The following is a 115,343-nucleotide window of genomic DNA, read 5'->3' on the forward strand; positions in this document are numbered from 1 at the left end:
GAAAACCCGTTAAGGTACTGCCGGATACAAAGCGCGTAATTGCCCGCTACTTTTTTAATGGCGAAGAGCGTGCCGTAGAGCTTATAAAAAAAATAATGCAGCTGGATAAAGAAGAAACCTTTGCGCTTATATCGCCCCTGCTACAGGATTTCTCTAAAAGGCACCGTAACATTACCCGCAAGCTGTTGCGCAATGCAGAGCGTGTAAGAAAATATGTAGTGGCAGCAGGCTTTGAGTTCGAAAAACTCGACGAATACTGCAAGCTGCTTATTGGCTCGTATTTTACACATGAGTACAGTATTGAGTCGGCGGCATTTTTTAACCCGTCTATTATACCCGACCCCGACCAGAGTAACCTCGAAGAAGGCCAGTTAAGGGTAATCATCAGCTTTAGGGCTGTGGGCGAGGGGCACGTATCATCAGTAGTGTTCAGGCGTGCCATGATCGATAAAAACAGCGATATAACTGTTATACCTGCGGGTAATTATATAGATGAGGCCGAAAAAGTACATAACGTTATGTACCAGAAAAGGCTGTTTCTTAAAAAAGCAGCTGAAGCCGATATTAACAGCGAGTTTATGCATTCGGTTTCAGATAAGCTGGAGGATCGTTTTAATTACGACCAGCTTAAGCAGCTTATTATAGAGGCCAAGCAGCAAACTGATGATGTTAAGATATTAAGGGAGTATAACCTTATACTGGCGCTATCTGACAGTTACAGGCGCATTACCTTTTCTAAAGATACCGATATTAGCGACAGGGTTATTTTTCCGTTATCCGACTTTGAAAGTAAAGGTATAGAGGATGCCCGTTTTGTATTGTTTACCGATGAGAATGGCAAGAAAACTTACTATGCTACTTATACCGCTTATGATGGTGTACACATTATGCCCAAGCTGCTAAAAACCTACGACTTTTACGATTTTAAAACCAGTCCGTTAAACGGGGCAGGGGCAAAAAATAAAAACCTGGCGTTGTTTCCTCGTAAGATAAACGGCAAATTTGCCATGCTTTCCAGGATAGATGGGTGGAACAACTACTTAATGTATTCTGATAATATTAATGAGTGGGAAGACCCAATTAAAATTCAGGGACCGGAATATCCGTGGGAGTTTGTACAGATAGGCAACTGTGGCTCGCCTATAGAAACACCCGATGGATGGCTGGTAATAACTCACTCTGTAGGCTCTATGCGCCGTTACAGCATTGGTGCGTCGTTACTGGATATAAATGACCCTTCTATAGAAATTGGCCGTCTTAAAGACCCGCTTATTGTGCCTAACCCGGATGAGCGCGAAGGCTATGTGCCTAACGTAGTATACTCGTGCGGCTCTATAATTCATAACGACGAACTTATTTTGCCTTACGGATTATCGGATCACAGCTCTGGCTTTGCTACTGTTAAATTACAGGTTTTACTGGACCGACTTAAAACGGGAGGATGATAACCAACAATAATAAATAATTAGTTACCCTGATGTTATTTTGCTAATAGTAAATAATATCAGGGTAATTTTTTTGATACGATAAAAGTGCGCTGCCTGTTAAGTTTTATGAAATATTTGAGAACCGTAAGCTTAGCCGTTTAGCAATCGCAATGTACCTTTGCACTACTAAATAATACATTACACAAGTGGAGGAGTCAGAGTCGGTACCTGAAGTATCAGGTTTTTTTGGCAAGAACCCCGTTTTAAAAAACAGGGAATTTTTATCTTTTCTAAGCATACGGTTCGGGTTGCTTTTTAGCCTGAACATGCAGGTTACCATAATATTTTACTGGGTTTACCATTTAACCCGCGATAAGTTATCGCTGGGTTTTGTAGGCCTTGCCGAGGTTATACCCGCAGTGGGTTTCTCGTTACTGGCAGGCCATTTTGTAGACCTTAACGAAAAGCGCAAAATGCTTATGTTTTGCATTATAGGCTACATATTTTTAGGGGCAAGCCTCTTTACCCTGACCACGCCGCTCTCTTTAGGCGAACTGGGTATGAAAACCACCTTATATCTTATTTATTTCTTTGTATTTATCGGGGGCATTATACGCTCGTTTATGGGGCCATCGGTGTTTTCGCTGTTTGGACTTGTGGTGGCCGACAGAAAGCTTTTTCCTAACGGTACCAGCTGGAGCAGTATGGCGGCGCAAACCGGCGGTGTACTCGGGCCACTTGTCGCCGGGCTTATGATTGCCTTAGATGGCGTTATACTGGGCATGTTTACAGTGGTTATCATTCAGATACTATTACTCTTCCCCATCCTTCATATAAAATCGAAACCCATATTAAAAACCGAGAAAGAACCCATACTGCAAAGCCTCTCGCAGGGTATTAAGTTTGTGGTTAAAACACCGGCACTATTGGGTGCGCAGATGTTAGATATGTTCTCTGTACTGTTTGGTGGCGCGGTGGCACTGCTGCCCGTGTATCAGGTAGAGATACTGCATACCGATGAGGTTGGTTTTGGATTGCTACGCTCTGCACCCGGCATAGGGGCATTGCTTACGCTTGGGCTACTGGCATTTTTGCCGTTGCGAACCCATCCGGGTAAAAAGCTGTTTATAGCCGTTACGGGCTTTGCACTGTCTATAATAATATTTGGGCTCTCTACCAACTTTGTGCTGTCGTTTGCTATGCTGTTGCTATCGGGTATGTTTGATGCCGTTAGTGTAGTAGTGCGCAGCACCATATTACAGCTTGTAACGCCCGACCATATGCGTGGGCGTGTGGCTGCCGTTAACACCATGTTTGTAAGCTCCAGCAACGAGCTGGGCGATTTTGAAAGCGGTGTTATGGCACACTGGCTGGGCACGGTTAGGGCTGTGGTAATGGGCGGCTGCCTAACGCTTGGTGTGGTTGCCGTTACATTTTTTAGCGCACCGCAATTGCGTGAATTTAACTTTGACGACGAGGAAAAAAAGAAGGCATAAAAAAAGGCCCGTACTTTTGGTACGGGCCTCCCCCAAAAAGAAGAAAGTTGTTTGTTAATTGTACTGATAAAACCCCAAAAAACTTTTGCTCTTTGCTTAAATAAATGGTATAATAAATTTAAGCGAAGCATGCTATTTTGATTGCTTATAAGAGCATTACTAAAGTATATAAAATAATAATTGAATAATAATAACGCTCGATTTTTATTGAATTATCATAAAGTAACCTTTTAAAAACAATTTCTTTAAACTGAATTATGCTTATTTATTATTTAACTGAGAATTGTGAGTTAAAAGTTTATAGTTTTAACTACATCGTTTTAGTTGGTGTTTAAGAAATATCCTCTTAAAATTGTTGCTGTTCGTCTAAAATAGGTTCAACGGCTACAAATTCCCTTTCAGATTTGCTAATTACGATGGTTGCAACACCGTTGCCAATAAAGTTGGTTATGGCCCGTGCCTCACTCATAAACTTATCTACTCCCAATAAAAAAGCCAATCCTTCTACCGGTATTTTGCCAATTGCGGTAAGGGTAGATGCCAGTACTATAAAGCCACTGCCGGTTACACCCGCGGCACCTTTAGAGGTTATCATTAGTAATCCTATAATGGTAAGTATCTCGGCAAAAGACAAGTGCACATCATAGAGCTGTGCCAAAAATATAACCGACATCGATAAGTAAATCGACGTTCCATCTAAATTAAACGAATATCCTGTGGGTACCACCAATCCTACAACAGGTTTGCTGCACCCCATTTTTTCCAGCTTTTCCATAAGGTTGGGCAACGCTGCTTCTGATGATGAGGTGCCTAATACAATAAGCAATTCGGCTTTTATGTACTTAAGGAAACTCCAGATGCTCATTTTGTAATAGCGCATTATGCTGCCTAAAATAACAAATATAAATATGGCCATGGTTACATAAACGGTTAACATAAGTTTGCCCAGTGGCAGCAGTGTATGCAGCCCAAATTTACCGATAGTGTACGCCATACCGCCAAAGGCACCCAGTGGCGCCAGGTACATAACCCACTTAAGGGCCTTGAAAACGTAGCCACTTAGTTTATAGAGTACAGCAATTACAGATTCGCGCTGTTTTAAATAGTTTACAATAATGCCTACTATAATTGCCGCCAGCAAAACCTGTAGTGTAAGGTTATCCATAAAAAAGGTTAGCCAGTTAAACTCTTTTGGGGCTGCTGTAGTATATTTCGTGGCATCTTCCATATCCAGGCCGGTGCGGTCTATTTTACCGGGTTGTATAAAATAGGCTACGGCTATACCAATGGCGAGTGCAAAGGTGGTAACAACTTCAAAATAAAGCAGCGCCTTTATGCCAATACGCCCCACTTTTTTAAGGTCGCCCATGCCGCTTATGCCTAAAACAATGGTTAGGAAAATAATGGGCGCAATAAATACTTTGATAATACTTATAAAAGCATCGCCAACAATTTTCATCTGCATGCCTTCTTTCGGATGAAAATGCCCCAGCAATACACCGGCTATAATGGCAATCAGTACCCAGAAGGTCAGGTTGGTGGTAATAGTATAAAGGAGGCTCTTGTTAGGCTGTATCTCGTTATTGGGATTTAATTTCATAAACCCGAAGATAACAATTTTTAGCAATTCGCAAATGTTTGCGTAAATGGGGGCTGAATTATTTATTGATCTTCCTTAAAATATCTTTTGCCGCCGCAACATAAGCGGGTGAATGCCGGGCAGCATCTTCAGAAAGTATGCGGATAAGCTCGGGATAGATCCAATCGGTATCTTTACCTATTATATAGAGTGTACGCATGGCATAGGCCTTGGTAGCAACTTTACCGTTGGGGTCAATCAGCCAGTCAAAACACGCCTCGGTAATTTGCTGTAATTGCTTCTCGGTTATAAAATTTCCTGTTTTTTGATGTTGCGTTACCGCGAACAGGCAAATTTTAGAAGTTGACCGCATGGCACCTTCATGTTTGTAAATAGCCAGCGTAACGCAAAAGTGATTGAGATAATCTGATAACCATGTAATCTTTGCTTCCATAACAAGCTCTAAGATCCAGCAGGCTTTGTGGTGGTTTTTATCCGATGGTGCAAGCGCTATGGCAAACAGTTCCGGCAGCAGGGCAGGGTTGTTTAATATTGCACCCGAAAGGGTATCGCGTATGGGGCGATGGGCGGTACTATTGGCCACTCGGTTGTAAAAGCTATTTTGCATAGGTTAAAACAGATACCGAAAAATACAAATTATGGCTTATAATTTACCCGATGCATACAAAAAAAAACGGAACCTTTGTGGGGCTCCGTTTTAATAGTAAAAATAATTGGTTGGATGTATTTGTATAATACATGCGCCTGTTGCAATGTGCATTAGCACACGTAAAAAAAATGTATTTGTAAATTGCTGTTGCCTGTAGTAAGCAGGTAACAGTTTTTTACCCCGATACAAATGAAACTATAAAAAAGGCTTAAAATTGTTAAAGAATTGTTAAGTGCGGAAAGTCCGTAAAGGATTTTATACAAAAAAAGAGCGGAACCTGAGTTCCGCTCTTTGCAATTTAATTAACTAACACTACTTATTGTTTAACAAACATCTGGGTGGCCTGGGCCTGCCCGCCGTTTAGTTTAATTATGTAAGATCCTGCTGCAAGGCTACTAACGTCTATAGTTGTTTGCGTAGCGTTTACACTGCCGTTTATTAACTGTTTACCTGTAACATCATAAACACTATAGGCTTCAAACGCTGCATTTGCAGGAAGCTGAATGTTTACTACGTTGGTAGCCGGGTTAGGGTATAGTACAAAATCTTTATTGCTGTCAGGGTTGTTTACACCGGCAGTACAATCTGCTTTCCACGAAACTATAACCTCATTACCGGCGGTGCTGCTTGTAGCATCAGAGCAAACTGCCGGTGCAGCCACTACGTGATAAGCTCCCGGTTCTGTAATTACATAAACGACTTCGTTGGCGCCTGCTATAGGCTCTCCGTCTTTATACCATTGTATGTTGCTGTCGTATGGGCTGTTTAATGTGTTTGTAATGGTGTCGCCTTCGCAAATCAGGTAAGAAAAAGTAGCATCATCAGCCACTACACCTTCGCTAAATTCCATCAAAAAAGTTAACGAAGCCCAGTTGTAGCTGTCGATTTGTATAGTGTTAGATTCGTAAGTTTCGCCATCCTGTGTAACAACCAGTTTTAAGATAGCCTGGTCGTAAGTATACCAGTCATATGTAAACGACGGAGATGTTGCGCCTTCTATAGGAGCAAAATCATCATCTAAAAACCAGTATTTAAAGTACCATTGGTAGGTTTCATACGTTTGGTTGTTGGTTATGCTGGCAACACTATTTGTAAAAGGGCACATCATAAGGTTTTCGCCGGCAATTACAGGAGCAACAACCTCAGGAGGGGTGCCACAGTTAGGGTTGTTGGCAACCGTTATAGGTAGTGTAAAGCTTACACTGGCCGGGCAAAAGCCTGGTGCAGCACTTGCATGATAAACACCCGGTGCCGTAATTACATAAGTCTGCGCAGTAGCACCGGCTATAGCAGTGCCATCTTTAAACCATTGTACATTGGTATAAGGGCTGCCTATAGAGTTAGTAATGGCCCCACCTTCGCATAATAAAAAGCCACCGTTGCCATCTTCGCTAACGGCATCGTTGGTAGAGTGCATTACGGTTAAGCCTACCCATGCATAGCTGTCTATTTGTATTGCGTTAGACTCGTACGTTTGGCCATTTAAAGTAACAACTACTTTTAATAGAGCCTGGTCGTAGGTCATCCAGTCATACGTAAAAGATGACGATGTAGCACCTTCTATAGCCGCATACTCGTCGTTTAAAAACCAGTATTTATAATACCACTGGTAGGTTGTGTAGGTAGTAGAACCTGTAATTGTTGCGGTGCCGTTTGTGTTAGGGCACAGCAACAGGTCGCCGGTAATTACCGGAGCCTGTGCAAAAGCAAAGGGTGCGATAAGAAACAGGCATGCAAGTAGAAAATTTTTCATAGCGTTTTGTTTATAAGTTATTTTGTGTGTTACGGCAGCCATAGCACTGCCGAGGATAAAATTACTTATAAAACCCAACGCACGTGTATATTACATAGTGATAAAGCGTGACAGGGAGCGTGACATTTTGTGACACTAAAAGCTATAGCTTAACGCTACGTTGCCGTAATAGTTTACCGGTAACCCGGGGTAATAATAGCGGGGCTGTGCGCCGTTAACGCCTGTAGCATTAACCAAAACCATACCCGCATAATGGGTATTGGTAACATTATTTACCCCTGCAGAGATGTGCGATGTTAGCCCTTTTAAGATCTCGAACCTCCAACCGGCTTTTGCGTTTAACAAGTTATAGCTGTTGGCGTAAAGCGAATTGGCATCGTTAAGCGGAATGTCGTCCACGTAATAATAGTCGGCACTAAGGTAAAGCCCAAAGGGAGCCAGTAACGTTATGCCACCATTAACTTTATTTGAAGGAACACCCGTTAAATCGTTACCGCTGTAATCAACATCGTTATTTATAAACTCCTTAAATTCGTAATGGCCAATCGAAGCCGCCGCATACGGTTGCAAGGCAAAATCTGGGCTTATTTGCCAGTTGTAGTTTACATAAGCTTCTATGCCCTGGTGCAGCGTTTCGCCGGCATTAATGCCAATGTACTGGTCGTCGCCTACACGTTGTGCCACCAACAGGTCTTTTATTTGCATACGATAGGCCGATAACTCTATATACAGGTTTTTGTTGGCAAGGTAAAATTTGCCGCCCACCTCAAAATTATAACCGTTCTCGGGTTTAATATTTGGGTTAATGGTACCATCTGCTGTAAGGGTTTCTTCTATAGAGGGTAACGAGAATCCACGGCTTACCGATGCATAAATAGTTTGTAATGCCGATGGTTTATAAAGTAACGATACCTGTGGCGACCAGATGCCGTTGTAGCTGTACTCTTCGGATGAAGTGCTTTCGGCAGGGAAGGTATTATCTAAACTAAACTGGGTTTTGTTGTAATTAACACCTGCCTGGATCTCGAACTTTTTAGTAAGCTGTACGCGAAGCTGCGCAAAGGCGTTAATAAAATCACGGTCCTGCTCGGTACCGGTTATCCTGTTGCCCTGCACGCTGCCGTTGCCGTTGTTGTCCTGGTATAGGTTCTCAAAGGTGCTGCCCTTAAAACCGTCTTTAAAATATTCCATGCCGGCTATAAACTGCGCTTTGGTAGCGCCTACCTTAAAATCGCCAAAAAACTGGGTGCGTGCGCCATAAGCCGTTGTGTTTTGGCTAAGGATATCAAACGGACGCGGTTCGTAATTTTCTTTGGAATTTACAAATATCGAGGTACTGTTTTTTAACCACGATGTAGCTTCCCAATCATACGCCAGACCGCCCAGGTACGAGTCGTATTGCTCATAACCTTTAGATGCCGCCCATGTTGGTGCCGCCGCCCTGGGGTTGGTATCAAAGCTGGTTTGGTTAACAGAACTGGGTATAAACGCTTTCATGTAGGTATAATTGCCAAAATACGTCAGCTTGCTTTTCTGGGTTCGGAAAAGCTCTCCCGCAAGGGTAACGCCTTCGCGGTTGTAATGGCTATTATCGCGGTAGCCATCAGTTTCCAGTTTGTGGTAGCTTAGGTTTAAGCTGGCACTATCGGTATTAAGGCTGTAGCCGATGGTGTTTTTTACTAATCCATACGACCCGTGCGTACTGCTAACATAGCCACGGCTGCCGTTGACCGATAGTGCCAGTTTTGGCGTAAGCAAAATAGCACCGCCAAGTCCCGCGCCATATAAACTGGAGAGCGGGCCCTTTATAACCTCTACCTGGTCTATAATTTCGAGGTCTATGTCTTCTATAGTGGTTTCGCTGTCGCCCGATGTTAGGGGTATGCTGCCATAAAACGCACGGATTTTATTGGTGCCGTAAGGAGTTCTCGCACCAATACCCCTAATGGATATCCTATTTGTATTAATACCACCCGATTGCATAAAAACACCGGGCAGTGTGTTGAGGATGGGAGAAATATCGGATAAATTATTGCGCTGTATTTGCTCCGTTGATAGTATACTTACAGATGCCGGGGCATTGAGCAGGCTATCGTTAATGTGGTAACTGCTTATAACAACTTCTTTTAAATTATTGTTTTTGGCAATGCTGTCTTGTTGAGCAAAACTGTATTGGCAAACAAATACTATAAGGATTAAAAATATTTTTTTTGACATTATGTTTTATATGTCGCTCCTCCGGAGCTGTTAGTGTTGTGGGGTTTTCCTGCTATAAATATACCGCTCCTGCCGGAGCTTTTAACAACAGCATTACAATAAAAATCCTGCAGAGATGAAGCTGCAGGATCTAAAAAAATAATTAAAAGCAAGATGAATAAATATTATTTGTTGGCGGTAACCTTCCAAAGGGTGTTGCCGCTGTCGTCGTTTACTAATAAAGAGCCGTCGTTCATAACGGTAACATCTACCGGGCGGCCATATACTTTGGCTTTATCTTCGTTAGATACAAAGCCGGTTAAAAAATCCTGTGGCGGCCCACTTGGCTTACCATTTTTAAACGGAATAAATATTACCTTATAACCACTTAGCTTAGAGCGGTTCCACGAGCCGTGCTGTCCGCCAAAAGCACCGTTTTTATATTGCGCCGGAAAAGCATCTTTGTTATAGAATGCCAAACCTAACGTAGCGGTATGCGGCCCAACGGGTACATCGGGCACAATGGCTTTAGCTACCAGGTCTTTGCCGGCACCCTTCATACGCGGGTCGGCAATTTGCCCGTAATAAGAGTACGGCCATCCGTAAAAACCACCTTCTTTAACGCTGGTAATATAATCGGGCACTAACTCATCGCCAAGCTCATCGCGCTCGTTAACGGCAGTCCACAATTCTTTATTGGCCGGGTTCCAGTCCATGCCCACGGGGTTGCGCAGGCCGCTTGCATAAACACGTTCGCCGCTACCGTCGGGGTTAATTTCAAGAATGTTGGCACGTCGCACCTCGTTATCCATACCGTGTTCTGCAACGTTACTGCCAGAGCCTACTGATACATATATTTTAGATCCATCGGCATTAGCCAAAAGGTTACGGGTCCAGTGGTTGTTGTAGCCACCGGCAGGCAGGTTAAGTATTTTCTGGCCTTTACCGGTAATTTTCATATCGCCGGCCTTGTAGGGGTAGCGGTACAACCCATCGGTGCATCCTACATAAAAATAATCTTTTAAAATAAGGAGGCCAAAAGGCTGGTTAAGGTCTTCGGCAAAAACAGCACGGGTTTCAAAATTGCCATCTTTATCTTTATCACGAAGTATAGTTATCTGGTCGGCACTGTTAGACGTGCCACTTTCGGCAACAAAAATATCGCCGTTAGGAGCAATGTACGTGTTACGCGGATTCTTTAAATCGGTCGCAAATTTGGTAACCGTAAAACCTTCGGGGGCTTTAGGGGTGGCGCCTTCGGGCCAGTCTTCCATTTTGCTGTTTTTTGTAACCGATTCAGATGTAAACGGTGCAACCAATACCAAATCGCCAATAGCGGTTTTAACGGTAGTGCTGCCCTCGGCCTTAGCCTCTTGTTTTTCTTCTTTGGTTACCTGTTGTTTGCAGGCGGTAAGCGATATTATGCCTAAAAGGGCAAGTGCAATGGACGAGTTTTTCATAGTGGTAATAGTGTAAAATTGTAATTGTACCCCAATTTACCCATTTCCTGCCGCTTTAGTTTGTTAACCCCCTGAATATTAAAAAACATTTAACATAGATAAAATTGTAACAAAATAGGGGGGTACCTGTAAAGTGCTGTTGCTGTTTTAGTATATTTGCAAACTATACTTAAACCATAACCACGTAGTGATACAGCTTCACGACAAGCATTTTGTGCCTTTTATTGCTGCTGCAGATATTGATGCAGCACTACAGCGCATGGCTAAACAGGCCCAAAAAGACCTGGGGGGCGAAGTGCCTGTGTTTATAGGGGTACTTAACGGTGCCTTTATGGTAGTGGCTAATTTTGTAAAGCATTACACCGCCCCGTGCGAGGTTAGCTTTGTAAAAATGGCATCGTACGAGGGTATGGAAACCACCGGCAGCATTAAACAGCTTATTGGCTTAAGCCAGAGCCTGGAGGGCAGAAGCGTGGTGGTTATAGAAGATATAGTAGATACCGGCAATACTATAGCCGAACTTAAAACAATTTTTGAGGCGCAAAAGGTTAAGCAGCTTACCATTGCCACGCTTTTTTTTAAACCCGAGGCCTATACTAAAAGCATACCATTAAATTATATAGGTTTCGAGATACCCAACAAGTTTATAGTAGGCTACGGGCTTGACTATGATGGGCTGGGGCGCAACCTGCCGGAAGTTTATCAATTACAACAATAACAATTATATTATACAATGATCAATATCGTACTTTTTGGAAAACCGGGTGCCGGAAAAGGCACACAAGCCGAATTTTTAAGAACAAAATACAATCTTACCCATATTTCTACCGGAGACATTTTTAGGTTTAATATTAAGAATGAAACCCCGCTTGGCAAAGAAGCCAAATCTTTTATAGATAAAGGCGAGCTGGTACCCGATGCACTTACCATTAAAATGCTTCAGGATGAGGTAGAGAAACACCCGGGTACTGCCGGATTTTTGTTTGACGGCTTTCCGCGTACGGTGGCCCAGGCCGATGAGCTTGATGCTTTTATTATATCTAAAGGCTGGCAAATTACTGCTACCATTGGCCTTGAAGCGGATGACGATGTACTGGTGGCACGCCTTTTAGAGCGTGGCAAAACCAGCGGCCGTGCCGATGACCAGGACGAAGCCCTTATACGCAACCGCTACCAGGAATATAACGAAAAAACTGCCCCTCTTATAGAATATTACAAGAAGCAGGGTAAGTACTATTCTGTAGACGGTATTGGATCTATTGCAGATATAACCGAAAGGTTAAGCCTGGTAATAGACAAGCTTAACTAAAACCGCACCCATTGGAAATAGCCATAATATTTTTTCTTATATTACTTAATGGGGTGTTCTCGATGAGCGAGATCGCACTGATCTCTGCCCGTAAGAACCGCCTTGAAACTGCTGCCAAAAAAGGCAACGCCAGTGCGCAAACGGCACTGGACCTGGCCAATGCGCCAAACAAATTTTTAAGTACGGTACAAATAGGCATAACGCTTATTGGTATTTTAACGGGTATATACTCCGGCGATAAGGTTACCGATGATGTAAAGATTTTTGTAGAAAGCTTTGCCATACTTAAGCCGTATGCCCCCAATATATCTGTAGGTATAGTGGTGGTTATACTAACGTTTTTTTCGTTAGTGCTGGGCGAACTGCTGCCTAAAAGAATAGGCCTTAACTACCCCGAGGCTATTGCCAAGGCGGTGGCACTGCCCATGAAGTTTATATCTATTGCAACGGCACCCTTTATATGGCTGCTTACATCGTCTACCGATTTTTTACTAAAGATATTGCGTATTCGCCCTACGGCAGATGGCAAGGTTACCGAAGAAGAAATTAAGGCAATTATTAAAGAAGGTACCGAAGGCGGAGAGGTTCAGGAAATTGAACACGATATTATGGAGCGCGTTTTTCATATTGGCGACCGTAAGGTTAACTCGTTAATGACGCACCGTAAATCAGTAACCTATCTTTCTACTACTTACACCAAAGATAGTATAAGAGAAACCATGCTGGAAGAGCTGCATTCGGTTTACCCCGTGTGCGAGGGCAATAGCCTGGACGATGTTATTGGCGTGGTGCTTTTAAAAGATATTTTTGCTAATTACGAAAAAGAAAACTTTAGCCTTAAAGACATTAACATAGAGCCGGTTTACCTTATAGAGCATACAAGTGCCTATAAAGCGCTGGAAATATTCAAAAAAACCAAAGTGCATTATGCTTTGGTAACCGATGAGTATGGTGTTTTTCAGGGGATAATTACCCTTAACGATATTCTGGAAGCCCTTGTAGGCGATGCCTCTGATTTTTATGATGATGAGTTTCAGCTTGTGGCGCAGGAAGATGGTACCTGGATGGTAGATGGGCATTATCCGCTACACGACTTTTTAACGTATTTTGACCTTGATGAACTTACTAACGAATACGAGGTTACAACCGTAAGCGGCCTGATAATGACCGAGCTTAGCTACATACCTAAAGAAGGCGAAAAACTGGCATGGAACCTTTACGAGCTTGAAGTTATTAAAATGGATGGCGTTAAGATTGATAAGGTACTGGTTAAAAATATTAAAGAATAAAACAGTTTTCAGTAGCAGTTAACGGTCACAAAAACAATAAATAGCAAAACGCCGGGATATATTCCCGGTGTTTTTTTTTAGCTATAGGGCTTATCGTTTTAAATTAGATAATGTTAACCAGATGGAGTTGCTTGATGGTGAATAGTTTGTCGCAAATTACCCCCATATTTGTCTTAAATTGTACCCTTATTATTTAAGCCTAATGTTTAATTTTAGTATTATGAAAAACTTAAGCTACAACATCAGCATAGCAGCAAGCCCACAAAAGGTATGGGATACCATGATAGGGCAGGAAACTTATAAAATTTGGACCGACGCTGCCTGGCCGGGGTCTGACTTTAAAGGCGAATGGAAGCAGGGTGAAAACCTGCACTTTGTTGGTCAGGATGGCAGCGGCACGTTAGCTACCGTAAACACTTTTGATAGGTATAATAAAATTGTGCTATTGCATATTGCTATGTTAAAGCCCGGAAGTGTAGTAGATACAGAAAGTGAATGGGCCAAAAAATGGATAGGTAGTGTAGAGGAATATGCTTTTTCTGCAAAGGATGGCATTACTGAATTGACCGTTAACATGAAAATATATGAAGATTGGGAAGCCATGTTTAATGAGAGCTGGCCTATAGCCCTGGCTCGCTTAAAACAAATTTGTGAAGATTAGTTTATAATCTACTCGTAATTAGTGCTGAATAATATGTGCGAATGAATAAAAAACCTGCTAATTACATTAACAGGTTTTTTTATGTGGAGTGAGCGGATTTCTATTGGACACAAGGTGCCTGTTTTGCTTTTTTGAAACGATAAGGTGAGATATTTGGTAAAAATAAACGCGGAAATTGAAACAGAGTTCTCTCGTTTGAACAAAATGAAGTTATGAAAAAATACTCCTGCAAAAGTAGTTGTGCAAATGGCAGTATTAATCTATAATTATAAAATCCAGTCCATACTCACGATGCTTTTTAACTGCTTTTTTGAAAGTAGCTGAAAAACCATGAGTTTTGGTTAATTCAATATATTTTTTAATTTCTTCCTCAGTGCATCTGCATCCAAAAGTTATTTCTACTAATGCTGGTTTTTTAAATTGATGAAGTCCAACATCATTTGTTTTTAAAATTCTTTGCTCTTCTTCATATTTCCAATGGTTTGATTTAGTTAAAATAAGTGATTTCAAAATATCTTGTCTGTCTCCTAAATGATTGTAATTTGGATATTCAGATTGATAATTAACAGGTAAAGGGAAAACAAAAAAATCTGGATCTTTAAGGGCATCGAATCTTAGACAAACTCCTTTGTGAGCATTGCTATAATGTGACCACAATAAAAGATTTGATTCATTTCCGGCAAAACAACAAACACCATTCCTAGCTATAATATTTGTAATGGAATCATTTATTATTTTCCCCCATCTTCCAGGTATAGTTGTTGCTTCTTTAGCTAATTGTGCTACTTGTAAATCACTAACTGCAGGTGGTACTGTCCGTCTTATTAATTGTTTAATTTCTTCTTCATTATTGTTGCCATCAACGACAATTTGACAATCGAAAGGGTCATTGAAATCTTGAGGGTTAGAAAACCATAAAGAATTATTCTCTAAAATTTTTTCTAATTGTTCAAGTGTTCGATATTTAAAGAAGTATTGCGGTATTTGTTTTTGTAATATACCTAATTTGACTAGTTCGGGTAATGGTAGGTTCATGTTCTTCAGTATTGCTCGTGACTTGTAATTGTTATAATTTATCGTAAAGTTTTACAATACTACATAATATAGGGATACCGCTATTGAGGATATCCTTATATTGTGTTTTTTCTTTCTAAAAAAAGCTAATCCCTTATAAGAAAAAAAGCCTTCAGTTTTCACTTCAGGTTTTTAAAATTACCAGCAATCAAACCCGGTTATTCTCCCTAACATAAAAAGTTTAAAACACTACACTATTTTTACTAAAATCATGGTAAAATAAAACCGTCCACTTTTGGTCTTGGGCCTGCTGTTCCCATTTTTGGCGTAATTCTTTAGCGGTTTTGCCATCAAAATCGGATTTATAAGCAATGTAGAATTTCAGGTAACTTATTTGCGGCAGGTTATCGGCACCATAAAAAGCGGTGGTGCTGTCTTCCTTAATCCAAAATACCTGATGAAAAGGCGTGTGCCCACCCGTAACTTCAAAAGTAATATGGTCGCCAATAGTGCCCTTATCGTTGGCCATAAATACAAGGTTGGGCAAGTCGGCAATCTGTTCTAAAATTTCCTGGTTAAACGAGTGGCTGCTTAACTGCTCCAGCGCATATTTAAGTTCGTTTTGCTGAAGATAGATCTCCGCGTTAGGAAAGTTGGAAATAAACGCGTCGCCATCCATATAGCCCAGGCCATCTACATGGTCTTTGTGCAGGTGCGATAGCAGTACTTTGGTTATATCGGTCGCGGTATATCCCGCATCTTCAATAAGGGTAATAATTTGAGGTTTCCCATCCTTCATACAGCCCAGGCCGGCATCTAAAAGTAAAACATCGTTGGGCAGTACAATTAAAAAGGGGCAAACCGACATTTTTAAAAGATCGGGCCCCGCAGTTTTTACCTCTTCGCGGGTTATGGGGGTAAAAATTTTGTCTTTGGTTACGGTAAAAATACCTTCGTTAAGGGGGATAATCGTCATGCATTACATCTTTACTACAAAGTAATAGATTATGACTGAAACGGCATGCTTTGCAGGCTGAAAAATATCATTGTTAAAGTTACTGCTGTTTTTATGGAAGCTTTGAGATTAAATAAAACTCGAAATTTTCACTAAAAAATTTTTTTACTAGATGTGGAAATCATTAATAAATGTTAAATTTTTTTTTATAAGTTTGACGACAAATAATTAACAACAAAATAAATAACCTAAAAATGAAAAAATTATTACTTCTGTTTGTTGGTGCTTTATTGCTTGTATCTTGCAAAAAAGATCCGGGTTCTGTTAGCGGTAATGTATACTACAAATTTAACGAATTTGTAGGGAACAAGCCAGATGCAGGTACAACTGTTAAATTGTATAACCTTGATAAAGGAGCAGAGCCGGCAACTTACGAAACAACTTCTGATGTACAGGGCAACTACAAACTTGAAAACGTGGTTCCCGGAGATTACTTATTATTGGTTAGATCTAAAACTACTACAGCTGAAAATATTGAAATATATAACCAGTTTGCTGCCAACTCTAAAGAGTTAAAAGAACTTTTTGGGGGTGATTTGGATAAGCTGAATAAAGAAACAGAGGAGCTTGCCGCAATAGAAAAAAATAAACTGGAAGCTTATACCAATGCGCTTTCAAGCCATGACCAGGGTGATAAGTACCTGAATGACTATGCTAAATATTTAAAAGAAGGCACGGCGAAACAAAAATCTATATCAGATAAATTACCTACAGCTTTAAAAAGCCTGGTATCTGCTGCTACAGGTTACGACCAAAAAATTGAGCTTAAGAAAATTACTGTTGAAGAAGCAAAAAATGTGCAAAACAACACTGATTTTGGAGTAACATATAAATAATATTTGCAGTAACTATAAAAAAGGAGATGTTAAGCAGCATCTCCTTTTTTTATTGGCTTAAGAATAAAACATTAAGTTTCATTAATATAAATACAAAGAGATGTCTGGAAAGGCATAATTATTATTCATAAAAATACCTTACTTTTGCAGCTTGTAAAGTTTCAATGTGCAGTTGAAGCCCGAAACTTTCAACTTTAAACAAAAAAAAATGACAGAAGGGAATTTTGTAGATTATGTAAAGATATATGTGTCTTCCGGTAAAGGGGGCAAGGGATCTACACACCTGCACAGGGAAAAATTTATTGAAAAAGGTGGTCCCGATGGTGGCGATGGTGGCCGTGGCGGACACGTTTACCTTGTTGGTAATAAAGGGTTATGGACACTTTTTCACTTAAAGTTTGCAAGGCACATTAAAGGTGGCCACGGTGGCGACGGCGGTAGCGCACGTAGCACCGGTGCCGATGGCGATGATAAATTTATTGAGGTTCCGTTAGGAACGGTGGTGCGCGATAAAGAAACGGGCGAAACCCTGTTTGAAATTACTGAGCATGGCGAGAAACAAATTGTAGCCAAAGGTGGTAAAGGTGGTTTGGGTAACTGGCATTTTAGGAGTTCTACTAACCAGACACCGCGTTACTCGCAACCCGGTATGCCGCCCGAAGAGCGCGATATTATATTGGAGCTTAAAGTACTGGCCGATGTTGGTTTGGTGGGTTTTCCTAATGCGGGTAAATCTACGTTGCTATCGGTGCTTACTTCTGCTAAGCCAAAAATTGCCGATTATCCGTTTACTACACTTAAACCTAACTTAGGTATAGTATCGTACAGAGATTACCAGTCGTTTGTAATTGCCGATATACCGGGAATTATAGAGGGTGCTGCCGAGGGTAAAGGCTTGGGCCATTACTTTTTAAGGCACATAGAGCGTAACTCGATACTTATTTTCCTTATTCCGGCGGATGCCGATGATATTGGTAAAGAATACGAAATTTTGCTTGACGAACTACGCCGCTATAACCCGGAAATTCTGGACAAAGAGCGCGTAATTGTGATATCTAAATGCGATATGCTGGATGATGAGCTTAAAACGGAAATGAAAGCCGGACTGGATGTTACTTTTAAAAACATTCCGTACCTAATGATATCTTCGGTTGCACAACAAGGTTTGGTGGAGTTAAAAGACAAACTTTGGCAGATGCTTAATGTAGAAGTTGAGTAAGATTTTTTGAAGAGACGTTTGATAATAGATGAAAGATAATAGAAAGCCGCCTTATTAGGGCGGCTTTTTGTGTTTTATATGGACTGTATTTTATAGAACGCGGATAACACGGATGCAAGCAATCGCGGATTTAGGCGGATTTCTTAAAGACCACCCATATCTTTACTCAATACAGCAATCGTGGCATTCCCCTCCACAGGAGGGGAATGCCACTCAGTATATGTAATACTTTATCCCCGCCGGTACCATTTAGGCAGGCGGGTTCAGTATATAAAAATTACCTCTCTGCCGGTATCCTCAAGACCTGCCCCGGGTAAATTTTGTCAGGGTCAGACAGCATGGGTTTATTGGCTTCAAAAATGGTGTTGTATTTTTGTACATCGCCATAATATTTGCCTGCAATTTTAGAAAGCGAGTCGCCACTTACAACCGTATAAAATTGAGATTCGGGTTCGCTTACCGTAACCCTCATAAGGTTGTTAACCGTTTCTACCCCGCCAATGTTGCCAACTGCAAGGGCAATTTTTTCGGCGTCGGCCTGTTTGTCTACTTCGCCCTCAATAGTAACCGTTTGCCCCTTTGTAGCAATGCGAATGTTTTTATACACCAGGCCCAGCTTTTTAATAAAAGCCAGTAGTTCGGCGGCTTTGGTGTTCTCTGCATCGGCGGCGCTCAGGTTAATGTTGCCCAATACCTGTGTGCCGGCTTCTTTGTTAAATGTTATAGTTGCCATAGTAATAGTTTTTTTGGTTGATAGCAAGTTAGCAACATAATAAGGGTAGTTTCTTAATACTAATACAATTAAGATATCTTTAGCCTAAAGGTGGCAGGCTATAGTTAGTTATAGCGTTAAAAGTTAAGATAGTGTTAAGTATAAATCAAATTACAGTATATTTGCACTGCAAATTATGTGGGCAACTTACTATCTCCCAGTTAACTATGTTACCGCTATGAAGTTACAATTTAAAAGCAGGCTTGTAGTTCTCCTTATAAGGCTACTGCTTGTATATGTGGCATTTATGCTTTGCCGCGTTTTGTTTTATACCTTTAATGATACCCTTATAGACCCGGTTAGTGCCACCCCAATGTGGAGCCTTATTAAAGGCAGCCTGATGTTCGATACCGTTTCTATAATTTATATTAACCTGCTGTTTATCTTTTTGTCGCTTATCCCGTTAAGGATATCCGGCAATAAAAAATACCAGAATGCCACTTTTGCGGTATTTATGGTATTTAACGGATTAGGCCTGCTGGTTAACGTAGCCGATATTTTTTACTATCCGTTTAAACAGGCGCGTATAGTGTTAGGCGATTTTGTATTGCTTAAAGACGACAGCTTTTTACCCTTATTAGGCGATTTTGTGGCCGACTACTGGTATGGCTTCCTGTTCTATTTTGGGCTTATTGCCTTGCTTTGGTGGGGGTATAAAGCGGTTGGGCAAAAGGCTCAGCCAAAGGCAAGCAACAGGCGTTTTTATTTAGAGCATGCTGCATATATTGTTGTAATGGGGGTGCTCGTAGCCTTTTTTATAAGAGGTGCTACTTTCTCGGCATCATCGTATCCTATTACTATGAACGATGCCTTTTTGTATACCGAAAACCCTACACATACATCGGTAATACTCAGTAACCCGTTTTGCATACTGCGCACCATTGGCCGATCTAAAGATGTGCCTAACTTAAAATATTTTGATGAAGCCGTTGCCCAGAACATGGCACCAACCACCCATACCAGCATGGATTGGGATGCGTATGATATAGACCGTAACACCAACGTTTTTGTTATAATATTGGAGAGTTTTGGCAAGGCGCACATTAAAAGCTTTTCAGACCAGTTTAAACCCGGCCAGGAAACCAATACGCCTTTTATAGACTCGATAATGCAGGAGAGCTACGTGTTTACCAACACGTTCCAGAACGGGCGCCGCTCTATCGATGCGCTGCCTGCCATCTGGGCCTCTATACCATCGTTTAAAGACCACTTTTTATCGCTGCCCAATTCGGTTGCGGCTTATCATGGCCTGCCCGAGTGTATGGACGAGATGGGCTACCAGACCGCCTTTTTTCATGGCGGGGTTAAAGAGTCTATGGGATTTGTATCGTTTGGAAAAACTACGGGTATTAAGAATTTTTACTCGCGTGAAGAATACGAAGCCGAGAATGGAAACGGCGATTTTGATGGCAAGTGGGGTATATGGGACCATAAATTTTTGCCCTATGTTCATAAAAAGCTGAATGGTATGGATAAGGCGCAAAAGCCATTTTTTGCAACGCTTTTCACCCTCTCATCGCACCACCCTTACAGCATACCTGAAGGGATGGAGAATAAGTTTACCGAAGGTACGCTGCCCATACACCGTGCTATAAAATATTCAGATTATGCGTTGGGTCAGTTTTTTAACAGCATTAAAAACGAGCCGTGGTTTAACAACACGCTGTTTATTATTACAGCCGACCATTCATCGGGTGCAGACAGCCCAAAATTCAACAAACAGCCGTATGAATACAGCATACCGCTAATGTTCTTTAAGCCGGGCGGCAAATTTAAAGGCAAAGACGATAAGGTTATGCAGCACATGGATATTATGCCAACCCTGTTGGGGATGCTGGATTATGATAAGCCGTACTTTGCTTTTGGTACCGATCATTTTAATAAAACCACAGCTAAAGACCATTTTGCAGTCAACCACTCCAACGGGGTATACAATTGCACCACAGATGATTTTTGCTACATTTTTAACGAGAAAGATGTGATTACCAAATTCGCTTATAAAACAGATCCGTTAGGCAAACATAATCTTATCTCTAAAAAAACAGCTAAAGACGAGGCTACCATCCGTGCCTTAAAATCGTTTTTACAGGAATACTCTATCCATGTAAACAATCGCGATTATTTGCCTAAAGGCGAAAAGCAGGCTAAGGCGATGGCGTTGAATAAGTAGGTTTACTTCTAAAGTCATAAAGTTGAAGGTCATAAAGTCGAAAGTCATAAAAGTTGTAATGTCATATAATTATGTGGCCTTGACATTATGACTTTCGACATTATGACTTAGTGACTCTTCCCTAAAAAGTGTGACATGCTTTTATTTATATCTTCTAAATTTTACCAAATTCGTAAAATAAAGTATCTTCGCGCTGCTTAATTAATAATTATTGATAACGATTATTAGGTAACGCAGCTATTAACTTTATTTTTAACCTAAATGAAAAAACTAATTTTATTCCTTACCATGTTTGTCATGGTACTACCGGTAAGGGCCGATGAGGGCATGTGGTTCCTTATGTTCATTGAGCGCCTTAACCATAGGGATATGCAAAAAATGGGCTTACAGCTTACAACCGAAGAAATTTACAGCATTAACCACCACAGTCTTAAAGACGCGGTTGTGCAGTTTAACGGTGGCTGTACTGCCGAACTTATTTCTAAAGACGGCCTTGTGCTTACTAACCACCACTGTGGTTATGAGGCTATTGCCGAGCTAAGTACTCCGGAGGCTAACTACCTTAAAGATGGCTACTGGGCACCTAATCGCAAAGCCGAATTAAAACCAAGCAGCCTTTATGTTAGGTTTTTTGTGCGTATGGACGATGTGTCTAAACGTATTCTTGGCAAAGTAAACGCGAATATGACTGAGGCTGAAAGGGAAAAAGCCATCAATCAGGAAATTGCGCTTATCGAAAAGGAAAATAACGAGGGTGGTAAATACACTGTATCGGTTCGTCCGTTTTTTCAGGGTAATGAGTACTACTATTTTGTATACCAGGATTATAAAGATGTTCGTTTTGTAGGCACACCGCCAGAGAGCATTGGTAAATTTGGTGGCGATACCGATAACTGGGAGTGGCCACGCCATACGGGAGATTTTTCGATGTTCCGTATCTATGCCGATGCACAGGGCAACCCTGCTGAGTATTCAGAAAACAACGTTCCGCTTCATCCTAAGCACCATTTGCCTGTAAGCCTTAAAGGTGTTCAGGAAAATGATTTTGCCATGATATTGGGCTACCCGGGCCGTACCAACCGTTGGATGCCAAGCGGTGGTATAGAGCAAAACGTTAAGTTTGCCTACCCTGCATGGGTAGAAGCCTCTAAACTGGGTATGGATAAAATGAAGGTTCACATGGATAAAGATGCCAAAGTGCGCCTTGAGTACGCGTCTAAATATGCACAGGTGGCCAACTACTGGAAAAACCGCCAGGGTATGATAGATGCGCTTACCAAACATAAAACGGCGGCTACAAAATCTGCCGATGAAGCTAAATTTAATGAGTGGGCCAACAAGCCGGAAAATAAAGAAAAGTACGGTACTGTTGTAGCTACGCTTAACAACTACTATTCTAAAACTAACGAAAAGGCACGCCACGATAACTACCTTACAGGCCTGCTTCGTACCAGCAACTATGCAGCTATGCCGTACAGCATTGGCCGTGGTTTTGAAGCCTATGTAGCTGCCGACGCTGCCAAACGTAAAGAAATGCTTCCGGACCTTGAAAAAGCTGTAGCAGAAACTTTTGAGAGCCTTTACCTGCCTATAGAAAAAGATGTGCTTACTGCGCAGCTGCACCTGTATGCTACAAAATCTACAGGCTATGCAATTGCACCGTACGTAGACCAGGTTGGTAAAGCCAACAATTACGACTATACCAAATTTGTAAATGAGGCTTTTGACAGCAGTATTTTTGCATCGAAAGAAAAAGCTATGGCGTTTTTACAAAACCCAAGTGCCGATGTACTTAAAAACGACCAGCTTTACAGGTTATCATCAGATCTTTTAACCAAATACAGGGCTAAGACAGATGAGCAGGCCAAGCTTGATGCAGAGTACTCTAAATCGTTCCGTTTGCTGGTAGAAGGTTTAAGGGAAGCGAACCCGAATGCTAAATACTATCCTGATGCTAACAGCACACTACGCCTTACGTATGGTAAAGTACGTTCGTTACCTAAAGACAAGCGTAACGATGCTAAAAAGAACTACTACACTACATTACAGGGCGAAGTTGCAAAATACAAGCCTAACGATGAGGAGTTCGACCTGCCTAAAAGGTTAATGGAGCTTAACGATAAAAAAGACTTTGGCCAGTATGCCGACAAAAAGGGCTACATGCCGGTTAACTTCCTTACCGATAATGATATTACAGGTGGTAACTCGGGTTCGCCGGTACTTAATGGTAAAGGCGAGCTTATTGGTATTGCGTTTGATGGTAACATTGAGGCCATGGCCGGCGATGTTATTTTTGACAAAGACCTGCAGCGTACCATTAACGTAGATATTCGTTATGTGCTTTGGATAATCGACAAATATGCCGGTGCCAAACACATTGTAGATGAAATGACTTTGGTTAGATAGTCTTTATCTTAGATAATAGATGCAAGATAATAGATAATAGACCGCTCCTGAAAAGGGGCGGTTTTTTATTTATACCGCATTATATACGAATGTGTATTTTCATCAAGAATTACAAAATCAAGACTTAAATATAAATTTAGAGCTTTATTCGTTTTTAGTACGCTTAAAGTAACCGGTAAATTTTTAGAATTGGCATTGGATAAAATTTGTGAAATAATTGCTTTACCAATGCCCTTGCCCTGAAATTCAGGAGCGATTTGTATCTGTATTATTTCGATGGCATCAATATGTTCGGCTACTTTTAAAAGGCCTACGGGCGTCGCGTTAAGCAGAATTATTTTGGCATCATCAAAATGGTAATGTATGCGCTGCAGGTTATTTTCGGTGGTTGCTTCCAGCCCGGAACTAACAAGGTGCTCTGTCATGGTTTGCTCCCGTAGTTGCAGCAGGTAAGGTATATCTGCTTCAGATGCTTTTTTGTAGGTTATGCTTGTTTGTTCCATCTGGTAACTGGGTTTAGCAACCTGCAAGGCCTATAAGACCTTGTAGGTTTTATTTTTCTGAATTTAGTTAAACCTACAAGGTTCTAAAAACCTTGCAGGTTGGGCGGGCGGTATGTAGTCGTGGCATTCCCCTCCTGTGGAGGGGAATGCCACGACTGCTTCTAACCAAATTGATTCAATACTCTATATATATTTGGTGCTCTGTCCGGCACCAATTAACAACTTTACCATTCGCATCAAATTCTAATGAATAAAATATAATTAATGTTTCGCTATGTTCTTCGTTTATATTTATAAATATTCTTTCGGGAGAACTTTCTTCTGTAAAAGGTAATGTTATTAATAATTTCGGATAGTAATTTCTGCGCTTTTCTTTTACCCTGAACTGCTTTTTATTTACAGAGTCGGTGTTCAGTTCAGCCATAGGAGAGTCGAAATCATATTGACTTTCTGCATATGTTTTCAACAGTACAAATTTCGCATCAGTTTTATGGTTAAGACTTCCAACATAATTAGGTGCTGTAAAAAAATAGTTAGGATGAACATCTAAAATATATTTAAACACGGTTATTTTCTTTTTTACAGGAAAAGAATCAAGCACTGTGGTACGGTAAAAATCAAAAGCCAATTGCTCATAAAAAGGAAATTTTGCCTGTGCCATTGTTATGGACGACTTCAATATGAATAATAGGCAAATTATATTTTTTTTCATGATCGAATTTTATTATATAAATTTATTTCTCCACCGTTTTAACCCTCTCACCCTTAGTATGCGCGCTAAACTCGGGGGCATACATGCTTTGCAAGGTGGTGATGCCGTTGCTAAATTCGCCGGCATTGTTAACGCGCACATCATACTCTAACACGTAGGTGCCTTTGTTTATGTTGTCGAAAAAGAAATGTGTGGCGGCATCTCGGGTGCTGCGGTAATACCCAAGTCCGTCGCGGTATTCGTAGTTGGAAAGCACATCTACCGGCTCAAAGGCCGAAGCGCGCATGTCTTTTAAATGCACAAACTCAACGTCTTCTTTAATGGTAAGCACCAGGCGCACGGTTACCAAATCGCCAATTTGCAAAGGGTTGCCTGGTGTTATGCGTTGCAGCTGCTCGCCATCAGCGGTGTTCTTTTTAAGGTACAGTTCTTTGCTAATATTCATAATACCTTCCTGGGCAGGTTTAACCTTGTCCAGGTCTTCAAAATACTGCCAGTAAAAACCGCCATAGCCCGGCACGGCCCCTTTATTTTCTACCGTAAGGGTAGCCATGTCTGTAGTAACCTCGTTGGGTTGCCAGTTCAGCTTTATGTAACCGGTGCCCGCCTCGGTGGCGCTTTCGGCCAGTTTATTGTCGAATACTTTCTGGTCGCCCAGTTTAAAAGTAGTGCTTTCTTTAACAGATAGCCAGTCCGTACCCTGTAGCAGCAGCGCATACACCGCTTCGGAAGTCGACTTGGTAGTGGGCCAGTTCCTGTTTTGTTTCTGCTTCAGCAGCCATACCTTCATGGCGTCCACACTCTGGGTATCGTTAGTAACTTCGGCAAAAGCCTCTATAAGCAGCGCCTGGGTTTCTATTGGGGCGCGGTACCAATACCAGCCACTTTTATTCTCTATCCAGTACATGCCCTGCTCTTCGTTAAGGGCGCTGCTTTGTTTAAGGCTATTGATTATTTTTTTTGCAGTGGCAGTCTCGCCAAAACGGTTAAGGGCAAGTGCCGCCAGGCCTTTTTCGTATAACGAATATTCCAGCCAGTTTGTTTTGGTGTAAGCAATGTAAGGGGCAATAGCCTTAGTAAGCGAATCGGTCAACTGATGTTGCTTTACATAAAAACTACGGGTATATAAGTAATGTAGGGCAGAAGAGGGATAGTTAAGTGTAAAAGTACGTTTGCCCCTTAATTTTTCTAAATTTTTATACTGCTCCAAAAACAGCTTATCTAAATAGTCGATACTGTATTTTGTAAGCACATTTATATTGGCCTGATTGGATGGTGTAATGCCCAGTTTGTTAAGATGCCCAAAACCTGCCAATATGTGGCGGGTTATATATTCGTTATCTGTACCGCCCTCAAACCACGAAAACCCACCCAAACCCGACTGCTTTTTTGCCAGCTTATCAAAATTAGCATCAAGGCTTTGTTTCATTTTATCGAGGTCGAAAAGCAATGCCAGTCGGTTCTTTTTTTCTTCTTCGCTTTGCGCATCCAGCAACCACGGCGACTCGGCCAGTATAATCGATTTTAGCTCTTCGTTCTGCTCCAGTTTAGAGAGGGGTTTATCGGCCTTGCGCCATGCCGCAAATACCTGCGCAATTTTAGGGTTGCTGTTTATAATGTGCGTAGCAATAGCATTGGCGTAGTAGCGGCTAAAAACCTGTTCGGCACACTCGTGCTCAAATTCAATTAGGTACGGTAGCGACTGTAATGCCACCCACGCCGGGTTGCTGGTGTACTCCAGCGTTATGCCCTGATGCCTAAGCGTGGCCGATGTGTTGTTCTTTAAATTATTAAACGTGTAGCTTTTGGTGCTGTTGGCCTTAACCCAAAGTGGCAGGCTCTCTGTAACCAGCATGCTGTTGGTAAGCACGGGCAGTATGTTCTCTTCGCCATCGGTAAAGTCGCCGGCCTTTGCCAGTACCTTATACTGCACGCCCTGCAAACCGGTAGGCACAGCAATTGTCCAGCTTACGGTAGTACTGCCATTGGCGGCTATGGTAAATGGTTTTACATTATCGGTATTACGCATTTGTACATCTGCGGGCTGCATGGTAACGGCATCAAAAAGTTGCAGGATGGCGTTGCCGGTTTTGGGTTCGGCAGTCATATTAGTAATTTTTGAAGTAAGGGTAATGGTATCGCTTTCGCGGAGAAACCTCGGCATATTAGGCACCACCATAAGGTCTTTTTGCGACATAAAAGTATTTTCGAAATATCCTGATACCGCATTTTTATTATGGGCCACAAGGCGCAGTTTCCATTCGGTAAGCGACTCCGGGGTGGTAAATGTAACATTTATGTTGCCCTGTTTATCTGTAAGCAGTTGCGGGTAAAAAAAAGCAGTCTCGTTAAAATTTCTGCGGGTCTGCACCTGTTTTAAGGTTTCGAGTTCTTTAGTGCCCTGCTTGGTTTTTATAACTATAACGCCATTAGCACCGCGGTTGCCGTATATTGATGTTGCCGCCGCATCTTTAAGCACGGCTACATTTTCTATATCGGCGGTGTTTATTTTTTTAAAGGCATCTGCCGATAAAGGCACGCCATCTATAACATACAATGGCTCTGCATCGCCATTAATAGTTCCTAATCCTCTTATAACAATTGATGATGAAGACCCCGGCGACCCGGAACCGGTAGAAATATTTAGCCCCGACACCTGGCCCTGTAACGACTGTATAAAAGAATAGGGGTCGCTATTGTTTTCTATAATAATTATTGAACTGTTTGACAGCGCATACGAGAGGCTGGAATAACCCTCTACAGCAATACTTTTAAGTTCAATACCGCCTTCTTTCATAACAATGTTTATATTTTGGTCGGCTACCTGTGCCGTTACTTCGTGCATGCCAATGTATGAGAAAACAATAACATCGTTTTTATTTACGCCAAGGGTGTAAATCCCGTCAAAATCGGTTTGTGTAGCTATATTAGTGCCTTCTACCTGAACAAATACACCCGGTATTGGCATACCGCTTTCATCGCTAACTACACCTGTTAACATAAAAGCACCGGTAGTTTTGCTGCCATCGGCTTTATTGGCATTATAGGCAAGGTAAATGTTTTTAGACTTATTAATATTAAACCCAAACGTATTAAGCTGGTGCTCGTACCTTGTAATAAACGGTGTGTTTTGGTAAACATAACTATCAGAATTAAGGCTTATGGTATTTGTTGTTTGCAATTGCCTGTACTCCGGCCTATAGTTGTAAGATACGTTGCGGTGTGGCAAGTAAAACAGCCAGCGGTTTTTTTCGAATTTGTCTAATGAGGCATCGTACATAGAGGCCAGTACCTCTGCCGGCATATTGCTGCCTTTAATGGTAAATGTCCAGTTTTGAGGTTTGCCGGGCTGTAATTTATCGGTAATGGTGCTGGATTCTATTGTTATTTTATCTACAGCATCATAGTCAGATGCTTCTATATTAGCTTCAAACAGCTGGTTTTGCCATACGTAATCTATGTTTATAAAGTTTAATTTAGATGTTGCACTGTGGGGTACCTTAATTACCTGTTTTTGCCCTTTGGGTACATAAATTGTTTTTTGAAAGTGTTTTTGCCCATCGTAAGCAGTAATGTTAACGTAAAGGGGCAGGGCGCTATGCAGCTGTACTGCGGCAAAGCCATCTTTCCTCAAATTTTTATTAAGGGTCTGCGTTTCTAAAAGTTCCCCGGTGGGTAATGATGGGTCCTGGTCTTTTTGCAGGGTAAACTCGCTTTTTGTGATGATCTCGTTACCGCCCGAATCTTTTGCCGAGAAAACCACCTGGTACCTGCCGCTATACCAATTTTCAAGGTTTTGAAGTGTAATGGTTTTTTGCGTTGCCGTATTAACTAAGCTATCGGCAACTATGCGGTCGTAAACAATGGTGTCGTTATTAGATTGTTTATACGGCAGGTAAGGGAAAGCTTCTTCAAAAACCGATCTTGGTATGGTTTGCAGTTCGGGTGCGCTCCAGGGCCTACTTCTCAATAAATTATTTACGGGCACTATCTTGTAAATTTTTACATTGCCCTGGGTGGCTAAAAACTGCCCGTTAAGATTTTGAGAGTTAAGCGTTATAACCCTGCTGTCTTTATTTTTTGGGTTGATAACCTTTTCTGCCAATATAGTAAGGCTTAACGAGTGGTATCCGGCATCTAAAGTACCCTCGCTGTTGTGGGTTTCTCCATTAGTGTCGCTTACGTTTGTATATATGGTATACGTAAAAACGGGTAGCCCGGCAGGATCGTAGCCCGGGTTGGGCAGGGTTGTAAAGTTTATTTTAAACGAGCCATCGGGCAGGGTTGTTGTTTTGCCGCTCGTAATTTCGGCATTATCATAGTCGCCGTAACCGCGATAGTTTGTATAACTGCTCCTTCGGGTAATACGGTAAGTAACTGTTGCCCCCTGTACGGGTGCACCGCTAAACGATTTGGCTTTGCCGGTAAAGGTTACCTCCTGGTTTACCCTAATATCTTCTGTAACATCATCAAAAGCAATATCAAAAGTTGGCCTTTTGTATTCTTCTACCCTAAAATATAAATCGGCTTCATTAAATTGGATATTATCCCAAAAAGGGTGTTCGTCTTTGCGCTTGTTGTATTTTGGGTCGTCTTCGGGTTCATCGTCTTCATCGGCCCTTATAGAAAATTCGCCCAAATTTGTGTTTAGAGGAAGCACAAACTGCTCTGTAAAAGAGCCAAACTGGTTTGTTTTTAAACGGAACGACTTAAACTTTTGCCCAGATGTTTTATAAGCACTAACCGAAACATACACATTAGGCACCACGCTGTTTTTACCCTTTTTGTACTGCAGCACAATACCTTTAAAAAATACGGTTTGCCCGGGGCGGTATATGGCCCTGTCAGTATAAAGCTGTATGTTGGCTTCAATCTCCTCGTCTTCGTCATCATACCTACTGCCGCCATAAAAATAATGATTGTACATTGTGCTTAAGGTATCGCCCTTGTATACAGTATATACATCAAAATTGCGGTAGTAGCCGCTAATAGTTTTGCCGTTTTTATCTTTTTGCTTTTTAGGCTTTTGTACAGCAATGTTTACCCGGCCTTCTTTATTGGTAGTGTGCTTTTTGCCTTCCATAATAATAGAGGCACCGGCAAGTGGGGCACCGGTCTCTATATCGGCAACCTGGTATAATGTTGTTTTACCCTGTTCCTGCTCTATAACCGTAGTTTGTGTGGACTGTAGTATAGCCAGGGTTGGGTTGTTGGTATTGTCTGCTTTGTTTATAATTACGGCATAAATGCCTTTTGGCAGGCCGGGTAAAATAATCTCGGTTTCATATTCAAAGTAATCTTCTCTATGCGGCAGCGTGTATACCTTTTGTAAAAAAGGTTTTTTATTGCCCATTAGTTTAGAATACAATTTGCCGGTAGCAGCATCTTTACTGCTTATTTTATAAATGCTAATAGAAAGGGTATCGGTATTTTTAAAACTAACCCTGGCAAGTATGGGCTTGTTGGGTACCACAAATCTTTCGGTTTCCAGCCGTATTATTGTATTTGTAATCTTACTTTTGAGTTGAAGAGCCTCGTTGGCGGCATCGTTTATACGGGTATTGACAATAACATCATCAAGCAAGGCAAGTGCTTTAATATTATAGTCAGGGTGCTCTTTTTTATAAGCCCCGGATTTATATAGTTTTGCCAGTTCGAGTTTTGCTCTGTAGGCAAAGGTGTTGTTGCCCCAACTGTCTATAAGCTGCTGCAATGTTGCATGCAGCAAGTTATCTTTATACCTGTAAAAGCTGCCTGATGCACTTACCCTGTCATAACTATCAAAAAAGCCGCTGTCGTACACTAAGGTTAATCGGCGCAATGTGGCGCGGTACAGGCTGTTGTAGTCTTTTTTTGAAAGGTAAAAAGCCTCTAACTGTTTGCAAAAAGCTATTTTATCTTTAAAGCTGCCATAAGAGAGCAGCTCGGTATCAATTTTTAAAAATTCCTGGGTAGTACCTAAATAGGGTGCTTTTATGGTGCTTTCTAATTTCCTGTCGTTCTCAGATGGACTCAAACGCCCCTCGGTATATTTTTCTGCTAAAAAATCATATAACGATCGGTTGGTTTGGGGCGACATAGGGTTAAATTCTATAATGGCACTGTACCGCTCTAACGGAATGGCATAAAGTACATCGCGGTTTTGCAGGCTGCGCAGGTAGGCAGCGCTTATCTGCTCCCTGAAAATGTTGCGCGGCCACACAGTAAAATCGCCGGTAAGGCTGTCTGTAGGGGTTATACTGTTGATAGCCTCTTCGTTACGCTCGTAAATATCGGCAAGCATGCCGGCATACAGGCTTTCTAAAAAAGCGGCCGTACCTACAGATGCTGTTTTAATTTCGGTCTGTAGGTTGGTAATTATTTGTATTTGGGCATCTTCCTGCAGGGTTTGCATGTACCTGGACCTGAAAAAAAATGTTTTAAGCAGCTGCGGCTCGTTATTGTCTTTTTTGGCAAGGGCATAAATAGTATCGGTGTAAGCGGCAGCGGTTTGCACAAGGCCTTCGGCTTCAGCCTGCATTACTTTTTCCCACTGCGGTTTATAATCCTGGGCGGTAAGGGCAAGGGTAAAAAATAGGGCAAGGGTTAGTAAAAGGTGTTTCATTGGTGGGGTTATTGGTGGGGTTATTGGTGGTGGTAATTTACTGCTTTTTTGTTTTGGATGATTATAGGGGTTCTACAATCATTTTATTACTTTTGGTGTGCGCCAAAAGTATAGATAACTTTGGCAGGCAAAAGGTTGGGAAACTGCTTTAACTTCTTAACTTATACACATTAAAACACTCTTATAAAAATGCGTACACATTTTATAGCTATAGGCGGCAGCGCCATGCACAACCTGGCCCTGGCCCTACACCAAAAAGGATATAAGATAACCGGCAGCGACGATGCTATTTTTGAGCCCAGCCGTACCCGCCTTGAAAAGCGTGGGCTGTTGCCCGAAGAACTGGGATGGTTTCCGGAAAAAATTACAGCCGATATTGATGCCGTTATTTTGGGCATGCATGCCAAGGCCAACAACCCCGAGCTGCTTAAGGCGCAGGAACTTGGCCTGACCATTTACAGCTATCCTGAATTTTTGTACGAACAAAGCAAGAACAAAACCCGCGTGGTTATTGGTGGCAGCCACGGCAAAACCACCATTACAAGCATGATTTTGCATGTTATGAACTACAATAACCGCGAGGTTGATTATATGGTAGGGGCACAGCTGGAAGGCTTCGACACGATGGTGCACCTTACCGAAGACAACGATTTTATTGTTTTGGAGGGCGATGAGTACCTGTCGTCTCCCATGGATTTAAGGCCGAAGTTTCATTTGTACCAGCCCAACATTGCCCTTATTAGCGGCATAGCGTGGGATCATATAAACGTGTTTCCTACCTACGAGCATTACGTAGAGCAGTTCGAGATATTTATTGCCAAAATTACCAACGGCGGTATTTTGGTGTATAATGAAGACGATACCGAGGTAAAGCGCGTTGCCGAGGCTGCAACCAACCCTATCAGGAAGCTTCCATACACTACTCCTGCCTACACTGTTAAAGATGGCGTTACCCTGTTAGAAACCCCAGAAGGCCCTATGCCTATTGAGGTTTTTGGCGCGCACAACCTTAACAACCTTGCCGGTGCTAAATGGATTTGCCAGAATATGGGTGTAGATGAAGCCGACTTTTACGAGGCTATTGCTACTTTTAAGGGGGCCAGCAAGCGCCTTGAAAAAATTGCCGAGAACGGTAAAAACGTGGCTTATAAAGATTTTGCACATTCGCCCAGCAAGGTGGCTGCAACAACCAAAGCGGTTAAAGAGCAGTACCCTGATAAAACCCTTATTGCCTGCCTGGAGCTGCATACTTACAGCAGCCTTAACGCCGAATTTTTAAAGGAGTACGAAGGCGCCCTTGATGCTGCCGATGTGGCCGTGGTGTTCTATAGTCCCGATGCGGTAAAGATAAAACAGTTGGAAGAGGTTACTTACGAACAAATTGCCCAGGCCTTTAACCGCAAAGACCTGATTATTTATACCAACCCTGCCGCGTTTAAAGAGTACCTGTACCACCTTAAATACGATACCGAAGGGGTTGCCCTTTTGCTTATGAGCAGTGGCAACTACGGCGGCCTTAATTTTGATGAGGTAAAGACGCTTATTTAATTTCTTATGGGATTATTTGATAAATTTTTTGCTAAAAAGCAAATTGCAATTAATTCTAACCATGATTTTTGGCAATGGTTTCAGTTAAACGAAAAAGCTTTTTTTAAAGCTGTAGCGCAAGGAGACAATATTCAGGAACTATTTTTTAGTAAGCTTTCGCCAAAATTGGACGAGTTAAAAAGCGGTTTCTTTTTTTTAACCGGTATGTTTAATACTACTACGGCAGAACTTGTGCTTACAGCAGATGGTAATGTAAACAACATTGCATTTGTAGAAGATCTGGTTGCCAGCGCCCCTGTAATTAACGGATGGAAATTTACTGCGCTTAAGCAGGAACACGCTATCGAAAATACCTCTATAAAAATGGCGGGCTATGCGTTTAATGATAATACGTTAAGCTTTTATGCTAATGTAGATGAGAATTATCCTGATGAAATTGCAGTTACCATTGTCCACAACGATTTTAATGAAGATTGCAGGCTGGAGATAATTAACGGTACCTACCTGTTTTTAGATTATTATTTAGGCGAATTGAATTTTGCCGTTACTATAGATGTGTTAGAGTTTGCGCAAAAATCTGATGCAACAGCAGAGTTGGTACCGATAGAAAAGCTCAAGAGTTTTTTAAAGTGGCGGGAAAAAGAATTTATAGAAAAGTACGACGGTGTAAGGCATGATACAGATAATGATAGCTATTCTTTATTTGAAGCCAACGCAGAGCAGGAAAATTATAGTATTGCTACCATGGATACCGATTTATTAAATTGGAATGCAAAAGCTTCTCATCCATGGATAGGTACAATGACACTTAAATATGATGAGGCCGGTATGCCCAACGAGGCAGCCAGCGCCCTTTTATATGAAATTGAAGAACAACTATTAGCAGAGCTTAAAGATGTTGACGGTTATTTGTACATAGGCCATGAAACTACCCAGGGCACAAGAGAAATATATTTGGCCTGCAACGATTTTAGGAAGCCTTCGAAGGTTTTTTATACTGTAAAAGAAAAGTATTCAGGCAGGATTACTATTGCAACCGATATTTATAAAGATAAATACTGGAAATCGTTTAACCGCTTTATAGAAGGGTAAGTTGTTTCAGGTTTTTAAGCAACGTGTACAACGTTTGGTTTTATCGTAAGAGTAAGTAATCCGAAATTTTTAGTTAAATGTTAAATATTGAGGCATTTATAATAAACAAAAGCATTTGTAGTTTTTTAAGTACAAATCAATCAAATCCCTTATTATGAAAACGTTACTTGCTCTTTTGGCCGTTTCGGCCACCTTATTGTCGTGCTCTGATGATAACTATAATGCCGACGATGATTTTTACGGACTTAAGTCCGGTAAAGTTTTAGTATATAAAAAATATACTGTCGACGAAAATGGTGTAGAAACCTACACCAACAAAATTGATACCGTTACAATAGACGGGCAACAGGATATTAACGGCCTTAGTTATTACAAGTTTCATCATAAAGTGTATTATAACAATGCCCTGGAAAGCGAAAGCAATGACTACAGGAGGGTAGATGGCGATGGCTACCTTGTAGATGAGAACAATGTTGTTATACACCCCGGCTTTGAGACAAATTATGTGTTTACCGAAAATCTTGAATCGAGCGGACAACCATTGGGTACGGCTGTATACCAGCTGGGCGACATTGGCGAATTTGCCCTGCAAAACAGCACCTTTGCAGTTTACCGGTACATAGGCACAATAAATCCGGTATCGGGTAGCATCCCCGCAGGCGTGGGCATGGAAAGAGATTATGCAGCATCTCTTGGTGTCGTAAAATTCAAGACCCGCTACCTGGCTTCGCTGGCCTATTTAGAAGACCGGTTGGTTTCATACCAAAATAACTAAAATTACAGGGGGCGCTTTAAGCGCCTCTTTTTATATGGCAAACCCAATCACAACTTAACATCTGCGAAAATGGATTCGTGAAAACCTGCCTGCCGGCAGGCAGGTTCGTTTCTAAAAACAGCCTAAAAATCTTTGTGAAACTTTGCGGCTTCTTTGTGAAACTTTGTGGAATTTGATATTGGATTTTTGCGAAACACAATTCGTTAAAATCTGTGAAAACCTGCCTGACGGCAGTCAGGTTTGTGTCTAAAACTTGATTAAAATTTTTGCGAAATATTTAAATTGATATCCTTTAGAAATTACATTGCAAAATTACCACACAAAACCATGCGTAGTACTGAAGCGGTTGTTGCAGTAAAGTGCTAAAATTTTTCCGAAACACAATTCGTGAAAATCTGTGAAATTCGTGTCTAAAAACATCCTCAAAAAATCTTTGTGAAACTTTGCGAAATTTTTGAATTGATTTTTTCCTGAAATTCGTGACCTAAAAATTTTCAAAAAACACCTCCCGAACCACACCTTCAAAATTGTGTGCATTTTTATCGAATCTCAGAGTCCGAAAGTGAAATATCAAGCACTTTTTGAAATAAAAACGTAAATAAATTCTTATTTTTTGTATCGGTAGTGCCCCGTGATTTTATACTCAAAAAGACAGTCGTCTAAATTTTGACCGTAGCCAATATTGTGCACCATCTTAAACCGGCCACCGGCTCCCTTTTTATTAACCACCACACCAATATGCGGATGGTTGCTGGGCAGCATCCAGGTAACTATATCGCCTGGTTTATAGTCGGTTGCGTTGTTGGTAACGGGCAGGCTCTGGCCTTTACGGGTAAAAAACACCTGTAAATTAGGTACACGGCGGTGGTCTATATTGGTGTCAGTCGACTTTAACCCCCACGCTTTAGGGTATTTAGCAAAGTTGGCAGCCATATCCTGGTGCACAAGTTGCTGTAAATCAGCACCCACTTTACGGTACGAGCGTATAACTACATCGGTACACACGCCCACGTTGGCGGGTACATCGCCATTGGGGTATTTTATCTTAAAGTAAGAGCCATCGTATTCTACTTTGTCCTTGGTAATCAGGAGGGCAGCATCGCTAAGCTGCTCGTAGTAGTCTTTAGTTGGGGTGGGAGATATAGGTGTAAAGCATAGTAATAATAGCAGTAGGAAGGGTTTCATAATCAGGTGGTTTGCTATCAAAACGTAAGAATATTAACGGTAGTATTACAACCATAAGCAAATTTGTTTAAATTCGTACCGATACACCACCACTACATGGAAGACAACACTACCTTCTCGATAAAATACTGGGCCGAAGACGACCAACCCCGTGAGAAACTGATGATTAAGGGCAAAGCCGCCCTTAGCGATGCCGAACTGATTGCCATTTTAATAGGCTCGGGCAGCCGTAACGAGAGTGCGGTAGAGCTGAGCAAACGCATTTTGGCGAGTGTAGATAACAACCTTAATGCGCTGGGCAAGCAGTCGTTACAGCAGCTTATGAGCTTTAAAGGCATTGGAGAGGCTAAAGCAATTAGCATTGTCGCCGCTATGGAATTGGGCCGCCGCCGCAGGGATGAGGAGGGCATTGACCTTAAGAAGATTACCAGTAGCCGTGCGGTGTTCGAGATCATGCAGCCCATTATTGGCGAGCTTCCGCACGAGGAGTTCTGGATTATCTATCTAAATAACTCAAATAAAGTGATTTACAAGAATCAATTGAGTAAGGGTGGATTGACGGGCACAGTTGTAGACGTACGTTTGGTGTTTAAAACGGCTTTGGAACACAATGCTGTGGGTATTATACTGGTACACAACCACCCAAGTGGTATTTTGCAGGCCAGCGAACCCGATAAACAGGTTACCCGCCAGCTTAAAACGGCCGGCCACTCGCTGGATATCAAAGTATTAGATCATGTTATTGTTGCCGAGAAAGGCTACTTGAGCTTTGCCGATGAAGGGATGATCTAAAAATAAGTTGTAAAGCCTTAAAGACGAAGGTTTTAAAGTAATCCGGTCTTAAAGTTCAAAGTCTATTATCTATTATCTGAAATCTCCTCTCTAATTAAACATCTTCCTGTATTCCAGGGGACTAACATTGGCTTTTGACTTAAAAAGCTTACTGAACGACTGCGGATATTCGAACCCTAAGCGGTAGGCAACCTCGCTTACCGATAGTTGTGTGGTTGTAAGTATCTCTTTTGCCTTCTCTATCAGTTTGTTATGTATGTGCTGCTGTGCGTTTTGCCCGGTGTGGGTGCGCAGCATATCGCTAAGGTAACTGGCAGATACATTAAGGCTGTCGGCCAGGTGTTTTACTGTGGGCAGGCCGGTATTTTGTGTGTTATTAAAATGATTTTCAAGTAGTTGTTCCAGTTTTGTAAGCAGGTCGTTGTTTACGTTTTTACGGGTTATAAACTGCCTGTTGTAAAAACGGTTGCTGTAATTTAGCACCAGCTCTATGTGTGATATTATAACATCCTGACTAAAACTGTCTATATTGCTGTGGTACTCCTGGGCAATGTTGCTAAAGATACCCTCTATCATAACTTCTTCTTTTTTAGACAGGTACAGTGCCTCGTTAGCCGCATACGAGAAAAAATCAAAGTCTTTAATGTTCTTATCTAAAGCATAACCCCTTAAAAAATCAGGGTGAAAAATCAGCATGCTACCGTCTAATGGTTCATAGCCCGGCTCGTTTTGGTAGCATATCTGCCCGGGTGCGATGAAAGACATCATACCCTCATCAAAATCGTAGTAGTTCTGGCCGTACTTTACCTTGCCTTTGTAGTCTTTTTTAAGCGCAATCATATATACATTAAGCACCAGGCCGTGCTCCAGTATTTCTGAATGCGATGCTATATCGCTGAAATTCACAATACTAATCAGCGGATGCTCGGGTTCCGGGATTTGCATAACACGGTGCATTTCAGATATTGAGTTGAGTATCAGTGGGCCGTTTATTGGTTTTTTCATGATGTTTATTTTAAGCCACGAATTACACAAATTTACATAAATATCAGTTAACGTACTGTGTTGATAATCTGATTCTTAGTTGGGTAATTCGTCTAATTGGTGTAATTCGTGGCTAAATTTTTATTTACAATGTTGCCATATCTATAGATTATTCAGATTTATGAATTCAAATTTCAGATTCATAAATCTGAAAATCAATTTGTTATTTGAAATTTTCTATTCGTAATTCATCATTTGAAAAATTCGTAATTGAATTAAAGGCTTACCATTGTCATTCCCCAGTCATCATATCTGTTACCCGTAGCTGTACCAAGCGGAATAATACTCTCAAGTCGTTGTAAATCAGAAATAGTAAGTTCTATATTGGCAGCGGCAATGTTCTGCTCCACATATTTAACACGCTTAGTACCGGGGATGGGCACAAAGCCTTTACTAACCGTCCACGCTATGGCAAGCTGAGAAGGGGTTATACCTTTTTCGGAGGCCAATTTGTTAAGCTCGTTCAATAAATCGATGTTCTTGTAAAACTGATCGCCCTGGAATTTGGGTATCGACCTCCTGAAATCATTCTCAGGAAAATCGTCCGGACTTTTAATCTCGCCCGATATAAAGCCCCTACCCAGAGGCGAATACGGCACAAAACCAATACCCAGTTCCTTAAGTGTATCTAAAATGCCCTCTTCTTCCACGCTTCTTTCAAATAATGAATATTCAGATTGTAAGGCAGTTAGCGGGTGGATAGCGTGTGCTTTCCTTATGGTGTCAGACGATACTTCCGATAATCCGATATAGCCCACCTTGCCCTCTTTAACAAGGTCGGCCATAGCACCCACAGTTTCTTCAATAGGGGTGTTGGCATCCAGGCGGTGCATGTAATAAAGGTCTATATAATCGGTACCCAGGTTTTTAAGGGATCGTTCCACGGCCTTGCGCACATAGTCTTTAGTACCGTTAATTTTCCAGGTAAGCTGCTCGTTATCATCTATCTCCCAGGCAAACTTAGTAGCTATCTGGTAGGCATCCCTGTTACCTTTAATGGCTTTGGCAATAAGGCGCTCGTTAAGCAGCGGGCCATACAGGTCGGCGGTATCTAAAAAGCTGCCGCCCAGCTCTAAAGAGCGGTGAATGGTTGCAATAGCTTCGGTTTCATCGGCTTTGCCGTAAATATCGGCGCCTGCAATTGGGGTCATGCCCATACAGCCCAGTCCTATGGCGGGCACTACAAGTCCCTGTTTACCTAATTCGGTTTTTTTAATGCTCATAATCTATTTTTTAATGATTGATTTGCTAATAGTTGCATTACAAAGGTCGGGCACAAGGGGCTTCCTAAAAATAACCATATTAAAGGTAATTGTATCCAAAATGAACTAATAATTATTGAAGTTAATACGAATTAAAAATTTTTGTATAATTGCTTTTTAAATAATTATACCACTTTATTGTTAAGGTTATCCTTAAAGTACTATGCTTTTGTTAATCAATTAGCGTAGGCAAAACCTATACAGTAACTTTAAATAAAAAAGCTATGGATACGTATACGATGACCTTTAAATACGATGGGGAGTTTGATCTTCCTAACGATCCGGAGGTGCGGGACAGGAAGGTACCCAATATGGTGTTGGAAAAGCTGGAGAAGAACGAATTTGAGCTGGTAGATTTTAACCTGACCGAAAATTATGATAATACCCAGGCCGAACGCTACATAAATAACCCGGAGGTGCACCGCTCTGTTTTAGAGATAAGGCTGGACCTGAGCATACGTGCCCTAAAAAGCCGCGAAGCTATATACGATTGTTGTGTTAGGGCTATGCAGCAGGGCAAATTGCGCCTTGCCCGCGCCTTTGAAAACGAGAACGAAAAAAAGGATATATTGCAAAGCATCATAATATTCGACATGAAAACCCGCAGCAATGCAGTTAGTGCCTAAAGCAAGTTTGCTGTTTTATAATAGGCACACATTTATTACCTTGCAGTCTTATTACACACTGAATGATAAGTACTCAAAATATACGCTTTGCCTACGGCAAAGGCGCACAGTTTAATTTTCCTGACATTACCGCACAGGCGGGCCAAAGCCTGCTTATAACCGGTGGGTCGGGCAGGGGCAAAACCACATTACTCCACATTTTGGGCGGCTTGCTAAGGCCGCAATCGGGGCAGGTGCTTATAGATGGCACCGACCTTGCCTCGCTATCCGAAAATAAATTAGATCGCTTTCGCGGAAGCAATATTGGGCTTGTTTTGCAACAGGCCTATTTTGTATCGTCTTTAAACGTTTTAGAAAACGTGGTGCTGGCCTCCTGGCTGGCTACCGGCAAACAAGCTACAGATAAGGCAAAGCAACTCTTACAGGAGCTCGACCTTACAGACCATCTTCATAAACTACCATCGCAACTAAGTATTGGTCAGCAACAGCGGGTATCTATTGCGCGTGCGCTTATCAACCAGCCCAAACTGTTACTGGCCGATGAACCCACCAGCAGCCTGGACGATGAAAATGCATTTCGCGTAGCCGATATGCTTTCGCACCTTGCCAAACAATACGGTAGTGCACTGGTAATTGTAACGCACGACCAAAGGTTAAAAGACCGTTTTCCTAACCAAACATCCTTATAATGATTACTAAAATAGCCTGGAAAAACATTTGGTTTAAGCCTCTTAATACGGCACTGAGCATAATTTTGCTTACTGCCAGTGTTGCCATTATTACCCTGCTTATTTTGCTGGATGAGCAGTTCGAAAAGAAATTTAACTCTAATATAGACGGTATCGATATGGTGCTGGGCGCACAGGGCAGCCCATTGCAATTAATACTATCATCGGTCTATCAGGTAGATGCCCCAACAGGCAATATAGATTATGCCGAAGCCAAAACCTGGATGCACAGCCCTATGGTTAAAAGTGCTATTCCGCTGGCGTTTGGCGATAATTACCTTGGTTATCGCATTGTAGGTACTACGCCAGAATATCTGACTAAATATGGGGCTGCCCTTAATGAGGGTAAGGTGTTCGATAAGAATTTTGAAGTGGTGGTGGGCAGCGCAATTGCCCAAAAACTGGGTGTTAAGGTGGGCGATAAATTTTTTGGCTCTCATGGCGATGCCGCCGAAGGCGAACTGCACGAAGACCATGCCTACCATGTTACCGGTATTGCCGCGCCAACCGGCAAGGTGGTAGATAACCTTATACTTTGCAATGTGCCCAGTGTTTGGGCCATGCATGATCATGGTGAGGAAGGCCACGGTGAGTCGGCTGAGGGTGGAGATTATCATGAGCATGAAGGCCATAACCATGAGGCTGTAGCCAATGGCGAGGCGCATGGGCACGAAGGTCACGATCACGATGCCCATGCCGAAAGCGAAGAGCATCACGATCACGAAGAAGTTATATCTGAAGAAGGTAAAGAAATTACCGCTGTACTGATACAGTTTAGGGGCAAAATGGGTTTTATAACCTGGCCAAGGCTGGTGGCGCAAAACACCAAAATGCAGGCAGCATCGCCCGCTCGGGAAATCAACAGGCTTTTTACCCTGTTTGGTATTGGGTTAGATGCCCTGCAATACCTGGCCTATGGTATTATGCTAATAAGCGGTATTAGTATATTTATTGCTCTTTACAATACTTTAAAAGAACGTAAATACGAATTTGCCCTTTTGCGCGTTAATGGTGCAAGCCGCCTGCAATTACTACTTTTAGTGCTTATAGAAAGCCTTTTGCTATGCATAACGGGCTTTGTGTTTGGTACAATTGTTGGTAGAGTAGCGTTGAGCCTTATTTCAGGATCGTCTGAGTCGGAGTTTAAAATATCGTTTAACCCCCTTGAGTTTGTTTGGGAAAAGGAAGGATATTTGCTGGGGCTCACTATCTTTGTAGGGATTTTAGCTGCCGTTATACCGGCGGTTAAGGCATATAGTTTAAATATATCAAAAACTTTGGCAAATGCGTAAAACGTTTTTATTAGCATCGCTTATCATATCAGGATTTTTATTGGTATCCATGGCATCGCCGTTGGGTACAGTTTCTACTACCAATACCGCAACTACTGCACTGGCTTCGGGCGATACCCTTACCTGGAAATTGCTGGCCCAGATTAAATACCTTAAAAAGCCGAGCAAAGATTACCCGGAAGGGGTAATGTTCCCGGTTATAAACCCTACGCTTAAAGCTAAAAATGCAAAGCCCATTTTAATGAGCGGCTTTATTATACCAATAGATAATAAAACCTATGCGCTTAGCAAGAACGTGTTTGCATCGTGCTTTTTTTGCGGGCAGGCAGGTCCGGAAACCATTATGGGTATTAAGTTCAAAAATCCGGGCATGAAGCTTAAAACAGATCAATATGTTACACTGCAAGGCAACTTTAGATATAACGATGCCGATGTAGACGACTGGATCTACCACATTGAAAATGCCGTTATTGTAAGCAAATAACACATGAAAATTGCCAATAAAAAAGCTGTTTTTTTTGATCTCGACCACACCCTGTGGGATTTCGAGAAAAACTCGGCACTTGCTTTTGAAGAGCTGCTGCCTAAATTTGGCATTGCTGTAGATGCTGCCCAATTTAATGCGCTGTTTTCTCCCATAAATGTAAAGTACTGGAAGCTTTTTCGCGATGGCGAAATTACCCAGGCGCAGCTTAGGTACGGCCGCTTAAAAGATGTTTTTACTGCCATTGATTATGATGTTGATGATGAGATGATTGCCAAAACGTCTCAGGAGTATGTAAGGCTTTTGCCTACCAATAATCATCTATACGAAGGCGCCATTGAAATTTTAGAATACCTAAAACCCAACTACAGCCTGCATATTATTACCAATGGTTTTCATGAGGTGCAGGCCCTGAAGATGAAAAGCGCCAATATCGACCATTATTTTAAAACCATTACCAACTCTGAGATGGCCGGCTGTAAAAAGCCCGACCCCGCCATTTTTGAGTTTGCCCTTACTGCTGCCAATGCTCAAAAAAGCCACAGCATTATGATTGGCGATTGCATTGAAGCCGATGTACAGGGTGCTTTAGACTGCGGCATCGATGCCATTTATTTTAACGAACACCACCTGGAAACCCAGCCACAAATAACACAGGTAAACCACCTGCTCGAATTAAAAAAACTGCTGTAACAAATTATGAAAAAAGCCTTAGTACTACTGGCCATATTGTTTTCTGGATTTTGCTTTGCACAAACCGAAAGCGTTAACAATTACAAATATGTAATTATACCCGAAAAATTTAGCTTTCTTAAAGAAGCCAATAAATATAACCTTAACTCGCTTACCAAAATGGTTTTCGAGAAATACGGGTTCACTGTATTTTATACTAACGACCAAATGCCGTCTGACCTTGCCCTTAACAAATGTGCTGCCCTGTACGGCGATTTGTTAGACGATTCGGGTATATTGGCTACCAACCTAAACATTGTTTTAAAAGATTGCAGCGGCAAGACCGTTTACACTTCAGAAAAGGGCAGGAGTAAAGTAAAAGATTTTAAAAAGGCCTATTACGAAGCGTTAAGGGAGGCAGCAGCTTCTATGGCAGCACTAAATTATAAATATACCGGCCCTGCTACAGTTGCCCCGACGGCTATAGCTTCGCAACCTGCATCTCAGCCAACAGTGGCACAAAGCCCTGCCCCGGTCGCCGAAAACCTACCGGTTAACAGCTACAACCAGCTTTTTGCACAGCCTATTGCTAATGGCTACCAGTTGGTAGATACTACTCCTAAAGTGGTGGTTAAAATGTACAAAACATCGCAGGCAGATTATTATACTGCGCAAGGCGATACTAAAAATGGCGTAATATTCAAAAAAGGCAACGACTGGTTTTTTGAATACTACCAAAACGATAAACTGGTATCAGAAAAGCTGAATATTAAGTTTTAAGTTTAAAAGTTGCAAAGTGGCCGAGTTGCAAAGTAACAAAGCCAAAAGAAATTCATGAAAAAGCTACCTGATGATTGCATTAATACAGTGCAACAGCAGGTAGCTTTTTTATTTCTTAATGGGTTTTAAAATTAGACTTTGCAACTCAGCAACTCAGCTACTTTGCAACTCGCTTTCTAATACCCATACTTCCCTTTCCATCTGTTCTTTAAAAACTCGCGGGTACCGTTTTCACGGGAATTATTCCCCGGGTCGTAAAAAGCAGTGTTGCTAATATCATCGGGTAAAAATTCCTGTTCGGCAAAATTGTTAGAGTAGTCGTGGGCATACTTGTAGTCATCGCCATAGCCAAGTTCCTTCATAAGCTTGGTAGGGGCATTGCGCAGGTGCAGGGGCACAGGCAGGTCGCCGGTTTGCTTAACTACCTGTTGCGCCTTGCCAATAGCCATATAGCTGGCGTTGCTCTTGGGCGATGTTGCCAGGTAAATAGCACACTGGCTCAATATAATCCGCGATTCAGGATACCCAATAGTACTCACTGCCTGAAACGTATTATTAGCCATAATAAGCGCCGTAGGGTTGGCATTGCCAATATCTTCAGATGCTAAAATAAGCATACGGCGTGCAATAAATTTAAGGTCTTCGCCGCCCTCAATCATCCGGGCCAGCCAGTACACCGCCCCATTAGGGTCGCTGCCGCGCATCGATTTTATAAACGCTGAAATAATGTCATAGTGCTGCTCGCCTGTCTTGTCATACAAAACGGTATTTTTCTGGGCCAGCTGCATAACACGATCGTTGGTAATTTCTACATCATCGGTCTCGCTGGCATTAACTACCAGTTCAAAAATATTAAGCAGCTTTCGGCCATCCCCACCCGATAACCGTATTAGTGCCTCGGTTTCCCTAAGGTCAATATTTTTAGTCTTAAGATATTTATCAACATCAATGGCGCGGTGCATTAATGCCTCCAGATCATCTTTAGTAAAGGGGTTAAGCACATACACCTGGCAACGCGAAAGCAGTGCGGGTATTACCTCAAAACTCGGATTTTCTGTAGTAGCGCCAATAAGTGTTACCCAGCCTTTTTCTACCGCTGCTAAAAGCGAATCCTGTTGCGATTTGCTAAACCGGTGTATCTCGTCTATAAATAAAATAGGATTTTTGGTAGTAAACATACCGCCACTTTGCTTGGCCTTTTCTATAACCTCGCGCACATCTTTAACCCCAGCGTTTATGGCACTTAGCACATAAAATGGTCGGTTGCTCTCCTGCGCCATTATCTGGGCAAGGGTAGTTTTACCGGTGCCGGGTGGCCCCCAAAGTATAAGCGATGGTATAATGCCACGGGCAATCTGGTGGGTTAATGATCCGTTAGGCCCCACAAGGTGTTGCTGGCTAATGTATTCAGATAAATGCTGCGGGCGTATGCGTTCTGCCAAAGGTGCTTCCATACCGTAAATTTACGTATTTTGAATAAACGGCCTTAAGGCTGCGCCCCATAAAGTTTTTATAAAATTGGTGCCCCTATATATCAACAGACTGCGATATTCTAAAAAATAAGATATTATTTACAATTTTAACTATTGAGACTGTAACAATTTGGCGTTTAGGTTAGTCTTATAATAAAACAACCCTTCTGTCTATGCCACACCATTGCTGTAAACGCCATTTTAATTCATTATACTTTTTTATCGTATTATTCCTTTTTCCGATACTTGCAATTGCCCAGATAAAACTTACGGGCACTGTAACCGATGCCGACAATAAACCCCTCGAGTTTGCCGAAGTGGTATTGCAGGACAGTACCTTGGCTGTTGTGTCGTCGGCACTATCTACAGATACCGGCACTTTTTTTCTCACTGCAAAACCCGGAAATTACACCCTGCGTATTCTTTTTATGGGCGAAGAACTTTACACCAAACCTGTAGCTCTTATGGCAGACCTTAATCTCGCCCCCATACAACTACAAGCTTCGAAGCAGTTGGATGAGGTGGTGGTAGAAACCAAAAAGCAACTGGTTGTAAAAAAGGTAGACCGGCTGGTGTTTAATGTAGAGAATTCTATCTCGGCCAGTGGCGGCGATGCGCTCGATGCCTTAAAGCTTGTGCCACGCGTTAAGGTAGAGAACGATGTGGTTTCTATAGTAGGCAAGGGCAGTATAGCCGTAATGGTTGATGACAGGCTGATGCGCCTTACCGGCGATGAGCTTACGGCATTTTTAAAATCAATAAAGTCAGACGATATTAAAAGTATAGAGGTTATAACCAATCCGCCTGCAAAATATAGTGCTGAAGGTAACAGTGGGCTTATTAATATTAAGCTTAAAAAAACAAGGCCTGATACCTGGAATGCATCGGTATTAAGCTCGTACAGGCAAAATAGTTATGCAACCGGATCGGGCAACGTTACGTTTAACTACCAAAAAAATAAGTTTACATTGCAATCGTCTGCCGGGTATACTAACGGTGGCAACAAACGTACTGAAGATGTAGAACTTGTTTACCCGGATTATAACTGGATGGAAAAAAGTAAAGGCAAAAACACCTATAAGCCCGTTAGTGGCAGGTTAGGCATTGACTATAAATTTTCGGGTAAGGTAACTATGGGTGCCCAGTATATTGGCAGCCATGGCAGCAATACAACCAACGAAAATTTAAAGGTAGATTTAGTAGACAGGCAGTCGGCAATGCTGGATTCTATTATACAAACCCGCGGCAACGCGATTAGTAAAACCGACTATAATTCTATTAACTACCACACCATTTATACTATAGATACTACAGGCGTAAAGTTGTCTTTTGATGCCGACTATTTTAATTATGTTACCGATAACGACAGGCGGTTTGCCACCAATAATTTTTATAACGATGGTTCGCTTATCCCAAATTCGTATCAGGCGGCCAATAATATAGGTAGCCGCGAGGTAGATAATTTCTCAGCAAATGCCGATATGGAACATCCGCTTAAATGGGTCAATCTTAATTATGGGGCAAGGGTATCATATACCAAAACACAAAATGATTTTGCTTTGTATGATCTTAGCGGAGGTTTCCCGGTGCAGGACCTAACACAAAGCAACCAATTTATATTTAAAGAAAATACGCAGGCTGCATTTATTGATGGCAATAAAGAATTTGGCAAATGGGAAGCCAAGGCCGGCCTGCGTATGGAAAATACCCGCACAAAAGGTACATCCATTACCACGGGACAGCAAAATGTAATACAGTACACCCGGTTTTTCCCTACAGCTTATCTGGTGTACAAACCTAACGAGAACCATTCGGTATCGGTAAGCTATGGTAAACGCATAGGCAGGCCATCGTACGAATTTTTAAACCCTTTCCGGATGATCATGTCGCCGTATTCGTATTCAGAAGGTAACCCGTATTTAAAGCCATCGTACTCGCACAACATAGAACTGGAGTATGGCTATAAAGATTTTTATACGGCAACGGTATATTTCTCGGGTTCGCGTGGCGGTTTCGAGCAGGTAACGGTAGTAGACCCGGTAACCAGCGTACAGCAGTACATACCCCAAAATTTTATAACCAACAATACGGTAGGCTTTAATCAATACCTGGCGGTAGAGCCATTTAAGTGGCTTAAGACTAATTTTAATGCCGATGTATATTTCTCTGAAGCAAAATCGACTATACCCGTTACACTACAATTTTTAGATGGCTGGAACGGCGTATTCAGGATAAATAATGACTTTATCCTGAATAAGAACAAGACCTTTTTGTTCAATTTTAATTATTCCTTTGTTACACGTGGTGTAGACAATCTGGATACTAACAGTGCCACAACCCAGCTTAACGCAACATTAAAATTATTTCTGCTCAACAAAAAACTACAATTTACACTCTACGGGAATGATGTTTTAAGAACAAGTATGATGACTTACAGCGGATTTTCGAACGGGGTTAGAAACACCTACGCCAATTATAACGACCAGCGTAATGTGCGCTTATCAGTGCTTTATACCTTTGGTGGCGAACTTAAAAATGCCGGCCAGCGCGAAAGTAAAAACAGCGACGAGCAAAACAGGTTGTAAGCTTATCTGACAACTAAAACTGCCATTTTAACAGGAAAATATTTTTGGTTGGCTTTTTGACGTGCCTTTATGCATGAACAATAACCAGGACAAACATATTCAATTCTCCCCATCGGTAGTGCTGTGGCCACTGGCCGCTATACTTGTACTGTGGACAGTATATTGGGTGGAAGTAAAATTTCATATATATCTTTCAGATTACGGAATATTGCCACGTACCCTAACCGGGCTGCGCGGCATAGTGCTAAGTCCGTTTTTGCACGGCAGCTTAGAGCATTTGTATAACAACTCCATTCCGCTATTTTTGCTTATTGCAGCCATGCGCTTTTTTTATCGCAAGCAGGCATTGCAGGTAATAGGCTACGGCATATTGCTCTCCGGTTTTATAACATGGCTAATAGGCAGGGGAGACTCGTACCATATTGGCGCCAGCGGGCTAATTTATGTATTGGTAAGCTTTATCTTTTTTAAAGGTATACAAACGGGTTATTACAGGCTGGTGGCTTTGTCTATGCTTATAATTATGCTATATGGCAGTATGATATGGTATGTTTTTCCGGGGGTGGAAGACGGCATTAGTTGGGAGGGCCACTTGGGCGGACTGATATCGGGTTTTTTGTTTTCTAAAGCCTATGATACGCCTGAATATAAAAAGCAACCTTTTTATGCCTGGGAGCAACCGGACTTTGATCCTAAAAAAGATCCGTTTATGAAACGCTTTGACGAAAATGGTAATTTTGTAAACCCACCTAAACCCGAAGATATTGAGGTTATAGATTACGAAATTATACAACCCTACCCGGGCTACCGGATTGTATATACTTATGTAGAAAAACCGGCTGGCGAAGAGAGTAAGCAGTAGGCAGTTGCAGTGGGCAGGCACTTCAGTTAGTAAATAAAAAAGCAGTACACTTTAAAATGTACTGCTTTTTTATATCTAATTATCATTCCTAATGAGTTGAGAAAACTCTAAATCTAATAATCTAAAGATCCAACAATCCAATTATCTAAACCTATCCTCGTTGCCTAACTGTTTCGTATAAAAATGCGCCACAGGCAACCGATACGTTTAGCGAGCCTATGGTACCAAACATTGGCAGTTTGGCTTTCTCGTCTACAATTTTAAGTACCGATGGGTTAATACCACGGTCTTCGCTACCCATAATAATAGCCAGGGGCTCGTTAAGGGTAAGGTCGTATATATTACTGTCGGTTTTCTCTGTAGCGGCAACGGTTTTAATACCCGAGCCCTGCAGGTGGAAAATAGCATCTTTAATATGCTCTACTTTACAAATAGGCACATTAAACACAGCACCGGCCGATGTTTTTACGGTATCGCCGTTAACAGGCGCAGAACCTTGTTTTTGGATAATGATGCCGTCTACACCGGTACATTCGGCCGTACGGATAATGGCACCGAAGTTACGGGCATCAGATAATTGGTCGAGTATTAAAAATAGCGGAACCTTGCCGCTTTCTATAACCTTTTCTACCAGGCTTTCCAGGTTGTGGAACGCAATAGGGGCAATGGTAGCCACGGCGCCCTGGTGGTTGTTAGGTGTAAGTCGGTTTAGTTTTTCTACCGGCACATAGCTAAAGTTTACGCTCTTTTGCTTCATGGCCTTCATAAGGTCTTTCATCAAATCGCCCTGGGCATCTTTCTGAATAAATACCTTATCTATTTCTTTACCTGCGTTTATGGCCTCTATAATAGCCCTTATTCCAAATATCTGGTGTTCTTTTTCCATGGGGCAAAGGTATAAAAAAACCACCAGTGTTAGCCGGTGGTTTTTATAGTGGTTTAAAAAGTTTATTCTACATCCCAGAAAATATGGGTAGAAAGGCGGTTACCGCCAATTGCGGTAGATGCAGCCTGCCAGTTTGTGTTATTTACAGTCTGCTCATTAATAGCATATGTTAAACGTACAGGCACCGCGCCATCGGCAGCAGCTACTGCGCCGGTTGCGGGCTCAAGGCTTGGTACATCCAGCCTTCTCCATTCGTTCCATCCTTCAAAAGGCCTGTTAAATAGGGCAATCCATTCCTGTATACCTATTTTTTGTTTCCAGTCGCCATCGGCTGTAGCATAAGCTACTTCCGGTTGGGCAAGATAGGCTTCTACGCCATCCACACCCCAAAAATCAAAAGAAGCGGTAATGGCGGCCTCGTAATATTCTTCTGCAGTTCCGCCAACGCTATAACCACGTGCAGCGGCTTCGGCTAAATAAAAATTAACCTCTGTGGCTTCAAATAAAACCCCAGGTAAATCAGGTGCTTCAAATAAAACGCCCGGTGCAGAAAATTCAAAATAATCGTTAGATCCACCGTTAACACCGCCCACATATTCGCCGCCACGCTCCTGGAAATATACAGTACGCCTTGGGTCAGACAGGTCATTCATCCTATTTACAATAGTTTCAGATGCCACATAGTCATTCCTGTTACTTGCAACAAGCTGCGCATAGATAGGGTTGTATATTGGGGCTGTTGGTGCGTAATTAAAAGTAACATTCTGGTCGTTAGTTAAAATAACACCATCGGCCACGGCACTCTCAATGGTAGATTGTGCCAACCCCGGATTAACATCGGCAAGGTTAATGCCCAGCTTTACTTTTAGTGAATTACCAAATAATCTCCATCCTGCAACATCGCCTCCAAGTAAAATATCGCCACTTGTAAAAGTACCGGCACCTTCATCAAGGTCTGTTAAAGCAGCATCAAGACGTGTTATAAGAGCTGGGTAAATTGTAGCGTCGTCATCATACTTAGGTAATACATTTAATGGGTTTAATGCCTCAGAGTAAGGTATATCTCCAAAAGTATCTACCAGTAGCTGAAATGTGTACACTTCTATAATTTCTATAATAGCAAGCTCATTGGCTCTTGTAGCTTCGTCCAGGGCTTCGTCTGCTACAATTACTTCTTTGGCAGATTCCAGGTTGCCCAGTACATCTCTGTACAAGTTATTCCACAAGTTGTTGGAAATATTCCTGGTTACTACGTTGTAACGAGATTCTTCAGGATACTGTGTAGAGGCCAGGTACTGCACATAAAACCTGAATGGGTTAAGGTTAACATCTGGCGTTGTAGACTGGTCTGCAAGTTCTCTTTGCGCATTTGCCAATAGTGTTTCGGCAGCAACATCATAAGACCTGTCCTGGTTATCGTTAAAATTAGGGTCATCACTCGTACATGCGGTAAGTAAGAGTAATAAGACCGATGTGGTATAAAATATCTTTTTCATTAGAAGCTTGCTTTTAGATTGATTGAGTACACTTTTGTAGATGGCATAACACCCGATTGATAACCCTGAACGTTACCTGCAGATGCTCCTGCTTCAGGATCGGCATACGGCAGGTTTTTGTGGATGATCCAAAGGTTGTTACCTAAAAAGCTTAGTGAAAGATTGCTGAAAGCAGTTTTTTCTAACACTTTACTTGGAAAAGAGTATGATAGGCCAACCTCTCTTAATTTTACATAAGATGCATCATAAACAAATGCCTGGTTAGGGCCTGAGTTGGTGCCATATGCAGACCCAACACCGTTAGCTTCTATCCTGCTTGTGTTTGGTGTGCCATCTTCGTAAACACCCGGTAGTATAATACCACCACCATCGGCCACAGAGTTACGTTTAGGGTTTCCAAGGTCGTTATTTCCGGCAGTTTCCGGGTATAAACCTGTATACAGTCCGTAAGCCTGGTCAAGAGAGAACACATCGCCACCGTGCTTAACATCTATCAGAACGCTTAATGATATGTTTTTGTAGGTAAATTTGTTGTATACACCACCAATCCAGTCGGCCTGTATGTTACCAATAACCTGGTCAGATTCGGTTAAATAGTAACCGTCTTCGTCTACCACTTTGTTGCCGTTGGCATCAAAAACATAGCCTGTACCTCTAAGTGTACCATAAGGCTGGCCTACAGTTGCATTTAAAGATACACCATCCTGAAAAGTAGCCAGCTGAAGGTTTTCTCTTCCCTGGTTTAAAGATACCATCTCATTTTTGTTTTTAGACCAGTTTACCCTTACATCCCAGCTAAAATCGTTGGTTTTTATAGGTGTACCGCTTAACGATACCTCTATACCTTTATTTTGTAATTCTCCTGCATTAACCTGAGAAAAGCTGTATCCGGTAGCGGTAGATTGAGGAACGTTAAACAACTGGTCTGTAGTGTTGGTTTTGTATAGTGCAACATCTAAAGCCAAACGGCTGTTAAACATACTTGCTTCAAGACCAACCTCTGTTGCTTTTTGCTTTTCCGGCTTAAGCGACTCAAAGTCTACATAGGTAGTACTGTTGCCAAATAACAGGTTGCCATCTAAAATGCTGTTGTTAACACGGGCGCCAAGGCGGCCTGCAACAGGGTCGTTACCAACAATAGCATAGCTGCCTCTTAGTTTTAATAAAGAAAGCCAGTCTTGTTTAATAAATTCTGATAATATTAAGCTACCACCAATAGAGTAGTAATCGTAAGACCTGTTATTAATAGAAAGTGCTGTAGACACATCGTTTCTGTACGATCCTTCAATATAAATCCATTTGTTGTAGTCTAACGATAACTGACCGTAGAAACCTTGCTTTTCGTAGTTAATTTCTGCCTCGGCAGGAGCTACAAACGAGTTTGAGTTAGCTAACGTAAACAAGCCCGGGGCTACAAGCCCACCTGTGGTAGAACCATCAAACGAATCTAATTTAGATTTTATGTAGGTTGTACCGGCAAGAGCGTGCCCACCAACTTTTCCCATCTGAAAATCGTAGTTAAGTATAAAATCGTAGGTTGTTTGTAAAAAGTTACGGGTAAATAATCTGTAACCCGATGTTTCATCTAAAGCAGAAAGGCCAAATTCTGCGGCAACGCTGCCTACTTCTTTGCGCATTTCCTGCCTATCGTTAGACGAGTCTACCGTTACACGGCCCAAAATATTAAAATCATCGGTAACATCATAACTAATATTACCACCGGTTAATAAACGGTTGTGGTCGTCGCTCTGGTAGTTTCTGTATCGGCTAAAATACGGGTTATCCCAATAAAGTGGCGCTAAATCGCCTCCTACAGGGTCAGACATGTTCCAGGTAATATTTTGGCCTGTAGCATTGTAAACATCCCTAAGTTCTTTTACATCTACGTTAGTTTGCCACCATTGCCTAAAGCTACCAAGTATATTATCGCCATAACCAACATTGTTACGGCCCTTTGTAGTTTGATCTGTAAAGTTGGCAAACGCAGTTAATTTTACTTTTTTGCTTAGCTGATGGGTAAAATTACTGTTTATGTTGTTTTTGTTTAACTGGCTGTTTGGTAAAATACCGGTTTCGTAGTTGTTAGAAAAACCAAAGCTATACGTTGTTTTTTCGTCTCCACCACTGGCGGTAATACTATTCTGGGCACCAAAAGAATCCTGGAAAAAGGCTCCCGGATCGTTATCGGCAGCTTTCCACGGTGTAGCCCTGCCAAAATTGGCACTGCCCGGTGCAAAAGCATTCCATTGGTAAACCGATAGGTTAGGATCAAAAGCATTACCGTAAGATGCATCTGCGGTAGTGTCTACCAAAAGATCGTCTACACCATCGCCATTAACATCTACATTACTAAAGCTGTCGTTACCGCCACCATATCCATTAGCACCATATTGCTTTTGGTATTTAACAAAGGTGTCTTTGTTATAACGGCCAACCGATGTGGTTGAACTGAACGTTACCCCAAGGCCGGAGTTTGTTTTGCCTTTTTTAGTGGTAATCATTATCGCACCGTTAGATGCCTGGCTACCATAAAGAGCTGTAGCTGCTGCGCCTTTTAGTACCGTAACCGATTCGATATTGTTTGGGTCAATATCCGATGTAGAGTTACCATAGTCAAATCCGTTTCTTGAGTTGGCGGCATCTGTAGTATTAAGGTTGGAGTTGCTAATGGGCACACCATCTAATACTATTAGTGCCTGGTTGTTACCCGTAATACTTTTTGTACCACGCAGCACAATGTTGGTTGAGCCACCAAAGTTAGAGTTGTTCCTGATTTCAAGACCTGCTACTTTACCGGATAAATTGTTGATAAAGTTGTTTGTAGGAACGGTATTAACTGCAGAGCCATCAATTTTTTGAGACGAATAACCTAACGATTTTTTGTCTCTGGAAATACCCAGTGCGGTAACCACCACACCCTCCAGTTCTGTGGCAGCATCTTTAAGGGTAATAGATACGGAGCCCGCACTTGCCGAAGCTTCCTGTGTTTGCATGCCAACATAGCTAAATACCAACACCTGCGTTGCAGTTGCGGCTACGGCAAATTTACCGTCAATGTCTGTTTGTGCACTTACGGTGGTACCTTTTACCACCACATTAACACCGGGAATAGGAAAGCCACTTTCGTCAGAAACGGTTCCTGTCACTGTTCTTTCCTGCGCAAACGAAATTTGCGCCGTTAGCATGACAAGCAATGCTAAGAGGACCTTTAACTTTGTTTTCATTTAAATGTTATTATGTTAGTTGTATATCAAATGTCTGATATAATCTTAACGAAATCAAGTATTTTATGATAATATTTAGATAACTAACCGATAAATGTTAAATAAAAACTTAAAAAAGTGTTAAAATGATGCTTTAAAGCTTAGGTGAACAATTGAGTTGGAAAGTTTAATTGCCTGATCTTTAGTGCTGCCGTTTGCATAAATAATGTTAAACAGTCCGTTGTTTGTTAGAAGGCCAAAACCAAAACCAAGGCCTAAAAGCCCCTCTTTAGTGTTAGAAGTCTCATCCTGAAAGTAGGCATAGTCTGTAATAGAGTGTATGTACATATTGGGTGCAAGTACATAGCGATATTCGGCCATTAGGGCTGTAACCATATTGGCTTGCAGGCTGTTCTCGTTAAAGCCGCGAATAGAGTTTATGCCACCAAACCGATACAGCTCGTTAATTATATAGGTGTTGCTTTGCAGGTAATAAGTTTGATTTTTTATGTTAACAATATTTTTTTTGTTAAGGTAGAGGTTATGCGAAAAAGCTATCTGTGCAAAGTACTGGTCGCTGCTATCGGTCTTGCCGGTTCGGCTGCCCACACCACCTTTAATACTGAGCGATGTTTTTTGCGGAAACAAAAAATCATCTATATTATATTCGGCATATTCGTAGGTAGATGTAAAAAACGAGTTGCTGTAATCGCTGAGGGTGCTGCTGTTGAGGTTTTGTATATCTACCGATTCAGTTTTTTGATATCCGGCATATAATTTGGAGTTATAGGTAAAATAATATCCCAGGTTAACATCGGTAACTGTGTTCTGAAAAGTGCTGTCCTGCTTAAATATCTTAAGGCTACCCTTGGCGCCAATAGGGCTTTTAAACATATACGGCAACTCTAAAGATATATTAAAGGTAGTCTGGTCGTTGCCATCACTTTTCCAATACAGGTTAAATTTTTCGCCGGTATTAAGTACGTTGTTAAGCAGCAGGTCTAAATAACCATTAAATTTTACTTTGCTGTTATCATCATTACTAAAACCTATAAAACCATCAAAAGTATTGGGGTGTGCCTTTGCCATGTATACATATACTTTGGTGGTGTCTTTTTTAAAGAGAATCTCGGGGTAGCGGGGTTGGGTAATAAAGCGCAGGGCATTAAAATCGTTATATACGCGTTGCAGGTTTTCTTTATTAAACGTCTTGCCGCGGTACTGCCTTAAAATATTACGGCGAATGCCTTCAGGAAATTTGGGGTAGCCCTCCAGTACAATGTCATCTAAAGTACGCAGCTTTTCTATGGTAACCACCAGGCTGGCGCTAAGTCCGGAATTTGTTTTGCTATAATTGGTAAGCTGTAGCGAACTTAAAGAATAGCCTTTCTGTTCCAACAGGGCTATGTTGCTGTTCATATAACCCTCTACTTCGGGCAACGTCATTACAACCGTATCTTTATCTATATTGAGTAATGTTTTTTGCTCTGCATTTAGCAGGCCTGTATATATATGTATGTTTTTAATTTTTTGCCCAACGTTAAAGGAGTATACAAAAGTAGAATCGTTGGTTTTTAAATAGGCCAGTTCGCGGCTTTCTAAATAGCCGGCCTTGTATAAATTATTAGATAATAATTTGGTTGCATCGGCAACGCCTTTGGCGTTTGTGTGTACTTTATTGTATGAAACAGAATCTATTATTTTGGTTTCTGCGGCATCGCGGCCCTCTACTTTAAGGTAAAAGTTTTGCGCATTTGCTGTAAAACTTACAAGCAGAAACAGGTATATGTAAAAAAATATTTTCAATGCAATGGGGTTACTGTGCAAATAACGCAAAAAACCATTAAAAAATATACAGATGGCAAAAGCAGTTAGAGTAGTTTGAAAATTAATGTTTTAAGGTTTGTTTTATCAATTTTAATTTCTACATTTGCAACCCCGTAAAAAGCGGGTTATTTAAACATAAGAAATTTTTAGTATTAATTATGCCAACAATTCAACAATTAGTAAGAACAGGGAGAGCCCAGATAACTAAGAAGAGTAAATCGGCTGCTTTAGATTCGTGTCCTCAAAGAAGAGGGGTATGTACACGTGTTTACACTACAACACCAAAAAAACCAAACTCTGCAATGCGTAAAGTAGCAAGGGTTCGTTTAACAAATGGTAATGAGGTAAATGCATACATTCCTGGAGAAGGCCACAACCTACAAGAGCACTCGATAGTATTAGTTAGAGGCGGAAGGGTTAAAGATTTACCGGGAGTAAGGTACCACATTGTACGTGGCGCTTTAGATACCGCTGGTGTTGCCGGAAGAGCGCAACGCAGGTCTAAGTATGGAGCAAAACGTCCTAAACCAGGACAGGTTGCTGCTGCACCCACAAAGAAGAAAAAGTAATTTAAAAACGTTTAAGAAAAAGACATGAGAAAAAGACAGGCCAAAAAAAGACCGCTTTTACCAGATCCAAGGTTCAATGATCAATTAGTTACACGTTTTGTAAATAACTTAATGTGGGATGGTAAAAAATCAACTGCTTTTAAAGTATTTTATGATGCTATTGATATCGTAGAAGCTAAAAAACAGGATGCAGAGAAATCATCGCTTGAAATATGGAAAGATGCATTAACTAATGTTATGCCTCACGTAGAAGTACGTAGCCGTAGGGTAGGTGGTGCTACATTCCAAATTCCAATGCAGATTCGTCCGGACAGGAAGATATCTATGGCAATGAAATGGATGATTCTTTATGCAAGAAGAAGAAATGAGAAATCTATGGCTCAAAGGTTGGCTTCGGAAGTTTTAGCTGCTGCTAAAGAAGAAGGTGCTGCTGTTAAAAAGAGAATGGATACTCATAAAATGGCAGAAGCTAACAAAGCATTCTCTCACTTTAGATTTTAATTCATAAAGAAAGAAAAAATTTAGAAATGGCTAGAGATTTAAAATATACAAGAAATATAGGTATTGCTGCTCACATTGATGCTGGTAAAACAACAACAACAGAGCGTATCCTTTTTTACACTGGTAAATCACACAAAATTGGTGAGGTGCACGATGGTGCTGCAACAATGGACTGGATGGCACAGGAGCAGGAAAGGGGTATTACAATTACCTCTGCAGCTACTACATGTACTTGGAATTTCCCTACTAACCAGGGAGTTGCATTGCCTGAAACACTGCCTTACCACTTTAATATTATAGATACCCCGGGACACGTTGACTTTACTGTTGAGGTAAACCGTTCTCTTAGGGTTCTTGATGGTCTTGTTTTCCTTTTTAGTGCTGTTGATGGTGTTGAGCCTCAATCTGAAACTAACTGGAGGCTTGCTGATAACTACAGGGTGCCGCGTATGGGCTTTGTTAACAAAATGGACCGTCAGGGTTCAAACTTCCTTAATGTTTGCCAGCAGGTTAGAGATATGCTTAAATCTAACGCGGTAGCTATAACTTTACCAATTGGTGAAGAAGAAGATTTTAAAGGTGTTGTAGACTTAGTAAAAAATCAGGCTATTATATGGCATGATGCTACTTTGGGTGCTACTTTTGATATCGTGCCTATCCCGGAAGATATGGTAGATGAGGTTCGTGAGTACAGGGCTGCCCTTATTGAGGCTGTTGCTGATTACGATGAGTCTTTAATGGAGAAATTCTTCGAAGATGAAAACTCAATTACCGAAGACGAAATCAATAACGCTTTAAGAAAAGCTACTATTGATATGTCTATCATACCAATGATTTGTGGTTCATCATTTAAAAACAAAGGTGTTCAGTTTATGCTGGATGCGGTTTGTAAATACCTTCCATCTCCAATGGATAAAGAAGGTATTACAGGTACTAACCCTGATACTGATGAAGAAATACTTCGTAAGCCGGATGTAAAAGAGCCGTTTGCTGCTCTTGCATTTAAAATTGCTACAGACCCTTATGTTGGTCGTTTAGCATTCTTCCGTGCTTACTCTGGTCGTCTTGATGCTGGTTCTTATGTGTTAAACACACGTTCTGGTAACAAAGAAAGGATATCTCGTATTTACCAGATGCACGCTAACAAACAAAACCCAATCGAGTACATCGAGGCAGGTGATATTGGAGCGGCAGTTGGATTTAAAGATATCAAGACCGGAGATACTTTGTGTGAAGAAAAGCACCCAATAGTATTAGAAAGTATGGATTTCCCTGCACCGGTAATTGGTATTGCTATTGAGCCTAAAACAAAAGCTGACGTGGATAAAATGGGTATGGCTTTAGCAAAACTTGCTGAAGAAGATCCAACATTCGTTGTTAAGACTGATGAGGCTTCTGGCCAAACTATTATTTCTGGTATGGGTGAGCTTCACTTAGATATCCTTGTAGACCGTATGAGGAGAGAATTTAAAGTAGAAGTTAACCAGGGGGAACCTCAGGTAGAGTATAAAGAAGCGTTTACAAGATCGGCTCAACACAGAGAAGTTTACAAAAAACAATCTGGTGGTCGTGGTAAATTTGCCGATATCGTGTTTATTATTGAGCCTGCAGACGAAGGAGTTGTTGGTCTTCAGTTTATAAACAGTGTTAAAGGTGGTAACGTTCCTAAAGAATATATTCCATCTATCGAAAAAGGCTTTAAAGCTGCTATGAAACAAGGTCCTCTTGCAGGATACGAAGTAGATAGCTTAAAAGTTACTTTGTTAGACGGATCTTTCCACCCTGTGGATTCTGATGCGCTTTCTTTTGAATTAGCTGCAAAAATGGGTTACAAAGAGTCTGGCCGTGCTGCCGGTGCTGTTATCCTTGAGCCGATAATGAAAATGGAAGTTATCACTCCGGAAGAAAATATGGGTGATATAGTAGGTGACCTTAACCGTCGTCGTGGCCAGGTTAATGATATGGGCGACAGAGCTGGTGCTAAAACCATCAAGGCTTTTGTTCCGTTATCAGAGATGTTTGGTTATGTAACTACGCTTAGAACACTTTCATCGGGTAGGGCAACTTCTACAATGGAGTTTTCTCACTACTCAGAAACGCCTTCTAATATTTCAGAAGCAGTTATCAAAAAAGCAAAAGGAAACGCTTAATCTAAAAGAAAATGAGTCAAAAAATCAGAATAAAATTAAAATCGTACGATCATAGCCTGGTAGACAAATCTGCCGAGAAGATCGTTAAGACTGTAAAAAGTACAGGCGCTGTGGTAACTGGTCCTATTCCGTTACCTACCCACAAAAAGATTTTTACCGTACTGCGTTCTCCGCACGTAAACAAAAAATCAAGAGAGCAGTTTGAAGTTAGCTCATACAAAAGGCTACTTGATATTTATAGTTCTTCTTCTAAAACTATTGATGCCCTAATGAAATTAGAGCTTCCAAGTGGTGTAGAGGTTGAAATAAAAGTCTGAGTTATTTATTTAACTTGTAAAGATCTCCAAAGCATTTTTGCTTTGGAGATTTTTTTTATGCCTATAATAACGCTGTATTGGCACGGTAAAAGCGGTGGTTTTTTTATTTAGAATTAAATAATTTACGTTTCTTTAGATTTATTTCTTGTAACTGTTTGATAATCTAAATATAATAATTACTTTTGCACCCCTGTTTGGAGTATTCTAGTTATTTCAAATTGAAGGGAATTAATAATTAATAACAATAATTTATGTCTGGGTTAATTGGTAGAAAAATCGGCATGACCAGTATTTTCGATGAAAACGGAAAAAACATTCCGTGTACAGTAATCGAAGCTGGACCATGCGTTGTTACCCAAGTCAGAACCAAATCGGTTGACGGGTATGAAGCGTTACAACTTGGTTTCGATGACAAAGCAGAAAAACGTGCTACTAAAGCGGCTGCAGGCCACTTTAAAAAAGCAGGTACTGTAGCTAAGAAAAAAGTCGTTGAGTTCCAGTTTGAGAACGAGTACAAATTAGGTGATGTTATCGCTGTAGACGTATTTGCCGAAGGCGAATTCGTAGATGTTCAGGGTGTGTCTAAAGGTAAAGGTTTCCAGGGTGTTGTAAAACGCCACGGTTTTGGTGGTGTGGGTCAGGCTACTCACGGTCAGCACAACCGTTTAAGGGCGCCGGGTTCTGTTGGAGCATCATCATATCCTTCACGTGTATTCAAAGGGATGCGCATGGCAGGAAGAACAGGAGGAGACAATGTAACAGTACAAAACCTTAGAGTTTTAAAAGTAGTGGCTGATAAGAACCTGCTTGTAGTTAAAGGAGCAATTCCTGGACACAAAAACTCTTACGTAATCATTCAGAAGTAATGGAAGTAAAAGTATTAGATATCAACGGAAAAGAAACTGGCAGAACGGTAACCCTTTCTGATGCAGTATTCGCAATTGAGCCTAATAAACATGCTGTATACCTTGACGTTAAGCAATATTTGGCTAACCAAAGGCAAGGTACCCACAAAGCTAAAGAAAGAGCTGAGGTAACGGGAAGTACACGCAAGATTAAAAAGCAAAAAGGTACCGGTACAGCTCGTGCAGGTAGTATTAAGAACCCTTTGTTTAAAGGTGGAGGTACCATCTTCGGCCCAAGGCCAAGAAGCTACTCTTTCAAACTAAACAAAAATCTTAAGCGTTTAGCAAGAAAATCAGCCTTCGCTCTTAAAGCAAAAGAATCAAATTTAGTGGTAGTTGAAAACTTCGAATTCGAAGCTCCAAGCACTAAAAATTTCATTAACTTTTTGACAGCTTTAGGGTTAGAAAATAAAAAATCTCTAATTGTGTTGGGTGATACAAATAAAAATGTATATTTGTCCTCACGCAATTTAAAGACTACTAGCGTAGTAACTACTTCAGAATTAAGTACTTATGCAATTTTACATGCAAACAGTCTGGTTCTTTTAGAAGGTTCGTTAGAAGGAATTGAAGAAAATTTAAGCAAATAATAGGCCATGAGTATCATAATTAAACCTATCATTACCGAAAAAATAACCAAAGACGGCGAAGTTTTTAACCGTTTTGGCTTTATTGTTGACAAACGTGCTAACAAGATACAAGTAAAGAATGCTGTTGAGGCAGCTTACGGAGTATCTGTGGTTAATGTTAACACTATGAATTACAGGGCTGATAGATCGGTTAAATACACTAAGAGTGGTTTAATCACCGGAAAGACCAATGCTTACAAAAAAGCAGTCGTTCAGGTTAAAGAAGGAGAAACAATAGATTTTTACAATAATATCTAATAGAACAACATGTCAGTTAGAAAATTAAAACCTATTACCCCGGGTCAGCGTTTTAGAGTTGTTAATAGCTTTGACACTATTACAACTGATAAGCCGGAGCGTTCTTTGATCGCACCGAAAAAAAACTCAGGCGGTAGAAATAGTCAAGGAAAAATGACCATGCGTTATACAGGCGGTGGTCACAAACAAAAGTATCGTATAATCGATTTTAAAAGAACTAAAGCCGGAGTTCCTGCTGTGGTTAAAACTATCGAGTACGATCCAAACCGTTCAGCGTTTATCTCTCTTTTGTTTTATGCAGATGGTGAGAAAACGTATGTTATTGCACAAAACGGACTTCAGGTTGGTCAAACCGTAACTTCTGGTGTAGATGCTGCTCCAGAAATTGGTAACGCTATGCCTTTAAGTAAAATTCCTCTTGGAACTGTTATATCTTGCATCGAACTACGTCCGGGCCAGGGTGCTGTAATTGCGCGTAGTGCAGGTACATTTGCTCAACTTATGGCAAGGGATGGTAAATACGCTACAATTAAAATGCCTTCTGGAGAAACAAGATTGATCTTGTTAACTTGTAGTGCTACAATTGGAGCTGTATCTAACTCAGACCACCAATTAATCGTATCTGGTAAAGCAGGTAGGTCAAGGTGGTTAGGAAGAAGGCCAAGAACAAGACCAGTAGCGATGAACCCTGTCGATCACCCAATGGGTGGTGGTGAAGGTCGTTCTTCTGGTGGTCATCCACGTTCAAGAAAAGGTCTTCCGGCTAAAGGTTACAGAACTCGTTCTAAAGTTAACCCGAGTAATAAGTATATCGTAGAACGTAGAAAGAAATAATAAGTAAGATATGGCACGTTCATTAAAGAAAGGACCTTTCGTTCACTATAAATTAGAAAAGAAAGTTCAGGAAAATATCGAGAAAGGTAACAAAGGAGTTGTTAAGACATGGTCTAGAGCTTCGATGATTACTCCCGATTTTGTTGGGCAGACTATCGCAGTACACAACGGGCGCCAGTTCGTACCGGTGTATGTTACAGAGAACATGGTAGGTCATAAATTAGGAGAGTTTTCGCCAACGCGCTCTTTCAGAGGTCACGCTGGTGCTAAAAATAAAGGTAAAAAATAACAGCAATGGGAGTTCGTAAAAGAGAAACTGCAGATGCAAGAAAAGAGGCTAACAAGTCTATTGCCTTTGCTAAGCTAAATAACTGCCCTACTTCACCTCGAAAAATGCGCTTAGTTGCAGATTTAGTAAGGGGCCAGAAGGTAGAATTAGCTCTTAATATATTAAGGTTTAGTACAAAAGAGGCTTCTCGCAAGCTTGAAAAACTGTTACTTTCTGCTATCAACAACTGGCAGCAAAAAAACAGTGAGGAGAGCCTTGAAGATGCCAAACTGTTTGTAAAAGAAATAAGGGTAGATGGTGGAGCGATGCTAAAAAGGCTTAGGCCAGCACCTCAGGGCCGTGCCCACAGGATAAGAAAACGTTCTAACCACGTTACTATCGTGCTTGGAGCTATTAACAATAACACACAAAGCAATTCATAAATGGGACAGAAGACAAATCCAATAGGAAATCGCCTTGGTATCATCAGGGGTTGGGATTCTAACTGGTATGGTGGAAACGATTACGGCGATAAACTTGCCGAAGATCACAAAATCAGGAAATATATCCATGCCCGTTTATCTAAAGCTAGTGTTAGTAAAGTAATAATCGAGAGAACACTTAAACTTGTAACCGTTACTATTACTACTGCCCGTCCCGGTATCATTATCGGTAAAGGTGGTCAGGAAGTAGACAAGTTAAAAGAAGAGCTTAAGAAAATTACTGACAAAGAGGTTCAAATCAACATCTTTGAAATTAAAAGGCCAGAACTTGATGCTTACTTAGTAGGTACAAGCATTGCCCGCCAGATTGAAAGCCGTATTTCTTACAGAAGGGCTATTAAAATGGCTATTGCCGCTGCAATTCGTATGAACGCAGAAGGTATTAAGGTAATGATTTCAGGTCGTTTGAACGGTGCCGAAATGGCACGTTCTGAAATGTTCAAAGAAGGTAGAATTCCTCTATCAACTTTCAGAGCGGACATTGATTATGCATTAGCTGAGGCGCACACTACTTACGGTAGGATGGGTATCAAGGTATGGATAATGAAAGGTGAAGTTTATGGAAAAAGAGATCTTTCTCCGTTAGTAGGTATGGATAAAAAACAATCTAAATCTGCAGGATCTCAAGACCGTAATGACAGACCACAAGGCGGAAGGCCGGGTGGAAGGCCAAACGGTGATAAGCCTAACAACCAACAACGCAAAAGAAAGTAATTATTTTAAACTAAAGAAAAATGTTACAGCCTAAAAGAACAAAATACCGTAAGGTACAGAAAGGTAGAATGAAGGGCGTGTCTCAAAGAGGTCACGAACTTTCAAATGGTATGTTTGGTATAAAATCTTTAGATTCGTCTTTTATCACTTCCCGTCAAATTGAGGCTGCCCGTATCGCGGCAACCCGTTTTATGAAAAGGGAGGGTCAATTGTGGATTAAAATTTTCCCGGATAAACCTATCACCAAAAAACCTCTAGAGGTACGTATGGGTAAAGGTAAAGGTGCAGTTGAATTTTGGGCTGCCGTTGTTAAACCAGGACGAATTATGTTTGAAGTAGGAGGAGTTCCTTTATCTGTAGCAAAAGAGGCATTACGCCTTGCTGCACAAAAGCTTCCTGTTAAAACTAAGTTTATTGTTGCTAGAGATTTCGAAGCATAATTAAAATTTATTATGAAACAATCAGACATAAAAGATCTATCTGCAGCTGAGTTACAAGGTAAACTTGGTGAGTTACAGAAAACATATGCCGACCTAAAATCAGCCCATGCCATATCTCCAATAGAGAATCCTCTACAGATAAGAACCCTAAGAAGGTCTATCGCGAGAGTGGCCACTGAGCTAAGCAAAAAGTTACAATAATTGTAGTCTGCTGAAAGATGGAAGAAAAAAGAAATTTAAGAAAAGAGCGTATAGGTGTTGTTACTAGCAACAAAATGGAAAAATCCATAGTTGTTTCTGAAACAAGAAGAGTAAAACACCCATTATATGGTAAGTTCGTGTTAAAAACAAAGAAATATGTTGCACACGACGAAACAAATGACTGTAATATTGGTGATACAGTAAAGATCATGGAAACACGACCTTTAAGTAAAACAAAATGTTGGAGGTTAGTTGAAATCATTGAAAGAGCGAAGTAATTATGGTACAACAGGAATCGAGACTAAAAGTAGCAGATAACACGGGAGCTAAAGAAGTTTTAACTATCCGTGTATTAGGGGGAACGAAAAGACGTTATGCCTCTGTTGGAGATAAAATTGTGGTATCTATTAAAGATGCAACACCAAACGGAAACGTAAAAAAAGGTGCTGTGTCTACCGCAGTTGTTGTACGTACCAAAAAAGAAGTGAGAAGAGCCGACGGTTCATACATCAGATTTGACGATAACGCTTGCGTTTTGTTAAATGCTGCTGGTGAGATGAGGGGAACTCGTGTTTTTGGTCCTGTAGCAAGGGAACTTCGTGAAAAACAATTCATGAAAATTGTATCATTAGCACCAGAAGTGCTTTAATTGTTAAAAAGATGATAAAGCTAAAGATAAAATCAGGAGACACGGTAAGAGTAATGGCCGGAGACCATAAAGGTTCTGAAGGTAAAGTACTTCGTGTTCTTCGTGAAAAGAACAAAGCGATCGTAGAAGGCGTTAATATGGTGTCTAAACACACTAAACCAAGCGCTAAAAACCCTCAGGGTGGTATCGTTAAGAAAGAAGCTCCTATCCACATTTCTAACATTGCACTTGTAGACCTTAAATCTAAGGATACTACAAAAACAGGTGTTAGGAAAGAAGGAGATAAGAACGTGAGATTTTCAAAAAAATCTAATCAAGTATTATAGACATGGCTTATATACCAAGACTAAAAGAAGAATATAATAGCAGGGTTGTCTCTGCTCTTAAAGAGGAGTTTGGCTACAAAAACGTAATGCAGGTTCCAAAACTTGAAAAAATCGTTTTAAGCCGTGGCGTTGGTGCAGCTGTATCTGATAAGAAACTTATCGATTATGCAGTAGACGAGTTAACAAAGATTACTGGCCAAAAAGCGGTTTCTACTATATCTAAAAAAGACGTTGCGTCTTTCAAACTTAGAAAAGGTATGCCAATTGGTGCTAAAGTAACTCTACGTGGCGAAAGAATGTATGAATTCCTTGACAGGCTGGTAACTTCTTCACTTCCACGTGTAAGAGATTTTAGCGGAATTAAGGCTACAGGTTTTGACGGTAGAGGTAATTACAACCTTGGTGTAACTGAGCAAATCATTTTCCCTGAAATTGATATTGATAAAGTTAACAAAATATCAGGTATGGATATTACTTTTGTAACATCTGCACAAACCGATAAAGAAGCGAAGTCATTATTAGCAGAATTAGGATTACCTTTTAAAAAGAATTAAGTTATGGCTAAAGAATCAATGAAAGCCCGCGAGGTAAAAAGGCAGGCTATGGTAGAAAAATATGCTGAGAAAAGGAAAGCTTTATTAGAAGCTGGAGATTACGAAGGATTACAAAAACTACCTAAAAATGCTTCTCCGGTACGTTTACACAACCGTTGCAAACTTACAGGAAGACCAAGAGGGTACATGCGTCAATTCGGTATTTCACGTGTAACTTTCCGTGAAATGGCTAATAATGGATTGATACCAGGAGTTAAAAAAGCCAGCTGGTAAAATAAAGAATTATAAATTGGTTTCAGGTTCGGCCCTAACAGGCCGAAAACCGTGACCGCAAATTAATACAAATGTATACAGATCCTATTGCCGATTTTCTAACAAGGATTAGAAATGCTGTGAGAGCTAACCACAAAGTGGTTGAAATTCCTGCATCAAACCTTAAAAAAGAAATCACCAAGATTTTATTTGACCAGGGCTATATTTTAAGCTACAAATTTGATGACAACGCTGTACAAGGCAGCATCAAAATAGCTCTTAAGTATGATAAAGATACTAAAGAGAGTGTAATTAAAGATATCCAGAGAATTAGTAAACCGGGTTTACGTAAATATGCAGGTGCATCTAACCTACCTAGAATCCTTAACGGATTAGGTATTGCTATTGTTTCTACATCAAAAGGATTGATGACAGGAAAACAGGCAAAACAACAAAATGTTGGTGGTGAGGTAATTTGCTACGTATACTAATAACAAAGACTTAGTACTATGTCAAGAATAGGTAAAAATCCAGTAGCAATACCAGCCGGTGTAACTGTAGAGGTTAACGGTAACATTGTTACTGTAAAAGGTAAAAAAGGCCAACTAACTCAGGAGTTTTCAGATGTATCTGTAAAAATCGAGGATGGCCAGGTTTTAGTAGAAAGATTTTCTGATCATAAAGACGAAAGATCTAAACACGGTTTATACAGATCTCTTATCAATAACATGATAATTGGTGTATCTGAAGGATTTACAAAACAATTAGAACTTGTAGGTGTAGGTTACAGAGCGTCTAACCAGGGTCAAAAACTGGATATGGCACTTGGTTTCTCTCACAACATCGTTTTAGAAGTTGTATCTGAAGTTACTGTAGAAACAGTGTCTGAAAAAGGAAAGAACCCAATAATAAAATTAACATCGTTTGATAAACAACTTTTAGGGCAGGTAGCGGCAAAAATTAGAGGTTTCCGCAAGCCAGAGCCTTACAAAGGAAAAGGTGTTAAATTTGTAGGTGAGGTATTAAGGAGAAAAGCAGGTAAATCAGCTTAAAAATTAAGACTATGTCATTAAACAAATCTGAAAGAAGACAAAGAATTAAGTTCAGAATCAGAAAGATTGTAAGCGGAACTGCTGCTCAGCCAAGACTTTCTGTTTTCAGGAGCAATAAAGAGATCTATGCACAAATCATAGACGACGTAAACGGTGTAACTTTGGCCTCTGCTTCATCAAGAGAAGCAGGCATCACTAAAGGTACTAACATAGAAACTGCTTCGGCGGTAGGTAAACTTATCGCAGAAAAAGCTTTAAAAGCTGGTGTTGAGACTATTACTTTCGACAGAGGTGGATACCTTTACCACGGACGTGTTAAATCATTAGCTGAAGGCGCAAGAGAAGCCGGGCTTAAATTCTAAGAAAAATTATGTATCATAATTATAAAAACGTAGAACTTGTAAAACCAAGCGGTCTTGAACTTAAAGATCGTTTGGTAAGTGTAAATCGTGTTACTAAAGTTACAAAGGGTGGTAGAGCTTTTGGTTTTTCTGCTATTGTAGTTGTAGGCGATGAGAATGGTGTAGTGGGTCATGGTCTTGGTAAATCTAAAGATGTATCTGAAGCTATTGCTAAAGCAGTAGAAGATGCTAAGAAAAACCTTGTAAAGATCCCTCTTTCTGGACAGTCTGTTCCACATGAGCAAAAAGGTAAATTTGGTGGTGCACGTGTACTGCTAATGCCTGCTTCTCATGGTACTGGTGTAATTGCTGGTGGTGCTGTACGTTCGGTTCTTGAGTCTGTTGGTATACACGATGTATTATCAAAATCTCAGGGTTCATCTAACCCTCACAATGTTGTTAAAGCTACCTTTGATGCCCTTCTTCAAATGAGAAGTGCTTCTACTGTTGCAAAACAAAGAGGCGTTTCTTTAGAAAAAGTATTTAAAGGTTAATCCACAGGAAATCATGGGAAAAATTAAAGTAAAACAAGTAAAGAGTAAAATCAACTGCCCTCAAACGCAGAAGCTGACTCTAGAGTCTTTAGGCCTTCGCAAATTAGGTCAGGTTGTTGAGCACGATGCAACTCCTGCTATCCTTGGAATGGTAAACAAAGTTAAACACTTAGTTTCTGTAGAAGAAGCTAACTAACAATAACAGGAAATGGATTTAAGTAACTTACAACCGGCTGAAGGTTCAGTTCACAATAAAAACAAAAGATTAGGCAGGGGCGAAGGTTCTGGTAAAGGAGGCACAGCCTCTCGTGGCCACAAAGGAGCTAAATCGCGTTCTGGTTACTCTAAGAAAATAGGTTTTGAAGGTGGCCAGATGCCACTTCAAAGACGTGTTCCTAAGTTTGGTTTTAAAAATATCAACCGTAAAGAATACGAAGGAGTTAACCTAGATACACTTCAGGCTCTTGTAGATAATGGTATCGTTACTGATACTGTAGATTTTACAGTGTTTGTAGAGAATCGCCTAGCTACAAAAAATGAACAGGTTAAGATTTTAGGAAGAGGAGAGCTAAAGGCAAAACTAAAAGTAACTGCCCACAAATTTACTGCTACTGCTAAAGCTGCTATCGAGGCTGCTGGTGGAGAGGCTGTGAGTTTAAGTTTATAATCCCTATAGCCTTATGAAAAAATTTTTAGAAGCATTTGTCAATGTCTGGAAAATAGAAGAACTAAAAAATAGAATTTTAGTTACTTTAGGTTTATTGCTTGTGTACCGTTTTGGTGCACACGTTACCCTTCCTGGTATTGATGCTACAGGGCTAACAAATTTATCTAAACAAACCCAAGGTGGTATAGGCTGGCTTATCGATGTATTTACAGGTGGTGCGTTCTCGCAGGCATCTGTATTTGCATTGGGTATTATGCCCTACATTTCTGCCTCTATCGTAGTACAATTAATGGGTATTGCGGTGCCTTACCTGCAAAAATTGCAGAAAGAAGGAGAGAGCGGAAGAAAAAAGCTAAACCAAATAACACGTTGGTTAACTATTGCCATTACACTGGTACAAGGCCCCGGTTATATTTATAACCTTTACAGGACTTTGCCAAGTGAGGCGTTCCTATTACCGTCAGACTCATTCCCATTCTTGTTCTCATCTGTAGTAATTCTTACTACTGGTACCATATTTGCTATGTGGCTTGGTGAGAAAATTACAGATAAGGGTATTGGAAACGGTATATCATTACTAATCCTGGTAGGTATTATAGCAAGAATGCCACAGGCGTTTATACAGGAATTTACTTCTGTAGTAACAGAAAACAACGGAGGCCCGTTACAACTGCTTCTTGAAATTGTAGTTTGGTTATTTATTATTATTGCTTGTATCTTAATGATCATGGCGGTAAGAAAAATACCTGTGCAATATGCAAGGCGCACCGCTTCTGGCGACTTTGAGCAGGACATGTTTGGCGGCAACAGGCAGTGGATACCTTTAAAGCTTAATGCTTCGGGGGTTATGCCAATTATCTTTGCCCAGGCAATTATGTTTATACCTGCTGCATTAGCAGGGCTTTCTAAGTCTGATGCGGCCCAAACCATCACATCGAGTTTTCAAAATGTGTTTGGTTTAGCCTACAATGTAGTTTTTGCGTTATTAATTATAATTTTTACGTACTTTTACACCGCGATTACGGTGCCTACTAACAAAATGGCTGATGACCTTAAAAGAAGCGGCGGATTTATACCAGGCGTAAGGCCAGGTGTAGAGACCGGCGACTACCTGGACAGGATTATGTCGTTAATTACGTTCCCCGGTTCGTTATTCTTAGCGCTTATTGCCGTGTTCCCGGCAGTTGTGGTAAGCTTTGGGGTTCAGTCTCAGTGGGCTTTGTTTTATGGTGGTACATCACTGTTAATTATGGTCGGGGTTGCGATCGATACCATTCAGCAGATAAATTCTTATCTATTGAACAGGCATTATGACGGTTTGATGAAAAGTGGTAAGAATAGAAAAGCAGTAGCTTAACAATTTTTATGGCAAAACAATCAGCAATAGAACAAGACGGATCAATAATTGAGGCATTATCAAATGCCATGTTTCGTGTAGAATTAGAGAACGGGCATGTGGTAATTGCTCATATTTCAGGAAAAATGCGAATGCATTACATCAAGCTATTGCCTGGTGATAAAGTTAAACTGGAAATGAGCCCTTATGATTTGTCTAAAGCAAGAATTACTTATAGATACTAATAGCTATTAATAATGAAAGTAAGAGCATCAGTTAAAAAAAGAAGTGCCGAGTGCAAGATAGTGCGCAGGAAAGGCAGGTTATATGTTATTAACAAAAAGAATCCTAGATTTAAACAAAGACAAGGATAATTATGGCAAGAATTGCAGGGGTAGACATACCTAAAAACAAAAGAGGAGTTATTGCTTTAACCTATATTTTTGGTATTGGTAACAGCAGGGCTAAAGAGATTTTAGAAAAAGCTCAGGTTAGCGAAGATAAAAAAGTTCAGGAATGGAACGATGACGAGATCAGCGCCATTCGTGAAGCTGTTTCTTACTTCAAGATTGAAGGTGAACTTCGTTCAGAAGTATCTTTAAACATCAAACGTTTAATGGATATTGGCTGCTACAGGGGCATACGCCACAGAGCTGGACTTCCACTTAGGGGCCAACGCACCAAGAATAATTCAAGGACAAGAAAAGGTAAGAGAAAAACTGTTGCTAACAAGAAAAAAGCAACTAAATAATAAGTAGCAATGGCTAAAGCGAATACAAAAAAACGTAAAGTTATAGTAGAATCTACTGGCGAAGCTCACATTAGCGCAACCTTTAATAACATTATTATTTCTTTAACCAACAAGAAAGGTGAAGTTATTTCATGGTCTTCTGCAGGTAAAATGGGCTTTAGGGGTTCTAAAAAGAACACTCCTTACGCAGCCCAGATGGCAGCTGAAGATTGCAGCAAAGTAGCTATTGAAGCTGGTTTGAAGAAAGTAAAAGTTTACGTTAAAGGCCCGGGTAACGGCAGGGAATCTGCAATAAGGTCTTTACACAATGGAGGAATTGAAGTTACAGAGATTATCGATGTAACGCCTATGCCACACAATGGCTGTCGTCCTCCAAAAAGAAGAAGAGTATAATTAAATAGTATAACCACGAACGGGAGTACGGATTATCGGAGGATGAGACCTGAATTCATAATCCCCTGTTCATTAATTTTTAGAAATGGCAAGATATACTGGTCCACAAACTAAAATCGCCCGTAAATTCGGCGAGGCGATCTTCGGAGATGACAAATCTTTCGATAAAAGAAATTACCCACCTGGGCAACATGGTTTAGCCAAGAAAAGAGGTAAAAAATCTGAATATGCTGTTCAGTTAATGGAGAAGCAAAAAGCTAAGTACTCTTACGGTATTCTTGAAAAACAATTCAGGAACCTGTACGAAAAAGCTGCGGCCACTAAAGGTGTTACCGGCGAAGTACTTTTACAGCTTTGTGAAGCAAGATTAGACAACGTTGTGTTTAGGATGGGTATTGCGCCTTCTCGTAGGGCTGCAAGACAAGTCGTATCTCACAGGCATGTTACAGTAAATGGCGAGTTGGTTAACATTCCATCTTACCACCTTAAGCCCGGCGATAAAGTGGCTGTTCGTGAAAAATCGAAATCTATTGATGTTATAGAGCAATCTTTATCAAATTCTTCTCATGTATATGAGTGGATTACCTGGAATAACGATACTAAAGAAGGTACTTTTGTTAGCGTACCTGCAAGGATCCAGATACCGGAAAATATCAAAGAACAACTAATCGTTGAGTTGTATAACAAATAATAATTGACATTAGTCGAAATATGGCAATATTTAATTTTCAAAAGCCCGATAAAGTTATCATGATCGATTCTACGGATTTTCAGGGGAAATTTGAGTTCCGTCCCCTGGAGCCCGGTTATGGATTGACTGTTGGTAACGCACTTAGAAGAGTTTTGCTTTCTTCATTAGAAGGTTATGCAATTACTTCAGTTCGCATTGAAGGAGTAGACCATGAGTTCTCCACAATACCGGGGGTTGTTGAAGATGTTACAGAAATAATCCTGAACTTAAAACAAGTTCGTTTTAAACGCCAGATAGAGGATATCGACAACGAAAGTGTTTCTGTGTCCTTTACAGGAAAAGACCAGCTTACAGCCGGCGATTTCCAAAAGTTTATTTCAGGATTTCAGGTGTTAAACCCTGAGCTTGTTATCTTTAACATGGACAGCAAAATAAACATTAACCTTGAACTTACTATCGAGAAAGGTAGAGGTTATGTGCCTGCAGAGGAGAACAAGAAGCAAAACGCAGCTATAGGTACTATTTTTACAGATTCTATCTTTACCCCGGTAAAGAATGTAAAATATACAATAGAAAACTTCCGTGTGGAACAAAAAACAGACTATGAAAAGCTGGTTTTTGAAATCATGACAGATGGTTCTATTCATCCTAAAGAAGCGCTTACTGAGGCAGCAAAAACACTGATACACCACTTTATGCTGTTCTCTGATGAAAGAATAACACTTGAGGCCGATGAAATAGCACAAACAGAATCTTATGACGAAGAGTCGTTGCACATGAGGCAGCTTCTTAAAACCAAACTGGTAGACATGGATCTTTCTGTTAGAGCATTAAATTGTTTGAAAGCGGCTGAAGTTGATACATTAGGAGACCTGGTATCGTTTAATAAAAACGACTTAATGAAATTCCGTAATTTTGGTAAAAAATCATTGACTGAGCTTGATGAACTTGTTGCCTCTAAAAACTTACACTTTGGAATGGATTTAACGAAATACAAATTAGATAAAGAATAATCCGTACCGCAAAGGTTTAGGTTTAAATTACAATCAGCAATGAGACACGGAAAAAAAGTAAATCATTTAAGCAGGCAGTCAGGGCATAGGAAACTTATGCTTGCAAACATGGCCTGCTCTCTTATAGAGCACAAGCGTATTAATACGACTGTGGCTAAAGCTAAAGCGCTTAAACAATATATTGAGCCTTTAGTTACAAAATCTAAAGCAGATACTACCCACAACAGGCGTATTGTATTTGCTAACCTTCGCGACAAATATGCGGTTACAGAACTTTTTAGGGAAGTAGCAGCTAAAGTTGGCGATCGTCCGGGTGGATATACCCGTATAATTAAGCTTGGTAACCGTTTAGGTGACAACGCTGATATGGCTATGATCGAACTGGTAGATTTTAACGAACTGTACAACGCTACAACTAAAGAAGCTAAGAAAACTACGACACGTCGTAGCCGTACTGCAAAAAAAGCTGATGCTCCTGTAGCAGAAGCTCCAGCAGCTACCGAAGCTCCTGCTGTTGATACAGAAGAAAATAAAGAAGCTACTGAATAATCATGCAAAACTGATTTTTCAATACTAAAAAAAGGATAAACTGTATAGTTTGTCCTTTTTTTTTGCAATCCTTAATCGTTTTAGGCAAAGGTAAATGCAAAATTTGCCACAGGTTTTCCTATCACGATTTTTTAGAGTAAATTTGCACCCAGCACAACAACAAACTACATAAATGAAATATACTAACAGGAACAAGGCAATTCTTCTTTTGGCAGACGGTACTATTTTTTATGGCAAGTCCATAGGCATAGAAGGTACTGTTTTTGGCGAGGTTTGCTTTAACACAGGCATGACCGGCTACCAGGAAATTTTTACTGACCCATCTTATTTTGGGCAAATAATGGTGGCATCTAATGCCCATATTGGTAATTACGGTACTAATGAAGAGGAAGTAGAGGCTGATAAAATAATGATATCGGGCCTTGTTTGTAAAAACTTTAGCTTTAACCATTCGCGCGTTAACTCTAACGAGAGCTTAAAGCAATATTTTGAAGAACAAAACCTTGTAGCAATATCTGATGTTGATACCAGGGCGCTTGTAAGCTACATTCGGGATAATGGCGCAATGAATGCTGCCATTTGTACCGAAGAGTGTAATATTGATGAGCTTAAAGCTAAACTGGCGCAGGTGCCGGATATGAAAGGCCTTGAGCTATCATCTAAAGTATCGACTAAAGAACCGTATTACATAGGTAACCCGGAGGCTAAATATAAAATATCGGCACTGGATCTTGGTATTAAAAAGAACATTTTAAGAAATATGGCTAAGAGGGACTGCTACATTAAAGTATTTCCATACGATGCTACTTATGATGAGCTTAAAAGCTTTAACCCTGATGGATACTTTTTATCTAACGGCCCCGGCGACCCAGATCCGCTTTTAGTGGCACAGGAAACTGCCCGCCAGATATTAGATAAAAACGAGCCTGTTTTTGGTATTTGCCTTGGCCACCAGGTTTTAGCCCTGGCTAATGGTATACCAACCTACAAAATGTTTAACGGCCACAGGGGCATTAACCACCCGGTTAAAAACCTGCTTACCGGCGAGGGAGAAATTACCTCTCAAAACCATGGTTTTGCCGTAAACAGGGAGGCTTTAGAAAAGCATCCTGATTTTGAAATTACGCATGTGCATGTTAACGACGGTACTGTTGCCGGTATGCGAATGAAAAACAAAAACTGTTTTTCTGTACAATACCACCCGGAGGCAAGCCCGGGCCCGCACGATGCATCTTACCTTTTTGACCAGTTTATATCGAACATAGAAAACGGTAAACACAGCAATTAATTTAAGAAGATAAAAAAATAAACCAAAAAACAATTATGAGCATAATTATTAAAGTTCACGCCAGGCAAATACTGGATTCGCGCGGAAATCCTACAGTAGAAGTTGATGTTATTACAGAAAACGGTGTTCTTGGAAGGGCAGCAGTTCCTTCAGGAGCTTCTACAGGAGAGCACGAAGCAGTAGAGCTTCGTGATGGAGGTAAAGCTTACATGGGTAAAGGTGTTTTAAAAGCAGTTGAAAACGTAAATACTACACTTGCTGCCGAGATAGTGGGTATGTCGGTTTTCGAACAAAACCTTATCGATAAAACCATGATTGCCCTTGATGGTACAGAAAACAAATCTAACCTTGGTGCTAACGCTATTCTTGGTGTATCTCTTGCTGTGGCTAAGGCTGCTGCTAACGAGCTTGGTATGCCGCTTTACCGTTACGTAGGTGGTGTGTCTGGTAACACGCTTCCGGTACCAATGATGAATATTATTAACGGTGGTTCGCATTCTGATGCGCCTATCGCCTTCCAGGAGTTTATGATTTTCCCTGTAAAAGCTACAAGCTTTACCCACGCTATGCAAATAGGTACAGAGGTGTTTCATAACCTTAAAAAAGTATTGCATGACCGTGGCCTAAGTACAGCTGTGGGCGATGAAGGTGGTTTTGCACCTAACTTAGCCGGTGGTACAGAGGATGCTCTTGATACTATTAAACTTGCTGTAGAAAAAGCTGGTTACACTTTTGGCGGCGACGTTAAAATTGCTTTAGACTGTGCTGCTTCTGAGTTTTTTGTAGACGGTAAATACGACTACACTAAATTTGAAGGCGAAACCGGTAAAATAAGGACTTCTAAAGAACAGGCAGAATACCTTGCCGATCTTGCTGCTAAATACCCAATTATCTCTATTGAAGATGGTATGCAGGAAAATGACTGGGATGGCTGGAAATACCTTACTGAGCTTATTGGCGATAAAGTACAATTAGTTGGAGACGATTTATTTGTAACTAACGTAGAGCGTCTTGCTAAAGGTATCGACTTAAATATTGCTAACTCTATACTTATTAAAGTTAACCAGATTGGTACCCTTACAGAAACTATTTCGGCTGTAAACATGGCACATAATGCAGGTTATACATCTGTAATGTCTCACCGTTCGGGCGAAACCGAAGATAACACTATTGCAGATCTTGCTGTGGCACTTAACTGTGGCCAGATTAAAACCGGTTCTGCTTCTCGTAGCGACCGTATGGCAAAATACAACCAATTGCTTAGAATTGAGGAAGAATTAGGCGATACTGCTTATTTTCCTGGTGAAAAAGCATTTAAGGTTAAACAATAATCTGGATCTTTTTTAGATACCTAAGGGCTGCCGATTGGCAGCCTTTTTTTGTTATAAAGATTTTAGAAGTGTAGATGCGTGTTATGGAATTACCTGTAAAATAGGGTGGCGGTTATCAATTTGCTATCGAATTCTAAATAACAGGCTTCAAATTCTAAACAGCCCCTGATTTATCCAACTCTAAACAATACATTTGTTATTGATTAAGAAACTGCTTATGAAGCTTTTAAAATTGTTGCCGGTACTTTTACTTTTCGTCTGTTGGCCGGTATTATCGCAGGATAAGGTGTTGGATAGCCTAAATGCCAGGCTTAGTACCGGCATTAAAGGTGCCGAAAAGGTGGAGACCCTTATTGCTATTGCCAACATGTACGAAAGCGAACCTGATAAAATGCTGAAGTTTGCTAAAAAAGCCCTTGATGCTTCTGTAGATGCTAAACTGAATGATAAAAAAGCTGATTCCTGGCTTACTATTGGCAATGCTAATATTTTGCTGAGCCATTATACTAAAGCGCTTAAAAGTTTTAATAACTCTCAGGTGCTGTATGAAGATTTACTGAAGGCTTCGGGCAAAATGGCTACAGATGATATTAGAATAGGGCTGGCAAATGCTTACGGCTGTATTGGCATTGTTTGTTCTGAACAAAATAATTATGCCAAGGCGCTGGAGTATTACTTTAAGTCGTTAAAGCTTTATGAAGCCACTAACCAACAAGATGTTGCGGCTATTATATACAACAACATTGGCAATGTATACGAGGCGCAAAAAGATTATACAAAAGCCCTTGAATACTTTAATAAGGCACTGTGGATTCAGAAAAAACTGGACGATGGCTCTACTGCAACAACCATTACAAACATAGGTAAAACATATCTTGCAAAAAACGATGATGATAAGGCTTTAGAATCGTTTACCGAAGCAGAGTTACAATTTAAAGAGCACGAAAACAGCCGTGGCCTTGCAGAGCTTTACAATAACATCGGTAATTATTATAAAAAGAAAAATAATTATGCCGCTGCCGAAAAGAGTTATCAGCAGGCGCTAAGCATTTTTAACCAGACGGGAGAAAAGTATGGTGCATCGGCGTCATTGGGCTATTTAGGAACTATCTACGCGCTTCAGAATAAAGATAAAGAGGCTATTAAGTATTTAGAGCAATCATCGGCCTTAGCCGAAAAAATAGGGGTACCGGAGCAGGTAAAAGAGTCGGAAAAAGCCCTTAGCGATATTTACGAGCGTATGGGCAATACTAAAGCTGCCCTAAAGCATTACAAAAAGTACAGCGCCGCTAAAGAGACCACTGCCAATATAGATAATATTAAAAGTATGGTGCGCGAAGAACTTAACTACGAGTTTGAGCGTAAAGCATCTCTCCAACGTGTAGAGAACGAAAAAAAGCAGGTTTTGTTTGATGAACAGGCCAAGAGGCATACTCAGCAAATGATTTTTACGGGTCTATCGGCATTGTTGCTGTTTGGTATAGCTTTTTTGGTATACAGCAGGGTACAGTTAAAAAAAAGGCTGACTCTGCAAAGAGACCTGGCTGAGTATGAGCAAAAAGCACTGCACCTGCAAATGAATCCGCATTTTGTGTTTAATTGCCTGGGGTCTATCTCCAGCTTTATTGTACAAAATGGTACTGATTCTGCTATAAAATATCTTTCTAAATTCTCTAAGCTTATGAGGCTTACGCTGGAGTATTCTAAAGAATCGCTTATACCAATAGATAAAGAAATAGAAAGCCTGCAGAATTATCTTGAACTGGAGCAGCTGCGTTTTAACCGCATGTTTGAATTTAGTATTACAAAACACCCGGATATTGAAGATGATATGGCTATACCACCATTACTGCTTCAGCCATTTGTAGAAAATGCCATAATTCACGGCATTGTTCCTAAAAAAGAAAAAGGCAATATTTATGTAAATTTCGGCCTTGAAAATGATAAACTGGTTTGTACCGTTACTGATGATGGTATTGGTATAAACCGTTCCAGAAAATTAAAAGAAAACTCGGTTACGGTGCATAAATCTATGGCGCTGGAAATTACCAGGAAAAGGCTGGAGGTTATTCAGGCGGTAACATCAAGGCCGGCGCAAGTAGAAATAAAAGAAACAAAAAATACCGAAGGATTTCCGTCGGGAACCAGGATTATATTAAATTTACCGGTGCAATACGCTACAAACTAATATGATAACAGCATTACTAATAGACGACGACAGCAATCTGCGTAATGGTATGAAGGGGCTTTTAAGTATGTATGCCCCCAATATTAATATACTGGGCGAGGCAGATAGTGTTAAGGGTGGTATTACCGCCATTGCAGAGCACAGGCCTGATGTAGTTTTTTTAGACATTCAGCTGGGCGATGGTACCGGCTTTGATATTTTAGAGCAGCTGGCTCAAAAGCAGGGCAAACTTACATTTCATGTGGTGTTTATAACCGCGCATGAAGAGTATGCTGTAAAGGCCTTTAGGTTTAGCGCGCTCGATTATTTGCTTAAGCCTGTAGATCCGGAAGATTTGCGCAAGGTGGTAGATAAAATTACAAAAGTACTGGCTAATAACGATAGTTATGCGCATATAGATTTGCTGTTAGAGAACATTCGTAAGAAAGTAGATAAGTTTAAGCGTATAGCCCTGTCAACGTCAGATGGGATACACTTGTTTGAAGTAAGCGATATTATACGGCTGGAATCTCAGGATAATTACACTAAGTTTTATATTAAAGACAATAAACCGGTGCTTATTGCCAAAACATTAAAGGAGTACGAAGACTTACTATCAGAACAGGGTTTTGAGCGCATACACCAGTCGCACCTTATAAATTTGGCTTATTTAAAATCGTACATAAAAAAAGATGGAGGCTATGCTGTAATGGCCGATAATAGCCATTTGCCTATATCGCAAAGAAAAAGAGAGCGTTTGCAGGAGCTTTTAAAATCGCTTTAATGCGAATTCTAAGTCAACCCTGTCAAATTCTAAGTCATTTAACAATTTTATCAAATATTTAATTAGATTTGAACTTTTTAACCGAGGGAATACTGACTATGAAAACTACCATGTTTTGCTTCTTTTTACTTTTTACTGCATTAGCGGGAGCACAGGTTGTAACTATTCCTGACGCAAATTTTAAGGCAAAATTACTATCGGCTACAACATCTAACAATGTGGCAAGGGATGAGTACGGAAATTCTATTGTAATAGATGTTAACGGAGATAATAACATACAGCAAACCGAAGCACTTTTGGTGTACAAACTTAAAGTAGAAGAGGCTGCAATTTCGTCGTTAGAAGGGGTGCAGTTTTTTAATAGTTTGCGCGAACTTGAGTGTAACGAAAATAACCTTACGGTTTTAAATGTATCCGGGCTTGATTATTTAGAAGCAGTAGAATGTGCAGACAATCAGTTAACAGAACTGGATTTTTCTGAAAATCCTTCGCTTACAGAATTAATATGCAGCAATAATAACCTTACATATATTAACCTGAAAAATGGGGCACTGCACTCTGCTGCAACCACAGGTATTAATGAGTGGAATAACAATCCGCTTGCGTTTGTTTGTACAGACGAAGGCGAAGCAGCTATTGTAAACACTATTGCCGCTGCCAGCGGTTTAACAGATGTTAATACTAATGGGTATTGCAGCTTTACACCCGGTGGTGCCTATAACACCATAACAGGATCTGTAATTTTTGATGCCGATGCCGATGGCTGCGATACAACCGATGTCCCACAAAGGTTTATGAAAGTACATTCTACCGATGGTACGCAATCATGCATCACGTTTACCAGTGCAACGGGCAACTATAAATTTTATCCATACACGGGTACATATACAGTTACACCTGAGTTTGAAAATAATTACTTTACGGCAACACCTGCATCGGCCACAGCTGCATTTATGTTATTAGATAACTCTGTGCAAACCCATAACTTTTGTGTTACTGCCACACCCACAGCCTACAGCGATGTAGAAATAGTAATGGTACCGATAGTACACGCTGTGCCGGGCGAAATGGCCAGCTACAAAATGGTGTATAAAAATAAAGGTAACCAGGTAGTTTCGGGTGCGGTTAGCTGCACATGGAATACAGCACTTTTTAACAACGTTAACACTATACCTGCTGCGGATTACGCCGGTATCTCTTTGTACTCATGGAATTATACCAACCTTAAACCGTTTGAAAGCAGGGAGATAATAATTAACCTTAATGTAAATGGTTCGTCAAACAATCCGCCGGTTAATACGGGCGATGTTATAAGTTTTACGGCTATGGCTCCGGTAGGTACAGATGCCTTGCCGGCAGATAATAATTTTGTATTTAACCAAACGGTAGTGTCTGCTACAAACCCTAACAATATTACCTGTATAGAAGGCGAAACACAGGCAACATCAGATATTGGAGATTACCTGCATTATGTAATTAATTTTAAAAACACGGGTACGTCAACGGTTCAAAACATTGTAATTACCTATCCGGTAGACCAGGATGATTTTGATATTAACACGCTGGAACTACTTAATAGCTCATTACCGGTAACAGCAACTATAACAGGTAATAATGCCGAATTTGTTTTTCCAAATGCCAACCTTATGCAAGGCAAACATGGCAATCTTTTAATTAAGGTAAAAACCAAATCTACTATAACACAGGGTACCCATGTAGCGTCGAGGGCAAATATTTATTATGATTATCAGCAGCCTTTAGAAACTAACCTTGCTACCACCGTTTTTGGCGAGTTAAGCACCGGCAATTTTGAGGTTGATGCATCTGTAAAAGTATATCCTAATCCTGCAAAAGATACTGTTATTATTAGTGCTGATACAGCCATAACGTCTATAGAAATATATGATATTCAGGGCAGGTTGCTACAGACTGATATGCCTGATAATAATTCGACTACATTGAATATAGCTAATAGGGCAACCGGAATTTACTTTGTAAAAATTACTACCACAAATGGCAGTAAAATAGAGAAGATAATCAAGCAATAAGTTTTAATTTTTTATTTAAATAGTTTTAAGCCGCGCAATTGCGCGGCTTTTTTATTTGTTAAAAATGTAAGATTTTAATTAGGGGATTTTGTTTTTAGATTGTTTTATAATAGCAAGGCCTTTGCATTACTAATAAATAGCCAAATACTAATTAAAACATGAAAAAGAAATTACTTTACTTATTACTATTGGTTGCGGGGGCTGCACAGGCTCAGGATGTAACTATACCCGATACTAATTTTAAAAACAAATTGTTGCAGGCAGATATCGACAATTTTATTGCATTGGATGCCGTAGGGAACCGAATTAAGATAGATGTAAATAATGATGGTGAAATACAGCAAACCGAAGCGCTACTTGTATACAAATTAGATGTTGGCCTTTCTAATATAACATCTTTGGCAGGTTTAGAGAGCTTTGTAAATTTAAACTATTTAAACTTTAGGCACAACCAAGTAACATCATTGGTGCTAAACCTGCCTAATTTATTGCAGGTTAGTACAGAATCCAATCAGCTAATAAGTTTGGATGTTACCGGGTCGCCATTATTAGAATCTATTGTTTGCAGAAATAACCAGTTAGCATCATTAGATGTGTCTTTACTTTCAAATTTAAAAACGCTTTTTTGTAACAATAATCAGCTTATAACATTAAATGTTTCCGGTTTATCAAACTTAGAATATTTAGAATGCAGTAATAATCAGTTAACGGTATTGGATGTGGCTACGCTAACATCTCTGGAGAGTCTTTTTTTTAACTACAATCAAATAGCAACAGTTACTATTGGCCAGTTAACTAACTTAACAACCTTAGGCTATTCCGGCAATACACAAATGGTTAATTTCGATCTGTCTCCTTATATCAATTTAACCGTATTATATTGTAGAGATTTAGGTTTAAATTCGTTAGATCTAACAGGTTTTACTTCATTAACTGCTCTGTATTGCTCGGGTAATCCGTTAACATCTTTAATTACTAACGATTTAACCAGCCTTAGTTTTTTGGAGTGTAATAATACATTGCTAACAGAGCTTGACTTAAGCCATTCACCCGGTCTGTACTATTTACATGTAAAAAATAACAGCCTGCTTACCTTTATAAATTTACATAATAATGGTTTAATAGAGTACCCATTTGAATGCCAGTTTCAAAACAATCCTAATTTACAGCTTATGTGTGTAGATGAGGGCGAAGAAGAGGTTATGCTTTCTTATTTCGAATTTCACGAAGTTGTGCCACCTTACATAAGCACCAATTGCGCGGCAGAGACTAATGAGATTTATAATAGCATTGCAGGGCACTTAACCTTTGATGTTAATGGCAATGGTTGCGAAAGCTCCGATCCGGTTGCGCAATATACCAAGGTAAAAATTTCTGACGGTACTACAGAATTTATTAAGTATACCAATAACTATGGTGATTATTTAAAATATGTGGGTTCTGGAAATTTTACCATTACACCAGAGTATTTTAATGATGTGTATGTGGGATTGCCGGTATCGGGTACAGTAAATTTTGCCGATATGGATGGCAGTGCCTACCTTCAGGATTTTTGTATTGTGCCTAATGGCGTACAAAATGATGTAGAGGTTGTTATTGTAGAGCCAATACCGGCGGTGCCGGGTTTTGATGCTCAGTATGCCATAGTTTATAGAAATAACGGCAACCAGCTGGCCAGTGGTAGTTTAAGTTTTACGTATGATGATGCAGTGCTGGATTTTGTGTCGGCCTATCCGGCGGATGGTATACAAGCCAATGGCATGGTTATCTGGAGTTATAGTAATTTACAGCCTTTTGAGAGCAGGTATGCCTGGGTTACCCTAAATGTAAACAGTTCTACCGAGACTCCGGCTGTAAATATAGATGATGTGCTTAGTTTTAATGCCGTGGTTACAGCGCAGGATGATACACACCCGGATGATAATAGTTTTGATATAAACAGTGCTGTAGTGGGGGCTTTTGATCCTAATAACATTGCGTGTCTTGAAGGCGATACCGCTACACCCGATGCTATTGGCGAGTACCTGCATTATGCAGTAAATTTTGAAAATACCGGTAATGCCAACGCTAATTTTGTTGTAGTAACGCAGCAATTTAACCCGGATGAATTCGATGTTAATTCGTTACAGCTTATAAGCAGTACCCACAATGTTGCAACTTCTATAAATGGTAGCATATTGGAATTTAGGTTTGAGGCCATTAACCTGGCGCCTAATGCTATGGGTAATGTAGTGTTTAAAATAAAAACACAGAGCTCTTTACAAACGGGCGATAACGTAACAGGACAGGCAGCTATAGTGTTTGACTATAATTACGGGCTGTATACCAACCAGGCAGTTACAACATTTAAAGAGATGTTGGGTGTAAAAGACTTAAATAAATATAACAATGTTTGGATATATCCTAACCCAGCAACAAGTGCAGTAACTGTAGAAGCTAACGATGGTATCAAATCTATAGAGATGTACGATTTACAAGGCAGGCTGCTACAGGCCATAACCGCTACTGCCACCCGTACAAATATCGACATATCGTATAGGCCGGCAGGTGTATATTTGCTAAAAATAAGCACTGATAAAGGTGTAAAAATGGCCAAGGTTATTAAAAACTAAACTACCTTAGGGTTAACATCCTCAATTTTGAATAATTAATAAAAGTCAACATCCACAAGGTGTTGACTTTTATATTATATATACTTATTTAGCGATTATATTACATAATTTTCTTTATAAATAAATAGTAATTTATTAAATTCGCAGGAACATATTTTTTCCGAACCAAAATAAACTAAATACAATGTCAAATATTGCAATATTGGAGATTGATGGCAAGAGATACGAGTTCCCTACTTTTGTAGGTACAGAAAATGAATTGGCCATTGATATTGAGAAACTACGCAGCGAGACCGGTGCTGTTACAATGGATCCGGGCTTTAAAAATACAGGTGCCTGCAAAAGCGCGATTACTTTTCTTGATGGAGAAGAAGGTATACTTCGCTACAGGGGCTATTCTATAGAGCAGCTTGCCGAACAATCTAACTTTTTAGAAGTTTCTTACCTCCTTATTTTTGGCGAATTGCCAACCGCTGCACAAATTGAAAAATTTGAGAACGATATAAGAAAATACACCCTTGTTAACGAGGAGATGAAAAACATCATTGATGGTTTTCCTAAAAACGCCCACCCAATGGGTATCCTTGCATCGTTAACCAGTGCCCTTACTGCATTTAACCCTGCACCGGTTAATGTAGCTAAAGAAGACGAACTTTACGATGCCATTTGCAAAACTATGGGTAAATTCCTGGTTATTGCTACCTGGACTTTCAGGAAAAACATGGGCTACCCTCTTAACTACTACGATAACACTAAAGGTTATGTAGAAAACTTTATGAGGCTTATGTTCGAACTTCCTACAGGACCGTACCTTCGTAACGAAACTGTAGTAAACGCATTAGACAAATTGTTTATACTGCATGCAGACCACGAGCAAAACTGCTCTACATCTACAGTACGTATTGTAGGTTCGTCTCACGCCGGCCTGTTTGCTTCTATATCTGCAGGTGTATCGGCACTTTGGGGTCCGCTTCATGGTGGTGCTAACCAGGCAGTGCTGGAAATGCTTGAAGAAATACAAAACAACGGTGGCGATGCCGATAAATACCTTGCAAAAGCTAAGGATAAAGATGATCCGTTCCGCCTTATGGGCTTTGGCCACAGGGTATACAAAAACTTCGACCCAAGGGCTAAGATCATTAAAAAAGCGGCCGATGATGTATTGGCAGAGCTTGGTGTTAACGACCCTATTTTAAACATTGCCAAAAAGCTGGAAGAAGCCGCTTTGCAGGATGAATACTTTAAATCAAGAAACCTGTACCCTAACGTAGATTTCTACTCGGGTATTATTTACAGGGCATTGGGTATACCAACAGAAATGTTTACTGTATTGTTTGCTATTGGCCGCCTACCGGGCTGGATTGCACAATGGAAAGAAATGCGCGTAAACAAAGAGCCAATAGGCCGTCCGCGTCAAATATATACCGGTGCCCCGCTACGCGATTTTGTAGAACAGAGCGCAAGATAATTCTGTAAAGAATAAAATTATAGCTAAGCCCTGCCTTTTGGTAGGGCTTTTTTTGTTTCGGGATACTCTTAAAGAAACGTTAATTGCGGATTTCCCGTAACGCGAATGAGGAAAATCGTAAGGAAATCATGTAATTAAGTTGTAAGATTGTACGACTATGAGATATACCTTGCTACTATTATGTGTTGTTTTGTTTTCCTGTTCTTCTGCGAAAAAGGACTACAGTGTTATAAATGATTTTTTAGATACAGAACTCAATACTGTAAAGTATGATACCCTTTTTGTAAAAATCAAGGCAATTGACCGAATTGAAGGGCTTAAAAAATATGAGCAAGCGTATAAAGAACGTAACTATGGTACAGATAAGCTGCGGCAAATGTGGATAAACCCTCCACTAAATCCGTGGCCAATAGACAGTCTTGAACTTGAAGGTCTCAAAGTACAACTTTTAAAAGATGAAAAAAAATTATGGAACAAAAGTGATTTTAGAAACAGGGGTCTTATTATGACAGAGTCTGCTGTGCATAACGATAAGGAGTTTTTAAGGCATCACTTACGTCCAGACAATTATGTGCTTAATATCTCACGGCCTTTTTATGATAAAAAGCAATTGTATGCCTTTTTTCTGTACTATCATAGTCCCATATTTGGTAATGGGTCAAGCAGTACTTCGGGTTTAATTGTTATGAAAAAAACAAATGGCAAGTGGGTACAAGTTTCGTGGATTGAAAATGAAGTGTATTATTAATAGAATTATGAACTACTTAATTATAATTTTAGCGTTTATACTTGCGCTACCAGGTGTAGCTCAAACTAAATTTTCTGAAAATCAGATAAAAATAATTAATGTTGAGCTTAACAGGCAAAAAAGCGTTTTTTCCAATAAATACGATACTAAACCTATTATAGGAGATTCTATACTTGTAAACAGGGCAGTAATTAAAAATGATAAAAGCCCCGACGATTTAAAGCTTTGGCTTGAAAACGTAAAAGCAAAAGGGCTTACCGCATCAGATTATATTGATATTTTTGGGAAAGACAGTTTGGATTTGTATGATTTAAATGTTGAGCGATGTGCGGAATGGACCCAGGAAGCTTTTCCAAATTTAAAAGTGTCTATTTACTACGAGGGTAAATATAAAGATACTAATACCGGTAAGGCAAAATCATTAATGGCTTTTAGCAATGCAACTACTTTGTTTTTATCTGTACCTCAAATAAGAAAAGATCAAAAATATGCCCTGATCCAAACATCAAGCGCAAAACACGGCGGCGTATTGAGTATTTACAAGAATACACATCAGGGCTGGGAATTATATAAAAATGTGATTTTATATTATGAATAAAACTACATCTTTTTATGATATAAAGATTCCTTACAATTAAGCTTCGCAATTTGCGGGGCTTTTTTTGTTTTAAACTGTTATAATAGCAAAACAGTTACCTCGCATCTAAATAATTGCACTGTATTTGCATTTGTAATAAATAAAAAACTATTTTTATGCGTCTAACCAACAATTACTTACGCTATGAAAAAACACTTTACCCTTGCAGCTTTGTTGCTCTTTTCGTGTGCTAAACTTTCGGCACAAAACATTAAGTTAGTTTCAGATAAAGCAAGCCAGATCGTGCTTAGCAATTCGGCTAATCCAAATTCAAGCTTTCAAAAAACGGTAAATGGCGTGGCTTACAAAGATTTTAAAGATGTAAAAGTCTTTACCATGCAAAAAGATGCCCCGGCATTGCCTGCTTACCGCAGTTCGGTCATCATCCCCGATGGGGCCAATGTAACCTTAGAGGTATCTTATGACAGCTATATAGATTATACTGATGTAAATATTTTGCCTTCTAAAGGTAGTCTTAAACGCAATATAAACCCGGCCGATGTGGCTTATGGTTTTGGAGCAGCCTACCAGCAGGATGCTTTTTACCCGGGCAATTTAGCAGAAGTTAGCTCGCCTTACACATTGCGCGATACAAGGGGGGTAACGGTGTCTTTTTATCCGTACCAATACAACCCGGTTACAAAAACGCTGCGGTTGTATAACAACATTACGGTTAAGGTACTTTCTAACGGAGGCAGCACCCGTAAAAATATAGCGCCTACAGCGGCTTTTAGTGCAATATACAGTCAGTACTACCTAAATGCAGGGCTTTACAATCCGGCTCCGGAGGTAGGCGAAATGCTTGTTATTGCACCTGAAGATTACCTGGAAACCCTTTCAACTTTTAGCGAGTGGAAAATCCAGAAGGGTATAAAAACAACCACGGTAACGTTAGCCGAGGCGGGCGAATCTCCGGAAGAAATAAAAGAATTTATAGCTGAATTTTATCAGGATAACCCGCAATTGGTGTATGTGTTGCTTGTAGGCGACCATGAAGATTTGCCAACGTATAGCTATGGCTACAGCGGGTCGGAACAATTGTACAGCGACAGCTACTATGGTCAGCTTGAGGGTGATGATTACTTTCCTGAAGTGTTGGTTGGGCGTTTCTCGGGCACGGTGAGTGATGTTAACGTTATGGTTAACCGTACGTTAGAGTATGAAATTAATCCGCTGGAAGGCGACTGGATTACTAAAGCCGTAGGTATTGGCTCTAACGAGGGCGACGGCTATGGCGATGATGGCGAACCCGACTGGCAGCACCTTAGGAATATAGGCGATAAGCTTACCGAGAAAGGCTATAGCTTTATTTACGAATTTTATGATGGCAGCCACGGCCTTAACGACCTAACCGATAGCCCAAGTGCTACAATGATATCTGATGCGGTTAACGATGGTGTGGGACTGCTTAATTATACCGGCCACGGGGCACAGGATATTTTTGTTACAGGATCTTACACATCAGCCGATGTAAATGCATTGGAAAATTCGGGTAAATATCCGTTTGTAATTTCGGTGGCATGCAATAACGGTACGTTTGTAAACGGGTCATCGTTATGCGAATCGTGGCTAACCGTACAGCACAATGGCGCTCCTGCCGGTGCAGTTGCGGCCTGCGGATCGTCAATTTTAATGGCGTGGGCAGAGCCTATGCAAACACAGGACGAAATGACCGAGCTTATTGTGGGCTCTGACCCTGATAATGTAAAAACTACCCTTGGCGGCTTGTTTTACAACGGCCAGCTTAGCATGTTAGAAACCTATAATATGAGCACTACAGCTGTAGAGGTTATGCAGACCTGGGTGTTTTTTGGCGACCCATCGGTAGTGTACCGCAATGCACCTGCCGAGGCTCTTGTGGCTACACATGTAACTACTATACAACAAGGAGCAGAATCGATTACTGTGTATTGCGAAACTGTGGGAGCTTTGGTAGCCATTACACAAAATGGCGTAATTATAGGCACCGGTGTTGTAGAAGATAACGGGCAGATAACCATAGAACTTATTAGTTTTGAGGCAACAGATGGGCCATTAACAGTTACGGTTACCAACCAAAATTACATTCCGTACCAGGCTGCGGTAGTTGTAAGCACGCTTTCAACAGATGGTTTCGCCGTATCAAACCTTGTGGTATATCCTAATCCGGCTAAAGACCATGTTACAGTAGGTTTTGCAGCAGCGGGCACATCTCAAATTGAAGTGCGCGACATTAGCGGCAAGCTGTTGTATACATCGGGAGCTATTACTGCTGAAAGGCATACAATAGATACTTCGGGCTATGCATCGGGTATTTATTTAGTATCGGTAAACAGCAACGGAAAAAAACAAACGCAAAAAATTATCATTAACTAATAAAGCAGCCACATCAATACATTTTTAGTATTTATTATGACTATGCTATTAAAAAAGGCCTCTACATGAGGCTTTTTTTTATATTTGTGCAAAATATAAGCCATGCTGCATATAAATGTAACGAACGAAACATCCCGATTGCGGTCGGTTATACTGGGCACTGCCGAAAGCAACGGTCCAACGCCTGCTATACATGAGGCATACGACCCAAAATCGCTGGAGCACATACTTGCGGGTACCTATCCTGTGGAAGACGATATGAAGGCAGAAATGGCGGCTTTGGTAGCGGTTTTTAATAAATATGATGTTACGGTATACCGGCCTCAGATTATTGAGAATTACAACCAGATATTTAGCCGCGATATTGGTTTTGTTATAGACGATTACTTTATAAAAGCCAATATTTTACCCGACAGGGAGAGGGAGCAGGGCGCAATAGAATATATTGTGAGCCAGATAGACCCGGCAAAAGTTATTACCCCGCCCGAAGAGGTACACATAGAAGGTGGCGATGTTATAGTGTGGAACGACCATATATTTATTGGTACCTACAAAGGCAGCGATTACAAAGATTACATAACGGCGCGCACCAACATGCACGGCGTAAATTTTATAAAAGAGCTTTTTCCGAATAAAATTGTAAAGGAGTTCGACCTGGTTAAATCACGGATTGAGGCGCGGGATAATGCGCTGCATTTAGACTGCTGTTTTCAGCCCGTAGGTAAAAACAAAGGTGTAATTTATAAGAGCGGATTTCGTGAAGAGGCAGATTATATGTATCTTGTAAACCTGTTTGGGGCAGATAACCTTTTCCATATCGACAGGGAAGAAATGTATAACATGACCTCGAACTTTTTTTCGATAGACAGCGATGTTGTAGTTATAGAAAAGAATTTTACACGGTTAAAACACTGGCTGCAAAGCAACGGCTTTATTGTAGAAGAAGTGCCGTATGCCGAGATATCTAAACAGGAAGGTTTGCTAAGGTGTTCTACACTACCTTTGCTAAGAGATTAATTTAAGTTGAAAATGAAACAGATTACAGATACTATACTAATGATTCGCCCGGTAGCTTTCAGGATGAACGAGCAAACCGCGGTAAATAACTACTACCAAAAAGTTATAGACAGCCTTTTGCCGGCTACGGTAAACGCTAAGGCCCAGGCCCAGTTTGATGCTTTTGTAGAAAAGCTTAAGGCCGTTGGCGTTAATGTTATTGTAGTAGATGATACCGTAGACCCTGATACCCCCGATTCGGTTTTTCCTAACAACTGGGTGTCGTTCCATGAAAATGGCGATGTGGCTTTATACCCAATGTTTGCCGAGAACCGCAGGGCAGAACGCCGTGAGGAGTTATTAGACCTTGTAGAAGACCATGGTTTTACCATTAATAATATTGTTGATTATACCAGCGCCGAAGAAGATGGTTACTTTTTAGAAGGTACCGGGGTTCTGGTTCTGGATAGGGAACACCGCAAAGCGTATTGCGCCCTTTCGCCACGTGCCGATGAGGAGCTGATGATTGAGTTTTGCGAAGATTTTGAATACAACCCCGTTATATTTGAAGCTTTCCAAACGGTAGATGGCGAACGCCTGCCTATTTACCACACTAATGTAATGATGTGTATTGGCAGCACTTTTGCTGTTATTTGTGCTGATTGCATAGACGACAAAAAAGAACGTAAAATGGTTCTTGAAAGCCTTAGAAAGGATGGCAAGGAAATTGTATTGCTAACCGAAGCGCAACTAAACCATTTTGCAGGTAACATGCTGCAGGTACAGGGTGCTAATGATAAAAGCTATTTGGTAATGAGCGATGCTGCAAGGCAGATACTTACTAAAGACCAGGTGGGCAAGCTGGAAAAGCACACCGAAATTTTAACGGCAAACCTTGATACTATCGAAGCTTGCGGCGGCGGAAGCGCGCGCTGCATGATGGCCGAAATATTTTTATTAAAAAAATAATATGCTCTCTAAAAAAACTAAGTACGGATTAAAAGCACTCATTTACATCGCCAGGCAAGACCCGTCGGTGCCGGTGCTCATATCTGATATTTCAGAAAAGGAACAAATACCTAAAAAGTTCCTTGAGGCTATATTGCTCGACCTTAAAAAGTTCGGTATCCTTGGTTCTAAAAAAGGCAAGGGTGGGGGGTATTATTTGCTAAAAGACCCTAAAACCGTTACAGCCGCAACATTAATAAGGGTTTTAGATGGCCCTATTGCCATGCTACCGTGCGCAAGCCATAACTTTTACGAGCGTTGCGACGATTGCCCGCACGAGGAAAAATGCTCGCTAAACCATTTTCTTATCACCGTACGCGATAATACACTGAGTCTGCTTCAGCAAAAAACACTGCACGATCTAACAGTGTTGTAATGTTTTGCAGCAACTAATTAAGGCAGTCTGTCATTCTGAGCGCAGCGCAGCGTAGTCGAAGAATCTCTTTCAGACACGAATTTCGCGAATTTTTATAAGTAATTAACAGCATTTCCTTTTAAGGGCTAACGTTCAATAGCATTCGTGGTATTACCCTCTTTTGGAGGGGTGCCCGTAGGGCGGGGTGGTTCTATTCAATATAAATACTTGTTTTTAAGTCGTTAACCACCCCGGCTTTCAGCCACCCCTCCAAAAGAGGTGAATTCCAATCTGTATTCATTACCCGTATTTTTCCCTCCCTCAAAAAAAATATTTTAAATAAGTCTATAAGTTCTATAGGGTAATGGTTATATTTGAAAAATATTTTTACCATTACCGGCAACGCCGCATTTTGCAGCAGCCAAGAGCCTGAAGAATAATGAAGGAGAAACTAAAATACCTGAATAACGAAATAAAGGGGATGGCGTTGGCCGACTCCATTCCGTATATCATAAAAAACTTTGAAGGCAAAAAGGTGTTTTCTACCTCTTTTGGTATAGAAGATCAGGTGCTTACCCATTACATTGCCCCGTATGCTGAGTTTGTGTCGACTTTTACACTCGATACCGGCCGCCAGTTTAACGAAACCTACGAGGTTTTCCAGAAAACCCAAAACAAATATCCTAACCTGGATATTGCCACATTTTTCCCCGAAGAACAGGATATTAAGGCCTATGTGGCTTCGCAGGGCATTAACGGCTTTTACAATAGTGTAGAGAGCCGAAAGGAGTGCTGCCGCATACGTAAGGTGGTACCGCTGCAAAAGGCCATTAAAGGGGCTGATTTGTGGATTACCGGCCTTCGGGCGGAACAATCCGAGAACCGTGAGCACATGGACCTGCTGGAGTGGGATGAGGCCAACCAGCTTGTAAAATTCAATCCATTGTTACTCTACACCTTGAAAGAAATTGAGGCTATCGTAAACACGTATAACATTCCGCTGAACAGCCTGTATAAAAAAGGCTATCTAAGCATTGGCTGTGCGCCCTGCACCCGCGCCCTTGCCGAAGGCGAACCCTTTAGGGCTGGCCGCTGGTGGTGGGAAGACGGTAAAAAAGAGTGCGGCCTGCACATACACACTGATAAAAATTATTAAAAATGACACAACATACTAACCCCTATACGCACCTGCAAACGCTGGAAGATGAGAGTATTTACATTATCCGCGAAGTGGTGGCGCAGTTCCAGAAACCTGTACTGCTTTTTTCGGGTGGTAAAGACTCTATAACTTTGGCCCGACTGGCGCAAAAGGCCTTTTACCCGGCCAAGATTCCGTTCCCATTTCTGCATATCGATACCGGGCACAACTTTCCGGAAACTATAGAATTCCGCGACCAATTGGTTGAGGAGTTGGGTGTAGAACTGATTGTACGTTACGTTCAGGACAGTATCGACCAGAATAAAGTAAAGGAAGAAACCGGTAAGCACGCTAGCCGTAATGCCCTGCAAACGGTAACGCTGCTGGATGCGATAGAAGAATTTGGCTTTGATGCCTGCATGGGTGGTGCCCGCCGCGACGAAGAGAAGTCGAGGGCTAAAGAACGTATTTTCTCTGTGCGTGATGATTTTGGGCAATGGGATGCCAAAAAACAACGCCCGGAATTGTTCAACATCTTTAATGGTAAGATCCATTTTGGCGAGAACGTACGCGCTTTCCCAATAAGCAACTGGACCGAGGAAGATGTGTGGAATTACATTAACCATGAGGGTATTGGCCTGCCTACCATTTACTTTGCGCATACGCGCAAGCTGGTTAAGCGGGATGGTGCTTTTTTGGCCTTTTCTGATTACCTGAATTTGGTGGATACTGATGAGATAGTAGAAACCGTGGTGCGTTTCAGGACTGTGGGCGACATGACGTGTACCGCAGCGTTTGTGTCCGAAGCATCGGCAATTGAAGATATAATGTACGAAAACAAATCCTCTAAATCTTCGGAGCGGGGTGCGCGCATAGACGACAAGCGAAGCGAAGCGGCACTGGAGCAACGTAAAAAAGGAGGCTATTTTTAAGATATGGATTTACTAAGAATAAATACAGCGGGTAGTGTAGATGATGGCAAAAGCACACTAATTGGCCGTTTTTTGAATGACAGCCATGCCCTTACAATAGAACAGGAAGAACTTATTGCCCGTAAAACCAAAGAAAAAGGGTTGGATGACCTTGATTTTTCAGTCATTACCGATGGACTTATTGCCGAAAGGGAGCAGGGCATTACCATTGATGTGGCGCACATTTACTTTTCGAGCGCCGAGAGGAAGTTTATTATTGCCGATAGTCCGGGCCATGTAGAGTATACGCGCAACATGGTTACAGGTGCTTCAAATTCAGAGGTTTCGATAATACTTATCGATGCCCGTAAAGGATTACTGGAGCAAACGCACAGGCACTATTTTATAAGCAGCCTGCTGCGGTTAAAAACAGTGGTGTTCTGCATCAATAAAATGGACCTTGTAAATTACAGTGAAGATGTGTTTTTAAACATCGCGTCGGAAATCAATAAAATGACGGCACAGTTTGACCATACGCCTGATATTCATGTGCTGCCCATCAGTTCGCTTAAAGGCGATAACGTGGTTAACTCGTCAAATAATACCGATTGGTATAAAGGTGATACCCTATCGGGAATACTCCATAAAATTATACCGAACGGTATAGAAAACGAAGAATTTGCTTTAGATGTGCAGCAGGTATTGCATGTGCAAAACAGGGAATTTACTGATTACCGGGCTTATGCAGGGCGCATTATCAGTGGCAGGCTTGCCGTGGGCGATGAGGTTACGGTGCTGCCATCGGGAACAAAAAGTGAAGTGGCAGAGATACGTAAGTTTACCAGTACGCCCACATCGGCCAATGCGGGCGAGTCGATACAGCTTCGCCTTAAAAACGATGTAGATATTAGCCGTGGCATGATGCTGGTTAAAAAACCTAACGAAAAGCTGCTATCTAAAGATATCAACGCCACCTTGGTGTGGATGGACGAGAAACAAGCTTCGTTATCAGGTAAGTACATTTTACAGGCGGGTACACGTACCGCAGTTTGCAAATTGCAGGCTATTGAGGCAGTTATCCCACCCGAAAATCCATCAGAAACCTACGAGGCTTCGGCTTTGAAACTGAATGATATAGCCAAAGTGCAGCTAAAGACGGCTGCCCCGGTATTTTTAGACTCGTTTAAAACCAACAGGCTAAACGGTGTGTTTATTTTAATAGATACCCAAACCAATAATACCGTTGCCGTTGGCTTTGTAGAATAATCTTATCCCAAATAGTTTGTATAGTGTTAAAAAGCATGAGGTTAGCGCCTTGTGCTTTTTTGTTTCTTATTGTTATGCTCCAATAAAGCCTCTCAATTTTTTGTCTTTATTAATCTGGTACATAAATGTACCTGTAGAATCTCCGTTTTCATATTCAATAAAAAGCACTCTCCTGCCAATTCTCTTTATATAATGATCAGATCTGTCGTCAAACAATGTGCTTTTCAAACTATAGTACATAGTTTTTACCTTCCTGCCGTATACTATAACATAATCATGTTTAGCAAAGTTAAGTGATGACTTGCAGGCAGAACCAATTTTGGCTGTCCTGGAATTTATTTTTGAATATTGTTCAAAATCTTTATCTAAATGAAGTACGACATAAGCATCCGGGCGAAATTCTTTATCGCCTACATACGAGCAAGTTAAGTTGAAATCCAGATTTGTTTTATGAAAAAAGACAATTGTAAAACAGGCAAATAGTAAAGACGTTAATAATATATAATACAATTTTTTCATCTTTAAAGGTTATAACTATCTGATATTGTTTTGTTTATAAATACGACTGAAATCTATGTATTTATTACTTCGGCAAGTTGATGTTACTAAAATCTATCCCCTCTACAATATTTACTATAGAGCTGCTAATGTACTGTACACCAATGGCAATTACTATAAAACCAATAATACGCGATATGGCAACAATACCCGATGCTCCCAGTATACGCGACAGGTAGTGGGCACTGCGCATTACTAAAAATATAACGGCAGCTACGGCAGCCATTGCAACACAGGTAATTATCTGTTCGTCTATTTGCTGGTAGTCCTGGTGCATGGCTATAAGTAATGATATTGAGCCCGGGCCGGCAAGCATGGGTATGGCAAGCGGGGTAAGGGCAATATCGTTACGTTTTTGGGCATCGTTCTCTACCTCTTTGTGTACGCCGCGGCCTTTGGTGAATTTTCTATTCAATAACGAGAAGCCTGAGTTTACAATAATAAACCCGCCTGCAATACGCAGAGCATCAATACTTATACCAAAGAATGCCAAGGCATATTGCCCAACAAAAAATGAGATAAGCAATATTATGAACACGTTTATAGCTGTCCAGAACGATATGCGCTGTCGTTCGCGGTTGCTATCGTCCTGGGTTAGGCCCACAAATATAGGCACAGCCCCAAGTGGGTTGATTACAGAAAAAATGGCTACGAAAATTTTTATGAATAATTCCATAGAGGGTTGGGTAAAAGGTTATGGTATAGTTGGTTGTGTTGTATTAGTGGTGGCATCCTGGTAATAACATATAGCAAGCTGCGGCAGTATGGAGAACATAACAGTCTCGTAACCGGCCTGTTCATCGGTACTTAAAGCTACCATATAACAGTTGTTTACAATGCCTAAGTACGTGAACAGTGGCGAAAACAGCGTGATGCCCACTTTGTGGCGGGTGTTGTCGGTAATATCGGTGTTTACAATGTCGAGCTTGTATCCGGTAAACGGAAAAAACGTGGTGCCCAGCACATCGGACAGGCGGTAAAAATTGCCTTTTAACTGTGCTACATAGCTTTGTGCGGCCATGCCTGTAAGGAAGTGAAGCTGTTCTGCCTTTGGGTTTTCAGAGAGCAGTTCTCTAAAGGTAGGCTTCGGATTTTCTTTAGAATTGAACAATTGCTGTTGCATAAGGTACTCTTTATAAGTATCTTCAAAGATATACCTGTCCCAGGCAGCAGTAGCGGAATTATCTATAATCACACGATAAGCCAGGCGTATTTTAGGGTAAGGCATACGTCAAACAAGTGTTACAAAATTCTATAAAAAAGAAAAGAGAGAATAAATCCTCTCTTTTCCAAATATACAAATAACCAACAATAAAATGCTCTAAAAACCTTACTTAACCAGCATTTTTTTACTTTCTTCAAAACTACCGTTTTGGTTTGTTATGCTAACTTTATACAGGTAATACCCGCTGGTCAGGCTGTTACGGCTTAGGGTAACATTGTTTACCCCGGCACTCATGCTGCCGTTATAGGCCGTAGCCACCTGGCGGCCTGTAAGGTCGAACACCGTAATATGCACCTCGCTATCGTACTCCAGGTTGAGTGGCAGGGTAGTAGCATCGGTAAACGGGTTAGGGTAGTTTTGCTCCAGCCTGTACTGCGCCCTTGTAAGGTCGGCGGTATCAAGGGTAGGGCCATTTACATAGATGGTGTGCTCCAAAATATAACCGTTAGCTACTGATCCACTTACTGTTGCAAGCTCTGCGCCGTTGTTGTCATCGCTAAAAACATTATCGTCATCATTATACGTATAGCCGTTCATGCCTTTGGTGTAACCGTAATCGGTGGCGGCGTTTACCATAGCCACGGCGCTGTTGGTACCTTCGGGGAATGATATCTGCGTGATTAACAACGATGTACCTGCTGCGTTATACACATGAACGTGTATATGTGTAGCGCGGCCTGTATACCAACCCGGGAAAATTGAGGTAAAACCTATCACCCCGTTAGCGTTGGCAGACTGCCGGCCCCTTAAAAAATGTACCGATGTATAGTTGGTAGCCTGCATGCCAGTGCCACCGTATTCTGAGTAATTGCCGTCTTTATCGCAGTGCCAGATGTCTACAATGGCATCCTGTAGTGCGGTGCAGTTGGCATTCTTGTTCATAATGTTAATATTGATGGTAAAGGCAACCCCGGTCCGGCCATCGGTAATATCTACGCGCTCCCAATTTGCCGGTGTAATAGTGGGGAAAGGCCCCGCCGTTTCGGAGGGAGAAACCGTGCAATTATCGGTTAATATTTCACTTTCGGATTCTGGTTTCGCGTTTATTTCCTTCAAAATAGAAGGTGCCGCCACAGCCATGCCCAAAAAGCCAAGACTGTTCTTTAAAAATGCTTTCCTTTCCATGCTAATAATTGATTTTGGTTAAGCAAACATACAACTACTTTAAAGCTAAAAATGCAATTAGAGGTAAACGGCTTTTTTATGACGGTAAACTACACTTTTGTTAAAATAATTTGTAATTTTTCCGTTATTATGATTCACAGGATGCCTGTAAAGGGACCCTGTGTTAAAATATTAATCATCTCTAATGTCAATTTATGAAGAAACTACTATGCTTACTGCCGCTGTTGTTACTGGTTTCGTGCCTTGATGCCACCTACGTTACCCAAACGTTCGAGTTTGAGGGCAACCGCTGGCCTACTACCGATGCGAAGACGTTTAAGGTTAACCTCGAAAAAGACATGGAGCATGCCACCATCAAGCTGGTGTTCTCTCATGTGTTCGAGCCGCAGTACGCCAGCGTGCCTCTTTCGGGCACGCTTACCCTGCCCTCGGGCAAAACCGAAGCCATCAACCTTACCCTTCAGCTTAAAGACCCACAGGGTGCCCCGCTGTCTGACTGTGCCGGCGATGTGTGCGACCTTACCGCTGTTATTAAAGAGGGGGTAAATTTAGAGAAGGGAGTTTATGAGTTTACTGTGCATAACGATTTTAACGGCCCCTACCTGCCTAATGTGCTGGCGCTCAGTTTTACGATAGATAGTAGCAACCACCCGTAAGTGCTAAGCGGTAAATGTATTAAGGGGTACTTCCAGCAATAAAATAATGGCATTGTCAGATAATGCCTCAATATCAGCCGCATCAGTTTCCCAAAGGGCAAGGGCATCACGCTCTTCCAGCAGGCGGCCGTTAATCTCAAAAGCACCGTTAACCACAAAGGCAAACAGCCCGTTAGCGGCATTGTTTACAGGGTAAAGCACCTCGTTACGGCCATCAAAAATGCCCATATAGCCACAAATGCCCAACTGCGTAAAAGGGTGCAGGGTGTTACGAATGTCCAGGTTAATATGGCTTACGCCGAAACCCGCGCTGCCGTTGCTTTTAAGGTTGATGTACAAAAAGTTGATGAGGTCGGCCTCATACGGATTACTAAAAGTTACCGTAGTGCCTTTGGAGTAAGGCGATAGTACCACTGCTTCGCCCGGCACCAGTTCCTGCTCTTTGGCACCCAAACTATAGTGCAATGCCCCTACGAGTGGAATAACCAGCATTGCCGTGTTGTCGTCCAGCTTTCTGGTAATGGCGGTAAGCGGGGCAAGGGTTTCATCATTCACCACCGTTAACGCCCCAAAGGGTTTGCGGGTGGCATCGGCGTAAGCCCCAAAATTTAAGGTGGCTATAACGCGGTGCCGGTCGGTTTCTATATGGCCGCGCTGCTTAGCGGTATAAATGTGGGCGGGGCTCTGGTGTATCATAACAGGTTCTTTTACACAAAATTACCCATTTTGCCTTTACGATTAATGGCTGAGCGGTAAACACAGTTTGTTGTGAGGTGAAATTTGATAACACTGAATTTAATAGATTTTTAAACAGGTTATACGGTTGCTATCTTTACATAAAACAAATATTTACTATGACAGCACACCAAATTAAATCTGTAGCAGAAATTATTAAATTAACAGCTGCGCAAGATACTATCGAAATTGAAAATAGATATTATCACAAATCTGACCTTCGATTATTTTTTGATGTAAGCCATGATTCGCATAAAGATGGTTATGTCTTTAGTTATGAGGTTGATAGCTTGGAGGATGTGGCTAATATTTTTATTCAGATTAAAAAGTTTGATTTCGAGACGGTCATAGATTATTTAAAGCCGAAAAAAGTCTTAAAAGATTTTGAACAAATTTATATGCATTCAATCTATTGTGTAAATCTAGTGTAGTTAGTTTTTTAATACCTTTAAAAAAAATACCGTTTACCAAATGAGGGCATTGTTGTTACTGCTGTTGCTAAGTTTTTCTGTAAGTTATGGGCAAACCATATCGGGCTATGTTTTTGATGAAGCCGAGAACAAACCTATGGAGGGCGCTTTTGTGTACATAGATGGCACCACCATTAGCGCGAATACCGATGCTAAGGGTTTTTTTAGCATAACTACCGGCCATAAGTACAACGCTGCCCTGATAATTACTTTTATGGGGTTTGAAACCCTGCGTATAGAAGACCCTTACAAATACGGTAAGCCGTTTAAAGTACTGCTTCGCGAAGATGCCATTATGCTTAACGAGGTGGTTATTAGCAAGGGTGGGCCCTTTACGCGCAAGCAAATGCTGCGTGCTTTCCGCAGGCAGTTTTTGGGCAACCGTGGCGGGTCGCGCTGCAAAATAGAGAACGAGCAGGACATTAACCTGCATTTTAATACCACTACCAACACGCTGGAGGCCACTGCAATTAAGCCGCTGATTATTAAAAACAGCTATTTAGAGTATAAGCTGGCGTTCGACCTGGAGGGATTTCAGGCCAACTACGGCTACACCACCCTGGAGGACGATGCCATACGGCAGAGCTACTTTGCAGGCACTACGTTTTTTACCGACCTCTCTGAAAAAGGCAAGGCCGATAAAAAACGCAAGGAGGCCTACATAGGTTCTCCGGTACATTTTATGCGCACTATTGCTGCCGGCGACTGGCAAAAGGAAAAGTACCAGTTGTATGCTGACCGTATTCCGGTAGACTATACAAGCTATTTTAAGGTGACCGATACCGCCAATTACAAAAAGGTGACGCTGATTGATATACCCGAGAGTGTAAAGAACACACGTGCTGCCATAGCCAGTAGCGGCATGAGCTTTATGAAGAAAAAGAACCAGTCTAAGTATGGCGATGTAAAGTTCGACCTTATGCGCAACGGCAAAGAGCAAAGTACCCTGGGCTTTAACGAGGGCTATTTTTATATTGACGAAAATGGGCTGTTTTTCCCGCTGTTTGAAGTGATTTTTGGCGGCTACATGGGCGAGCTTAAGGCAGGCGACCTGCTGCCCGTAGATTACAAATACGAGCCGTAGCTATGTTATAGTTAGCCTAAAATGTACGTATATGGGCATGCTTTTTGGTATATTTACTTAAAATACACAGCCATGGAAACTAAAAAAACACTGGTAATGGGCGCCTCTACAGAGCCCAGCCGCTATGCTTATAAAGCCGTAAAAATGCTGCAGCGCTTTGGCCACCCCGTAGTGGCTATGGGCAAAAAAGAAGACAACCTTGATGGTATTAAGATAGAAAAAGGCGCAGCCCCTTTTGATGGCGTAAACACCGTTACGCTGTACTTAAACCCTATGAATCAAAAACCGTATTACGATTATATTCTTGGCTTAAAACCCGAACGCGTTATTTTTAACCCGGGTACAGAAAACCCCGAATTATATGCGCTGTTGCGCGAAAACGGCATTGGCATAGAGGTAGCCTGTACGCTGGTTATGCTTTCGATAAACCAATATTAGCCACCGGTTTTTTACTGATGCACAGTAGCAGTAAAAAGGTTATCAGTCCGTTAACGATGATCAGTTCGGTATCAAAAACATAATCGCCAAACAGGCTGGCAGAATTTAAGCTTATAGCCAGTGTTAGCAGGGGCGATGCTATGCACACAAACGGCACGAGTTTGTCGCGCACGGTAAGGTTTTTCATAAACAGGCCAAAGCAATACAAGCCTAATAGCGGGCCGTATGTATAGGATGCTATCCTGAAGATCATGCTTACCACAGAGGCATTGTTAATGGCGTTAAACACTATAATTACCAAAAACATAAGCAGCGAAAAGGATATGTGCACAAAGTGCCTTGTTCTTACATTGTTGGTTTTGGCAAGGTTCTCGGCTTTGTCCATCCCTAAAAAGTCGACACAAAACGATGTGGTTAGCGCCGTCAGGGCACTATCGGTAGTGGCAAAGGTGGCAGCGGTTAATCCTAACAAAAATATTACTGCCGGAATTATGGTAAGGTGATTAAAGGCAATTTCAGGAAAAAGCAGGTCGGTTCGCGGCTTGCCCATTTCGGTAGGTACCTCAATACCGTTCTTGGCGGCATAAATGTAAAGCAGGGCACCCACACCTAAAAAAAACAGGTTGATGATAACAAAGATACCCGTAAAGGTAAACATGTTTTTTTGGGCTTCGCCAATGTTCTTGCAGCTCAGGTTTTTTTGCATCAAATCCTGGTCCAGCCCCACCATGGCAATGGTAACAAACATACCGCCAACAATTTGCTTAACAAAATGGAAACGGCTGGTAATAAAATCGTCAAAGAAAAAGATCTTGGAGTAGTTGCTTTGCTTAACGGTTTCAAACGCCTGTGTAATGTTCAGGTCCAGGCTGTCGCAAATAAAATAGATGGTAAAAAATACCGATGATACTAAAAAGAACGTTTGTAGCGTATCGGTAATAATAATGGTTTTAAGTCCGCCCTTGTAGGTGTAAGCAAATATCAGCAACAGCGATATTAGCACTGTTACCCAAAACGGAATGGCAAAGGCATCAAACACATAGCGCTGCAACACAATTACCACCAAATACAGCCTGAAAGCCGACCCAATAGTACGGCTTATTAAAAATATCATGGCCGATGTTTTGTAGCTGTAATAGCCCAGCCGGCCCTCTATATACCCGTAAATAGATGTTAGGTTAAGGTGGTAATACAGCGGCAGCAGCACCTTGGCAATTATTATAAAGCCAATGGCGTTGCCCAGTATAAACTGAAAGTACTTAAACTGCTCGCCGTTGGGCGAACCTACCTCTCCAGGCACCGATATAAACGTAACACCGCTTAGCGCCGTGCCAATCATACCAAAAGCCACCAAATACCATTTAGAATTTTTGTTGGCCTTAAAAAACGTATCGTTGCTGCTGTCTTTCTGGCTTACCAGGCGCGATATTAATATCAGTATGCCAAAGTAAACAATTATTATGGAGAGTATAGTTAGCGGTTGCATAGTGTTGTGTTTGTATTACAAAGCAAGCAATTTTTTTTTAAAATCCTACAGCTAATAAAATTTGTGTTGCCACGGGGCGGTAACAAGGCAAAAATTGCCCTCTATTTTGTACCTTTGCACCACTATGGAAATGTCTTCTAAACTACTGGAAAGGGCCGTGGCCGAAATTTCGCAGCTGCCCGGTATTGGCAAGCGTACGGCCTTGCGCCTTATGCTGCATTTGCTTAAGCAGCCCGAAGAGCAAACCCGGCAGCTGGCAGAGGCATTGCACAAAATGCGTACTGATATTCAGTTTTGCAACCGCTGCCACAACATTGCCGATAGTGGCCTGTGCCAGATATGCGCCAACACATCGCGCGATACCTCTATAATTTGTGTTGTAGAAGATATTCGCGATGTTATGGCTATAGAAAATACCAGCCTTTTTAAAGGGGTGTACCATGTGTTAGGAGGCAAGATATCGCCTATAGACGGGGTGGGGCCAAGCCAGCTTAATATACCCACGCTGGTAGAAAAAGTAAAGGCAGGCGGGGTTAAAGAACTTATTTTTGCCCTGAGCTCTACTATGGAGGGCGATACCACTAACTTTTACATTTACAGGCAAATAAAAGAGTACGGCATTACAACATCGGCTATTGCGCGCGGTATTGCCGTGGGCGATGAGCTGGAGTTTGCCGATGAGGTTACCCTGGGCAGGAGCATCATCCACCGGGTGCCGTTTGAAATATCTATGAAAAATATGTAGGCCGCTGCTTACAGAAATTAACACTTATTTAACGGGATTTTTGACGAAAAAATCCTCAAATTTGTATTTTTTCTGAATATTTTAAAAAGAATATTTGTTGGCTGAATTTTCGATAAAAGAGAGCCTCGCAATCATAAATAACCGCCTGTTAAAATATTAGTATATATATTTGCATCTTAATCAGATGGCAGACCCAGGCAAAAACAGCACATTAACCAATGCAAACAACCCTACAAACTAAGATACTTATTACCGGAGGTGCAGGGTTTATTGGCTCTAATTTATGCGACCATTTTATTGCAAAAGGCTGTACTGTAGTGTGCCTGGATAATTTTGCCACAGGGCATAAAAAAAACATAGCGCACCATCTGGGTAATCCGCAATTTACACTTATAGAGGGCGATATCCGCAACCTGGCCGACTGCCAAAAGGCGGTAGCAGGTGCAGACTATGTGTTGCACCAGGCGGCATTAGGGTCGGTACCGCGTTCTATAAAAGACCCTATTACCACTAACGATGTTAATGTGGGCGGCTTTTTAAACATGCTTACCGCCGCGCGCGATGCCGGTGTTAAAAGGTTTGTGTATGCCGCGAGCTCGTCTACTTACGGCGACTCGGAGATGCTTCCTAAAACCGAAGATGTCATTGGCAGGCCGTTATCGCCATATGCTATTACAAAATATGTAAACGAGCTGTATGCCGATATTTTTAGCCGCACCTATGGGCTGCAAACCATTGGCCTTAGGTATTTTAATGTGTTTGGCCGCCGGCAGGACCCTAACGGGGCGTATGCAGCGGTTATACCAAAATTTGTAATGCAGCTAATGGCGCACCAAAGCCCGGTTATTAATGGCGATGGCAACCACTCCAGAGACTTTACTTATATAGATAATGTAGTGCAGATGAATGAGCTTGCATTAGCTGTAGAAAATATAAATGCGGTTAATACCGTTTATAATACCGCTTTTGGCGAACGCACCACGCTTAATGAAATGGTGAATTACTTAAAACAATTTCTTTCCGGCTACGACCCCGCAATTGCCAATGTTGCCATTGTGTACGGGCCCAACCGCGAAGGCGATATACCACACTCTTTAGCCAGTATAGACAAGGCTAAAAACCTGTTGGGCTACACTCCTCAATTTTCAATGGGGCAGGGGCTGGAGCAGGCCGTAAAGTGGTATTGGGATAATTTAAAACCCGTTGTTGCATTTAAATAAATGAAGATAGCAATTATAGGATTAGGCTACGTAGGTTTACCCCTTGCCGTTTTAATGGCAAAAAAGTACCCTACAGTAGGCTTTGATGTTAAGCAAAATCGAATTGATGAGCTTAATAATGGCGAAGACTTTACCAAAGAAATAGAGAGTACCCAACTTAAAGAGGTTTTAAGCAGCTATGCCACCGGCAATGGCCTGCTTTGCACCAGTAACCCAGATGCTTTAAAAGACTGCAATTACTATATAGTTACCGTACCTACCCCGGTTGATAAAAACAACCGCCCCAACTTAAACGCATTGCACAAGGCAAGCGAGGTAGTGGGCAAATCGCTTAAAAAGGGCGATATAGTAATATATGAGTCTACCGTTTATCCGGGTGTTACAGAGGATGAATGTGTACCGGTGCTGGAGCGTGTTAGCGGCCTTACGTTTAATGTTGACTTTTTTGCAGGCTATTCGCCCGAAAGGATCAACCCGGGAGATAAGCTTCACACCGTAGAAAAAATTATAAAAGTTACATCGGGCTCTACACCGCAGGCAGCAATAAAGGTAGATAATCTGTATAAATCGGTTATAACGGCGGGCACCCACATGGCGCCTTCCATTAAAGTGGCCGAAGCTGCCAAGGTTATAGAAAATTCGCAGCGCGATATTAATATTGCCTTTGTAAACGAGCTTTCTAAAATATTTAACCTGCTGGATATTAATACCAGCGATGTGTTAGAGGCGGCGGGCACAAAATGGAATTTCCTTCCGTTTAAACCGGGGCTTGTTGGTGGCCACTGCATAGGGGTAGACCCTTATTATCTTGCCCAAAAGGCGCAGGAGGCAGGCTACCACCCCGAAATTATACTGGCAGGGCGCAGGCTTAACGACAGCATGGGCGACTATGTGGCCTCTCAGGTTGTTAAGCTCATGATTAAAAATGGGGTTATAGTAAATGGGGCGCAGCTGCTAATGCTGGGCATTACATTTAAAGAAAATTGCCCCGATGTTCGCAACACCAAAATTGTAGATGTTATAAAGGCGTTAGACGAATATGGTATACAGGTAACCATTTACGACCCTTGGGCAACCCCGCAGGAAGTATTTGCAGAGTACGGCCTTGTAACCACCAACACCTTACCGGCAACAACGTTTGATGCCCTTGTGCTGGGTGTGGCACATCAGGAGTTTTTGGAGCTCGATCTTAATATGCTTCAAAAAGAAAAATGCATAGTGTATGATGTTAAAGGGGTGCTGGGTAAAAAAGCCCACGGCAGGCTTTAAAAATATACTTCATAAAGTTAAAAAAAACTGTAAGTTTGTGTTCAATAATTTATATAACAATATATTATAAGTAATGAGTAAGATAACAAATATTTGCTGTATCGGGGCAGGATATGTAGGCGGTCCTACAATGGCTGTAATTGCGGCTAAATGCCCTCATATAAAAGTTACAATTGTTGATTTAAATGTGGCGCGTATTGCTGCATGGAACGACGAAAATTTAGACAACCTGCCGGTTTATGAGCCGGGTCTTGATAAAATTGTTGGCGAAGCAAGAGGCCGTAACTTATTTTTTACTACAGAAGTTGAAAAAGCTATAGACGAAGCCCAGATGATTTTTATATCGGTTAATACACCAACTAAAACCTACGGTTTAGGTAAGGGTAAAGCGGCCGATCTTAAATATATAGAGCTATGCGCAAGGCAAATTGCAGCGGTAGCTAAAGATGATAAAATTGTTGTAGAAAAATCGACACTGCCGGTACGTACTGCAGAGGCGGTAAGGAGTATTTTAGATAATACCGGTAACGGTGTTAAATTCCAGATACTTTCTAACCCTGAATTTTTGGCCGAAGGTACTGCTATGGAAGACCTTCTTGCCCCGGACAGGGTGCTTATTGGTGGCGACACCGATGCTGAAGGTGTTGCAGCTATCGATGCCTTGGTTGAGGTATATGCTAACTGGATTCCTAAAGAAAGGATACTTACCACTAATGTATGGTCTTCTGAGCTTTCTAAGCTTACGGCCAATGCATTTTTGGCACAAAGGGTATCGTCTATCAACGCAATGTCTGAGCTTTGCGAAAAAACAGGAGCCGATGTTAGCGAGGTAGCCCGTGCCATTGGCATGGACAGCCGTATTGGCCCTAAATTCCTTAAGGCATCGGTTGGTTTTGGTGGCTCATGCTTCCAAAAAGACATCCTTAACCTTGTGTACATTGCCAAATCGTACGGATTAGACGAAGTTGCCGATTATTGGGAGCAGGTAATTATAATGAACGATCACCAAAAAAGAAGGTTTGCCGCCAATATGGTTAAAACACTTTACAATACGGTATCGGGCAAAAAAATCGCTTTCCTTGGTTGGGCGTTTAAAAAAGATACGAATGATACAAGAGAGTCTGCCGCTATTTACGTAGCCGATGACTTACTATACGAGCAGGCAGGTATTGCTGTTTACGACCCTAAAGTAGAAGAAGCGCAAATACTATCTGACCTTAACTACCTTGAGTCAAGAACACCGGAACAAAACCAAAAAGGTATTACCGTATTTGCAGATCCTTACGAGGCTTGTAAAGATGCACATGCCATTGCAATATTAACCGAGTGGGATGAGTTTAAAGGTTACGACTGGCAACGTATCTACGATAATATGAAAAAACCTGCGTTTGTTTTTGATGGCAGGAATGTATTGGATGGAGAATACTTAAAATCGTTAGGATTTGTATTCCACGTTATTGGAAGGTAAAAAATATACTGTGCAGGAAAAAGCTAACATGAAAAAGATACTTATTACGGGAGGCGCCGGTTTTATTGGCTCTCATGTGGTACGCCGGTTTGTAACCAACTACCCTGATTATGCCATTTATAACCTGGATGCCCTTACGTATGCAGGTAATTTAGAAAATATTAAAGATATTGAAGATAGCAAAAACTACGTTTTTGTTAAAGGCGATATTACCGATAAAGACTTTATAGACGGCCTTTTTACAGAGCACCGTTTTGAAGGTGTGGTGCATTTAGCGGCAGAATCGCACGTGGACAGGTCTATTACAGACCCGTTAGCGTTTGTAAAAACTAATGTTATTGGCACCATGAACCTGCTTAATGCCTTTAAAGACCTGTGGCAAAACAATTGGGAGGGCAAACGCTTTTATCACATAAGTACCGATGAGGTATATGGCACACTGGGTGCAGAGGGCCTGTTTACAGAAACTACCCCGTATTCGCCTAACTCGCCGTATTCGGCATCAAAAGCGTCGTCAGATCATTTTGTGCGTGCTTATGGCGAAACGTATGGCCTGCCGTTTGTAATTACCAATTGCTCTAACAATTACGGGCCTAATCATTTTCCGGAAAAGCTAATTCCGCTTTTTATCAATAACATTATAGAAAAAAAACCGTTGCCGGTTTACGGCGACGGTAAATATACCCGCGACTGGCTGTTTGTAAAAGACCACGCCATAGCAATAGACCTTGTGTACCACAACGGCAAAAACCACGAAACATATAATATTGGTGGTTTTAACGAGTGGCAAAACATAGACCTGGTAAAACTGCTTTGTGGTATTTTAGATACCAAACTGGGCAGGGAGCAGGGCGAAAGCCAACAGCTTATTACCTATGTTAAAGACAGGCCGGGGCACGATTTGCGTTATGCAATAGATGCGTTTAAAATTAACAGCGAGTTGGGCTGGAAACCATCGGTTACTTTTGAGGAAGGCCTTGAAATTACTGTAGACTGGTTTTTAAACAACGCCGACTGGCTTAAAAACGTAACGTCTGGTACGTACATGAAATATTATGACGAACAATATTCTGATAGAGGTGTTAACCAATAAGCTACCACAGTAATGAAAGGAATAATTTTGGCCGGCGGGTCGGGCACCAGGCTGCATCCGCTAACATTGTCTGTAAGTAAGCAGCTAATGCCTATTTATGATAAGCCCATGATATACTACCCGCTATCTACTTTAATGATGGCCGGTATACGCGAAATATTGATAATCTCTACCCCTAAAGACCTGCCTTTGTTCAGGGATTTGTTGGGCGATGGTAAAAAATATGGCTGCCGTTTTGAGTATGCCGTTCAGGCATTGCCAAACGGCCTTGCCGAAGCCTTTGTTATTGGTGCCGATTTTATTGGTACAGATAAGGTAGCGTTAATATTGGGCGATAATATATTTTATGGGTCGGGCCTTGCAAAATTATTGCAGTCTAATAACGATCCTGATGGTGGCGTTATTTATGCCTACCACGTACACGACCCGGAGCGTTATGGCGTAGTGGCATTTGATGCCGATGGTAAGGCAATTTCGATTGAAGAAAAGCCAGAAAAGCCAAAGTCGAACTATGCGGTTCCCGGCATTTATTTTTATGATAACGATGTTGTAGAAATAGCCAAAAACATAAAGCCAAGCCACAGGGGCGAGCTTGAAATTACCGATGTAAATAAATTTTACCTCGAAAAAGGCAAACTTAGCGTTAGCATTTTAGACCGCGGTACGGCCTGGTTAGATACCGGTACGTTCCAGAGCCTTATGCAGGCATCTCAGTTTGTAGAAGTGATAGAAGAGCGCCAGGGCCTAAAAATTGGTGCGATAGAGGGTGTAGCTTACGAAATGGGCTACATTAATGAGGTTGAATTTAGGCAGTTATGCGAGCCATTGCTAAAAAGCGGCTATGGGGTAAAGCTCCTTTCGCTTATTAATACGTAATACCGTATTTAATAAAACATTAAATTAATACTAAAATTTTTACGGTTACAGGTTTAAGTTATAACTTGGCAACGTTAAAAAATTATAGAATAACCATTATTAAAAGCATAAATTTAAACCTATTACAATGAGCAAAGTTACCCATGTTATACTTACAGGAGGCGTTGGAAGCCGTTTATGGCCATTATCAAGAAAAAGCAGACCTAAGCAGTACCTGCCTATTTTTGGAGGGAAATCTCTTTTTGAAATGACTGTAGACAGGAATGTTACTTTTGCCGATAATGTAATTGTAGTGGGTAGTAAAGACAACTGCCATTTAAGCAGGGAGGTTTTAGAAAAATGCAATACAGATTATCTTGATATTGTAGAGGCAGTACCAAGAAATACTGCTGCAGCAATTGCTTTTGCAGCCTTTGCATCAGACCCGGAAGATATTTTGATCATTACCCCTTCAGACCATATTATAGAAAACCCTGAGGCCTACAAACAGGCTATAGAAGAGGCTGTTGCCAAGGCACGCCAAAACTTTATAGTTACGTTTGGTGTGCACCCAACCAAGCCCGAAACAGGCTATGGCTACATAGAGCACAAAGGCGATGAGGTAGTATCTTTTAGAGAGAAACCCAACCAGGTAACTGCCCAGGAATTTATAGACCGTGGCACCTTTTTATGGAACAGCGGTATGTTTTGCTTTAAGGCAAGTGTATTGCTGGAAGAATTAAAAGAATACCAGCCGGCAGTATACGAAAAATCGCTTATTGCATGGCAAAATAACGCCAACGGCAGGCTTGATGAAGCCCTGTCTATGGATATACCTTCTATCAGTATCGATTATGCTGTAATGGAGCGTAGTAAAAAAATCAAGGTGGTTCCTGCAATCTTCAGGTGGTCAGACCTTGGGTCTTTTGATTCGGTTTACGACTATCTTAAAAAAATGGGCCATGCCGTAGACGAGTTTGGCAACATGGTTATTGGTACAGATAATTATACTGCATTTCTTGGCCTTGAAAATACCATTTTTGTACACACCCACAATGCTAACCTTATATTGCATAAAGAGCATTCTCAGGAGGTTAAAAATGTATACGGCCAGCTGGAAAAAGCAAACTCTGATTTGCTTAATTAATTTACCTATTTTTGGTAAATTAACAAGGCAACTAAATTAGATCTATAATTGTTGAAACTAAAAGTTGAGGGTGGCTATTTTAGCTCGGTAAAATGGGGTGGCTACTCGATAGGTATAAGTTTTATTAGGCAAATTTTACTGGTACCTGCATTTATACATGCTGTAGGCAGCCACGAATATGCTTTCTGGATTGTACTGTCATCTATAGTTTTAATGATAAGGGCCATCAACCTTGGGCAGCTGCATTATTCGTCTAACTTAATTAATCTTGGCTATCATAAAAATGGCACTATTAAAGATGAGTTAATTGTAGCACAGGGGGCAAATTACATATACATAATACTACAAATACTATTGGGTGCAGTTATTTCTGCGCCCATATTGCTTTCTGCCGTATCCACATTTCCGGTAACGTACATACTTAATACCAATGGGCACTACAGCCTTTTTCTGTTGGTTTTAGCTAAGATAGTTTTTCAGTATAATAACATGTTTTTGCTGCGTATTTTCGAGCCGCTTGGCAAAATCAAAACTACGATTAAATACCAGACAATTGGCGAGTTGTTTGATTTTGTGGTTACCGTTATTGCCATTTACACAACCAAAAGCATATTTATTACAAGCCTTGCCATATTTGCATCCAACATATTATTTACTGTTTTTACGCTGCTGTACGTAAAAAGCCGGGTGCCTTTTGTTATTCCGTTTTTTAAAGGTGTAAGCTTTATAAAATCGTTTTGGGCGGTAAAAAGATCGTTTTTGCTAACCGGTAGTTTTTTAGTAGAGAAAGTATACGAAAATGGCCTGAACATACTAATACCCAGTTTGTTTGTAACCTCTATATTGCCAGTGTTTACTACAAGCAGGGTAATATCCAACTCGGTTTTCAGGGTATCTAATGCGGCAGTAATACCGCTAATGCCTGATATTCAAAAACAGTTTTCGTTAGGTAACCCGCAGTATATTATTGGCAGAATGGTAAGTTTCTGGAAGATATCTACCTTTGTTATCATTACAGGGGTTACGGTTGTTTTGCCATTAATACCGTACATCTACACCAAATGGACTGGCGATAAGCTGGATCTTAATATGAGTATTGTATGCTATTTGATTATGGCGGTTTCTATCCAAAATTTCGGGATGATAATAAACGAGTTCCTTAAAAAGACAAACCTCTCTAAGCAAATTTTTATTTACAACATTATAAAATCGGCCCTAACGGTAGCCTGCCTTTTTGCTTTTGGGTATACTAACTATTCCGAAGGTTTGGGCCTTGCTTTATTGATAGGAGAAAGCATAAGCCTTATTTATATGCTGGTTATAATGCGTGCTATGTTTAGTACCAACTTAAAAATATCAGTTATTGCAAAATTGCTGTTACCGGTTGTGCTATTCTGTGTTTCGTTGCTGGTTTACTTGCTGTTGCTTAATTATTGGTTATTTTTGGTGTTTAATATCTTTATATTAATAAGTTTTGTGCTTATGGCAAAAAACGTAGAGGCCAATAATAACCTTACTCCCGGTACATGATATTTTTATGCTTTTTCTGGTTTGCACTATTGTACTTTCTGACATATAAATTTGCCGGTAGTAACGATGTGTTCGCTCCATTAAAATTCATATCTGTAAAATATGCAGTATTCAATTTGCCGTTTCTGTTGTTTACGGCGTTCAACCCCAATTCATTCTTAAAGCCCATATTAAATGTATGCGGGGTTTCGCTTTCAGAAGCATTTTGGCAATACACCATAGTGCAAACCGTTGCCTTTTTATGTTTAGTGGCAGGCGTTGTTTTTGCTGATAAAAAATTGGGTGGTTTTTTTAAACCGCTTGCATCTGCTAATTATAATTATAAAAATGTAAGGCTGCTTGCCGTTGTGTTTTTTGCAATTGGTATGGGTGCGTATACTGTGTTCTTGTCAAGAATAGGAGGGTTGGGCTACCTGCTCAATAACATAAATAAACGCATAGAGCTGCAAAGCGGCCAGTATGTTTTGGCACTGTTGCCTTTTTTAACCTTTAGCACACTTATGTTTATGCTGTGTATAAAGCTTAAAAATAAAATGTTTGATAAGGTTATAACGGTTGTATTGGCAATTGTAACCATTTTTGTGTTCTCCAGTTTTGGAGCGAGAAAAAATACCTTAGTGTTTTTGGTAACACTTATAGTAGCTATGCATTACCTACTAAAAAATATCAAAATAAATAAAAAAACATTGGCAATCAGTTCGGTTCTTGGAGTGGGGTTGTTGCTGTACATCATAATTATACCAACACTTCGGTTTAAAGATACAGAGGCAAAGTTTACCGCACGTAACTTTGTGTACCAAACATCATACACCTATATAGATGTTTTTGCTGCTAACTATTTTAATAGTACTACTGCCTGGAACTTTAAAGGCTTTTTTGAGCCTTTCCTGATACCGTTTAAAAAACAGGAAAAATCTAAGTTGCCCCAGATAGACCAGGGTGTATATTTTAATGCGATTGTTGTTAATGGTAAACATTATGAGCCTCCTATGTCCAGAGATGAGGTTTCTAAAACATCATGGCCTGCCGAAAATTTTGGAACCGCCTATGCTAATCTACTGATGCCGGGCATTGTTATTTTCTTTTTTTTGCAGGGAGTGGTTTTTTTAATTACTTATAATTTATTGAGAAGATATTCTTACAACCCTGTGCTTATAATGTTATATTTAATCGTGGTGTTCGACTTTAATTTCAGCAGCCTGCGCATCGCATCTTTTATAAGAATTTTCCCTATAGTATTGCTGGCTTTTTTTGCAGTTATTTTGATGGCTAACGGTAAGGTAAAAGATGGGTGATTTTAGCGAAATCGTAATAATTTAATTTGTAATTATCTAATTGATAGTTAGTTGTGTTAAATTAATGTTAATATTTCACGATTGAATTATTTGTATTTATGGTAAATTTTACTGCAAATAATTGTAATATGTTAAAAATAAATTACGTTGTTCGGTATAATTTTATCAATCAAATGTAAATTCGCTAAAAGCGTTTTAACATTACTAATTGTCATAAATTTAGTTTACTTTTGTCCGGATTCGTAGTAACAAATAATTAAAAAGTCGAGATGCAAAAAGATGCCAAAATATACATTGCCGGACATAATGGTATGGTGGGCAGTGCAATTTGGAGAATTTTATCTGATAAAGGATACACAAATTTGATAGGCAGGTCCAGCAAAGAATTTGATTTGAGAAACCAACAGGCAGTCTCAGAATTCTTAGCTCAGGAAAAACCCGATGTTATTATAGATGCTGCTGCACGAGTTGGCGGTATATTGGCTAACAACGATTATCCGTACCAGTTTTTGATGGAAAACATGCTGATACAAAATAATCTTATAGATGGCGCCCTTAAAAATGATGTTGACAAATTTATATTTTTAGGCAGCTCATGCATTTATCCAAAATTTGCGCCACAGCCGCTTAAAGAAGAATATTTACTTACAGATACCTTAGAGCCTACAAACGAGTGGTATGCTATTGCTAAGATAACCGGTGTGAAAACGTGCCAGGCTATCAGAAAGCAATATGGTAAAGATTATGTAAGCCTTATGCCTACTAATTTATACGGTACCCGAGATAATTTCGATCTTAATACGTCGCACGTGTTGCCGGCCATGATACGCAAGTTTCATGAAGCTAAAGAAAACGGCAATGCCCCTGTAACATTATGGGGTAGCGGTACGCCAATGCGCGAGTTTTTATTTGTAGATGATATGGCCGAGGCTGTAGTATTTGCTTTAGAAAATGAATTGCCGGAGTATTTATACAATATTGGTACAGGGGTAGATCTTACCATAAAAGAGCTTGCCGAAACGATACAAAAAGTTACCGGCCATACCGGAGAAATAATTTGGGATAGCGAAAAGCCGGACGGAACTCCACGAAAACTTATGGATGTTTCTAAAATGCACAATTTAGGCTGGCAGCATAAAATTGATTTAGAAAAAGGAATTGGGTTAACATACAGCTGGTTTCTTGAAAATATAGATAGTCTTAAAAAAATAACACTAACAGAATAGTTTAATACATGAAAACAGCTTTAATTACAGGGGTAACAGGACAAGACGGATCTTATCTGGCTGAGTTGCTATTGGAAAAAGGGTACACTGTACATGGTATTAAAAGACGTTCTTCTTCTTTTAATACACAACGTATAGACCACTTATATATCGATCAGCATGAGCGACATGTAAACTTTAAATTGCATTATGGCGATTTAACAGATTCTACTAACCTTATACGAATTATACAAGAAGTGCAACCGGATGAGATTTATAATCTGGGTGCAATGTCTCACGTAAAAGTGTCGTTTGATTCTCCTGAATATGTTGCTAATGTAGATGGTATCGGTACTTTAAGGATACTGGAAGCTGTAAGGATACTTGGACTTGAAAAGAAAACCAGGATTTACCAGGCATCTACGTCTGAATTATATGGTGGTTTAGCCGAAAATAAGAATGAGAAAGGTTTTTACGACGAGAATTCGCCGTTTTATCCACGTTCTCCTTATGGTGTTGCTAAAATATATGGTTTCTGGATTACCAAAAACTACCGCGAAGCTTACAATATGTATGCCTGTAACGGAATTTTGTTTAACCACGAATCTCCAAGAAGGGGCGAAACCTTTGTAACAAGAAAAATTACAATGGCTACTGCTGCTATTGCATTGGGTAAACAAGACTGCCTTTACTTAGGTAATTTAGATTCTCAGCGCGACTGGGGCCATGCAAAAGATTATGTAGAAGCTATGTGGAGGATCTTGCAGCAGGATGTTGCCGAAGATTACGTTATTGCAACAGGTGTAACTACTTACATTAGAGATTTTGTAACCATGTCTTTTGCCGAAGTAGGCATTACTTTACGTTTTGAAGGCGAAGCCGAAAACGAAACGGGTACTGTAGCATCTATTAACGAACAGGTGTACACAGCTGCCACAGGCCAACCTGTATACGAAGGTTTGTTAGGTAAAACAATTGTAAAAGTAGACCCAGCGTATTACCGCCCTACAGAAGTTGATTTGCTAATAGGCGACCCTACAAAATCTAAAACGCAACTGGGCTGGAAACCACAGTATGACCTTGCTGCACTTTGTAAAGAAATGGTAGCAAGCGATGTTGCTATATTTAAAAACAGCAGGCCGCAGTTGGAGCAATTGGTAGGATAATTGGCTATACTAATATTAATTTTGTAGTCGGTTTTAACGATACTTGCAATGATAAAAAGCACCATAAAGAAATTTGTAATAAAATATTTTGAGAACTTTGCCTACTTTTATAAAAAACTGGGTTACAGGATTATACTAAGGGTTATTTTAAATATTTCGGTAGGTTTTTTAGATGGTTTTGGTTTAGCAATGTTTTTGCCGTTATTACAAATGGTAGATGGTTCCAGCAAAGGCCAATCAAGTAATTTAGGTAATCTGGATTTTCTTGTAAAAGGCATGAATTATGTTGGGCTGGAGATGAATCTTATAAGTGTTCTTATAGTACTGTGCGTATTTTTCTTC

111 protein-coding genes (2 of these 111 running past the window's edge) are annotated in these 115,343 nt (G+C 40.8%); 86 read left to right on the top strand and 25 right to left on the bottom strand.

Annotation, left to right across the window (positions count from 1 at the left end; genetic code table 11):
- Both G509_RS0106620 and G509_RS0106625 read left to right on the top strand, forming a co-directional pair.
- Positions 1-1,445, top strand: the 3' portion of a protein-coding gene (locus G509_RS0106620) for a glycoside hydrolase family 130 protein (RefSeq protein WP_026990795.1). Its footprint begins 19 nt before the window's first position; 1,445 of the gene's 1,464 nt are visible here — the last part of the coding sequence; the start codon falls outside the window, past its left edge; its stop codon occupies positions 1,443-1,445.
- A 188-nt stretch (positions 1,446-1,633) separates the two neighbouring features.
- The gene (locus G509_RS0106625) at positions 1,634-2,923 is read left to right on the top strand and encodes an MFS transporter (RefSeq protein ID WP_035738633.1); all 1,290 of its coding nucleotides are present in this window, start codon (positions 1,634-1,636) and stop codon (positions 2,921-2,923) included.
- A gap of 346 nt (positions 2,924-3,269) precedes the next feature.
- On the opposite strand, the gene G509_RS0106630 is transcribed toward G509_RS0106625, so the two are convergent.
- From G509_RS0106630 to G509_RS0106650, 5 genes are all read right to left on the bottom strand, one after another.
- Positions 3,270-4,523, bottom strand: a complete 1,254-nt coding sequence (locus G509_RS0106630; protein ID WP_026990797.1) for a cation:dicarboxylate symporter family transporter — start codon at positions 4,521-4,523, stop codon at positions 3,270-3,272.
- A 58-nt stretch (positions 4,524-4,581) separates the two neighbouring features.
- Positions 4,582-5,130, bottom strand: coding sequence for a hypothetical protein (locus G509_RS0106635; RefSeq protein ID WP_026990798.1), 549 nt, complete (start codon positions 5,128-5,130; stop codon positions 4,582-4,584).
- Positions 5,131-5,488: 358 nt separating this feature from the next.
- The gene (locus G509_RS0106640; RefSeq protein WP_161627171.1) at positions 5,489-6,925 is read right to left on the bottom strand and encodes a T9SS type A sorting domain-containing protein; all 1,437 of its coding nucleotides are present in this window, start codon (positions 6,923-6,925) and stop codon (positions 5,489-5,491) included.
- A gap of 135 nt (positions 6,926-7,060) precedes the next feature.
- Positions 7,061-9,142: a TonB-dependent receptor gene (locus tag G509_RS0106645; RefSeq protein ID WP_035738636.1), complete on the bottom strand. Its 2,082-nt coding sequence runs from the start codon at positions 9,140-9,142 to the stop codon at positions 7,061-7,063.
- 164 nt (positions 9,143-9,306) lie between these two features.
- A complete protein-coding gene (locus G509_RS0106650; RefSeq protein ID WP_026990801.1) occupies positions 9,307-10,581 on the bottom strand; it encodes a PQQ-dependent sugar dehydrogenase in 1,275 nt (424 codons plus the stop codon).
- A 187-nt stretch (positions 10,582-10,768) separates the two neighbouring features.
- On the opposite strand from G509_RS0106650, the gene G509_RS0106660 reads away from it, so the two are divergent.
- The 4 genes from G509_RS0106660 to G509_RS0106675 all read left to right on the top strand — a co-directional run bounded on the left by G509_RS0106660 (position 10,769) and on the right by G509_RS0106675 (position 13,840).
- Entirely contained in the window at positions 10,769-11,299 is a 531-nt protein-coding gene (locus tag G509_RS0106660; RefSeq protein ID WP_026990802.1) for a phosphoribosyltransferase, read from the top strand.
- A gap of 15 nt (positions 11,300-11,314) precedes the next feature.
- Positions 11,315-11,890, top strand: a complete 576-nt coding sequence (locus G509_RS0106665) for an adenylate kinase (RefSeq protein ID WP_026990803.1) — start codon at positions 11,315-11,317, stop codon at positions 11,888-11,890.
- Between the two features lie 11 nt (positions 11,891-11,901).
- A complete protein-coding gene (locus G509_RS0106670) occupies positions 11,902-13,179 on the top strand; it encodes a hemolysin family protein (RefSeq protein WP_081663257.1) in 1,278 nt (425 codons plus the stop codon).
- A 220-nt stretch (positions 13,180-13,399) separates the two neighbouring features.
- Positions 13,400-13,840, top strand: coding sequence for an SRPBCC family protein (locus tag G509_RS0106675; RefSeq protein WP_026990805.1), 441 nt, complete (start codon positions 13,400-13,402; stop codon positions 13,838-13,840).
- 255 nt (positions 13,841-14,095) lie between these two features.
- On the opposite strand, the gene G509_RS0106680 is transcribed toward G509_RS0106675, so the two are convergent.
- Positions 14,096-14,875, bottom strand: coding sequence for a DUF2971 domain-containing protein (locus G509_RS0106680; RefSeq protein ID WP_026990806.1), 780 nt, complete (start codon positions 14,873-14,875; stop codon positions 14,096-14,098).
- Between the two features lie 220 nt (positions 14,876-15,095).
- Entirely contained in the window at positions 15,096-15,830 is a 735-nt protein-coding gene (locus G509_RS0106685; RefSeq protein ID WP_026990807.1) for an MBL fold metallo-hydrolase, read from the bottom strand.
- A gap of 233 nt (positions 15,831-16,063) precedes the next feature.
- Between G509_RS0106685 and G509_RS0106690 the strand changes: the two genes are divergently transcribed.
- Entirely contained in the window at positions 16,064-16,705 is a 642-nt protein-coding gene (locus G509_RS0106690; RefSeq protein WP_026990808.1) for a carboxypeptidase-like regulatory domain-containing protein, read from the top strand.
- A 208-nt stretch (positions 16,706-16,913) separates the two neighbouring features.
- The gene (gene obgE, locus G509_RS0106695; RefSeq protein WP_026990809.1) at positions 16,914-17,924 is read left to right on the top strand and encodes a GTPase ObgE; all 1,011 of its coding nucleotides are present in this window, start codon (positions 16,914-16,916) and stop codon (positions 17,922-17,924) included.
- 277 nt (positions 17,925-18,201) lie between these two features.
- On the opposite strand, the gene lysM is transcribed toward obgE, so the two are convergent.
- On the bottom strand, positions 18,202-18,657 hold the full coding sequence (gene lysM / locus G509_RS0106700) for a peptidoglycan-binding protein LysM (protein ID WP_026990810.1): 456 nt from the start codon (positions 18,655-18,657) through the stop codon (positions 18,202-18,204).
- 217 nt (positions 18,658-18,874) lie between these two features.
- On the opposite strand from lysM, the gene G509_RS0106705 reads away from it, so the two are divergent.
- Both G509_RS0106705 and G509_RS0106710 read left to right on the top strand, forming a co-directional pair.
- On the top strand, positions 18,875-20,866 hold the full coding sequence (locus G509_RS0106705) for an LTA synthase family protein (protein ID WP_161627172.1): 1,992 nt from the start codon (positions 18,875-18,877) through the stop codon (positions 20,864-20,866).
- 261 nt (positions 20,867-21,127) lie between these two features.
- The gene (locus tag G509_RS0106710; protein ID WP_026990812.1) at positions 21,128-23,272 is read left to right on the top strand and encodes a S46 family peptidase; all 2,145 of its coding nucleotides are present in this window, start codon (positions 21,128-21,130) and stop codon (positions 23,270-23,272) included.
- A 65-nt stretch (positions 23,273-23,337) separates the two neighbouring features.
- Here the strand turns inward: G509_RS0106710 and G509_RS0106715 are convergent, their stop codons facing one another.
- From G509_RS0106715 to G509_RS22780, 3 genes are all read right to left on the bottom strand, one after another.
- On the bottom strand, positions 23,338-23,775 hold the full coding sequence (locus tag G509_RS0106715; RefSeq protein WP_026990813.1) for a GNAT family N-acetyltransferase: 438 nt from the start codon (positions 23,773-23,775) through the stop codon (positions 23,338-23,340).
- A gap of 175 nt (positions 23,776-23,950) precedes the next feature.
- The gene (locus tag G509_RS0106720) at positions 23,951-24,436 is read right to left on the bottom strand and encodes a hypothetical protein (protein ID WP_026990814.1); all 486 of its coding nucleotides are present in this window, start codon (positions 24,434-24,436) and stop codon (positions 23,951-23,953) included.
- A 73-nt stretch (positions 24,437-24,509) separates the two neighbouring features.
- Positions 24,510-31,091 (bottom strand): alpha-2-macroglobulin family protein, encoded by a 6,582-nt coding sequence (locus G509_RS22780; RefSeq protein WP_051199991.1) that lies wholly within the window; start codon positions 31,089-31,091, stop codon positions 24,510-24,512.
- Positions 31,092-31,280: 189 nt separating this feature from the next.
- On the opposite strand from G509_RS22780, the gene G509_RS0106735 reads away from it, so the two are divergent.
- The 3 genes from G509_RS0106735 to G509_RS0106745 all read left to right on the top strand — a co-directional run bounded on the left by G509_RS0106735 (position 31,281) and on the right by G509_RS0106745 (position 34,506).
- Positions 31,281-32,639, top strand: coding sequence for a UDP-N-acetylmuramate--L-alanine ligase (locus G509_RS0106735; RefSeq protein ID WP_026990815.1), 1,359 nt, complete (start codon positions 31,281-31,283; stop codon positions 32,637-32,639).
- 6 nt (positions 32,640-32,645) lie between these two features.
- Positions 32,646-33,731 (top strand): DUF695 domain-containing protein, encoded by a 1,086-nt coding sequence (locus tag G509_RS0106740; RefSeq protein WP_026990816.1) that lies wholly within the window; start codon positions 32,646-32,648, stop codon positions 33,729-33,731.
- 154 nt (positions 33,732-33,885) lie between these two features.
- The gene (locus G509_RS0106745) at positions 33,886-34,506 is read left to right on the top strand and encodes a hypothetical protein (RefSeq protein WP_026990817.1); all 621 of its coding nucleotides are present in this window, start codon (positions 33,886-33,888) and stop codon (positions 34,504-34,506) included.
- 606 nt (positions 34,507-35,112) lie between these two features.
- On the opposite strand, the gene G509_RS0106750 is transcribed toward G509_RS0106745, so the two are convergent.
- Positions 35,113-35,691, bottom strand: coding sequence for a DUF1287 domain-containing protein (locus G509_RS0106750; RefSeq protein ID WP_026990818.1), 579 nt, complete (start codon positions 35,689-35,691; stop codon positions 35,113-35,115).
- A 96-nt stretch (positions 35,692-35,787) separates the two neighbouring features.
- On the opposite strand from G509_RS0106750, the gene radC reads away from it, so the two are divergent.
- Positions 35,788-36,483, top strand: coding sequence for a RadC family protein (radC, locus tag G509_RS0106755; RefSeq protein WP_026990819.1), 696 nt, complete (start codon positions 35,788-35,790; stop codon positions 36,481-36,483).
- A 90-nt stretch (positions 36,484-36,573) separates the two neighbouring features.
- Here the strand turns inward: radC and G509_RS0106760 are convergent, their stop codons facing one another.
- Together G509_RS0106760 and G509_RS0106765 are read right to left on the bottom strand one after the other, a co-directional pair.
- A complete protein-coding gene (locus tag G509_RS0106760) occupies positions 36,574-37,488 on the bottom strand; it encodes a helix-turn-helix domain-containing protein (RefSeq protein ID WP_026990820.1) in 915 nt (304 codons plus the stop codon).
- A 254-nt stretch (positions 37,489-37,742) separates the two neighbouring features.
- The gene (locus tag G509_RS0106765) at positions 37,743-38,750 is read right to left on the bottom strand and encodes an aldo/keto reductase (RefSeq protein WP_035738639.1); all 1,008 of its coding nucleotides are present in this window, start codon (positions 38,748-38,750) and stop codon (positions 37,743-37,745) included.
- Positions 38,751-39,013: 263 nt separating this feature from the next.
- Here G509_RS0106765 and G509_RS0106770 point away from each other — a divergent pair, with 263 nt between their 5' ends.
- The 6 genes from G509_RS0106770 to G509_RS0106795 all read left to right on the top strand — a co-directional run bounded on the left by G509_RS0106770 (position 39,014) and on the right by G509_RS0106795 (position 43,371).
- On the top strand, positions 39,014-39,415 hold the full coding sequence (locus tag G509_RS0106770; RefSeq protein ID WP_131450726.1) for a hypothetical protein: 402 nt from the start codon (positions 39,014-39,016) through the stop codon (positions 39,413-39,415).
- A 62-nt stretch (positions 39,416-39,477) separates the two neighbouring features.
- Positions 39,478-40,104, top strand: a complete 627-nt coding sequence (locus G509_RS0106775) for an ABC transporter ATP-binding protein (protein WP_026990823.1) — start codon at positions 39,478-39,480, stop codon at positions 40,102-40,104.
- A complete protein-coding gene (locus G509_RS0106780) occupies positions 40,104-41,435 on the top strand; it encodes an ABC transporter permease (protein WP_051199993.1) in 1,332 nt (443 codons plus the stop codon). Before G509_RS0106775 ends, G509_RS0106780 begins: the two co-directional genes overlap by 1 nt.
- Positions 41,428-41,919, top strand: a complete 492-nt coding sequence (locus G509_RS0106785; RefSeq protein WP_026990825.1) for a hypothetical protein — start codon at positions 41,428-41,430, stop codon at positions 41,917-41,919. The genes G509_RS0106780 and G509_RS0106785 overlap by 8 nt, the downstream gene beginning before the upstream one ends.
- A 3-nt stretch (positions 41,920-41,922) precedes the next feature.
- Positions 41,923-42,612 carry a YjjG family noncanonical pyrimidine nucleotidase gene (locus G509_RS0106790; RefSeq protein WP_026990826.1) on the top strand — a complete coding sequence of 230 codons (690 nt, stop codon included), beginning with the start codon at positions 41,923-41,925 and terminating at the stop codon, positions 42,610-42,612.
- A 6-nt stretch (positions 42,613-42,618) separates the two neighbouring features.
- Positions 42,619-43,371, top strand: a complete 753-nt coding sequence (locus tag G509_RS0106795) for a hypothetical protein (RefSeq protein ID WP_026990827.1) — start codon at positions 42,619-42,621, stop codon at positions 43,369-43,371.
- Between the two features lie 176 nt (positions 43,372-43,547).
- Here G509_RS0106795 and G509_RS0106800 read toward each other — a convergent pair whose 3' ends face one another.
- Complete coding sequence (locus G509_RS0106800; protein ID WP_026990828.1) at positions 43,548-44,825, bottom strand: replication-associated recombination protein A; 1,278 nt, start codon at positions 44,823-44,825, stop codon at positions 43,548-43,550.
- Between the two features lie 191 nt (positions 44,826-45,016).
- On the opposite strand from G509_RS0106800, the gene G509_RS0106805 reads away from it, so the two are divergent.
- Both G509_RS0106805 and G509_RS0106810 read left to right on the top strand, forming a co-directional pair.
- On the top strand, positions 45,017-47,428 hold the full coding sequence (locus tag G509_RS0106805) for a TonB-dependent receptor domain-containing protein (RefSeq protein ID WP_026990829.1): 2,412 nt from the start codon (positions 45,017-45,019) through the stop codon (positions 47,426-47,428).
- Between the two features lie 73 nt (positions 47,429-47,501).
- The gene (locus G509_RS0106810) at positions 47,502-48,290 is read left to right on the top strand and encodes a rhomboid family intramembrane serine protease (RefSeq protein ID WP_026990830.1); all 789 of its coding nucleotides are present in this window, start codon (positions 47,502-47,504) and stop codon (positions 48,288-48,290) included.
- A 151-nt stretch (positions 48,291-48,441) separates the two neighbouring features.
- On the opposite strand, the gene rlmB is transcribed toward G509_RS0106810, so the two are convergent.
- The 4 genes from rlmB to G509_RS0106830 form a co-directional block, all read right to left on the bottom strand.
- Positions 48,442-49,176 carry a 23S rRNA (guanosine(2251)-2'-O)-methyltransferase RlmB gene (rlmB, locus tag G509_RS0106815; RefSeq protein ID WP_026990831.1) on the bottom strand — a complete coding sequence of 245 codons (735 nt, stop codon included), beginning with the start codon at positions 49,174-49,176 and terminating at the stop codon, positions 48,442-48,444.
- 62 nt (positions 49,177-49,238) lie between these two features.
- On the bottom strand, positions 49,239-50,672 hold the full coding sequence (locus G509_RS0106820; protein ID WP_026990832.1) for a SusD/RagB family nutrient-binding outer membrane lipoprotein: 1,434 nt from the start codon (positions 50,670-50,672) through the stop codon (positions 49,239-49,241).
- Positions 50,672-53,896, bottom strand: a complete 3,225-nt coding sequence (locus G509_RS0106825; RefSeq protein WP_026990833.1) for a SusC/RagA family TonB-linked outer membrane protein — start codon at positions 53,894-53,896, stop codon at positions 50,672-50,674. Before G509_RS0106825 ends, G509_RS0106820 begins: the two co-directional genes overlap by 1 nt.
- 120 nt (positions 53,897-54,016) lie before the next feature.
- Entirely contained in the window at positions 54,017-55,681 is a 1,665-nt protein-coding gene (locus G509_RS0106830; RefSeq protein WP_035738648.1) for a BamA/TamA family outer membrane protein, read from the bottom strand.
- 179 nt (positions 55,682-55,860) lie between these two features.
- On the opposite strand from G509_RS0106830, the gene rpsL reads away from it, so the two are divergent.
- The 48 genes from rpsL to G509_RS0107075 all read left to right on the top strand — a co-directional run bounded on the left by rpsL (position 55,861) and on the right by G509_RS0107075 (position 94,231).
- Positions 55,861-56,271, top strand: coding sequence for a 30S ribosomal protein S12 (gene rpsL, locus G509_RS0106835; RefSeq protein ID WP_026990835.1), 411 nt, complete (start codon positions 55,861-55,863; stop codon positions 56,269-56,271).
- Between the two features lie 24 nt (positions 56,272-56,295).
- The gene (rpsG, locus tag G509_RS0106840) at positions 56,296-56,772 is read left to right on the top strand and encodes a 30S ribosomal protein S7 (protein ID WP_026990836.1); all 477 of its coding nucleotides are present in this window, start codon (positions 56,296-56,298) and stop codon (positions 56,770-56,772) included.
- 26 nt (positions 56,773-56,798) lie between these two features.
- Positions 56,799-58,922 (top strand): elongation factor G, encoded by a 2,124-nt coding sequence (gene fusA / locus G509_RS0106845; protein ID WP_026990837.1) that lies wholly within the window; start codon positions 56,799-56,801, stop codon positions 58,920-58,922.
- A gap of 11 nt (positions 58,923-58,933) precedes the next feature.
- Positions 58,934-59,239 carry a 30S ribosomal protein S10 gene (gene rpsJ, locus G509_RS0106850; RefSeq protein ID WP_020213633.1) on the top strand — a complete coding sequence of 102 codons (306 nt, stop codon included), beginning with the start codon at positions 58,934-58,936 and terminating at the stop codon, positions 59,237-59,239.
- Positions 59,240-59,490: 251 nt separating this feature from the next.
- Positions 59,491-60,105, top strand: a complete 615-nt coding sequence (gene rplC / locus G509_RS0106855; RefSeq protein WP_026990838.1) for a 50S ribosomal protein L3 — start codon at positions 59,491-59,493, stop codon at positions 60,103-60,105.
- A complete protein-coding gene (gene rplD, locus G509_RS0106860; protein ID WP_026990839.1) occupies positions 60,105-60,734 on the top strand; it encodes a 50S ribosomal protein L4 in 630 nt (209 codons plus the stop codon). Before rplC ends, rplD begins: the two co-directional genes overlap by 1 nt.
- A 6-nt stretch (positions 60,735-60,740) precedes the next feature.
- Positions 60,741-61,031, top strand: coding sequence for a 50S ribosomal protein L23 (gene rplW / locus G509_RS0106865; protein ID WP_026990840.1), 291 nt, complete (start codon positions 60,741-60,743; stop codon positions 61,029-61,031).
- Positions 61,032-61,040: 9 nt separating this feature from the next.
- Positions 61,041-61,865: a 50S ribosomal protein L2 gene (rplB, locus tag G509_RS0106870; RefSeq protein ID WP_026990841.1), complete on the top strand. Its 825-nt coding sequence runs from the start codon at positions 61,041-61,043 to the stop codon at positions 61,863-61,865.
- Positions 61,866-61,875: 10 nt separating this feature from the next.
- On the top strand, positions 61,876-62,154 hold the full coding sequence (gene rpsS / locus G509_RS0106875; RefSeq protein ID WP_020213638.1) for a 30S ribosomal protein S19: 279 nt from the start codon (positions 61,876-61,878) through the stop codon (positions 62,152-62,154).
- A 5-nt stretch (positions 62,155-62,159) separates the two neighbouring features.
- On the top strand, positions 62,160-62,576 hold the full coding sequence (gene rplV, locus G509_RS0106880; protein ID WP_026990842.1) for a 50S ribosomal protein L22: 417 nt from the start codon (positions 62,160-62,162) through the stop codon (positions 62,574-62,576).
- Positions 62,577-63,350 (top strand): 30S ribosomal protein S3, encoded by a 774-nt coding sequence (rpsC, locus tag G509_RS0106885; protein ID WP_026990843.1) that lies wholly within the window; start codon positions 62,577-62,579, stop codon positions 63,348-63,350.
- A gap of 20 nt (positions 63,351-63,370) precedes the next feature.
- The gene (gene rplP / locus G509_RS0106890; protein WP_026990844.1) at positions 63,371-63,790 is read left to right on the top strand and encodes a 50S ribosomal protein L16; all 420 of its coding nucleotides are present in this window, start codon (positions 63,371-63,373) and stop codon (positions 63,788-63,790) included.
- 12 nt (positions 63,791-63,802) lie between these two features.
- Positions 63,803-63,991, top strand: coding sequence for a 50S ribosomal protein L29 (gene rpmC, locus G509_RS0106895; RefSeq protein WP_026990845.1), 189 nt, complete (start codon positions 63,803-63,805; stop codon positions 63,989-63,991).
- A 17-nt stretch (positions 63,992-64,008) separates the two neighbouring features.
- Positions 64,009-64,269, top strand: coding sequence for a 30S ribosomal protein S17 (rpsQ, locus tag G509_RS0106900; protein WP_026990846.1), 261 nt, complete (start codon positions 64,009-64,011; stop codon positions 64,267-64,269).
- Between the two features lie 2 nt (positions 64,270-64,271).
- Positions 64,272-64,640: a 50S ribosomal protein L14 gene (gene rplN, locus G509_RS0106905; RefSeq protein ID WP_007803649.1), complete on the top strand. Its 369-nt coding sequence runs from the start codon at positions 64,272-64,274 to the stop codon at positions 64,638-64,640.
- 11 nt (positions 64,641-64,651) lie between these two features.
- Entirely contained in the window at positions 64,652-64,966 is a 315-nt protein-coding gene (rplX, locus tag G509_RS0106910) for a 50S ribosomal protein L24 (RefSeq protein ID WP_026990847.1), read from the top strand.
- A 2-nt stretch (positions 64,967-64,968) separates the two neighbouring features.
- Entirely contained in the window at positions 64,969-65,520 is a 552-nt protein-coding gene (gene rplE / locus G509_RS0106915) for a 50S ribosomal protein L5 (RefSeq protein WP_026990848.1), read from the top strand.
- A 3-nt stretch (positions 65,521-65,523) separates the two neighbouring features.
- The gene (gene rpsN, locus G509_RS0106920; protein ID WP_026990849.1) at positions 65,524-65,793 is read left to right on the top strand and encodes a 30S ribosomal protein S14; all 270 of its coding nucleotides are present in this window, start codon (positions 65,524-65,526) and stop codon (positions 65,791-65,793) included.
- Between the two features lie 71 nt (positions 65,794-65,864).
- Positions 65,865-66,263 (top strand): 30S ribosomal protein S8, encoded by a 399-nt coding sequence (gene rpsH / locus G509_RS0106925; RefSeq protein ID WP_026990850.1) that lies wholly within the window; start codon positions 65,865-65,867, stop codon positions 66,261-66,263.
- Positions 66,264-66,281: 18 nt separating this feature from the next.
- Complete coding sequence (gene rplF / locus G509_RS0106930) at positions 66,282-66,824, top strand: 50S ribosomal protein L6 (RefSeq protein ID WP_026990851.1); 543 nt, start codon at positions 66,282-66,284, stop codon at positions 66,822-66,824.
- A gap of 11 nt (positions 66,825-66,835) precedes the next feature.
- Positions 66,836-67,186: a 50S ribosomal protein L18 gene (rplR, locus tag G509_RS0106935; RefSeq protein ID WP_026990852.1), complete on the top strand. Its 351-nt coding sequence runs from the start codon at positions 66,836-66,838 to the stop codon at positions 67,184-67,186.
- 8 nt (positions 67,187-67,194) lie between these two features.
- The gene (gene rpsE / locus G509_RS0106940) at positions 67,195-67,719 is read left to right on the top strand and encodes a 30S ribosomal protein S5 (RefSeq protein WP_026990853.1); all 525 of its coding nucleotides are present in this window, start codon (positions 67,195-67,197) and stop codon (positions 67,717-67,719) included.
- Between the two features lie 13 nt (positions 67,720-67,732).
- Complete coding sequence (rpmD, locus tag G509_RS0106945; RefSeq protein WP_026990854.1) at positions 67,733-67,915, top strand: 50S ribosomal protein L30; 183 nt, start codon at positions 67,733-67,735, stop codon at positions 67,913-67,915.
- Between the two features lie 12 nt (positions 67,916-67,927).
- The gene (gene rplO, locus G509_RS0106950) at positions 67,928-68,386 is read left to right on the top strand and encodes a 50S ribosomal protein L15 (protein ID WP_026990855.1); all 459 of its coding nucleotides are present in this window, start codon (positions 67,928-67,930) and stop codon (positions 68,384-68,386) included.
- Positions 68,387-68,399: 13 nt separating this feature from the next.
- Positions 68,400-69,743 (top strand): preprotein translocase subunit SecY, encoded by a 1,344-nt coding sequence (secY, locus tag G509_RS0106955; protein ID WP_026990856.1) that lies wholly within the window; start codon positions 68,400-68,402, stop codon positions 69,741-69,743.
- A gap of 8 nt (positions 69,744-69,751) precedes the next feature.
- Complete coding sequence (gene infA, locus G509_RS0106960) at positions 69,752-69,967, top strand: translation initiation factor IF-1 (RefSeq protein ID WP_026714631.1); 216 nt, start codon at positions 69,752-69,754, stop codon at positions 69,965-69,967.
- 12 nt (positions 69,968-69,979) lie between these two features.
- The gene (gene ykgO / locus G509_RS23085; RefSeq protein WP_073370549.1) at positions 69,980-70,096 is read left to right on the top strand and encodes a type B 50S ribosomal protein L36; all 117 of its coding nucleotides are present in this window, start codon (positions 69,980-69,982) and stop codon (positions 70,094-70,096) included.
- Between the two features lie 2 nt (positions 70,097-70,098).
- Positions 70,099-70,473: a 30S ribosomal protein S13 gene (gene rpsM, locus G509_RS0106965; protein ID WP_026990857.1), complete on the top strand. Its 375-nt coding sequence runs from the start codon at positions 70,099-70,101 to the stop codon at positions 70,471-70,473.
- Between the two features lie 9 nt (positions 70,474-70,482).
- The gene (gene rpsK, locus G509_RS0106970; RefSeq protein ID WP_026990858.1) at positions 70,483-70,866 is read left to right on the top strand and encodes a 30S ribosomal protein S11; all 384 of its coding nucleotides are present in this window, start codon (positions 70,483-70,485) and stop codon (positions 70,864-70,866) included.
- Positions 70,867-70,951: 85 nt separating this feature from the next.
- A complete protein-coding gene (rpsD, locus tag G509_RS0106975) occupies positions 70,952-71,557 on the top strand; it encodes a 30S ribosomal protein S4 (RefSeq protein ID WP_026990859.1) in 606 nt (201 codons plus the stop codon).
- A 20-nt stretch (positions 71,558-71,577) separates the two neighbouring features.
- Entirely contained in the window at positions 71,578-72,570 is a 993-nt protein-coding gene (locus tag G509_RS0106980; RefSeq protein ID WP_026990860.1) for a DNA-directed RNA polymerase subunit alpha, read from the top strand.
- A 39-nt stretch (positions 72,571-72,609) separates the two neighbouring features.
- Complete coding sequence (rplQ, locus tag G509_RS0106985) at positions 72,610-73,119, top strand: 50S ribosomal protein L17 (RefSeq protein ID WP_026990861.1); 510 nt, start codon at positions 72,610-72,612, stop codon at positions 73,117-73,119.
- A 172-nt stretch (positions 73,120-73,291) separates the two neighbouring features.
- Positions 73,292-74,407, top strand: coding sequence for a glutamine-hydrolyzing carbamoyl-phosphate synthase small subunit (carA, locus tag G509_RS0106990; RefSeq protein ID WP_026990862.1), 1,116 nt, complete (start codon positions 73,292-73,294; stop codon positions 74,405-74,407).
- A 35-nt stretch (positions 74,408-74,442) separates the two neighbouring features.
- On the top strand, positions 74,443-75,738 hold the full coding sequence (gene eno, locus G509_RS0106995; RefSeq protein ID WP_026990863.1) for a phosphopyruvate hydratase: 1,296 nt from the start codon (positions 74,443-74,445) through the stop codon (positions 75,736-75,738).
- Positions 75,739-75,955: 217 nt separating this feature from the next.
- Positions 75,956-77,926, top strand: coding sequence for a tetratricopeptide repeat protein (locus G509_RS0107000; protein WP_026990864.1), 1,971 nt, complete (start codon positions 75,956-75,958; stop codon positions 77,924-77,926).
- Position 77,927: 1 nt separating this feature from the next.
- On the top strand, positions 77,928-78,689 hold the full coding sequence (locus G509_RS0107005) for a LytR/AlgR family response regulator transcription factor (protein WP_026990865.1): 762 nt from the start codon (positions 77,928-77,930) through the stop codon (positions 78,687-78,689).
- Positions 78,690-78,787: 98 nt separating this feature from the next.
- The gene (locus G509_RS0107010) at positions 78,788-80,737 is read left to right on the top strand and encodes a T9SS type A sorting domain-containing protein (RefSeq protein ID WP_026990866.1); all 1,950 of its coding nucleotides are present in this window, start codon (positions 78,788-78,790) and stop codon (positions 80,735-80,737) included.
- A gap of 158 nt (positions 80,738-80,895) precedes the next feature.
- Positions 80,896-83,349, top strand: coding sequence for a DUF7619 domain-containing protein (locus G509_RS0107015; protein ID WP_026990867.1), 2,454 nt, complete (start codon positions 80,896-80,898; stop codon positions 83,347-83,349).
- A 184-nt stretch (positions 83,350-83,533) separates the two neighbouring features.
- A complete protein-coding gene (locus tag G509_RS0107020) occupies positions 83,534-84,817 on the top strand; it encodes a citrate synthase (RefSeq protein WP_026990868.1) in 1,284 nt (427 codons plus the stop codon).
- A 157-nt stretch (positions 84,818-84,974) separates the two neighbouring features.
- A complete protein-coding gene (locus G509_RS0107025) occupies positions 84,975-85,565 on the top strand; it encodes a hypothetical protein (protein ID WP_026990869.1) in 591 nt (196 codons plus the stop codon).
- Positions 85,566-85,572: 7 nt separating this feature from the next.
- Positions 85,573-86,163 carry a hypothetical protein gene (locus G509_RS0107030; protein WP_026990870.1) on the top strand — a complete coding sequence of 197 codons (591 nt, stop codon included), beginning with the start codon at positions 85,573-85,575 and terminating at the stop codon, positions 86,161-86,163.
- A gap of 183 nt (positions 86,164-86,346) precedes the next feature.
- The gene (locus G509_RS0107035) at positions 86,347-88,557 is read left to right on the top strand and encodes a C25 family cysteine peptidase (RefSeq protein ID WP_026990871.1); all 2,211 of its coding nucleotides are present in this window, start codon (positions 86,347-86,349) and stop codon (positions 88,555-88,557) included.
- A gap of 102 nt (positions 88,558-88,659) precedes the next feature.
- A complete protein-coding gene (locus G509_RS0107045; protein ID WP_026990872.1) occupies positions 88,660-89,574 on the top strand; it encodes a dimethylarginine dimethylaminohydrolase family protein in 915 nt (304 codons plus the stop codon).
- Positions 89,575-89,586: 12 nt separating this feature from the next.
- Positions 89,587-90,522 (top strand): citrulline utilization hydrolase CtlX, encoded by a 936-nt coding sequence (ctlX, locus tag G509_RS0107050; protein ID WP_026990873.1) that lies wholly within the window; start codon positions 89,587-89,589, stop codon positions 90,520-90,522.
- Between the two features lies 1 nt (position 90,523).
- Positions 90,524-90,937: an RrF2 family transcriptional regulator gene (locus G509_RS0107055; protein ID WP_026990874.1), complete on the top strand. Its 414-nt coding sequence runs from the start codon at positions 90,524-90,526 to the stop codon at positions 90,935-90,937.
- Positions 90,938-91,355: 418 nt separating this feature from the next.
- Positions 91,356-92,072, top strand: coding sequence for a phosphoadenylyl-sulfate reductase (locus G509_RS0107065; protein WP_026990876.1), 717 nt, complete (start codon positions 91,356-91,358; stop codon positions 92,070-92,072).
- Positions 92,073-92,074: 2 nt separating this feature from the next.
- Positions 92,075-92,986, top strand: a complete 912-nt coding sequence (gene cysD, locus G509_RS0107070) for a sulfate adenylyltransferase subunit CysD (protein WP_051199995.1) — start codon at positions 92,075-92,077, stop codon at positions 92,984-92,986.
- A gap of 3 nt (positions 92,987-92,989) precedes the next feature.
- Positions 92,990-94,231 carry a sulfate adenylyltransferase subunit 1 gene (locus G509_RS0107075; RefSeq protein WP_026990878.1) on the top strand — a complete coding sequence of 414 codons (1,242 nt, stop codon included), beginning with the start codon at positions 92,990-92,992 and terminating at the stop codon, positions 94,229-94,231.
- Between the two features lie 72 nt (positions 94,232-94,303).
- On the opposite strand, the gene G509_RS0107080 is transcribed toward G509_RS0107075, so the two are convergent.
- The 4 genes from G509_RS0107080 to G509_RS21585 form a co-directional block, all read right to left on the bottom strand.
- The gene (locus tag G509_RS0107080; protein WP_026990879.1) at positions 94,304-94,750 is read right to left on the bottom strand and encodes a hypothetical protein; all 447 of its coding nucleotides are present in this window, start codon (positions 94,748-94,750) and stop codon (positions 94,304-94,306) included.
- Between the two features lie 64 nt (positions 94,751-94,814).
- Positions 94,815-95,465 (bottom strand): MarC family NAAT transporter, encoded by a 651-nt coding sequence (locus G509_RS0107085; RefSeq protein ID WP_026990880.1) that lies wholly within the window; start codon positions 95,463-95,465, stop codon positions 94,815-94,817.
- Positions 95,466-95,483: 18 nt separating this feature from the next.
- Entirely contained in the window at positions 95,484-96,017 is a 534-nt protein-coding gene (locus G509_RS0107090) for a hypothetical protein (protein WP_026990881.1), read from the bottom strand.
- Between the two features lie 102 nt (positions 96,018-96,119).
- Positions 96,120-97,139 (bottom strand): T9SS type A sorting domain-containing protein, encoded by a 1,020-nt coding sequence (locus G509_RS21585; protein WP_081663258.1) that lies wholly within the window; start codon positions 97,137-97,139, stop codon positions 96,120-96,122.
- Positions 97,140-97,333: 194 nt separating this feature from the next.
- Here G509_RS21585 and G509_RS0107100 point away from each other — a divergent pair, with 194 nt between their 5' ends.
- The gene (locus tag G509_RS0107100) at positions 97,334-97,795 is read left to right on the top strand and encodes a gliding motility lipoprotein GldH family protein (RefSeq protein ID WP_026990882.1); all 462 of its coding nucleotides are present in this window, start codon (positions 97,334-97,336) and stop codon (positions 97,793-97,795) included.
- A 3-nt stretch (positions 97,796-97,798) separates the two neighbouring features.
- On the opposite strand, the gene G509_RS0107105 is transcribed toward G509_RS0107100, so the two are convergent.
- Positions 97,799-98,491, bottom strand: a complete 693-nt coding sequence (locus tag G509_RS0107105) for a pirin family protein (protein ID WP_026990883.1) — start codon at positions 98,489-98,491, stop codon at positions 97,799-97,801.
- A gap of 158 nt (positions 98,492-98,649) precedes the next feature.
- On the opposite strand from G509_RS0107105, the gene G509_RS0107110 reads away from it, so the two are divergent.
- The 3 genes from G509_RS0107110 (at position 98,650) to G509_RS0107120 (ending at position 100,522) form a co-directional block, all read left to right on the top strand.
- Positions 98,650-98,961: a hypothetical protein gene (locus G509_RS0107110; RefSeq protein WP_026990884.1), complete on the top strand. Its 312-nt coding sequence runs from the start codon at positions 98,650-98,652 to the stop codon at positions 98,959-98,961.
- A 40-nt stretch (positions 98,962-99,001) separates the two neighbouring features.
- On the top strand, positions 99,002-100,084 hold the full coding sequence (locus G509_RS0107115; RefSeq protein WP_026990885.1) for a carboxypeptidase-like regulatory domain-containing protein: 1,083 nt from the start codon (positions 99,002-99,004) through the stop codon (positions 100,082-100,084).
- 72 nt (positions 100,085-100,156) lie between these two features.
- Positions 100,157-100,522 carry a CoA-binding protein gene (locus G509_RS0107120; protein ID WP_026990886.1) on the top strand — a complete coding sequence of 122 codons (366 nt, stop codon included), beginning with the start codon at positions 100,157-100,159 and terminating at the stop codon, positions 100,520-100,522.
- On the opposite strand, the gene G509_RS0107125 is transcribed toward G509_RS0107120, so the two are convergent.
- Complete coding sequence (locus G509_RS0107125) at positions 100,497-102,008, bottom strand: sodium:solute symporter (protein WP_026990887.1); 1,512 nt, start codon at positions 102,006-102,008, stop codon at positions 100,497-100,499. The genes G509_RS0107120 and G509_RS0107125 overlap by 26 nt on opposite strands.
- 124 nt (positions 102,009-102,132) lie before the next feature.
- On the opposite strand from G509_RS0107125, the gene recR reads away from it, so the two are divergent.
- The 12 genes from recR to G509_RS0107185 all read left to right on the top strand — a co-directional run.
- Positions 102,133-102,753, top strand: a complete 621-nt coding sequence (recR, locus tag G509_RS0107130; protein ID WP_026990888.1) for a recombination mediator RecR — start codon at positions 102,133-102,135, stop codon at positions 102,751-102,753.
- A gap of 218 nt (positions 102,754-102,971) precedes the next feature.
- Positions 102,972-103,973, top strand: coding sequence for an SDR family oxidoreductase (locus G509_RS0107135; RefSeq protein ID WP_026990889.1), 1,002 nt, complete (start codon positions 102,972-102,974; stop codon positions 103,971-103,973).
- Complete coding sequence (locus tag G509_RS0107140; RefSeq protein WP_026990890.1) at positions 103,974-105,242, top strand: nucleotide sugar dehydrogenase; 1,269 nt, start codon at positions 103,974-103,976, stop codon at positions 105,240-105,242. It abuts the gene before it with no gap.
- Between the two features lie 73 nt (positions 105,243-105,315).
- The gene (locus G509_RS0107145; protein ID WP_035738656.1) at positions 105,316-106,710 is read left to right on the top strand and encodes a UDP-glucose 6-dehydrogenase; all 1,395 of its coding nucleotides are present in this window, start codon (positions 105,316-105,318) and stop codon (positions 106,708-106,710) included.
- A 28-nt stretch (positions 106,711-106,738) separates the two neighbouring features.
- A complete protein-coding gene (rfbB, locus tag G509_RS0107150) occupies positions 106,739-107,803 on the top strand; it encodes a dTDP-glucose 4,6-dehydratase (RefSeq protein WP_026990892.1) in 1,065 nt (354 codons plus the stop codon).
- 12 nt (positions 107,804-107,815) lie between these two features.
- Positions 107,816-108,679, top strand: a complete 864-nt coding sequence (rfbA, locus tag G509_RS0107155) for a glucose-1-phosphate thymidylyltransferase RfbA (protein ID WP_026990893.1) — start codon at positions 107,816-107,818, stop codon at positions 108,677-108,679.
- Positions 108,680-108,806: 127 nt separating this feature from the next.
- Positions 108,807-109,805, top strand: coding sequence for a mannose-1-phosphate guanylyltransferase (locus G509_RS0107160; RefSeq protein ID WP_026990894.1), 999 nt, complete (start codon positions 108,807-108,809; stop codon positions 109,803-109,805).
- A 51-nt stretch (positions 109,806-109,856) separates the two neighbouring features.
- Positions 109,857-111,335, top strand: a complete 1,479-nt coding sequence (locus tag G509_RS0107165; protein WP_026990895.1) for a polysaccharide biosynthesis protein — start codon at positions 109,857-109,859, stop codon at positions 111,333-111,335.
- Positions 111,332-112,630 (top strand): hypothetical protein, encoded by a 1,299-nt coding sequence (locus G509_RS0107170; RefSeq protein WP_131450727.1) that lies wholly within the window; start codon positions 111,332-111,334, stop codon positions 112,628-112,630. Before G509_RS0107165 ends, G509_RS0107170 begins: the two co-directional genes overlap by 4 nt.
- 269 nt (positions 112,631-112,899) lie before the next feature.
- The gene (locus G509_RS0107175; RefSeq protein WP_026990897.1) at positions 112,900-113,856 is read left to right on the top strand and encodes a GDP-L-fucose synthase family protein; all 957 of its coding nucleotides are present in this window, start codon (positions 112,900-112,902) and stop codon (positions 113,854-113,856) included.
- An 8-nt stretch (positions 113,857-113,864) separates the two neighbouring features.
- The gene (gmd, locus tag G509_RS21590; RefSeq protein WP_051199997.1) at positions 113,865-115,001 is read left to right on the top strand and encodes a GDP-mannose 4,6-dehydratase; all 1,137 of its coding nucleotides are present in this window, start codon (positions 113,865-113,867) and stop codon (positions 114,999-115,001) included.
- A 48-nt stretch (positions 115,002-115,049) separates the two neighbouring features.
- A protein-coding gene (locus tag G509_RS0107185; protein ID WP_026990898.1) for an ABC transporter ATP-binding protein crosses the window boundary here: on the top strand, positions 115,050-115,343 show its beginning. It continues 1,509 nt past the right edge of the window; 294 of the gene's 1,803 nt are visible here — the first part of the coding sequence; the start codon lies at positions 115,050-115,052; its stop codon lies off the right edge, out of view.

This window comes from Flavobacterium subsaxonicum WB 4.1-42 = DSM 21790 (assembly GCF_000422725.1).
Lineage (GTDB): Bacteria > Bacteroidota > Bacteroidia > Flavobacteriales > Flavobacteriaceae > Flavobacterium > Flavobacterium subsaxonicum.

Coding starts and splice junctions, on each gene's coding strand:
- rfbB (WP_026990892.1), top strand. CDS start 106,739: ATGAAAAAGATACTTATTACGGGAGGCGCCGGTTTTATTGGCTCTCAT.
- G509_RS0106825 (WP_026990833.1), bottom strand. CDS start 53,896: ATGAAAACAAAGTTAAAGGTCCTCTTAGCATTGCTTGTCATGCTAACG.
- G509_RS21585 (WP_081663258.1), bottom strand. CDS start 97,139: ATGGAAAGGAAAGCATTTTTAAAGAACAGTCTTGGCTTTTTGGGCATG.
- G509_RS0106750 (WP_026990818.1), bottom strand. CDS start 35,691: ATGAAACCCTTCCTACTGCTATTATTACTATGCTTTACACCTATATCT.
- rplN (WP_007803649.1), top strand. CDS start 64,272: ATGGTACAACAGGAATCGAGACTAAAAGTAGCAGATAACACGGGAGCT.
- ctlX (WP_026990873.1), top strand. CDS start 89,587: ATGAAACAGATTACAGATACTATACTAATGATTCGCCCGGTAGCTTTC.
- rplF (WP_026990851.1), top strand. CDS start 66,282: ATGTCAAGAATAGGTAAAAATCCAGTAGCAATACCAGCCGGTGTAACT.
- rpsM (WP_026990857.1), top strand. CDS start 70,099: ATGGCAAGAATTGCAGGGGTAGACATACCTAAAAACAAAAGAGGAGTT.
- fusA (WP_026990837.1), top strand. CDS start 56,799: ATGGCTAGAGATTTAAAATATACAAGAAATATAGGTATTGCTGCTCAC.
- rplO (WP_026990855.1), top strand. CDS start 67,928: ATGGATTTAAGTAACTTACAACCGGCTGAAGGTTCAGTTCACAATAAA.
- rplP (WP_026990844.1), top strand. CDS start 63,371: ATGTTACAGCCTAAAAGAACAAAATACCGTAAGGTACAGAAAGGTAGA.
- G509_RS0106715 (WP_026990813.1), bottom strand. CDS start 23,775: ATGGAACAAACAAGCATAACCTACAAAAAAGCATCTGAAGCAGATATA.
- rpsL (WP_026990835.1), top strand. CDS start 55,861: ATGCCAACAATTCAACAATTAGTAAGAACAGGGAGAGCCCAGATAACT.
- rplQ (WP_026990861.1), top strand. CDS start 72,610: ATGAGACACGGAAAAAAAGTAAATCATTTAAGCAGGCAGTCAGGGCAT.
- G509_RS0106665 (WP_026990803.1), top strand. CDS start 11,315: ATGATCAATATCGTACTTTTTGGAAAACCGGGTGCCGGAAAAGGCACA.
- G509_RS0107085 (WP_026990880.1), bottom strand. CDS start 95,465: ATGGAATTATTCATAAAAATTTTCGTAGCCATTTTTTCTGTAATCAAC.
- G509_RS0106705 (WP_161627172.1), top strand. CDS start 18,875: ATGAAGTTACAATTTAAAAGCAGGCTTGTAGTTCTCCTTATAAGGCTA.
- G509_RS0106685 (WP_026990807.1), bottom strand. CDS start 15,830: ATGACGATTATCCCCCTTAACGAAGGTATTTTTACCGTAACCAAAGAC.
- rpsD (WP_026990859.1), top strand. CDS start 70,952: ATGGCAAGATATACTGGTCCACAAACTAAAATCGCCCGTAAATTCGGC.
- rpsN (WP_026990849.1), top strand. CDS start 65,524: ATGGCTAAAGAATCAATGAAAGCCCGCGAGGTAAAAAGGCAGGCTATG.
- G509_RS0106805 (WP_026990829.1), top strand. CDS start 45,017: ATGCCACACCATTGCTGTAAACGCCATTTTAATTCATTATACTTTTTT.
- obgE (WP_026990809.1), top strand. CDS start 16,914: ATGACAGAAGGGAATTTTGTAGATTATGTAAAGATATATGTGTCTTCC.
- rpsJ (WP_020213633.1), top strand. CDS start 58,934: ATGAGTCAAAAAATCAGAATAAAATTAAAATCGTACGATCATAGCCTG.
- G509_RS0106800 (WP_026990828.1), bottom strand. CDS start 44,825: ATGGAAGCACCTTTGGCAGAACGCATACGCCCGCAGCATTTATCTGAA.
- G509_RS0107175 (WP_026990897.1), top strand. CDS start 112,900: ATGCAAAAAGATGCCAAAATATACATTGCCGGACATAATGGTATGGTG.
- rplR (WP_026990852.1), top strand. CDS start 66,836: ATGTCATTAAACAAATCTGAAAGAAGACAAAGAATTAAGTTCAGAATC.
- G509_RS0106775 (WP_026990823.1), top strand. CDS start 39,478: ATGATAAGTACTCAAAATATACGCTTTGCCTACGGCAAAGGCGCACAG.
- G509_RS0106795 (WP_026990827.1), top strand. CDS start 42,619: ATGAAAAAAGCCTTAGTACTACTGGCCATATTGTTTTCTGGATTTTGC.
- cysD (WP_051199995.1), top strand. CDS start 92,075: ATGACACAACATACTAACCCCTATACGCACCTGCAAACGCTGGAAGAT.
- rpmC (WP_026990845.1), top strand. CDS start 63,803: ATGAAACAATCAGACATAAAAGATCTATCTGCAGCTGAGTTACAAGGT.
- secY (WP_026990856.1), top strand. CDS start 68,400: ATGAAAAAATTTTTAGAAGCATTTGTCAATGTCTGGAAAATAGAAGAA.
- G509_RS0106780 (WP_051199993.1), top strand. CDS start 40,104: ATGATTACTAAAATAGCCTGGAAAAACATTTGGTTTAAGCCTCTTAAT.
- G509_RS0107035 (WP_026990871.1), top strand. CDS start 86,347: ATGAAAAAACACTTTACCCTTGCAGCTTTGTTGCTCTTTTCGTGTGCT.
- G509_RS0107090 (WP_026990881.1), bottom strand. CDS start 96,017: ATGCCTTACCCTAAAATACGCCTGGCTTATCGTGTGATTATAGATAAT.
- G509_RS0106650 (WP_026990801.1), bottom strand. CDS start 10,581: ATGAAAAACTCGTCCATTGCACTTGCCCTTTTAGGCATAATATCGCTT.
- G509_RS0107000 (WP_026990864.1), top strand. CDS start 75,956: ATGAAGCTTTTAAAATTGTTGCCGGTACTTTTACTTTTCGTCTGTTGG.
- G509_RS0107020 (WP_026990868.1), top strand. CDS start 83,534: ATGTCAAATATTGCAATATTGGAGATTGATGGCAAGAGATACGAGTTC.
- radC (WP_026990819.1), top strand. CDS start 35,788: ATGGAAGACAACACTACCTTCTCGATAAAATACTGGGCCGAAGACGAC.
- G509_RS0107145 (WP_035738656.1), top strand. CDS start 105,316: ATGAGTAAGATAACAAATATTTGCTGTATCGGGGCAGGATATGTAGGC.
- G509_RS0106820 (WP_026990832.1), bottom strand. CDS start 50,672: ATGAAAAAGATATTTTATACCACATCGGTCTTATTACTCTTACTTACC.
- rpsG (WP_026990836.1), top strand. CDS start 56,296: ATGAGAAAAAGACAGGCCAAAAAAAGACCGCTTTTACCAGATCCAAGG.
- G509_RS0107160 (WP_026990894.1), top strand. CDS start 108,807: ATGAGCAAAGTTACCCATGTTATACTTACAGGAGGCGTTGGAAGCCGT.
- lysM (WP_026990810.1), bottom strand. CDS start 18,657: ATGGCAACTATAACATTTAACAAAGAAGCCGGCACACAGGTATTGGGC.
- infA (WP_026714631.1), top strand. CDS start 69,752: ATGGCAAAACAATCAGCAATAGAACAAGACGGATCAATAATTGAGGCA.
- G509_RS0106980 (WP_026990860.1), top strand. CDS start 71,578: ATGGCAATATTTAATTTTCAAAAGCCCGATAAAGTTATCATGATCGAT.
- rplE (WP_026990848.1), top strand. CDS start 64,969: ATGGCTTATATACCAAGACTAAAAGAAGAATATAATAGCAGGGTTGTC.
- G509_RS0106785 (WP_026990825.1), top strand. CDS start 41,428: ATGCGTAAAACGTTTTTATTAGCATCGCTTATCATATCAGGATTTTTA.
- G509_RS0106740 (WP_026990816.1), top strand. CDS start 32,646: ATGGGATTATTTGATAAATTTTTTGCTAAAAAGCAAATTGCAATTAAT.
- G509_RS0107100 (WP_026990882.1), top strand. CDS start 97,334: ATGAAGAAACTACTATGCTTACTGCCGCTGTTGTTACTGGTTTCGTGC.
- G509_RS0106765 (WP_035738639.1), bottom strand. CDS start 38,750: ATGAGCATTAAAAAAACCGAATTAGGTAAACAGGGACTTGTAGTGCCC.
- G509_RS0107080 (WP_026990879.1), bottom strand. CDS start 94,750: ATGAAAAAATTGTATTATATATTATTAACGTCTTTACTATTTGCCTGT.
- rlmB (WP_026990831.1), bottom strand. CDS start 49,176: ATGGAAAAAGAACACCAGATATTTGGAATAAGGGCTATTATAGAGGCC.
- G509_RS0106645 (WP_035738636.1), bottom strand. CDS start 9,142: ATGTCAAAAAAAATATTTTTAATCCTTATAGTATTTGTTTGCCAATAC.
- G509_RS0107015 (WP_026990867.1), top strand. CDS start 80,896: ATGAAAAAGAAATTACTTTACTTATTACTATTGGTTGCGGGGGCTGCA.
- G509_RS0107045 (WP_026990872.1), top strand. CDS start 88,660: ATGCTGCATATAAATGTAACGAACGAAACATCCCGATTGCGGTCGGTT.
- G509_RS0106675 (WP_026990805.1), top strand. CDS start 13,400: ATGAAAAACTTAAGCTACAACATCAGCATAGCAGCAAGCCCACAAAAG.
- G509_RS0107025 (WP_026990869.1), top strand. CDS start 84,975: ATGAGATATACCTTGCTACTATTATGTGTTGTTTTGTTTTCCTGTTCT.
- G509_RS0106770 (WP_131450726.1), top strand. CDS start 39,014: ATGGATACGTATACGATGACCTTTAAATACGATGGGGAGTTTGATCTT.
- G509_RS0107030 (WP_026990870.1), top strand. CDS start 85,573: ATGAACTACTTAATTATAATTTTAGCGTTTATACTTGCGCTACCAGGT.
- G509_RS0107110 (WP_026990884.1), top strand. CDS start 98,650: ATGACAGCACACCAAATTAAATCTGTAGCAGAAATTATTAAATTAACA.
- eno (WP_026990863.1), top strand. CDS start 74,443: ATGAGCATAATTATTAAAGTTCACGCCAGGCAAATACTGGATTCGCGC.
- rplD (WP_026990839.1), top strand. CDS start 60,105: ATGGAAGTAAAAGTATTAGATATCAACGGAAAAGAAACTGGCAGAACG.
- G509_RS22780 (WP_051199991.1), bottom strand. CDS start 31,091: ATGAAACACCTTTTACTAACCCTTGCCCTATTTTTTACCCTTGCCCTT.
- G509_RS0107140 (WP_026990890.1), top strand. CDS start 103,974: ATGAAGATAGCAATTATAGGATTAGGCTACGTAGGTTTACCCCTTGCC.
- rpsH (WP_026990850.1), top strand. CDS start 65,865: ATGTATACAGATCCTATTGCCGATTTTCTAACAAGGATTAGAAATGCT.
- carA (WP_026990862.1), top strand. CDS start 73,292: ATGAAATATACTAACAGGAACAAGGCAATTCTTCTTTTGGCAGACGGT.
- G509_RS0106720 (WP_026990814.1), bottom strand. CDS start 24,436: ATGGCACAGGCAAAATTTCCTTTTTATGAGCAATTGGCTTTTGATTTT.
- rplX (WP_026990847.1), top strand. CDS start 64,652: ATGATAAAGCTAAAGATAAAATCAGGAGACACGGTAAGAGTAATGGCC.
- rpsS (WP_020213638.1), top strand. CDS start 61,876: ATGGCACGTTCATTAAAGAAAGGACCTTTCGTTCACTATAAATTAGAA.
- G509_RS0106635 (WP_026990798.1), bottom strand. CDS start 5,130: ATGCAAAATAGCTTTTACAACCGAGTGGCCAATAGTACCGCCCATCGC.
- G509_RS0107135 (WP_026990889.1), top strand. CDS start 102,972: ATGCAAACAACCCTACAAACTAAGATACTTATTACCGGAGGTGCAGGG.
- rpmD (WP_026990854.1), top strand. CDS start 67,733: ATGGGAAAAATTAAAGTAAAACAAGTAAAGAGTAAAATCAACTGCCCT.
- G509_RS0107055 (WP_026990874.1), top strand. CDS start 90,524: ATGCTCTCTAAAAAAACTAAGTACGGATTAAAAGCACTCATTTACATC.
- G509_RS0107010 (WP_026990866.1), top strand. CDS start 78,788: ATGAAAACTACCATGTTTTGCTTCTTTTTACTTTTTACTGCATTAGCG.
- rplC (WP_026990838.1), top strand. CDS start 59,491: ATGTCTGGGTTAATTGGTAGAAAAATCGGCATGACCAGTATTTTCGAT.
- rplB (WP_026990841.1), top strand. CDS start 61,041: ATGTCAGTTAGAAAATTAAAACCTATTACCCCGGGTCAGCGTTTTAGA.
- rplW (WP_026990840.1), top strand. CDS start 60,741: ATGAGTATCATAATTAAACCTATCATTACCGAAAAAATAACCAAAGAC.
- G509_RS0106690 (WP_026990808.1), top strand. CDS start 16,064: ATGAAAAAATTATTACTTCTGTTTGTTGGTGCTTTATTGCTTGTATCT.
- G509_RS0106710 (WP_026990812.1), top strand. CDS start 21,128: ATGAAAAAACTAATTTTATTCCTTACCATGTTTGTCATGGTACTACCG.
- ykgO (WP_073370549.1), top strand. CDS start 69,980: ATGAAAGTAAGAGCATCAGTTAAAAAAAGAAGTGCCGAGTGCAAGATA.
- G509_RS0107125 (WP_026990887.1), bottom strand. CDS start 102,008: ATGCAACCGCTAACTATACTCTCCATAATAATTGTTTACTTTGGCATA.
- rpsQ (WP_026990846.1), top strand. CDS start 64,009: ATGGAAGAAAAAAGAAATTTAAGAAAAGAGCGTATAGGTGTTGTTACT.
- rpsE (WP_026990853.1), top strand. CDS start 67,195: ATGTATCATAATTATAAAAACGTAGAACTTGTAAAACCAAGCGGTCTT.
- G509_RS0107170 (WP_131450727.1), top strand. CDS start 111,332: ATGATATTTTTATGCTTTTTCTGGTTTGCACTATTGTACTTTCTGACA.
- G509_RS0107065 (WP_026990876.1), top strand. CDS start 91,356: ATGAAGGAGAAACTAAAATACCTGAATAACGAAATAAAGGGGATGGCG.
- G509_RS0106760 (WP_026990820.1), bottom strand. CDS start 37,488: ATGAAAAAACCAATAAACGGCCCACTGATACTCAACTCAATATCTGAA.
- G509_RS0106630 (WP_026990797.1), bottom strand. CDS start 4,523: ATGAAATTAAATCCCAATAACGAGATACAGCCTAACAAGAGCCTCCTT.
- G509_RS0107115 (WP_026990885.1), top strand. CDS start 99,002: ATGAGGGCATTGTTGTTACTGCTGTTGCTAAGTTTTTCTGTAAGTTAT.
- rfbA (WP_026990893.1), top strand. CDS start 107,816: ATGAAAGGAATAATTTTGGCCGGCGGGTCGGGCACCAGGCTGCATCCG.
- G509_RS0106745 (WP_026990817.1), top strand. CDS start 33,886: ATGAAAACGTTACTTGCTCTTTTGGCCGTTTCGGCCACCTTATTGTCG.
- G509_RS0107120 (WP_026990886.1), top strand. CDS start 100,157: ATGGAAACTAAAAAAACACTGGTAATGGGCGCCTCTACAGAGCCCAGC.
- rpsK (WP_026990858.1), top strand. CDS start 70,483: ATGGCTAAAGCGAATACAAAAAAACGTAAAGTTATAGTAGAATCTACT.
- G509_RS0106640 (WP_161627171.1), bottom strand. CDS start 6,925: ATGAAAAATTTTCTACTTGCATGCCTGTTTCTTATCGCACCCTTTGCT.
- gmd (WP_051199997.1), top strand. CDS start 113,865: ATGAAAACAGCTTTAATTACAGGGGTAACAGGACAAGACGGATCTTAT.
- G509_RS0106810 (WP_026990830.1), top strand. CDS start 47,502: ATGAACAATAACCAGGACAAACATATTCAATTCTCCCCATCGGTAGTG.
- G509_RS0106680 (WP_026990806.1), bottom strand. CDS start 14,875: ATGAACCTACCATTACCCGAACTAGTCAAATTAGGTATATTACAAAAA.
- rplV (WP_026990842.1), top strand. CDS start 62,160: ATGGGAGTTCGTAAAAGAGAAACTGCAGATGCAAGAAAAGAGGCTAAC.
- rpsC (WP_026990843.1), top strand. CDS start 62,577: ATGGGACAGAAGACAAATCCAATAGGAAATCGCCTTGGTATCATCAGG.
- G509_RS0107005 (WP_026990865.1), top strand. CDS start 77,928: ATGATAACAGCATTACTAATAGACGACGACAGCAATCTGCGTAATGGT.
- G509_RS0107105 (WP_026990883.1), bottom strand. CDS start 98,491: ATGATACACCAGAGCCCCGCCCACATTTATACCGCTAAGCAGCGCGGC.
- G509_RS0107075 (WP_026990878.1), top strand. CDS start 92,990: ATGGATTTACTAAGAATAAATACAGCGGGTAGTGTAGATGATGGCAAA.
- G509_RS0106735 (WP_026990815.1), top strand. CDS start 31,281: ATGCGTACACATTTTATAGCTATAGGCGGCAGCGCCATGCACAACCTG.
- recR (WP_026990888.1), top strand. CDS start 102,133: ATGGAAATGTCTTCTAAACTACTGGAAAGGGCCGTGGCCGAAATTTCG.
- G509_RS0106790 (WP_026990826.1), top strand. CDS start 41,923: ATGAAAATTGCCAATAAAAAAGCTGTTTTTTTTGATCTCGACCACACC.